Origin of the sequence: Pseudomonas sp. FeN3W, from assembly GCA_030263805.2 — a bacterium.
In the GTDB taxonomy this organism is placed as follows: Bacteria; Pseudomonadota; Gammaproteobacteria; order Pseudomonadales; family Pseudomonadaceae; genus Stutzerimonas; species Stutzerimonas stutzeri_G.
The window spans coordinates 3,900,243-4,015,585 of record CP136010.1 but is presented as its reverse complement, the minus strand read 5'-3'; the positions used below and the strand labels follow the sequence as shown (position 1 = coordinate 4,015,585).

The following is a 115,343-nucleotide window of genomic DNA, read 5'->3' as shown; positions in this document are numbered from 1 at the left end:
CTGGCCGAAGTATGTCGGCAAGGGCGACGTGAATGCCGCGTCGAGCTTCGTCTGCGTGAAGAGCCGCAAGGGCACCCGCTAGCACCTGAACCGGCGCCGGCTCCCCGGCCGGCGCCCTCTTATCCAACCGTCCGCCGCGCTGGACACCGCCTCGCCAAAGCTGGCCGCGCGCCATACATGTCCAGTCTGCCGGACGCTTTCCATACCGCGCCCAAAGCATGCCACTGCACCGCGCAACCCTTCTGGCGCGCGGTATTCGGCCGACCAGACCGCGTATTTCCGCGACTGGCACGCCTTTCGCTCTATGCCCTTTAGCCGCCCGAGAGCGGCCGAAAACAACAACAAGAGGAAACACCATGCGACTGCACCACAAATCCCTCTGCCATATCCTCTGCGGCGGCGCCGTAGCGATCGCCGCCAACCCCGCCAGCGCCGCCTTCGTAGAAGACAGCAAGGCCAGCATCGACCTGCGCAACTTCTACATGAACCGCGACTTCCGTTCCGGCAACGGCCAGTCCAAGGCCGAGGAATGGGCTCAGGGCTTCATGCTGAAAATGGAATCCGGCTACACCGAAGGGCCGGTCGGCTTCGGCCTGGACGCCATCGGCCTGCTCGGCGTGAAGCTCGACTCCAGCCCCGACCGCGTCGGCACCGGCATCCTGCAGAGCGACCGTGAGGCCCCCAACCGCGCCCAGGACGACTACGGCTCCGCCGGCATTACGGCCAAGGCCAAGCTATCCGCCACTACCCTGCACGTCGGCACCCTGCAACCGATCCTGCCGGTGGTGATGCGCAACGACAGCCGCCTGCTGCCGCAGACCTACCGCGGCGCCTGGCTGCAGAGCAAGGAGATCGAAGGCCTGACCCTGGACCTCGGCAAGCTCGACCGCGTCAACCAGCGCAACTCCTCGGATAACGAGGAAATGTCCGCCTTCAACGGCGGCCGCCGCAACATCCAGTTCGGCAGCCAGACCAGTAGCGACGAATTCCTCTTCGCCGGCGCACGCTACGCCTGGTCGCCTGAGCTGAGCACCAGCTACTTCTACGGCGGGCTGGATGGCATCTACAAGGAACACAACTTCGGCCTGGTCCACGTGCTGCCGCTCGGCGACAAGCAGAGCTTCAAGACCGACCTGCGCTACGTGCACCAGACCGACGACGGCGGCAGCAACGTCGACGCCGATGCCTTCGGCGCCATGTTCACCTACAAGCTCGGCGGCCACGCCTTCGGCGCCGGCTATCAGCAGCTCAATGGCGATACCGGCTTCGCCTACATCGCCGGTAGCGACAACTCGCTGGTCAACCTGGTGCAGATCAACGACTTCGGCAACGAGGACGAACGCTCCTGGCAGGTCCGCTACGACTACGACTTCGCCGCCATGGGCATCCCCGGCCTGAGCCTGATGACCCGCTACCTCTCCGGCGACAACGTCGACCGCGGCGTGGGCGCCAGCGAGGGCAAGACCTGGGAACGCAACACCGACATCGCCTACGTGTTCCAGAGCGGCCCGCTGAAAAACCTCGGCCTACGCCTGCGCAACGCCACCACCCGCAGCAACTTCGGCAGCGACCTGGACGAGAACCGCTTCATCGTCAGCTACAGCCTGCCGCTCTGGTAAGCACCCACGCCGCAGCACCCCTCCTCGTTGGATTTCGCCGGGCCTCGCGCCCGGCTTTTTTCAGACATGAAAAAGGCGACCCTCGGGCCGCCTCTCTTCATTCCGCCGCCTCGCCTCCCGGCTCAGCCCTGCTTGGTATTACGCCGCAGAATCTCGTTCACACGCTCCGCGGTATACGCACGCTTCGCCTCATCACTCGGCTTTTGCCGAACATCGAACATCACACCCGCACTGATTGCCAACACACAAACGATCACCGAGACCGCAGACAGCCACGTATTCATTGCAAGCTCTCAAGACAAGAAAAAACCACATGGCGGATCGCCAAACGCCGCAATCCTGCTCCTGCGCTCCAGCACAGTCAACGGCGACTAAAACCCTAGACCCATCGCCTCTACCGTCACCGTTTCAGCCAATTCAACCCCGAATCACCGCGCCCTCACGGCAGCGCAAACTGCAGACCGCCCAACGCAAACCGCACAAACACCGCCCAACCCACGGCACTCAAAACACCCAACGCCAGATAACCCACCACAATCCCCAACGCAATCTGCTTCCACAGCCCGGCATGGGGATCACGGTTGTAAACGGCCGGCTCCACGGAACGAACATCCCGCTCGGCACGAATCTCATCGAAACGGTCACGCATGGTTTACCTCGGGAAGCGGAGCAGCAAATAGAAGGAACGAAAAAAGGCGGCTAGCTTTGGCTAGGCGGCTTGGGATGTCTAGTGGATGTCGCTGGACGGGCGAGCGAGCATTATGAATCCGCCGCGTAGCGCCCTGCTGCGCCAGAAAGGCCCATAAACCGGGCCTTCCAGCCATCCTCCAACCTCACTGCACCAGTTTTGTTCAGAGAAAGCTGCCGATGTAGTCACCTCATAAATCTACTTGCTAACAATCACCTTGATGTCTTTCCCAGCAATACCTTTTACATATGTATAGCTTGTTCCGAGGACGGTAAGCTGATCTTGGCTGATTCTGCTTTCTTTGATCGCGGGCTGGACAATGTAAAAGCCCATAACAAGCTCCTTGTCTCTGCATTTTCTTCTTAATAAATCAATGCTGGATATATCGCCTTTTAGAACGCGATTAAAATTTTTCTCTATCGCGGTTTGGTACCTATACATTAGCTGCGCAAATAGCTCTTCGCCTCTATTTACCCATTTGACTGATCTTGATGTTTGGCCGGAAATAACATAGGTGTCCTCTACTCGACCTCCGGGTTCTGACTTTGACGGGCAGTATTTACAGTGATAAAAGTCGACAAATATTTGATCTTCAGTCTCGTTGATTCCAACTAAATCAGCTACTTCTCCAGCATCATCGTCATTGAAAATTAGCTGATATTTTTCTTCAATTTTCTTGTAGGTGAATCCTTGAACCGTTTTTAAATTTCCTTCCGGCCCCATTGACTCTTTATTTAAAGGAGTATCACCCCAATTCCACGCCTCAATAAGTGCCATTGGGATTTTTACGTTGAGAGTTTTGGCCGAGTAGTATCTATAGTTGCCACGAATAAAAGACCCATCTTGTTTTAATAGGCGAGGAGGGTTATCGCTTAAATATTCTGAGAGCGCTCTATCTTTTTGGAGTGATATCTTTCCTGGACACTCTATTCTATAGCTATCTGCTAGAAGCAGGATCCTTATATCCAATACTTTACTATTATCTCGATCTGGTCTTACCAATGGTATTTCGATAGTTTTTTCTGATGTTATGAGTGGAGTTCCTAGCTCTAGGTCTATTAGGCTGTGGGACTCCCCATTCAGAGTTATGTGGACTTTTCGTTCGTTCTCAATGGCTATTTCATCAGGCCAGTCGGCATAGAATATTCCTGTTGGCCATTTTTCACGGACTGGCTCAGCTTGCATTGCATTTCTTATTATGTCTTTTGTATCGATGTCGGGGTTGTTTAGTTTCTTGCCGGTATGTATGCACCACTGAACCCAGTAGTCGATTGTTTCAGAGTTCATTTCCCAGAACTTGCCTTTGTATGAACAGCCTGCAGTAGTTTTTTCACCTCCCTCATACCCGGCGGCAAAAATATTGGATTTTATAGCTGTACCTGTTTCTAGATCATTAATAATTGCACCGATGTCTCTGCCGACATGCATCGTAAATCTCAAGTCTTTATTGGATCTAGACAACCCTACATTTTGCAGCCTTAAGAAATCAATATTGTGGAGTGCGCGAAACGTCCGCTCGCCATCTATTTTTATAAATTCTTTTACGAGGTAATTTCTGAATTTGGCAGTTTGCCCTTCATCCCCAGAAGAGTTTATAAACAGAGTCTTCTCATTCTCAGAGTAATAGGCTGGCGGCGGCAAAAACTGAGTGCAACACCTGACCTTTCCGGTACGGTGCTGCCCCTATGTCTTATACCGAACTCAGCGTTGAAGAGCGCGCCACCATTCAAATCGGTCGTACCCAAGGCTTCAGCCTGCGCAGGATTGCCTGCTTGATCAACCGATCCCCTTCGACCATCAGCCGTGAGCTGCGCCGTAACCGAGGTGCTTGCGGTGGCTACTCGGCCCGCCTGGCCCAGCAGCAAATGCAGGCCCGCCGCCAGGTTTGTCGACCGATGCGAAAACTGTTGCCGGGTAGCGAGCGCTTCGAACTGGTGACCCATATGCTGCGTGAGCGTTTGTCTCCCGAGCAGATTGCCGGCAAGCTGCGCAGCATGAACATACCCAACCTGCGAGATGCCTACGTCTGTCGCGAGACGATCTACAACGCGATCTATGCCCTGCCAGTGGGTGAGCTGCGTAAGGAGCTGATCATCTGTCTGCGCCAAGGCAAGACGACGCGCCGGCCGCGCTCTGGTGGCGTGGATCGGCGCGGCCAGATCCCCGAGATGGTCAGTATTCATGTGCGCCCGCCGGAGATTGAAGACAGGCTGATGCCGGGGCATTGGGAAGGCGACCTCATCAAGGGTAAGGCCAACGCCTCGTCCGTCGGTACGCTGGTGGAACGCACCAGTGGCTACCTGATGTTGGTGAAGATGAACGACGCGACGGCGACTTCGGCGCTGGAAGGCTTCAGCGCCGCGCTCAATAGCATGCCGCTGGAGATGCGCAAGAGCATGACTTACGACCAGGGCCGGGAGATGGCGCGACACGCCGAGATCACCCAAAGAACCGGCGTGGCGATCTACTTCTGCGACCCGCACAGCCCCTGGCAGCGCGGCAGCAACGAAAACATCAACGGCCTGATTCGCCAGTACTTGCCCAAGGGCACAGACCTGTCGGTACATAGCCAGGAGGAGCTGGACGCCATTGCGCTGCAACTGAACATGCGACCGCGCAAGCGCTTCGACTTCAAATGCCCCATCGAGGTGATGGGAGAGGTCATGCAAAATGCCATGGCAATGCGGCATGATGCTCCGGTTTCAATTCAATAACCGTGTTGCACTCAGCTCCTGCAACCGCCGCTAGATATAGAAACCATTCTGTGTTTTTGATCTCTGCGGTATTGGCCCACCCTACCGAAGTCTCTGACTTCGTCACCATTATTACTATGTCATTAGTGTCGCTAATGGTGACAAGCTCAACTTTTTCTAATGATGAATAGTAGTTATTTATGTTTTCTGGATTCCACTCATCCTTTTTAACGGTATACGCGGTCGCGCTAATGTTTGGCGTAGGATTTAACGATAGAATTCGCTCTCCTTCCTCCTTGTTTGCGAATTTCTCATTTAGCTCTTGCTTTTGTATCTCCCGTTTTATTTTTTTCTCACTAACTTCACGAATTACAGCACTCCAGTCGGCGCTTTCTTCGTAAAGTGCCGACATTTGGGCGTCCATCTTCTGGTTTGCGATATTGGCAACAAATTTTGCTGTTCCAAGATTTTTGTTTGCCCTGGTCAATCTGCCAATAAATTGAAGGGTTACCGCTGGGCTGCAGTGCTGATCGTGTATAGCGGCTATTTTTAATTCTGGAAGATCAAAACCTTCACCTAGCATGTTGACGCAAACTATTATTTTGTGCTTTTTGCTTTTAATGTTATCAAGGGTATTCTTTTTGCCTTTGGTGTTACTGTGAATTAGTACTGGATTTAGATCTTCGTGTTCTTTATATATTTTAAAGAGATCCCCAGCTCTTTTTTGAGATTTAACCCGAACCATCATTATGTGGTCTTTTCCATCGGCCAAATCCTCTCTAAGCAGAGCAACAGCTTTTTCCGCAATTGATCTGTCTGCTGCGCTTGGTTGATACTCCCTAATAGGGTGAAATTCAATTTCTTGAAAGTATTTGTCGTTCTGCGCTTCTCTTAGGGGGTAGTTGTAAATTATAGAACCCTCTAAACTTTCGCCGTCCTCTCGAAAAGGGGTCGCCGTGAATTGAATACAAGGCTTATGAGTAAATGCCTTCTTTACACGCTTCCAAGTTCTAGCTGCCACATGATGGGCTTCGTCGATTATTAGGTGCGAACAAAGTTCCGCCAGAAAGATAAGCTCGTCTTCGTTGAATAAAGATATGGCTTGCGGTGTGGCTATTACTACATTGCAGCCTTCGGCTTTTTTTAGCTGCTCAATTTCAAGCTTAGAGCTAATCTTTAGTATTTTTGGTGGCGCGGTATTTTCGTTGATTGCGCCTATGTCCCTCAGTGTTTTGAGTTCGACAATTTTTTCGGATGTCTGCTCTCTCAATGCGTCAGAAGGAACTATTATGAGAGTCCTTGGAAAGTGGCCGGCGATAATGAGAGAGAATATTGCGTCCGTTTTGCCGGTGCCTGTTGGCATTACCACAGTTGCAGGCTTTTCGGGAGATGACGCAAGGTAACCTAAGGCTGTATATAGCGCCGCTATTTGTGGACGCCTAAGCCCCTTGCTGTTATTTGCCTCAGTGGGCTCTATAAATTTAAATGGATTGTCAATCCAGCTTTTATAAACAGCATTCGTTTTGTAAAAGTCTTCACTTATAGGCATGGCAGTCCCTTACTTCAAGGCTCTATATACAGTTTTTGCTCGCTAGCGATTTTGATTAGGGCATCATATTTCGCCCTGCATAGCAGGAAGGTTTGTAGCTTTTACACATATTGTTGAAGGCGACTTTGGCTCCTTTGCGGCAGTCTCGATAAATAAATGAGCCACTTTTGTAGTTCTGGCAAATGGAAGAGAGATCAATTTCCCCATCTATTTCTACCCATTCGAAGCTCCCCCGAATGCGTTTCTTCTCATATCCATTTTCCCATTCCCAGCGTGCCGATCGAGTGATGCGCTGTTTCTGCTGCCGTTGAACCGGCCGTGATCCTGTTATTGAGTCCGCTAAAGCCGCCTGGTAGGTATTAGCAGCGGGTTTAGGAATGTAGTTGTGGTCGTTGAAGACAACTTGCTTACCCTGAGCGTTGCGCTCTTGTGCCACTGCTGGGCGAGTTGCCTGATAGCTTGGCCGCGGGGTTACGGCTATCGGCGTCCCAACCTGGACAGGTGTTGCTGCAGGTGCTGGTTGAGGCTGATCTGGTGGAGGCGTACTGGCTATGTGAACTTGGAAGGCATCCTTTAGCTTGCTGACATCAATCACGATGCCGAAGTCCATGAGTGCTAAAGCACCGAAGGTGAAAAAGGTGCCGATACTTGCAACAGTAATTAGGCGCCCGGGGCCGGGTTTCTTTGTCCGTCGATGCTCTGGTGCGTCTTCCCAATCAGCTTGCATAACCCCTCCCTAGGTCTTTCGGGCATACCAGCGCCTAGCTACTTCCTGTGTGATCGCTATCCCGCGTTTGGATTGGCCAAGTTTCGGTTGGCCTCGTCGTAGTCGGGACTCGTCTAGCCATTCTCTGGCGGCACTCTGCCATTAAGCAACCACTACCTATAGCTAGGGCAGGCTCCGGCGAGAACTTGTAAAGAGGCGGAATTGGGACAGACCTGGGAGCGATGGCTAAAGCGAGGCGAGGCAATCCGGGGAGCGGTAGTCACCAGCCCAAAAACAAAAAAGGCGGTTAGCTTTCGCTAACCGCCTTTCTGTGTCTGGTGGCTACACCGGGACTTGAACCTGGGACATCAGCATTATGAATGCTGCGCTCTAACCAACTGAGCTATGTAGCCAAGTGGCGCGCATTATTCTCTGGTCGGTTTGGGCTGTCAACCCTGGCTCCACAGATTTTTTATCCTTTTCAAACGGTTAGTTACGAACGGTCGCCTAGGCCGGGCCGCGCAAGTGGAGCCGCCTAGGCCGGAATGCTACAGCCTTAGCGGAATGACGGTCGCGTGGCCAGCAGCAGGCCGGCGAAGATCAGGGCGCCGCCGATCCAGTGGAAGGTGCGCAGGGCCTCGCCCAGCAGCAGCCAGCCGAGCAGTGCGGTGAAAACCGGCATCAGGTACATGACCATGGCCGCCCTGCCCGCACCGACGATCTTCACCCCATGGTTCCAGCCGACGTAGGCCACCAGCGAGGCGAACACGGCGGTGTAGCCGATGGCGGCGAGGTTGGCCGGGGTGGCGGTGAAGCCCCCTACCCGGCTCAGTTCGTACAGGTAGAACGGCAGGATCAGCGGCACGCCAAGCAGCATCAGCACGCCGAGCAGGACCAGCGGGGGCACGCTGAGGAAACCGGACCAGCGCCGTAGCAGCAGCGTGTACAGCGCCCACACCAGCACGGCCAGCAGCATGATGAGATCACCGGCATTGAACGATAGGCTGGCGAACGTCTGCCAGCTGCCGCGGCTGATCAAATAGAGCAGCCCTGCCGCCGCCACGGCCATGCCGAACCAGGCGCGGCGCAGTGGCCATTCACCGAGCAGGAAGCCCGCGCCGATGAAGGTCGCCAGCGGCAGGCAGGTATTCACCAGTGTCAGGTTGATCGCTTCGGTACTCTGCGCGGCGGTATAGAGCAGCGAGTTGTAGCTGGCGATGCCGAGCGCGGCGATCACCGGCAGGCGCCAACCGGCCGCGCGCAGGCTGGCGCGGTGCAACCAGATGCCACGGGCGACGAAGGGCAACAGCAAGCTGGTGGCCAGCACCCAGCGCCAGAACGACAGGCTCAGCGGCGGGATCTGATCGTAGAAGGCACGGGCCACCAGCGCGTTGCCGCTCCAGCAGAGCACAGCGATGAGCAGACCGGCGAAGGCCAGGGCGTGGCGGCTGTTCATCAGGCGTTACGCGGCGGACGCAGGCGGTATTGCGACGGCAGCTGATCGAGCCCGCTGACGGTGACGTTGAGGTTCTTCCACAGGCCATCCTTGATGCCGTAGATGCAGCCGTGCACGGCCAGCGGCTGACCGCGGTGCCAGGCGTTCTGGACGATGGTGGTGTGGCTGACGTTGGCGACCTGCTGGATGACGTTGAGCTCGCAGAGGCGGTCGACCTGCTCCTCCTCGCTGGCGAGCTTGGACAGGTGCACGCGATGCTCGTAGTAGAGGTCGCGGATGCTGCGCAGCCAGCCGTCGATCAGGCCCAGCTGGTCGTCGCGCATGGAGGCGCGCACGCCGCCGCAGCCGTAGTGGCCGGTGACGAGGATATGTTTGACCTTGAGCACGTCGACCGCGTACTGGATGACCGACAGGCAGTTGAGGTCGGTGTGCAGCACGACGTTGGCGACGTTGCGATGGACGAACAGGTCGCCCGGCAACAGGCCGACGATCTCGTTGGCGGGCACACGGGCATCGGAGCAGCCGATCCACAGGTATTCCGGCGCCTGTTGCTTGGACAGTTTCTCGAAGAAGGTAGGGTCTTCTTCCTTGATGGCCTCGGCCCAGCGGGCGTTGTTCTCGAACAGCGGTTCCAGCTCGCTCATCTACGTTGTCCCTATGGTTCGGCCCCGCACCTTACGAGCCGGCCCGGCCTTTGACAAGCAAGGCCGGCTCGCGCGGGCGGTCAGTCAGTCCGGTTCGACGAGTTCTTCCGTCTTGATGACCGTGGTGCTGGGCTGGGAGACGAACGAACGCAGGTCACGCATGAAGTTGTCGCGCCAGGCATCCAGATCGGCCGCGCGAATGGCGCGCATCAGGTGCTCGTAGCGGTCCTTGCGTTCGGTCAGGGACATGCTCAGCGCACGGTCGAGGGCTTCGGCCATGCCGACGCAGTCGTACGGATTGACGATCAGCGCCGAGGTCAGCTCGCGCGCCGCACCGGCGAAGCGCGACAGCACCAGCACGCCTGGGTCTTCCGGGTCCTGCGCGGCGACGTATTCCTTGGCGACCAGGTTCATGCCATCGCGCAGCGGCGTGACGAAGCCGACGTCGGCGGTGCGGAACAGGCCCATCAGCACGCGACGGTCGTAGCTCTTGTTGAGGTAGTGCAGCGGCGTCCAGTCGAGGTCGGAGAGGCGCCCGTTGAGGTGCCCGGCCTGGCTTTCGAGCTGTTCGCGGATGTGCTGATAGGTGCGCACGTCGGACCGCGAGGTCGGCGCGATCTGCAGGAATTCGACGTTGTTGCGGTGTTTGGGATAGCGGTCGAGAAACTCCTCGTAGGCGCGGAAACGCTCCACCAGGCCCTTGGAATAGTCCAGCCGGTCGACGCTGATGATGGTCTGGCGGCGGGTGTCGGTGGCACGACGCATGGGATGCGCGCGGCCCTTGTAGCCTTCGGCGAGCATCTGGATCTCGTCCGGCACGACACCGATCGGGTAGACCCCGGCGCGGAAGTTCTGCCCGTAGGCGGTCAGGCTGCCGTCCGCCTCGATGACGCCGCGCACCTCGCGGGTGATGTAGTCCTGGAAGGCCAGGCGATCGGTGTCGGTCTGGAAGCCGATCAGGTCGTAGTAGCAGAGGGTCTTCAGCAGTTCGTTGTGCGGCGGGATGGCGGTGAGGATTTCCGGCGCGGGAAACGGGATGTGCAGGAAGAAGCCGATGCGGTTGCGGATGCCCAGCTGGCGGCAGGCTTCGGCGAACGGGATCAGGTGGTAATCGTGAATCCAGATGATGTCGTCGCGCTTGAGCAACGGCTTGAGCTTCTCGGCGAGCATGGCGTTGACCCGCCGGTAACCGTCGTATTCCTCGCGGCTGTAGCGCGCGAGGTCGATGCGGTAGTGGAAGATCGGCCAGAGCGTGGCATTGGAGAAGCCGCGGTAGTACTGGTCGTAGTCACGCTTGTTCAACGGCAGCGTGACGTAGGTGATGTTGCCCACCTCTTCGGTGCTGATGGTCGGGGTTGCGCTGATCTCGCCACTCCAGCCGAACCAGATGCCACCGGCCTGGCGCAGCGCATCGTAGACACCGACGGCCAGCCCTCCGGCGGCTACCTTGCCCGGTTTGATTGGCGCCACGCGGTTGGAAACCACTACTAAACGGCTCATGGCAGTAAATCTCGCTCTAGTCGGGTTTTGTTCTGGGCTCGGCCGGCACACCGAGTTCGTTCAGCAGCGCTTCGATCCAGTCGCTAACGGCAGTCACCGACGCCACCCGTTCGCGGGCTTCGCTGGGACCGTCGCCGACCTTGATGGATCGACCTCCGAGCGCATTGACGGCGGCAAAGCCGGCTTCGTCGGTGAGGTCGTCGCCAAGGAACACCGGGGTGCGGCCGGCGAACGGCGCTTCCTGCATGAAGGCGCGAATCACCTCGCCCTTGCTCGCGCCGCGGGGCTTGAGTTCGAACACGCACTTGCCGGGCTGCAGGGTCAGTACCTCGGCATAACGCTGGGCGAAGTCTTCAGCGAGTGCACGGGCCACCTCTTCCAGCTCCGGTGCCTGACGGAAATGCAGGGCGAAGGCTACGCTCTTGTTCTCCAGGTGCAGGCCGGGGTGTTCGCTGCAGGCCTGCTGCAATTCATGCTGGATGCGCGCCAGCGCCTGGTTGTCGAGTGCCAGGTTGCGCAGTTCACCCGCGGCATCGCGGCGCTCGGCACCGTGCACACCGGCGGCGGGAAGTTGCAGGGGCGCCAGCAAGGCATCGAGCTGCGCAAGCGGTCGGCCGGAGATCACGGCGACGGGAATGCCGCCGGCATGCAGGCGTTCCAGGGCCGCGAGAGTGGACGGTGGAATGAAGACGAGTTCCGGTCGGGGCTGAATCTCAGCCAGCGTGCCGTCGACATCGAAGAAGAAGGCGTAGCGCCGCGGCTCTGCCGCGGGTTGGTCGTTTTGATCATTCATGCAGAGTAGGACTCCGGATCACGCGCGGTGGTTCGTCCCCTTTTCTCAAGACGGTCAGGCATCTACGGCTGCCGGAAAGGATGGACCCGAATGGCGTTATCGGCCAGCCGACAGTCCTGAATCTTCCCCGGGCGGCCGGGTCACAACCTGCATGACCGACGTTCTGACAGGAGACGATCATGAGCGATCAAAAACCCTACACCCCGACGGAAATCGACGACACCGAAGACCGCATGGGCTCCATCGAACAGCTCGACTTCGATCAGCGCCGTGACGAGCGCAAGGGCCGCGTCGGTGACGAAGTGCCCGGCGAGCAGGTGGCCGACGAGTTCACCGCCGAACGCGCCGCCGAAGCGGGCATGACGGCCGGCGAAGTACCGGATGGCGAAGCCACCATGGACGATTTGGCGCCGGAAACGCTGATCCCCGAGGACGGCGCGCGCTCGCCAAGCGAACGCGGCCATGGCGAGCCGGCGGATCAGGACCTGAGCGTGGTTTCCGAGCATGAGATCGGTGCCGACGTGGATCTCGACGAGGCCGAACTGGGCCGCTACGACCCGCTCGACGGCAAACCCTGGGATGGTCCCGCCAAAGGTGACGAAGACACCGGCCTCAGCGGCGGCGATGCGGTATTGCGCGAGGATGACAGCGTGCTGTCGGACGAAGAACTGGAAGGCGAAGCGCCGCTGGATTCGGGACGGGACAAGCTGCCGGGGGAATAGAGCGGAGCCAGTTGCCGCATTCGCCAGGCGAAAGCGACATGGCCCCGGAGCACATAAGGCGGCCTCTGCTGACTTCCGTAGGCGTGGGGTGGATGTCGCCTTCTACATCCACCTTGACCAGAGCACGGTGGATCGATGAAGCGTGATCCACCCTACGAGACCGACGACAGTCAGCGATGGGGAACCGCGATCGTGACACCGGCAGAACCCCAAGAGCCGGAGCCTCGGCCCGCAGCAGTTAATCCAGCAACGTGCAGGCCATCACCAGCGCATCTTCGCGCCCGTCTGCCGCTGGGTAATACGCCCGCCGCCGGCCGACTTCGTTGAAGCCATAGCGTTCGTAGAGGCGATAGGCCGCAGTGTTGCTCGCACGCACCTCGAGGAAGCACTCGCGGCCGCCGCGTTCGCGGGCGCGCTGCATCAGATGCTCGAGCAGGCGCAGGCCGAGGCCGCGGCCCTGGCTCTGCGGCTTGACGGTGATATTGAGCAGGTGCGCCTCGTCGAGAATCAGGTTGATCACGCCGTGACCGACCTGCTGCTCGCCCTCGAACATGACCCAGCATTCGTAGGCACTCAGCGCATCGTTGAAGATACCGCGCGTCCAGGGGTGGCTGAAGGCGGCGTATTCGATCTTCAACACGGCTTCGATATCCGCCGCGGTCATCGGGCGGAAGCTGACAGCATCACTCATCACACGTGTACTCATGAACCTATGTGCCAGCGCGGCATGCTGCGGCGCAGGGCCTTCCACAGCTCGGCCTTGGCGGCCGGCTGCTCCATCAACTGTTCCAGGCCAGGCATCGCCAGTGCACGACCAAGCCCTTCGACAGCCAGCTCGCGATAGCAGGCGTCGACATCCACCTCGCCAGCAAAACGCAGCGCCGGCCGGCCGATCAGCCAGATGCAATCGCAACCCATGTTTTCCAGCTCGGCGGCCATCACGCCCTGCACGTAATCGCGTGCGGCTTCGCCACCTTGGTCGAGGCTGCCCTTATTCAGCAACGGCCAGCGAATCGGCTCGCCATCGCCCACCTGTTGCGGCTTGTCCGGCAGACGTGCGGCGCGCAGCAGGTCCTTGAGCAGGATGTAGGCCGGGTCGCGGCTCTGGAAGGATTCGCCGGTGGGCAGTTCCACCACCAGCAGCACGTTGCCGGCGCGCATCAGCTGCAGCGAGAAACGTGGCGGCGGTTCGATGGGTTTGGCCGGCTCGGCCGCCTGCTCTTCCGTCGCAGCGGCAACCGGTTCCGGCTGCCTGGGCTCCGGCATGGCGATACGCGGACGCGGCGCCTGCGGCGATTCGACTGCAGGCGCTGCGGGTGCGCGTTCCACTACCGGCGCGGCCACCGGCACCTCGGCTGGCGGGGCGACGGCAATGTCTGGCTCCGCTTCGGGCGCGACCGGCAACAGCAACTCCGGCCGCGACGGTGCAGCGAAAGGCAACTCGGTACGCGGCAGCCAGCTGGCCACCTGCATGGCGTCGAGGTAGGCGCGACGCCGGGCTTCGTTGATCAAACGCCCTCCACCTGCGGATGCGCCTTGGCGCCGACCTGCATCAGGTTCAGCGCGTTGAGATAGGCCTTGGCCGAGGCGACGACGATATCGGTATCGGCGCCGTTGCCGTTGACAATGCGTCCGCCCTTCTCCAGCCGCACGGTGACTTCACCCTGGGAATCGGTGCCCTGGGTGATGGCGTTGACCGAATACAGCTGCAACGTGGCACCCGACTCGGCGATGGTCTCGATGGCCTTGAAGGTGGCGTCCACCGGGCCGGAGCCTTCGGCCTCGGCGCTGCGCTCGGCGCCGTCGACGCTGAGCACCAGCTTGGCTTCGGGGATCGTGCCGGTCTTGCTCGCCACGTCCAGGCTGGCCAGCTTGAAGTGCTCGGGCGCCTCGTCGGCCAGGGTGTCGGAGATCAGCGCCTGCAGGTCTTCGTCGAAGATTTCGTGCTTCTTGTCCGCCAGCTCCTTGAAGCGGGCGAAGGCGGCGTTCAGCTCGTCGCCTTCCAGGGCGATGCCCAGCTCTTCCAGGCGCGAACGGAACGCGGCGCGGCCGGAGTGTTTGCCCATGACCATCTTGTTGGCGTTCCAGCCAACCGACTGCGCGGACATGATCTCGTAGGTCTCGCGGTGCTTGAGCACGCCGTCCTGGTGGATGCCCGACTCGTGGGCGAAGGCGTTGGCGCCGACGATGGCCTTGTTCGGCTGCACCGGGAAGCCGGTGATGCCGGAGACCAGGCGCGAAGCGGCGAGAATGTGCTCGGTCTCGATGCGGGTGTGCACGTCGAGCAGGTCCTGGCGGGTCTTGATCGCCATGACAATCTCTTCCAGTGCGGCGTTGCCGGCACGCTCGCCAAGGCCGTTGATGGTGCATTCCACCTGCCGCGCACCGGCGACCACTGCCGCCAGCGAGTTGGCCACGGCCAGGCCCAGGTCGTTGTGGCAATGCACGGAGAACACTGCCTTGTCGGCGTTGGGAATGCGCTCGAGCAACTGGCGGATGGTGTCGGCGTACTGGTGCGGAATCGCATAGCCGACGGTGTCCGGGATGTTGATGGTACGCGCGCCGGCGTCGATGGCGGCCTCGATGATGCGGCAGAGGAAATCGATCTCCGAACGCCCGGCGTCCTCGCAGGAGAACTCCACGTCGCCACACAGGCTGCGCGCCTTGCTCACCGCGCGCACGGCCTGCTCGACCACCTGCTCCGGCTGCATGCGCAGCTTGTACTGCATGTGGATCGGGCTGGTGGCGATGAAGGTGTGGATGCGCCCGGCGTTGGCACCGGCCAGTGCTTCGGCAGCGCGCTCGATGTCGGCATCGACGGCGCGCGCCAGGCTGCACACGGTGCTGTCCTTGATGTGGTCGGCCACCAGCTTCACCGCGGCAAAGTCGCCCGGGCTGGCGATGGCGAAGCCCGCCTCGATCACGTCCACCTTCAGCCGCTCCAGCGCCCGGGCGATGCGCAGCTTCTCCTCGCCGGTCATGGACGCGCCGGGGCTCTGCTCGCCGTCGCGCAGGGTGGTGTCGAAGATGATGACGCGATCGTTGCTGCTCATAGGAAATCCTCACGGCTGCCGAGCGCCTCTCATGGGGCGCTGTAGTCCGTGGATTGTCGCGTGAAATGAACAAAGCGGGAAGGCGAAGCTGCAAGCCTCAAGCCTCAAGCCTCAAGCCTCAAGCCTCAAGCCTCAAGCCTCAAGCCTCAAGCCTCAAGCCTCAAGCCTCAAGCCTCAAGCCTCAAGCCTCAAGCGAATCAGTGTGGGGCCGCCATGGAACAATGAAGTCGCGTAGGGTGGAAAACGCCGAAGGCTTTTCCACCAATGGGGGAGCGCCGTGGAAAACGCTTCGCGGTTTTCCACCCTACGCAGGCCAGAACGCCCATGTTGGCTCGTAGGGTGGATGGCGCTTTCTCCATCCACCGCAGCGCCGCCGACAAAGCGAAAGACCCCGCTGCCGAAACAGAGGGGCCTTTCGCTTTTGCTTGCAGCTTATGGCTTGAAGCTTGTGGCTGCCTTACTGGTCCCAGGGGCGGTCGCCGCGCTCATCGTTGATCCGCGTGGGCAGACCCATCACATCGAGCAGCTTGAGGAACGGCTGGGCCGGCAGCTCTTCGACGTTGACCATGCGCTGCGCATCCCACTCGCCACGCGCTACCAGCAGCGCGGCGGCGACCGGCGGCACGCCGGCGGTGTAGGAGATGCCCTGGCTGTCGGTCTCGGCGTAGGCCTCTTCATGGTCGGCGACGTTGTAGATGAACAGCTCGCGCGGCTGGCCGTCCTTCTCGCCCTTGACCACATCGCCGATGCAGGTCTTGCCGGTATAGCCCGGCGCCAGCGAGGCGGGATCGGGCAGCACAGCCTTGACCACCTTGAGCGGGACCACTTCCAGGCCTTCGGCGGTGCGCACCGGCTGCTCGGAGAGCAGGCCGAGGTTCTTCAGCACGGTGAAGACGTTGATGTAGTGCTCGCCGAAGCTCATCCAGAAACGGATGTTCGGTACATCGAGGTGCTTGGACAGCGAGTGCACCTCGTCATGACCGGTCAGGTAGAGGCTCTGTTCGCCCACGACCGGCAGGTCGTCGGTACGCTTGACCTCGAACATGCGATTGGTCGTCCACTGGCTGTTTTGCCAGCTGTAAACCTGACCGGTGAATTCGCGGAAATTGATTTCCGGGTCGAAATTGGTGGCGAAATACTTGCCGTGGGAACCGGCGTTGACGTCGAGGATGTCGATCGACTCGATCTTGTCGAAGTATTCCTGCTGCGCCAGGGCAGCGTAAGCGTTGACCACGCCTGGGTCGAAACCGACGCCGAGGATGGCGGTGACGCCCTTTTCCTGGCACTCGGCCAGGTGCTTCCACTCGTAGTTGCCATACCACGGCGGGGTTTCGCAGATCTTGCCCGGCTCTTCGTGGATCGCGGTATCGAGATACGCGGCGCCAGTGTCGATGCAGGCGCGCAGCACGGACATGTTGAGGAAGGCCGAACCGACGTTGATGACGATCTGCGATTCGGTTTCGCGAATCAGTGCCTTGGTCGCTTCCACGTCCATGGCGTCCAGCGCATAGGCCTTGATCTCGCCGGGCTGCTTGAGGCCGCCCTTGGCTTGCACGCTGTCGATGATGGCCTGGCATTTGGAGATGTTGCGCGACGCGATAGCAATACGACCGAGTTCGTCGTTGTGCTGCGCGCACTTATGGGCCACCACCTTGGCGACACCTCCTGCACCAATGATAAGAACGTTTTTCTTCAATTGTTTCACCCCCTTGTACTGCGGCCTCAGGAAAGGCTGGACAGGTAATCGTTAAAGTCGAACTCACGCACCACCTCGACGCTGCCGTCGAGCTGCTTTACCACGATGGACGGCATTTTCAGGCCGTTGAACCAGTTTTTCTTGACCATGGTGTAGCCTGCCGCGTCGATGAACGACAGCCGATCGCCGATGGCCAGCGGACGATCGAATTGGTACTCACCGAAGATGTCCCCAGCCAGGCAGCTCTTTCCGCACACCATGTAGCTGTGCTCGCCGTCGTTGGGCGCCATCTTGGCGTTGAGGCGGTAGATCAGCAGGTCGAGCATGTGCGCCTCGATGGAGCTGTCGACCACCGCCAGGTTCTTGCCGTTGTACAGGGTGTCGAGCACCGTGACTTCCAGCGAAGCACTCATGGTGATCGCCGCCTCGCCGGGCTCCAGGTAGACCTGCACGCCGAATTTTTCCGAGAACGCTTTCAGCCGTGCGCAGAAGGCATCCAGCGGATAGCCTTCACCAGTGAAGTGGATACCGCCGCCGAGGCTGACCCACTCGACCTTTTCCAGCAGGTGGCCGAAGCGCTCCTCGATGGTGGTCAGCATCTGGTCGAACAGTTCGAAGCTGGCGTTCTCGCAGTTGTTGTGGAACATGAAGCCGCTGATCTTGCCGATCACCGCCTCGATCTTCGCCGGGTCGTGCTCGCCCAGGCGGCTGAACGGCCGCGCCGGGTCGGCGAGCAGGTAGTCGGAGCTGCTGACCTGCGGATTGACGCGCAGACCGCGGATGGTGCCCTCGGTGCGTTCAGCGAAGCGCTCCAGCTGGCCGATGGAGTTGAAGATGATCTTGTCGCAGTTGGCGACCATCTCGTCGATCTCGTCGTCGGCCCAAGCCACGCTGTAGGCGTGGGTTTCGCCGGCGAACTTCTGCCGGCCGAGCTTGAGCTCGTACAGCGAGGACGAGGTGGTGCCGTCCATATACTGCTGCATCAGGTCGAATACCGACCAAGTGGCGAAGCACTTGAGCGCCAGCAGCGCCTTGGCACCGGAGTTTTCGCGCACGTAGGCGATCTTCTCCAGGTTGCCCAGCAGCTTCTGCTTGTCGATGAGGTAATACGGCGTCTTGATCATGTCTACGTGCCCCCAGGTAGTTCGCCCGGCGGGAGCCGGCAGCTCCCCGTTTGCAAAAGCGGCGAATTGTGCCGATTACCGGCGCAGATCGAAATAGATTTTCAACACTTCGTCACCATTGAAGGACATCCGGTAGCACCTATATGGCTGCAAGAGCCGATGCTAGACAGGCTAACCCGCGTGCAATGACGTTCAAATGAATCGCCCAGTTAATTGTCTGGCACCGCATTCAGCGCGCGTCCGATTGTCCGGCGGGCCTTCAGCCGGCTGTCAATGCAGTACAATTCGCGCTTTTTCACTGGCAGGACTGGCGCCTCGATGATCGAACCCAAGCGCGTACTGCGTGCCCTCGCCGAACACTGGGCTCTGCTCGAACCGCTGTGCGAGCGCTTCGATGCAGGCACCCTGAGCCTGGTCGAGCTGCGCCACCAGCTGGCGGCGCAACTGCCCGAAGGCACGCCCACCGATATCACCGCCCTGCTCGACCAGTGGATTCGCCTGGATATCCTGGTGCCGGTGGCCAAGAGCCCCAACCGCTTCGAGCTGAATGCGCAGATCCACGACTTCCTCGCCTACCTGCGCCGCGAGCACCGCCTCGGCCTGTGCCTGGAGATCGAAGCCTACCTGCGCCACCTGGAGCGCCTGGCCGGGCATATCCTCGATGCCTTCGAGATCCGCGACGGCAACGACCTGGCCCGCCAGTTGCGCCTGCTCGACATGCGTGTGCGCGACGTGCTGAAGAAGCTCGACAACGACGAGCAGGCGCTGGTTGCGGTCGCCGACCGGGCCAAGACCAGCGACCGCCAGATTCCACTGCGCCAGCGCTATGCCGAAGTCCTAGCAACCTGGGACGAATACGTCGAGCCAATGATCCAGCTGGTCTCCGCCGACGGCGCCTTCGAGCAGGGCGTGCACCGCGTCGAGCAGGTGCTGATGAAGCTGCTCGGCGAGCAGCAGCGCCTCGGCCAACTGGTGGACGACGACCTCTTGCTGCGCACCCATGCGCGCATCCTCGAAATGCAGACCACCGCCCAGTTGACCCTGCGCAAGGCCCGCGAACTGCTGCTGCCGCTGCGCGAGGAAGCACGCCGGCACAACGCCGTGACCCGCGGCGCCGCGCTGGCATTGTCCGCGATCCGCAAGAAGGGCCTGGATGCCGTGCCGCAGGCCTCGCTGCCGCTGTTCACCCGTCCGCAGAGCACCTTCCTCGGCACCGCCAGTCAGGTCGAGGCCTATGTCTATGCCCTGGCGCGCTTCGAGCCGAAGCCGGCGCAATTCCCCCGCGCCGGCAGCAAGCGCAAGGCCGACGCACCGCGCACGCCACGCACCGCCCGCGAGATGATCGAGCGCTGCCAGCAGGCGCTGCCGCTGCCGGACCTGATGGCCTGGCTGCTGGAACAGGAACCCGAGGGCGCCACCGACGAGCTGCTCTACTGGTTCTCGCGCCTGTCGCGCGACGGCCGCTTCCAACGCGACCGCCTGGAACGCCGCGAGTACCTGACCCGCGAACATCGCGTCAGTCTCAGCTCGTTCGCATTGGTAGCCAATGCGAATGCCTGAACAGCACGCACATTCAACTCCCTCTCCCCTCTCCCCTCGGGGAGAGGGCGGGGGTGAGGGGCTGCGCTCCCCGCACCTCAAATCACGCTCTGGAAATGGCCCAGCCCTTTCCGCCAACGACTCTGCGAGCATCTGAATGAACATCGACCTCAAGGAAATGACCCAGCTGGCGCCGATCTTCCGCGAGCTGTTCAAGGGCTACCACCTGTCGCGCAGCGAGCCGGAGCCCTACGCCCAGCTCTCCAACCTGCAGGACCAGTACCGCGCGCTGTTCAAGGCGCTGGGCTTCGAGCTGGTCTGCGATCCGCGCGGCTTCTATTACTTCGTGCCCGAGCAGATGGGCGCACAGGTCAACAAGACCGCCCAGCGCCTGGCGCTGTTCACCTTTATCCTCGTCGAGCACCTGGCGGATCAGGGCCGCGACCCGCTGGCCGTGCTCGACGGCGGCAGCCTCGGCCGCGACGAGCTGCCGGCGCTGCTGGACAAGTACCGCGACCTGTTCCTGCAGGCCGAAGTCACTACCCAGGACGAGCTGGAAGAAAAGGTCATCCGCCGCCTCACCCAGCTCGGTTTCGCCGAGGACAGCAACGGCGTCTACCGCTTCCTGCCGCCGATGCACCGTTTCCTCGACGTCTGCCTGTCGGTGCAGCAGGACCGCGACCTGGCCGCCAGCCTGCACAGCAGCGACCTGCCGCTGCCCGCCCCGGAGCTGATTGCCGAGGACGAGGGCGAGGACGACATCATCCTCATCGAGGAAGCAGCCGAAGAATCGGAAGAAGAAGCCCTGGCCCGCGCCATTGCCGAAGAAAAGGAGCTTGAAGCATGAGCCAGGAACGCTACGGCATCCGCCGCTTCGCCCTGCTGAACACCGCCGGCTACAGCCTCGGCATCTTTCCGCTGGAAAACCCGCTGTCGGTCTACGGCGCCAACAACCTCGGCAAGTCCGCGTCGATCAACGCGCTGCAGTTCCCGATCCTGGCGCGCATGTCGGACATGAGCTTCGGCAAGTACAGCCTGGAGCAGTCGCGCAAGTTCTACTTCGCCTCGGACACCAGCTACATCCTCGTCGAAGTCATGCTGCCCCACGGCCCGCATGTGATCGGCGTGGCCGGGCGCGGCCCGGGCGGCGGCTTCGGCCACCAGTTCTTCGTTTACCAGGGCTCGCTGGATCTGGACCACTACCAGCAGAACGGCACCTGCCTGCGCCAGCGCGAGCTGTTCGCCAACCTCGAACGCGCCGGCATCAAGGCCTACGAGGCCAAGCCGGATGAGCTGCGCCGGCTGCTGGTCGGCGGGCATACCTCGATCCCGCTGGACATGACGCTGATCCCGCTGCGCTCGACCAGCGAGCAGAGCCTGAAGACCTTCCGCGCGCTGTTCATCAACCTGCTGCATATGAGGGAGATCACGGCTGCCAAATTGAAGCAGCTGTTCCTCGATGCCTTCGAACACAGCCTGCGTTCGGGCAGCGTCGACTACATCGCCGCGACGGAAGAGGCGTTTCGCGACGTGCGGCGCATGGAACAGGACTATCAGGCGCTGGTGGCCGCAGGCCCCTTGGTCGAGGCGCTGGCCGCCGGCGTCGCCCAGCGCGAGCTGCTGCGCGGCAAACTGCACCGGCTTTCGCCACTGCTCGACAACCTGCTCGGCACCTGGCACGACTACGCCGACGCGCGCAAGGAAGAGCTGGTGATCCAGGCCGAGCACTACCGCCGCGAGCAGGACGGGCTGCAGAACGAGCAGCGCGGCAGCACCGGCGAACTGATGCGCCTGGAACGCGAGATCAGCGAGACCCAGCGCTGGCTCGGCGAGCTGGCGGTGCTGAAGAATCGTTTCGCCCTGGTCGAGGACACCCACGTTCTGGAGCAGCAGTTGCTCGCCGCCAAGGACGCCCACGACGAACTGGCCGGCGCCCTGGCGCAGTCGCGGCAGTTCTCCAGCGAGGACCTGGATGAGCGCCTGCGCGATCTGGAAAAACGCCTGAAGTCGGTCCGGCAACAGCTCGACCATGCCGACAACAACAGCTACTCGCGTTTGCGCGAGGAGTTCTCCCAGGCCGATGTGGATCGCCTGATGCGCCTGTTCAATGGCCAGCTGTTCAGCCTGCCGCTGGGGGAAAAGGGCATCGCCGCCGAAGGCGATGACTGGATCAAGGCCGTGGAAGCGGTGCTGGATCGCTTCAAGGGCGACACGTTCTCGGTGCCGGGGCTGTCCATCGACCTCTCGCATATCGAGCCGCCGGCGTTGCAGGCTCTCGCCGATCGCGCCGCCCTGCGCGACCAGAAGGACCGCCTGGAGCGCGAGCTGAAACAGCTCAGGACCCAGCACGCCGTGGCCGTCGATCGCGCGGCGAGCAAGGCCCAGGCCGAGGCGCTGTACCAGGCCGTGCTGGATGCGCAGAAGGCGCTGGAGGATTTCCGCCGCAGCCAGACGCTGGCCGCCGAGGAGCCCGCCAGGCTGGAGCAACTGGCCCAGGCCGAAGCCGCCCAGGACGAACTCAAGCGCACCAGTGATGCCTTCGCCGAGCGCGTGCAGCACCTATCCGCCAAGCTGCAACTGGTCGGCCGTCAGCTGGCCGATCTGGAAGCCAAGGAGCGCACGCTGGAAGACGCCCTGCGCCGGCGCCAGCTGCTACCGGCGGATCTGCCGTTCGGCACGCCGTTCATGGACCCGGTGGACGACTCGCTGGACAACCTGCTGCCGCTGCTCAACGACTATCAGGACAGCTGGCAGGCGCTGCAGCGCGTCGACGGCCAGATCGAGGCGCTCTATGCCCAGGTGCGGCTGAAGGGCGTGGCCAAGTTCGACAGCGAGGAAGATCCCGAGCGCCGCCTGCAGTTGCTGGTCAACGCCTATGCCCACCGCCAGGACGAAGCACTGACCCTGGCCAAGGCCCGCCGCGCGGCGGTCACCGACATCGCCCGCACGCTGCGCAATATCCGCAGCGACTACGAGAGCCTGGAACACCAGCTGGCGCTGTTCAACCGCGAGATCAACAAGCGCCAGGTGTCCAACCTGGAGAGCTTCCGCATCGTACTGGCGCCGAACAAGGATGCCCTCAGGCACATCGACCAGATCATCCACAGCGCCGGCCAGTACGAGGAAGGCGAGACGCTGTCGGTGTTCGACCTGTCCCAGTCCGCCGAGCAGGACGCGAAGAACGAGGAAGCCAAGGAATACCTGGCGCGCCTGGTGGCGGCGAACAACAACCAGTTGGGCCTCAAGGACCTGTTCGAGCTGGCGTTCGAGATCACCAAGGTCGGCGGCCAGCCGGTGATCCATACCGACATCGACGGCGCCGCCTCCAACGGCACCACCATGACCATCAAGGCGCTGACCAACATGTACCTGTTGCTGCACCTGATGGACCGCGAGCAGGCCGGACGCATCCGCCTGCCCTACTACCTCGACGAGGCCGCGGACATCGACGAGCGCAACCAGCAGGCGCTGATCGAAACCAGCCTGCAGCTCGGTTTCGTACCGATCCTCGCCTCGGTCAAGCCGCAGGTCTCGGCGCACGTGGCCATCGACCTGGAAGGCGGCAGCGGGCCGGCCGGCATCTACATCGACGAGGCGGACTGGAAATTCATCAGGCCTCGCGAGGCGGTTGCGAGTCAACCAGCGAGCGCTGAAGCGCAACGGCAAGAAGAGCCGGCGTGAGCACCATGTAAAAAGAAAAGGCCCCTCGGGGCCTTTTCTTACGTATATCTCGCAGAAACGGTAGTCGTGCAATCAAACGCAGCTTCAGCTAAGCAGTCCGGCCACACGCCCTGCCGAATCACTCGCGGGTCTCCGCTCGTCCCAACTCGATCTTCGGCGCCCAGCCAAACCATTCCTCCTGCGGCTCCTTGAACAGCGCGAAGGTCTGCCCCGGCAGGGCACGCCGCCCCCTCTGCTCGCCGTCCGGCGTGGCGAAGGCGACGCCGCCTTCGATCAACGACTCCAGCGAGTCGGTACGCAGGCTCGCGCCCTTGAACAGGCTGAAATCGACGCCGAAGCCGCTGGTTTCCCAGAAGCGGCTGCCGGTATGTACCAGCGGCGCATAGCGCGGCTCGATGAGCACGCGGATCAGCACCCGGTCGGCATTCTGGCCCAGCTCGTAGCCGGTCACCTCGCCGACCTTGACCTCCCGGTAGGTGACTGCATTGCCTGGTTTGATCGAGCCCAGCCGCGCAGCGCTGAGGACCAGCGTGAGCCCTTCGCCAACCTTCTGCGGCTCACGCTCTTCACCATTGAATCGAGTCTGTTCGGCCGACCCCGGCTTCCCGGGTGCAACCTCCAGATAGGGACCGCTGACGAGCGTATCCAGATTGGCGGTGCGCATGATGCCCAGCTCGGGCCGAACCACCCAGAACTGCGTGCCCGCGCGAGCGATGCGGGACTCAGCCGTGGTAATCCGAGCACGCAGCACGACGTATCCAAGGTCGTCGCTCAGGGTCACGCTGTCGACCTCACCGACCTCCAGCCCCTTGTAGCGGATCGGCGTGCCGGCACCGAGGCCGTCGCCGCGAGTCAGACGAATCTCTATCGAGGTACCGCGCCGTATTGCGCTGCCCCGGTCCTTGTGCAACTTGAATCGGGGCACTTTTTTGGTAGCCGGCGCTTGCGGATCCGGCGTCTCGAATGCGATGCCCCCGGCCAGCAGGCTCTGCAGGGATTCGCTGCGCACTTCAATGCCGGAAAGGCCGCCGCTCAGGGAAATGCCACTGGCATTCCAGAACCGACTCGAACTGTTCACCAGATCGGCGTAGGGCTGCTCGATGTGTACGCCCACCACTACCCGCTGCTGGTCGCGCGAGAACTGGTAACTCTGCACGGAACCCACCCGTACTTGGCGATAGAGCACAGGACTGCCGACATCCAGAGAGCCGAGGTTGTCGGCCGTCAGCACCAGATGGAGGCCCGGCGAACGTATGTCCAGCGGTGGCGCCTTGGCTCGCGCGACAAAGTTGCGTCGGGGTTCCGCTCCTTTTTCGCCAGGACGAACCGAAATGTAATTGCCGCGCACGAGGGCCTCGAGACCGGAAATGCCGGCAACCGAAACCGACGGTTTGACCACCCAGAACTGCGTGTCCTCGACCAGATAGTCCTCGAACAGCGGGTCGATGGAGAGTTCGGCCTGTGCGCCACTGAGGTCCGAATCGATATCTAGTTTCTTTAGCAAACCGACCTGCATGCCCTTGTAGATGACAGGAGTCCGACCAGCCTGTAGCCCATCGAAATCCTGTAGCGATACGAGCGCCTTGATACCCGCCTGGGCCGCATCGAAGTCCTCATAGAGCCGGAAGGGGATGCTCGGATCGGTCGCCGGGCTGTCCTGGCGGTGGGCAGGCGTGGCAAAGGCAATGCCGCCGGCGACGATGCTAGCCAGCGACTCCGTACGAAATTTCACTCCGGTGAGCCCCGCGTCCACGGTGACACCGCTGGCGTTCCAGAACCGCGTGTGCTTGCGCACCAGGTGCGCGTATTCGGGCTGGATGAACAGCTGCACCTCGACCGTGCTGTCGTCTTCGGCCAACACGTAGTTCTTCACCTGGCCGACCTGGATCTGCCGGTAGAACACCGGGCTGCCACGGTTCAGCGAGCCCAGGCGGTCGGCCTTGAGCGTAAGGTGCAGGCCGATGCGGTTGTCCGACATCGGCGGCTCCTCGGCCAGCGCCGCGAAACGACGCGTTTCTTCACCCTCGGCCGGGCTGATGCCGATGTAGTTGCCCGATACCAGCGTCTCCAGGCCGGTGATCCCGGCCAGGGTAACGCTGGGCCTGACCAGCCAGAAGCGCGTGCCGCTACGCAGGTAGCCTTCGACGTCCTTGTTCATCTCGATATCGGCGACGACCACCTGTCGGCGGCCATCCTCCTCCAGCCGCAGCTCACGCACGACGCCGATGGTCATGCCCTTGTACAGCACCGAGGTCTTGCCCACCTCGATCCCTTCGGCGCTGTCGAACAGCACTTCGATGTGGATGCCCCGTTCGCTATAGGCCTGCCAGGCCAGCCAGGCGCCGATCATCAGCGCGATCAGCGGCAATATCCAGATGGCCGACCAGTTGGAGGCTGGACGGGTTTTTGCTTGCGGCAGGTCAGTCATGCTTGTTCCCGGATTCCGTGTTATCCCAGATCAGACGTGGGTCGAATGTAATGGCTGCGAGCATGGTCAGAATGACTACGCTGGCGAAGGCAACAGCGCCAAACCCCGCTTCGACGCTGGCGAGACTGCCAAAATTGACGATTGCCACCAGAATGGCGATGACGAAGATATCGAGCATGGACCAGCGGCCGATCCACTCGATGAAGCGAAAAACCAATATCCGCTGGCGTGGCGACATTGGATGATGCCTTTGTACCGAAATCAGCAACATGGCGATTCCAAGCAACTTGAACGTCGGTACGAGAATGCTGGCGATGAACACCACCGCGGCGATCGGAAACATGCCGTGCTTGGCCAGTGTGACTACGCCGGACATGATGGTGTCAGGTGCCCCGCTGCCGAGCATGCGTATCGTCATGATCGGCAGCAGGTTGGCCGGCAGATAGAGCAACGCTGCAGTGATCAGCAATGCCCAGGTGCGCGCAATGCTATTGGGCCTGCGCATATGCACTCGGGCACCGCAACGGCTGCAATGCTGATGCTTGATATCAGGCGTAGCCCGGTTCAGCTGGTGGCACTCGTGGCAGACCATCAGTCCGACGTCAGCGGCGCGCATCGTCAGACTCCGACAGCGCTTCCCAGACCTGATGCGGTGACATCACGAGCTCCAGCCACACCTGAACGACCAGCAGCCCGGCAAAGCAGGCTAGGCCGACACCAAGGCTCAGCTCCGCCATGTCTCGTAGCTTGATGATGGAAACGAGGATCCCAAGCAGATAGACCTCAAGCATCCCCCACTCGCGCAGATGGTGATAGATCCGGTAGAGCAGCAGCCCTACTGATTTGGCGCGATCGATGGCGATGCAGAGCAACACGGCGAGCTGGCACAGCAGTTTCAGCAGCGGCACCGCCATGCTGCAGAGGAAAACCACCACGGCAATGCCTTGCATGCCGCTGTTGTACAGACTTAGCACGCCACTCCAGACGGTATCGTGGGTGACTCGCCCAAGGAGGTTCAACTGCATGATCGGCAGGAAATTCGCAGGAAAGTAAAGCAGCAGGGCCGCCAACACCAGCGCCAGCCCCGGGCCTACGATGCGGTGTCGTAACCGAAACAGCTCGCAGCCACAACGAGGACACTCAGCGACCTCACCAAGGTTGAGCGTCGGCCTGGTCATCAACAGATCACATTCTGGGCAGCCGACGAGCTGTTCGATCGGAAGCTCTTCGAGCCTTGGACTAGCAGCCGATTCCGGCATGAGGAATATCCGAGTAAAGCACTTATCTTAAACGAGCCATACCCACAGCGTTGAGTAGCCAGCCAAAAGACAGGATTTAATCTGAGTCCGAACCTGCTTCTCAAGCTTTTAGATCGCACAAAAGCAAACCCCCGGCCAGCTTGCGCGGGTCGGGGGTTTGGGAAAGGAGCTTGACGATGACCTACTCTCACATGGGGAGACCCCACACTACCATCGGCGATGCGTCGTTTCACTACTGAGTTCGGGAAGGGATCAGGTGGTTCCAACGCTCTATGGTCGTCAAGCAATTCAGTTGCTGCCTCGGGGTTTAGCCGCTGCAGCGAATTGGGTATGTGATCGAACGGGTATTGCGTGTTCGTGCAGATTTTCGGTTTGTTTGTCGACTTACCGTCTAACAGCCAAATTGTTTGGGTGTTATATGGTCAAGCCTCACGGGCAATTAGTATGGGTTAGCTCAACGCCTCACAGCGCTTACACACCCCACCTATCAACGTCGTAGTCTTCGACGGCCCTTCAGGGAGCTCAAGGCTCCAGTGAGATCTCATCTTGAGGCAAGTTTCCCGCTTAGATGCTTTCAGCGGTTATCTCTTCCGAACGTAGCTACCCGGCAATGCCACTGGCGTGACAACCGGAACACCAGAGGTTCGTCCACTCCGGTCCTCTCGTACTAGGAGCAGCCCCTCTCAAATCTCAAACGTCCACGGCAGATAGGGACCGAACTGTCTCACGACGTTCTAAACCCAGCTCGCGTACCACTTTAAATGGCGAACAGCCATACCCTTGGGACCGGCTTCAGCCCAGGATGTGATGAGCCGACATCGAGGTGCCAAACACCGCCGTCGATATGAACTCTTGGGCGGTATCAGCCTGTTATCCCCGGAGTACCTTTTATCCGTTGAGCGATGGCCCTTCCATACAGAACCACCGGATCACTAAGACCTACTTTCGTACCTGCTCGACGTGTCTGTCTCGCAGTCAAGCGCGCTTTTGCCTTTATACTCTACGACCGATTTCCGACCGGTCTGAGCGCACCTTCGTACTCCTCCGTTACTCTTTAGGAGGAGACCGCCCCAGTCAAACTACCCACCATACACTGTCCTCGATCCGGATAACGGACCAGAGTTAGAACCTCAAAGTTGCCAGGGTGGTATTTCAAGGATGGCTCCACGCGAACTGGCGTCCACGCTTCAAAGCCTCCCACCTATCCTACACAAGCAAATTCAAAGTCCAGTGCAAAGCTATAGTAAAGGTTCACGGGGTCTTTCCGTCTAGCCGCGGATACACTGCATCTTCACAGCGATTTCAATTTCACTGAGTCTCGGGTGGAGACAGCGCCGCCATCGTTACGCCATTCGTGCAGGTCGGAACTTACCCGACAAGGAATTTCGCTACCTTAGGACCGTTATAGTTACGGCCGCCGTTTACCGGGGCTTCGATCAAGAGCTTCGCTTGCGCTAACCCCATCAATTAACCTTCCGGCACCGGGCAGGCGTCACACCCTATACGTCCACTTTCGTGTTTGCAGAGTGCTGTGTTTTTAATAAACAGTCGCAGCGGCCTGGTATCTTCGACCGGCATGGGCTTACGTAGTAAATACTTCACCCTCACCGGCGCACCTTCTCCCGAAGTTACGGTGCCATTTTGCCTAGTTCCTTCACCCGAGTTCTCTCAAGCGCCTTGGTATTCTCTACCCAACCACCTGTGTCGGTTTGGGGTACGGTTCCTAGTTACCTGAAGCTTAGAGGCTTTTCCTGGAAGCATGGCATCAACCACTTCGCTTTCTAAAAGAAAGCTCGTCATCAGCTCTCGGCATTAAGACCCCGGATTTACCTAAGATCTCTGCCTACCACCTTAAACAAGGACAACCAACGCCTTGCTGGCCTAGCCTTCTCCGTCCCCCCATCGCAGTAACTAGAAGTACGGGAATATTAACCCGTTTCCCATCGACTACGCTCTTCAGCCTCGCCTTAGGGACCGACTCACCCTGCGTCGATTAACGTTGCGCAGGAACCCTTGGTCTTTCGGCGTGCGAGTTTTTCACTCGCATTGTCGTTACTCATGTCAGCATTCGCACTTCTGATACCTCCAGCCAGCTTCTCAACTGACCTTCACAGGCTTACAGAACGCTCCTCTACCGCTCAACTTGCGTTGAACCCGTAGCTTCGGTACCTGGTTTGAGCCCCGTTACATCTTCCGCGCAGGCCGACTCGACTAGTGAGCTATTACGCTTTCTTTAAAGGATGGCTGCTTCTAAGCCAACCTCCTAGCTGTCTAAGCCTTCCCACATCGTTTCCCACTTAACCAGGATTTTGGGACCTTAGCTGACGGTCTGGGTTGTTTCCCTTTTCACGACGGACGTTAGCACCCGCCGTGTGTCTCCCGTGCTGACACTTGCTGGTATTCGGAGTTTGCATCGGTTTGGTAAGTCGGGATGACCCCCTAGCCGAAACAGTGCTCTACCCCCAGCAGTGATACACGAGGCGCTACCTAAATAGCTTTCGAGGAGAACCAGCTATCTCCGAGCTTGATTAGCCTTTCACTCCGATCCACAGGTCATCCGCTAACTTTTCAACGGTAGTCGGTTCGGTCCTCCAGTCAGTGTTACCTAACCTTCAACCTGCCCATGGATAGATCGCCCGGTTTCGGGTCTATTCCCAGCGACTAGACGCCCTATTAAGACTCGCTTTCGCTACGCCTCCCCTATTCGGTTAAGCTCGCCACTGAAAATAAGTCGCTGACCCATTATACAAAAGGTACGCAGTCACCTAACAAAGTAGGCTCCCACTGCTTGTACGCATACGGTTTCAGGTTCTATTTCACTCCCCTCTCCGGGTTCTTTTCGCCTTTCCCTCACGGTACTGGTTCACTATCGGTCAGTCAGTAGTATTTAGCCTTGGAGGATGGTCCCCCCATATTCAGACAAAGTTTCTCGTGCTCCGTCCTACTCGATTTCATTGATAAGAGATTTTCGCGTACAGGGCTATCACCCACTATGGCCGCACTTTCCAGAGCGTTCCGCTAATCTCAAATCAACTTAAGGGCTAGTCCCCGTTCGCTCGCCACTACTAAGGGAATCTCGGTTGATTTCTTTTCCTCAGGGTACTTAGATGTTTCAGTTCCCCTGGTTCGCCTCACACACCTATGTATTCAGTGTGTGATAACCATCTTATGATGGCTGGGTTCCCCATTCAGACATCTCCGGATCACAGCCTGTTTGCCGACTCCCCGAAGCTTTTCGCAGGCTACCACGTCTTTCATCGCCTCTGACTGCCAAGGCATCCACCGTATGCGCTTCTTCACTTGACCATATAACCCCAAGCAATCTGGTTACTGTCTATAACGTGAAGACGACATTCGCCGAAAATTTGCATAGAGAACACGCAAATTTTACCTTGACTTGAATAATCACCAGTGAAAGTGATCACTCAAATCTACTTCTATCACATACCCAAATTTTTAAAGAACAGTTCTGGCGCAAAGACCAGAAATCAATACCCTCACCCATCATCAGATGCGCAAGCAGCACTCATTTCTGAGCTTTCAGCGATTTTCGAGTTAATGGTGGAGCCAAGCGGGATCGAACCGCTGACCTCCTGCGTGCAAAGCAGGCGCTCTCCCAGCTGAGCTATGGCCCCATCTACAGATCGGCCACATCCCATGACAATTGGTGGGTCTGGGCAGATTCGAACTGCCGACCTCACCCTTATCAGGGGTGCGCTCTAACCAACTGAGCTACAGACCCAATCGTCTCTCTCGGGTCGAAACCCAATCGCTTTTCGCTAGTGAATCAAGCAATTCGTGTGGGAGCTTATGAAGAAGCTGAAGTCTTCGATTAAGGAGGTGATCCAGCCGCAGGTTCCCCTACGGCTACCTTGTTACGACTTCACCCCAGTCATGAATCACTCCGTGGTAACCGTCCCCCCGAAGGTTAGACTAGCTACTTCTGGAGCAACCCACTCCCATGGTGTGACGGGCGGTGTGTACAAGGCCCGGGAACGTATTCACCGTGACATTCTGATTCACGATTACTAGCGATTCCGACTTCACGCAGTCGAGTTGCAGACTGCGATCCGGACTACGATCGGTTTTATGGGATTAGCTCCACCTCGCGGCTTGGCAACCCTTTGTACCGACCATTGTAGCACGTGTGTAGCCCAGGCCGTAAGGGCCATGATGACTTGACGTCATCCCCACCTTCCTCCGGTTTGTCACCGGCAGTCTCCTTAGAGTGCCCACCTTAACGTGCTGGTAACTAAGGACAAGGGTTGCGCTCGTTACGGGACTTAACCCAACATCTCACGACACGAGCTGACGACAGCCATGCAGCACCTGTGTCAGAGCTCCCGAAGGCACCTATCCATCTCTGGAAAGTTCTCTGCATGTCAAGGCCTGGTAAGGTTCTTCGCGTTGCTTCGAATTAAACCACATGCTCCACCGCTTGTGCGGGCCCCCGTCAATTCATTTGAGTTTTAACCTTGCGGCCGTACTCCCCAGGCGGTCGACTTAATGCGTTAGCTGCGCCACTAAGATCTCAAGGATCCCAACGGCTAGTCGACATCGTTTACGGCGTGGACTACCAGGGTATCTAATCCTGTTTGCTCCCCACGCTTTCGCACCTCAGTGTCAGTATTAGCCCAGGTGGTCGCCTTCGCCACTGGTGTTCCTTCCTATATCTACGCATTTCACCGCTACACAGGAAATTCCACCACCCTCTGCCATACTCTAGCTTGCCAGTTTTGGATGCAGTTCCCAGGTTGAGCCCGGGGCTTTCACATCCAACTTAACAAACCACCTACGCGCGCTTTACGCCCAGTAATTCCGATTAACGCTTGCACCCTTCGTATTACCGCGGCTGCTGGCACGAAGTTAGCCGGTGCTTATTCTGTCGGTAACGTCAAAACAGCAAGGTATTAACTTACTGCCCTTCCTCCCAACTTAAAGTGCTTTACAATCCGAAGACCTTCTTCACACACGCGGCATGGCTGGATCAGGCTTTCGCCCATTGTCCAATATTCCCCACTGCTGCCTCCCGTAGGAGTCTGGACCGTGTCTCAGTTCCAGTGTGACTGATCATCCTCTCAGACCAGTTACGGATCGTCGCCTTGGTGAGCCATTACCTCACCAACTAGCTAATCCGACCTAGGCTCATCTGATAGCGCAAGGCCCGAAGGTCCCCTGCTTTCCCCCGTAGGACGTATGCGGTATTAGCGTTCCTTTCGAAACGTTGCCCCCCACTACCAGGCAGATTCCTAGGCATTACTCACCCGTCCGCCGCTGAATCAGAGAGCAAGCTCCCTTCATCCGCTCGACTTGCATGTGTTAGGCCTGCCGCCAGCGTTCAATCTGAGCCATGATCAAACTCTTCAGTTCAATACTGCTTGGGTTTTGAGAAAACCCTAAACTTGGCTCAGCAATCGCAAATCTCTTTACAAGAAAGAGTAACTCTCGAATAAACGAGTGTTGCTTTGTGATGCTGATAATCTATCTGACCATCAGTCTTACATTCACAAGCACCCACACGAATTGCTTGATTCAGTTGTTAAAGAGCGTTTCGATCAAGCCTTTCGTCTCAACCGAGGCCGCACATTCTACAGCAGCCTTGTTACCTGTCAAGCTGTTTTTGAAGAAGTTTTTCTTTCTTCTCAACCGCTTGCGCTTCAGATCAACCCAGCGTCTCTCATCAGCGGGAGGCGAATCATACAGCGTTCAAACCCACTGTCAACCACCTCTTTCAACCGCTTCCGATCAACCTGACCGGAGCCGCCAACAGGACTCAACCACCACCCTGCCAGCCCGGCGCATTCTACTCGAATCCGCCACCGGTGCAACCTTTTTATTTCGCTAACCTTTTGATTTACAAGAGGTTTTGCTTGAGGACTGCGCCGGAAGTGGTGCGCATTATAGGCACCTGAAAACAGCCGTCAACCGTTTATTTCAGTTTTATTCAAGCCGACTCTTTCTGCTGCATACTGAAGTGAGAGCCTTAGCCACCGCAGGAACGCGCAAGAAGAAGAGTGCCGCGGCACTACCTGCATAGAGGAACCAGCGCGCCGCGTCCGCTCGAACCACCCAGAGCATATGCAGCAACGCCAGAACGACAATGAGATAAACCAGCCTATGCACTTTCTTCCAGCGCTTACCAAGCCGGCGCATGCTCCAACGAGACGATGTCATCGCCAAGACAGTCAGCCCGACAAACCCTAGTCCACCCACCAGGATATAGGGTCGTTCGCGCAACTCTTCGCTCAGACGGGAAAAATCGCCACCGAGTAAAAAGTATAGATAACTCGCCAGGTGCAGGAGCGCATAGGTGAAACACCAAAGCCCAAGCTGACGCCGTACGGCCAGCCAGCCGCCCCATCCAGTCAATCGCTGCAAGGGCGTCATTGAAAGCGTCAGAAGCAGCACGACCAGCGCGCCCTCGCCAAGATTGTCGACCAGCACCTTGCCGGGATCAGGGCCAAGCGCGAACTGCCAGCCCAGGTACAGCCAATACAATGGCAAGCTCGCGGCACAGACGAAAACTGCCGGCCGCCACACGGGATAGCGCATCAGTAATCCTTACTGAGATCCATCGAGCTATATAACCCCGCGACTTGCTCTGCGTAGCCATTGAACAGTTGGGTGTCCCGGAGATTCGGGCTGAACAGGCTTCCCGGAAGTCGACGCTCACGAGCCTGCGACCAACGAGGGTGCGAAACCTTCGGGTTGACGTTGGCGTAGAAGCCATATTCCTGCGGCGCCATCGACTGCCAGGTCGTAGTCGGCTGCTCGCGCACGAAACTGATCCGCACTATGGACTTGATGCTTTTGAAGCCGTACTTCCAAGGGACCACCAACCTCAGTGGCGCCCCATTCTGGTTAGGTAGCGTGCGACCATACATGCCGACCGCGAGCAACGTTAGTGGATGCATGGCCTCATCCATTCGCAACCCCTCGACATAGGGCCAATCGATCAGTCCAAATCCAGAGCGGGTTCCGCGCATTTCCTCCGGCCGGTACGCCGTTTCGAACCGAATAAACTTCGCAGAGGAATGCGGTTGGGCCTTGCGAATCAGATCGGCCAAAGGAAAACCCAGCCACGGAATGACCATTGACCAGGCCTCCACACAGCGAAGCCGATAGATGCGCTCCTCGAGCCGGCTTTCCGAGCACAGGTCCTCAAGAGCGTAACGCCCGGGCTGATCGACCTCACCATCGATCAACACCGACCAAGGCTCCACTTTCAAAGCCGAAGCATGACGCGCCGGATCACCCTTGTTGGGACCGAACTCGTAGAAGTTGTTGTACTGGGAAGCGTCCGCAAATGGCGTAATGGTTTCGTCTTCTGGGACCACTGCCTGCCAACGGGCGTTGGCCAGTTTGTCGGTGAACCACTCCGGAGCCTGCGCCGCAGTCACGCCGGGATAACGCTCGGAAGCATTAGCGAGAGACGGCAATCCTGCGGCAGCACCGGACAGCATGACTCCACGAAGAATCTGCCGGCGGCTGAAGTATGCCGCCTCGGTAGTTACCTCTGACTCACGACACTCGCCGGAGGCGGGAATCCTGATAAGCATGGGTTGCTCCGCGTATTGACTCCGACGGAGCAATACGCGCAGCCAGACTGAAAATCAACCCTCGACGCGCTTGCGACGGCGCAACTGCATCAAGTACTGCACAGGACCGGAGGCCGCGTACGCCAGGAAGATCAGCAGCAGAATGCGAGGCGGGTCACTGAACACGACGGCGAACACAAGCACGACTACCAGGATAGCGACAAAGGGTACGCGCCCTTTCAAATCGAGGTCCTTGAAGCTGTAGTACTTGATATTGCTGACCATCAGCAAACCTGCTGCCGCGACCATAAGCGCGAACAGCATGACCAGTATCAGCGGCAGATCGACGCCGCGAATACCAACCTCATCCAATGCCCAGACCGCCCAGACCCAGCCGGCAACCACTCCCGCCGCAGCCGGGCTAGCCAAACCAATGAACCAGCGCCTGTCCACCTTGCCGATCTGGGTGTTGAAGCGCGCCAGACGCAGCGCGGCGCAAGCGACATAGATGAAGGCGACGGTGAGCCCAACATTGCCCAGTTCGGACAATGCCCACTCGTACGCCAGCACTGCGGGGGCCAGGCCAAAGGCAACCATGTCTGACAGCGAATCGTACTCGGCACCAAAGGCGCTTTGAGTATTGGTCAGACGAGCCACGCGTCCGTCCAGACTATCGAGCACCATAGCGACGAATACCGTGGCGGCCGCCACATAGAAGTTGCCGTTAATCGCGGTGATGATCGAAAAAAAACCAGCAAAAAGATTGGCGGTGGTGAACAGATTGGGCAGCAGATAGATACCACGATGACGAACCTTGCGCCCGTCAGGCTCCTGGGTCTCCTCGACATGCTCGTCGATCGGCAGGATGCTTTCTGGCTCGACTGGCTTGTTCGGCTCTTCGGGTTGTCCACTCATGCGCATTCACCTTCTACAACAGGTTATGGATAGATTTCGACCAGATCTGGAGACTTGGGGTTCAGCCTGACCAAAGCCGCGTTTTATACCAGAAGCCTGGCAGGCAGAACGAAAAAACGCGGCCGAAGCCGCGTTTTCTTGAACAGTAGAACGATCAGTTCTTGCTCTTGTCGACGATCTTGTTCGCCGCGATCCAAGGCATCATCGCACGCAGCTTCTCGCCGACCACTTCGATACCGTGCGCCGCGTTGTTGCGACGGTAGGCAGTCATCGACGGATAGTTGGCAGCGCCTTCGGTGATGAACATCTTGGCGTATTCGCCGTCCTGAATGCGCTTCAGGGCATTGCGCATGGCGGCGCGGGACTCGGCGTTGATTACTTCAGGACCGGTCACGTACTCGCCGTACTCGGCGTTGTTGGAGATCGAGTAGTTCATGTTGGCGATGCCGCCTTCGAACATCAGATCGACGATCAGCTTCAGCTCGTGCAGACACTCGAAGTAGGCCATTTCCGGCGCGTAGCCAGCTTCGACCAGTGTTTCAAAGCCAGCCTTGACCAACTCAACGCAACCGCCACAGAGAACAGCCTGCTCGCCGAACAGGTCGGTTTCGGTTTCGTCCTTGAAGGTGGTTTCGATGATGCCGGTACGGCCACCGCCGACGCCACAGGCATAGGACAGTGCGACGTTACGGGCATTGCCGGAAGCGTCCTGGTAGATCGCGATCAGGTCAGGGATGCCGCCGCCCTTGACGAACTCGGAACGCACGGTGTGACCTGGCGCCTTCGGAGCGATCATGATCACGTCCAGATCGGCACGCGGTACAACCTGGTTGTAGTGGATCGAGAAGCCGTGAGCGAAGGCCAGGGTCGCGCCCTGCTTCAGGTTCGGCTCGATTTCGTCCTTGTACAGACGGCCCTGGAACTCGTCCGGGGTCAGGATCATTACCAGATCGGCAGCGGCAACGGCAGCCGGCACGTCGCTGACCTTCAGGCCATGGGCCTCGGCCTTGGCAATCGAGGACGAGCCCGGACGCAGGCCGACGGTGACGTCGACGCCGGAATCCTTCAGGTTGCACGCGTGCGCGTGGCCCTGGGAGCCGTAACCGATGATGGCGACCTTCTTGCCCTGAATGATGGAGAGGTCGCAGTCTTTATCGTAAGAAACCTTCATGAATTACCCCTGTTGCCGGCCTCGTGGGCCATTCGATAAAACGTTGCTGACTGGTGAGACGACGCGTCCGCCAGCCGTTAGATACTCAGCACCTTGTCACCGCGGGAAATCCCGGTGACGCCACTGCGCACAACTTCCAGAATCGAGGCAGTGCCAACGGCCTGGATGAAACTGTCCAGCTTGTCGCTGGTTCCGGCCAGCTGAATCGTATAGACGCTGGTGGTCACGTCGACGATCTGCCCGCGGAAAATATCGGTGGTGCGCTTGACCTCGGCGCGCTGGGCACCGGTGGCCTTAACCTTGATAAGCATCAGTTCGCGCTCGATATGGGCGCTTTCCGACAGGTCAACCAGCTTGACCACCTCAACCAGCTTGTTGAGGTTCTTGGTGATCTGCTCGATCACCTCCTCGTGACCTACCGTGGTCAGCGTCAGACGCGACAGGGTCGGGTCTTCGGTCGGCGCCACGGTGAGGCTTTCGATGTTGTAGTTGCGTTGCGAAAACAGACCGACCACACGAGACAGCGCACCCGGTTCGTTTTCCATCAGCAGGGAAATGATGTGTCTCATGATCAGGTCCGCTCCGTCTTGCTCAACCACATGTCACGCATCGCGCCATCCTTGATCTGCATCGGATAGACGTGCTCGGCCGTGTCGACGGCGATATCCAGGAAGACCAGGCGATTCTTCATGGCGAATGCCTCTTCCATCATCGGCTTGAGGTCCTTGAGGTCGGTGATGCGCATTCCGACATGACCATAAGCTTCGGCCAGCTTGACGAAGTCCGGCAGCGACTCCATGTAGGAGTGCGAATAGCGGCTGTTGTACACCATGTCCTGCCACTGACGGACCATGCCCAGCGCACCGTTGTTGAGGTTGACGATCTTCACCGGCAGGTCGTACTGCAGGCAGGTGGACAGTTCCTGGATGTTCATCTGGATGCTGCCTTCGCCCGTCACCACCGCGACATCGGCTTCCGGGAAGTTCAGCTTCACGCCCATGGCTGCCGGCAGACCAAAGCCCATGGTGCCGAGGCCACCCGAGTTGAGCCAGCGGTTGGGCTTGTCGAACTTGTAGTACTGGCAGGCGAACATCTGATGTTGACCGACGTCCGAGGCTACATAAGCCTCGCCCTTGGTCACTTCGCAAAGCACCTCGATGGCCGCCTGAGGCTTGATGATCGAACCATCGCCCTTGTCATAGGGGAACAGCCCGCGGTTGCCGCGCCATTCATCGATCTGTTTCCACCAGCTGGCAACCGTCTCGGCATTCGGCGACTGGCCAATTTCCTTGACGATGGCGACCATCTCGGTGAGCACACTGTCGACCGGACCGACGATCGGGATGTCGGCTTTGATGGTCTTGGAGATCGACGCCGGATCGATGTCGATATGGATGATCTTGGCGTTCGGGCAGAACTTGGTCGCGCCATTGATGACGCGGTCATCGAAGCGCGCACCGACCGCCAGGATCACGTCGGAATGGTGCATCGCCAGATTGGCGGTGTAGCTACCGTGCATGCCGAGCATGCCGACGAACTGGCGGTCGCTGCCCGGATAGCATCCCAGCCCCATCAGAGTGTTGGTCACCGGCAGGTTGAGCATCTTCGCCAGCTCGGTCAGTTGCGCCGAAGCCTTGCCCAGGACCACGCCGCCACCGGCGTAAATGATGGGGCGCTTGGCTCCCAGCAGCAACTCCGCCGCCTTGCGAATCTGACCCGAATGCCCACGCACGGCTGGGCTGTACGAACGCAGCTTGGCCTTCTTCGGGTAAACGTATTCGAATTTTTCGGCCGGATTGGTCATATCCTTCGGGATATCGATGACAACCGGCCCTGGACGCCCGGACTCGGCGAGATAGAACGCCTTCTTCATCACTTCGGGGATTTCCGAAGGATGCTTGATCATGAAGCTGTGCTTCACGATGGGTCGGGAGATGCCGATCATGTCGGTTTCCTGGAAGGCATCGGTGCCGACCATGGTGCTGGGCACTTGACCGGAGATCACCACCATCGGGATCGAGTCCATGAAGGCGGTGGCGATACCGGTGATGGCGTTGGTCGCCCCAGGACCGGAAGTCACCAGCACCACGCCGGCCTTGCCGGTCGCGCGCGCATAGCCATCGGCCATGTGCGTGGCGGCCTGCTCGTGACGAACCAGGATGTGTTCGATGGCTTTTTCCTTGAAAAGCGCATCGTAGATATGCAGAACGGCACCGCCCGGGTACCCGTAAATGTACTTAACGCCTTCGTCACGCAGGGAGCGGACGACCATTTCAGCGCCGGATAAGAGTTCCACGTTGTTCACCTCTGAAACGCCAGATAGCGATTCCAAGTCGGAGCCGCCAGAAATAGGTTTACTGCCAGCAGGGCATGAGCGACGGTGGTCGCCGACTACGTCAGCCACTGACTGAGCCAGTATTGGAAGAGACCCTGGTGTCGCGGGCTCTCCACCCAGCGCGAGGTAACGCGTTGCGGGTGATGCAGGTCGGCGCGGGTAGCACCTCATGTCTGTCTAGACTGAGCCGGTATCGCTTGCGGCGAGGCGACTCAGGACAGCAAGCCTCGAATTGTTCGGATTCAGCACCAGCAAGTCAAGCTTGCCGTTGTGTTTGAGCAACGTTGAGCTGTGACAGGGTGCAGAAGCGGCGCTCCGGCTTTTGGGTATAGTGACCGCCAGTTTCCGATTTCAATGAAGGTAACAACATGCGATTCATGTTTCTTGCGGGCGGCTTGGTACTGGCGCTTTGCGGCAACGTCATGGCCGCCCAGGTATACAAGTGGGTAGACGCCCAGGGGGTCACGCACTTCGGCGCGCAACCGCCGCAAGGGCAGCAGGTGGAAACCGTCAACACCGTTACCGCACCGGCAAAACCGGCCGCGACGCCAGCCCCTGTCGCCGAGGACGAAACCGAGGCCGACCAGCAGAGCATCGATCGCAAGGTGAAGCAGCAGGTCGCCGAGCAAGAAGCCGAACGCAAGCGCTACTGCGAGACGATGCGCACCAACCTTGCGCAACTGCAGAACAATCCGCGAGTACGCGTCGAAGAGAAGGGCGAAACCCGGCGAATCACCGAAGAGGAGCGGCAGGCACGGATCGCAGAAACACGGGACAAGATCGCCGAAAACTGCAACTGATTCCGGCACTCCAGACATTGCGCTAGCGGCGCGCTAAGCCGCTCAGCGCGAAGGCGCCTCGATCAGCGCATCGAAAGCACGCAGCGCCTCGAGCAGACTGACTACCCGCACCTCTCGATAGACCACCTCTGCCATTGCACAGATGCCGGACGCCTGCGGCAAAGGCTGGCCCGCTTCGACGATCGATTTCATCCGCGGCAGGAATATCCACTGCAGCCATTGCTCGAAGCGCAGCGTGTCCACGCAAAACGGCTCGACGCTGGCCAGAGCCTCTGGTGCCGGGGGTTCGACACTCCACAGGTCAAGCGTGCGCAGTTCGCGCTCGATCAAAAGCAGCTGCTGCGCGACTGCCGGAAGGCGCGGGTCCATCACAGATTGACCTTGGCTCGTTCACGAGCCTGCGCGGCACCAGCACTGTCGCCCTGTCGCTCACGTGCCTGCGCAATCAACTCCCAGAGGCTGGCCTGCAACGCTGGGCGCCCGCTGGCATAACTCAATGCGCGGCGCGACAGCTGCTCCGCCTGAGTGGCATCCCCCTGCGCCAACCGGACCTGCGCCAGACGATAAAGGACCTGCGGCTCGCGTGGCGCAATACGCTGCGCACGTTCAAGACTGGAAGCCGCACCATTCAGGTCACCACCGCCCTGCTGCTGTTGAGCCGTAGTCAACAGCGCTAGCACTGGACCATCCAGCTGCTCATCGGCGGCCAGGCCGCTGCCGGAGGACGGAATACCGGTAGGCATGCTCGGCTGCTGCGTGCTGGCCGGCGCCGAGATTGACGGTGCCGGCTGCCACGCAGGCTGATCGCCGCCTGTCGCTCCACTCGCCCCGGAAAAGGGTGCATCTGGTGCGGCGAACGTCTCAAGCGGTGCAGAGGTGCCTTGCGGCACCATCACCACCACGCCAGAGTCCTCCTGCTGTTGCCTTGGCGTCGCAGCCGCGGCTGGCGCGCGATATCCCTGGCGAGCCGCCACCTCCTCGGAAACGGGAGCGCCCGAGTCCACCACGGGGATCGAACCACGATCCACGGTCGCGCAACCCTGTACCAGCGCCGCCGCAGCAACGACAGCCATCCACTGCTTGTTCACCAATTCAGACCTCTCAACGTAGAACCACGAAGCGCGCGACCTCTATGGCAATTACTCCAACCAGCCACGCACCCAATCCATGACCGACTCCGCTGGTGCCTGAATGCCGCAGCCAGGTCCAGGGGCTGGTTCGCTGCCGCGAATATAGGGCATCTGTACCGCATCCGGGCAGCGCTCATCCGTACCCAGGCCGCTTCGCGCATCCACCCAGGCATATGTCACGTTGTCCGGCACTGGCATCTGCAGAGGCAGTGGATCAGCCCGCCGCATGAAATCGCTCCACACCTGCAGCGCGCCGGTCGCCCCGGTCAGTGAAGTCTTGCCATTGTCATCACGACCCAACCAGACCACGGCCAGCAGATCCTGACTGAAGCCGGCGAACCAGCTGTCACGCGAATCGTTGGTGGTACCGGTCTTGCCAGCCAGGTTCAGCGACTGCGGCAGGCGGTTGTAAGCGGAGCGTCCCGTACCCTCGCGCATGGCACGCTGCATGGCGTACTGGGTCAGGTAGATCGCACCCGGATCGAAGCGCTGCTGAATCTGGAACGGATAACGCTTGAGAGGCTCACCGTCCGCGGTCAGCACGCTGCGAATGCCGCGCAACGGGGTGTTGAAGCCGCCGTTGGCCAGTGTCTGATACATGTCCGCCACCTCGATCGGCCGCAAACCACCCGCACCGAGCAGCATCGACGGATACGCCGGCCACTGTGGCGACGCACCCAGCCGCTCAAGCGTCTTCAGCACGTTCGGTACGCCGAGATCGAGCCCGAGTCTCGCCGTGGACAGGTTGTAGGAGTTCGCGAGCGCCTGATACAGGTAAACCGTGCCGTAGGCCTGACGCCCATAGTTCTGCGGCTTCCAGACCTGTCCATCGGCGCCCTTGACCGAGAAAGGCTCGTCTTCTAGCAGGCTGGTCAGCGTGTACTGGCTAGGCTTTTCCAGCGCGGCCAGGTAGATGGCCGGCTTGATCAGCGAGCCGATCGGCCGTGACGCATCGAGCGCGCGATTGAACCCCGCGAAGCCTGGTTGGCGACTGCCGAGCAAGGCCTGAATTTCACCGGTCTCAGGATTGGTCACGATCATCGCGCCTTCGACGCCCTCGGTGCTCTTGCCGAGACGCTTGAGGGTTTCGCTCATGGCCTGCTCGGCCTTGAGCTGGATCACCGGATCGAAACTGGTGAAGACGCGCAAGCCTTCTTCGGTGAGGTCCTCGTCCCGATAGTCCTCACGCAGCTGGCGCTTGACCAGATCGAGAAAGGCCGGATAGGAGCTGTCAGCCATGCTGCCACGCTGAGTCACGCCCAGCGGCGCCTGTTTGGCTTTTGCGATGTCCTCGGCCCTGACCACCTGTTGCTCGGCGAGCAGATCGAGCACCAGATTGCGCCGCTCCAACGCCCGCTCGGGGTTGCGTCGCGGGTTGTAGTAGGTAGGCCCTTTCACCATGCCGACCAGCAATGCCACCTGCGGCAACTTCAACTCGGCCAGCGGCTGGCCGAAGAAGTACTGGCTCGCCAGACCGAAGCCGTGAATGGCACGACGACCGTCCTGACCGAGGAACACCTCGTTCAGATAGGCTTCGAGAATTTCTTCCTTGTCGTAGTGCAGCTCCAGCAGCACCGCCATCATCGCCTCGGTGGCCTTGCGGCTGAGGCTGCGCTCGTTGGTCAGGTAGAAGTTCTTCACCAGCTGTTGAGTCAGCGTACTGCCCCCCTGGCGAACCTGGCCGGCGGTGAGGTTGACCCAGACGGCGCGAGCGATGGACTTGGGCGATACACCGAAGTGATTGAAGAACTCCCGATCCTCCACGGCGACCAGCGTTTCAACCAGATACGGCGGCACCTGATCGAGCTTGATCAGGATGCGATCCTCGTTGTGCGCGGGGTACAGCCCACCGATCAATACCGGCTCCAGCCGCGCGACCGGTAGCGAGCCGCCATTGGCAGCGCTGAGGCCGGCGACGAAATCGCCAGAGAAGCGCACCCGCAACCGCTGCGACTGCTCGGCGCCTTCATAGAACTGGAAGCCACGGGTGTGCAGCTCGATGTCATTGCCAGCCACCGATGCACCGCCCGGCCCGCTGACCGCCTTTTCACGGCGATAGCCCAACGCATCCAGTTCGGCGAGAAAATCCGTCTTGTTGAGCTTCTGCCCGACGAACAACTCCAGCGGTCGCGCATAGACCTTGGCCGGAATCGTCCAGCGCTTGCCGGAGAATTTCTCCTGCACCACGGCATCGAGATAAATGGCGAAACCGGCCAGGATCACCAGGCCGACGATGGACAGTTTGACCGCCCAGCCCAACCAGGGGCGAGCGCCAGCGGAGCGGCGCCTGGAGCGTGTACGGGGGGAGCGAGATTTAGTCATGGCGGCGCATTATACGCACTTTGCAGCCGCGGACCGACGGCCTCTCAGCGGTTTGCAGCGCAACGCACAGCAGCCATAATGCCTGCGACTTTTCGACTGTGTGGACTGCTTCGCAGTGGACTCGCACGCCCCGCTCAAGAACTTCAACAAGGAATGACCGTGAGCCAAGCACTGATCGCCGCCCTGCAGAATCCTGCCCTGTACCCGCATCCCACCGAGGGCTTTCGAGTCATCGAGACCCACATTTCCTGGGTCATCCTCACCGGCACCTACGCCTACAAGATCAAGAAGCCAGTGGACTTCGGCTTTCTCAACTTCACCGACCTTGCCTCGCGCAAGCACTTCTGCGAAGAAGAGCTGCGACTCAACCAGCGCATGGCGCCGGACCTGTATCTCGAAGTCGTGCCCATCAGCGGCTCACCGGATGCACCTGAGATCGGCGGCACAGGAGAACCCTTCGAATATGCGCTGAAGATGCGCGAGTTCCCGCAAACCCAGCTGCTGGCCGAACTGCAGGCGCGTGGCGAGTTGACGGACGCGCACATCGACGCCCTGGCCGAACAGATCGCCCATTTTCACCAGAGCACCCCACAGGTGCCTGCCGGCCATGCTCTGAGCAGCGCCGATGCGATCGTCGCGCCGATGCGGCAGAACTTCGAACAGATTCGCCCGCTGCTCAGCGAAGCGGCGGACCTCCGCCAGCTGGATGCGCTCGAAGAATGGACCGAAACCAGTATCGAGCGCCTGCGTCCGCTGCTCGACCAGCGCTGCCAGCAAGGTTTCGTTCGCGAATGTCACGGCGATCTTCACCTGGGCAATGCCACATTGATCGATGGCAAGGTGGTGCTGTTCGACTGCATCGAGTTCAACGAGCCGTTTCGCCTGATCGATACCGCATCCGACGCTGCCTTCCTGGCCATGGACCTGGAGGATCGTGGCCTGAAATGCCAGGCGCGCCGGTTCATCAACGGCTGGCTGGAGTACACCGGCGACTATGCGGCGCTGGCGTTGCTGAATCTGTACAAGGCCTATCGCGCCCTGGTACGCGCCAAGGTCAGCCTGTTCCGGCTGTATCAGGAGCAGGACGCCGTGCAACGCAAGGTGATCGTGCGTCAGTACCGCGGCTATGCCAATCTGGCCGAAAGCTACAGCGCCATCCCGTCACGCTTTCTCGCCATCACCCATGGTGTGTCCGCCGTAGGCAAGAGCCACGTTGCGCTACGCCTGGTCGAGGCCCTTGGCGCGATACGCCTGCGCTCGGACGTCGAACGCAAGCGCTTGCATGGCGAGCAGCCCGAAGCTCAACAGGGCCAGCTCGATGCCGGCATCTACAGCCAGCAGGCCAGCGATGAGACCTACAAGCGGCTGCACCAGCTGGCAACGACCGGGCTGCAGGCCGGTTTTTCCGTGGTGATCGACGCGGCGTACCTGAAGCAGCAACAGCGTCAGGATGCCTGGCAGGCGGCCGAAACCACTGGCGTGCCCTTTCTGATACTCGATTGCCAGGCGCCGGATGCGGTGATCGCGCAGTGGCTGGCGCAACGCCAGGCCGAGGGGCTCGATCCATCCGATGCGACCATGGAGGTAGTGCATGCGCAGCAGGCCAGCCGCGAGGCGCTGAGCGAAAGCGAGCGGCTGCATAGCCGCCGGGTCGATACCCAGGATGCCGGCAGCCTCGACGAGCTGGTCGCCAGCATCCGCCAGCACTTGCCCGGTCTCTGACCGTCAGGCACCGCCGCCGGCAGAGTGCGGCGGTGCTTCTATACTCCCGGTATTCCAATCGTGGAACACCGCTATGTCTGCCAGCGAATCGCCCGCCCCAAAGCCGGTCAGTGACAGCATCCAGCTGTTCTCCAGCCGCTCCACCGACTATGCACGCTTCCGCCCGACCTACCCCGAGGCGCTGTTCACCTGGCTCGCCAGCCAGTGCGCGGCCACCGACACCGTGCTCGACCTTGCGGCCGGCAACGGGCAAGCGAGCATCCCGCTGACACGACACTTTCATCGGGTCCTGGCCTGCGACGCGAGCGCCGAACAGCTCGAGGCTGGCGACACCTGGTCGGACGTGCAGCGTTTCGTCGCCGATGCGGAACATCTGCCATTGCGCAGCGGACAGCTCGATCTGCTGGTAGTCGCACAGGCCCTGCACTGGTTCGCCACGCCAGCATTCTTCAACCAGGCGCGGCGCGCACTGAAGCCGAACGGCCTGTTCTGTGCCTGGTGCTACAGCCTGCTGGAGGTATCGGCCGCAGTGGACGCGGTCATCCACAGGCTCTACTACGAAACACTCGCTGGTTGCTGGCCAGCCGGTCGCAGCAGCGTCGATGCCGGTTACCGCGATATCCAGCCTCCCTTCACACGTATCGAACCACCTCTGTTCGCCCTCGAAGCGCATTGGGATCTCTGCGAACTGACGGGCTATCTGCGCACCTGGTCTGCCGTGAAGCAATGGCAACAGCGGCATGGGCGCGACCCCATCGCATCGATCGAGCCCCAATTGTCATCCGCATGGGGCCCGGCGGATCAGCGGAGGCTTATCCGCTGGCCGCTACATTTTCTGACAGGCTTCCCCAACCGCTAGCACCGCAAGGACGCCGCCATGCACGACGAACTGCTTTCGCTCCGCAACCTCGGCAAGACCTCGGTGCAATGGCTGCACGCATCGGGCATTCACACCGCTGCGGATCTCCGACGATTGGGCGCGGTGAGTTCTTATCGCGCAGTGAAGGCGCGCGGATTCGGTGCCTCGAAGGTTCTGCTGTATGCCATCGAAGGGGCGCTGAGAGACGTCCCCTGGCAGCAGCTGCCGATCCCGCTGAAGGAAGAATTGAATCGTAATCTGGGCGCCGATCACGACAACTAGAGCTAGCTCACAACCTCCGCTCGGCGAGATTTACTCAGGCCTCGCCCAAGCCTATTGTGCGCCGACGTGACCCTGCCAATCGTCTGCCCGTTCGTTCAAGGATTACCGACATGTATTTACTCGGGGAGCAACCGGCCTACGCCGATCGCCTGATCAACCGCCTGCAAACCATCCCCACCCAGTTGCTCGAAGGCTTGCAGCCCTCAGGTCCCAACCTTGAACTCAAGCACACCGACGATCTGTGCGCCGAGCTGCCGGCACAGCAGCTTTTCATCATCGAGACCGGGCTACTGCACGCGCTGATCGACGGCAGGGCCCTGTTCTATCTGCAGGAAGGCGACCTGGTTGGATTGCGCCAGTCGGGCGATCTGCCGGAGTGCCGCTATTGCAGTGACGAACCCATCAGCCTGATCCCCTACTCGCGCAACGCGGTGTTCCAGCACATCCACTCCGATGAGCACCGCCAGGAATTGTTCATCCAGTACCTGATTGGTCATACCGCGCTGCTCGGCGACGCCCTTGCGCGCCTGAAGCAACCGGAGATCCGTCCAGCTACCGGCTTCAAGCATTTCGCCGCCGGTGAAGAGCTGATTCGCCAAGGCGACGAGGCAGACAACGTGTTCATCATCATCGAAGGCCACGCCGAGGCGATCGTCGACGGCCAGAAGGTCGGCGATGTACAAAAGGACGAGATCTTCGGCGCCATGGCGGTCTTCACCCGCGAGCGACGCAGCGCAACGGTGGTCGCCAGCGAGGCCTGCACGGTCATGGTCATTCCCAAGGAGCAGTTCCTCGGACTGACACAGAGCAACCCCCGCATCGCTCACAGCCTCATCGAAAGCATGGCGCGGCGCATTGATCTGCTGAACAAGGAAGTCACTCATCTGCGGATAAACGTTGCAGTCTAGGCGAGCTGCCCGAGCGAATATTTTTTTACGAAAGCCTGTTGACGCAGAAATGAGAATTGTTATTATTATCGCAACTGATCGCGAGGTCAGCCGATAGCTGAAGGCTCAGGCAGTCGATCCTTCAGGTTATCTCCTCATCAGGCTAATCACGGTTTTGACCCGGCTCTGCCGGGTCTTTTTTTTCCTGTAGAAAACGTCAGCCAGGTTACTTGCCCGATCGGCGCAGCTGTTCGCAATGATCCTGCTCAGGTTGCGCCGGGGTGTACCAGACATAGTCGGCCTGCGCAGCGGATACCGTCTCGCCCACTTCAGCAAGCATCAACACCGACACTGACTTCCCTGACAGATCCTCGACATGCAGCGGCACGCCCAGGTCTCGGCGCACATGGAACGCGCCGGCCAGCAGCATGACTGGCTCGGCTGCGGCGAGCACTCGCTCGGCCATGCGTCGATCACGCTGCTGCTGCACCGCCAACATCGCCGGCAGCTGGGAGGCCGGCAGCATCCCACAGTGAGAGGCCTCGATCTGCGCCAGCAATGCCTCGCTCACCGCCGCGGCCGTGGATTTGCGCCCCCGCAATGACGGTGCGGCGCGATAGATCGACATGATTTCGTCGCGCCCGAGATTGGCATGCAGCAATGGGTATGGTTGCGCAAGCGCGTATGAAACCAGCGGCCCGTACTGGCCCCAATCCCAGCCCTTCTGCCAACCCAGCGCCTCAGGAAGATCGGCTGGCGCTCGCCCCTCACGCACTTCGCGGCGCACCGCATCGACTAGGGCCTGCTGTTCAGGTTCGAGCATCTCCAGCAAGAGGCTGCCTTGCGGACGTTCTTCGCCCAGTGCTCGCAGCAACCAGAGCTGCAGGGCGTGGTGATCCGGATTGTCGTGCCGTTCGCCGACCAGCAACCGGTCTTGCGTCTGGAGCTCCGCCACCAGCTGCGCGGTCGTGAGCACCGTGTCGCTGCGCAGATCGACGATCAGACCGAGGTCCGGATGCTCAAGTCCTTCGGGGCTTTGCCATTCAGGCAGCGGCGGTAGGGCATGGCATCCCGTCAGCAAACCCAGCACAAGCAACGCAAGAATGCGCACGATGAACCTCCTCAACGGGCAATGATCAGCGGGTGACCGAGCTCCGGATGTCGCTGAACCAGCACATCCAGACCGAATACCGCTCGCAGCGGCTCGGCTCGCAGCACTTCAGCGGGTGAGCCCGCCACGATTGGCCTACCGTCCCTGAGCAGCAGTAGTCGATCACAGTAGCGCGCTGCCAGATTCAGATCATGCAGGATCACCAGCGCTGCGGCGCCTTGCGCGGCGAAGGCCCTGACCGCCTTTAGAATGCCGTGCTGGTGCGCTGGATCGAGCATCGACGTAGGCTCGTCGAGCATCAGCACCTGCCCTGCCTCACCCGGCCACAGCTGCGCCAGCACCCGAGCGAGATGCACACGCTGGCGTTCGCCGCCGGACAACTCGAGGTAGCTGCGTGCCGCAAGATGCTGCGCATCCGCCGCAGCAAGCGCCGCAGCAACGATGGTGGCATCGGCATCGCGTCCGGTGCGATGAGGCAGGCGCCCCATGGCCACCACATCCGCGACGCGGAAGGCGAAGCTGAGCGTCGAGCTCTGCGGTAACACCGCCAGGCAACGCGCACGCTCCACATCCGCCCAGTCGCCGAGCGGCCGCCCTTGGAGCAAGACCTGTCCCCTGGAAGGCCTGAGCTCGCCGGATAACGTCGCCAGCAGCGTGCTCTTGCCCGCACCGTTCGGGCCGAGCACACCGAACACCTGCCCCGGGCGCAGCTCGAGGGAAACGCCCTGCAGCGCCATTATCGGGCCACGGCGCACGGTCAGATCGCGACCCACCAACATCAGATGCGCTCCCGCAACAGTAGATAAAGGAAGAAGGGCGCGCCGAGCAACGCAGTGACAATGCCGATCGGCAGCTCTGCCGGCGCTATCACCAGTCGCGCGGCGACATCGGCAAGCAGCAGCAGGCTGCCGCCGGCAAGTGCCGAGGCCGGCAACAGCAAGCGGTGATCGGGGCCAACCAACAAGCGCATCAAGTGCGGAACCACCAAGCCGATAAATCCGATCAGCCCAGCAGCAGCCACCGCTGCGCCGACGCCCAGCGCCGTACAGACCACCAGCTCACGCTTGACCCGCTCGACATCGAAACCGAGATGGCGCGCTTCCGATTCGCCGAGCAGCAACGCATTCAGGGCTTTCGCTCGCCGCGGCAGCCACAGCGCGACGGCGATGGTGATCAGCAGCAGCGGCCATAACCGTGCGTAACTGGCGCCGTTCAGGCTGCCAAGATTCCAGAAGGTCAGCGAGCGCAACGTTCTGTCGTCGGCCAGATAGCTGAACAACCCAACCACTGCACCGGCCAGCGCGGTCAACGCGATGCCGGCCAACAGCATCGTGGCGACGTGGGTCTGCCCGCCGCGCCGGCCGAGTCGGTAAACCAGCACGGTCACGCCCAACCCGCCAGCGAAGGCGAAGACCGACAGCAGGTAGGGCTCCCACCGCGCAGGCAGCGTCGGGATGAACGTGCTGCCGACGATGGCGACCGCCGCACCCAACGCAGCACCACTGGAAACCCCGACCAGCCCCGGGTCCGCCAATGGGTTGCGAAACAGTCCCTGCATCGCCACGCCACAGAGCGCCAGCACCGCCCCCGCGGCGCAGCCCAGCAACGTACGCGGCAGACGGATCTGCGCAAGAATCAGCTCCGCCTGCTCGAGTCCGGAGGCTTCGATCGGCACACCGGCCAAGCGCAACACCGCAGCCAGGCTGTCGCCCAGCGTCAGGCTCAGCGGCCCCAATGCAAGCGACAGCCAGATCGCCAGCAGCAGCAGGGAGCCGAGAACGAAGAACAGAAAGCGCGCGGGAACCGGACGACCCATCGAAGTGTTTTGCCAGGCGGTATGTGCGGCGAAGAATAAGAGCCCGCCGCCGTAGCCGCCAGCCCGGCAAGCATTATCCGACTGCACTTCCTCGCCCGCTGCGGGATAATCCCGGCTCATGGCGGAGAACCCGATGTTCAGATTGTGCGCGACATTCGAGCTTGTCGAAGGGCAGAGCCGCGGCTTCACGGCTGGGGAGCTGAAAGTGATTGCCGTTCGCCGGGATGGCCGGACATACCTGTACGAGAACCGTTGCCCACACCGCGGCGTGCCGCTCGAATGGCGCCCCGACCAGTTTCTCGATGACAGTGGCAGCCTGCTGCAATGCGCCACTCACGGCGCGCTGTTTCTCATCGAGTCCGGCGAGTGCGTGGCCGGCCCCTGCGCTGGCCAGACGCTGCGTCAGCTGGATGTGGTCGAGGACCAGGACAGCATCTGGTTGCAAACTGATCGGCAGAGCGACAGTTGAGCACGGGCGCCGAGCGCCGGGCTTGGTTATCATGCCGCCACAGCTTTACCGTGAGATCGCCATGCGTCGCCTGCTGAGTCTGCTGCTCCTGCTATTCGTGCTTCCCGCCCACGCCGGCCTGTTCGACAACAAGCCCAGCGCCAGTTTTGGTGGCGCACTGAACAACAGCAGCGATTTCCTGCCAGTACGCGAAGCCTTTCGGCTCAGCCTCGTTGAGGCTACGCCCGAACAGATCACCCTGCGTTTCGTCGCCGCAGAGGGCTACTACCTCTACCGTCATCGTTTCGCCTTCAAGACCGACGAGCCGGGTGTCGCGATCGGTGAGCCCAAGCTGCCCGCCGGCGTGCCCAAGGTCGATGATTATTTCGGCGAGATCGAAGCTTACTACGGCATTGTCGATGTCGAGCTCCCACTGACCAATCCGGACAACCGCCCCTTCGTCCTGCAGGTCTCCTACCAGGGCTGTGCCGATAAAGGCCTGTGCTACCCACCGGAAACCGAGTCGCTCCCCATCGGCGACGTTCCCGGTGCTGCCGGCGAAGCGACCACCGCCGAGTCAACCAGCAAGCAAGCCAGTGAACGCGACCTCTCCTGGCGCTCCATCGCGCTGTTCTTCCTCGCCGGCCTGGGCCTGACCTTCACCCCTTGCGTGCTGCCGATGCTGCCGATCCTCACCGGCGTGGTGCTGCGCGACCAACCCGGCGGAATGCGCAGCTTCCTGCTGTCGCTGGCCTACGTACTGCCGATGGCCGGCGGCTTCGCCCTGCTCGGCGCGCTGATGGGCGTATTCGGCGCGGAGCTGAACCTGCAAGCGCGCCTGCAATCACCCTGGGTGCTCGTACCCTTCGCACTGTTCTTCGTCGCCTTCGCCCTGGCCATGTTCGGGCTGTTCGAGCTGCGTCTTCCCCAGGCGCTCAGCAGTCGACTCGACCGTCTTGCGGGCAACGCCCGCGGCGGCTCGTTCACCGGAGCGGCGCTGCTCGGTGCGGTGTCCAGCCTGCTGGTATCGCCTTGCGTTTCCGCACCGCTGGCCGGCGCACTGCTGTACATCAGCGCCAGCGGCGACGCGCTGGGCGGTGGCCTGAAACTGTTCGCTCTGGGTCTGGGCATGGGCGCACCGCTGGTGCTGTTCGCCACTGGCGGTGGCGCGCTGCTGCCCAAGAGCGGGCCATGGATGATCAGCGTACGCAACGTCTTCGGCGTACTGCTGCTCGCCGTTGCCGTCTGGATGCTCGAGCGCGTGCTGCCCGGTCCGCTCGCCCTGGCGGCATGGGGCCTGCTCGCAGCCGGCAGCGCCGTCTTTCTCGGCACCCTGGAGTTCACCAACAAGACGCCCAGGCAAAAGCTCGCCCAGCTGCTGGGACTCGTGCTGCTGGTCTATGCACTGGCCGCCTGGGTCGGGGCGCTGCAGGGCGGCTCCGATCCACTGCGACCGTTGCCGACCAGCGTGGCCGGAGCGGTTCCAGGCAGCATGGCCAGTGAAGGCTGGCATACCATCTCGACGCCTGCCGAACTCAATACCCAACTGGCCGCTGCCCGCGCCGCCGGTCAACCGCTGATGCTCGACTGGTACGCCGACTGGTGCATCAGCTGCAAGGTGATCGAACGCGAGGTTTTCGCCAACCCACAGGTGGCACCGCGCCTGGCCGACTATCGTCTGATCCGCTTCGACATCACCGAAAGCAACGCCGCCCAACGCAGCCTGCTGGACCGCTACAAACTGTTCGGCCCACCGGCCATCCTGTTCTTCGATCGGCGTGGCAACGAGATGACTGAAGTTCGCGTAGTCGGCGAGATAGACGCTTCCGGTTTTAGCGAACGACTGGATCGCGCGGCACCGTTGCTGTAGCTCGCGCACGCCTTTTCGCGGCATCGACCCGCGGTAAATCGGCGATCTTCAGCCCGATGAATGATTGCGGCAATCTTCAGACATAATGCGGGTATTTCCTTCGATCGCGACATGACTGGACAGTCACGCCTCGCTTGGGGCATAGTTTTTCCCTTCTCGCGACTAGCCATCCTCGGCTGATCAGCGCATACAGAAAAACAAGGAATACCGATGGCCACGTTTCTGGTCCTCCATGGGCCGAACCTGAACATGCTCGGCACCCGCGAGCCCGGCGTCTACGGCGCAATAACGCTGGCGCAGATCAATCAGGATCTGGAGCAACGTGCCCGAGATCGCGGACATCATCTGCTGCACCTGCAATCCAACGCCGAGTACGAGCTGATCGAGCGCATTCATGCCGCACGCAGCGAAGGCGTCGACTTCATCCTGATCAACCCCGCGGCATTCACCCATACCAGCGTCGCATTACGTGACGCGTTGCTGGCCGTGAGCATCCCATTCATCGAAGTGCACCTGTCCAACGTGCACAAGCGTGAACCTTTCCGCCATCACTCCTATTTTTCCGATATCGCGGTGGGTGTGATCTGCGGCCTTGGCGCCAGCGGCTACCGACTGGCCTTGGAGGCCGCCCTGGAACAACTCGCTGCTTCCTGAGGGGCTCGTGCACACGCCGAGCCTTGAAGAAGCGAGCAGCAATGCCCTTTGAACTTACCTGGGAGTCAATGCTTCATGGATATTCGCAAAGTCAAAAAACTGATCGAACTGCTGGAAGAGTCCGGTATCGACGAGCTGGAGATTCACGAAGGTGAGGAGTCGGTTCGTATCAGCCGCCACAGCAAGCAGGTTGCGATGCAGCAGCCGATCTACGCCCAGGCTCCGGCCGCACCCGCTCCAGCGCCCGTCGCGGCTGCCGCACCGGCTGGCGACGCCGCCCCGGCTGCACCCAAACTGAACGGCACCGTGGTTCGCTCACCGATGGTCGGCACCTTCTACCGTGCCTCCTCGCCGGAAGCCAAGCCGTTCGTCGACGTCGGCCAGACCGTGAAGAAGGGCGACATCCTCTGCATCGTCGAAGCCATGAAGATGATGAACCACATCGAGGCCGAAACCAGCGGCACCATCGAATCCATCCTGATGGAGAATGGTCAGCCGGTCGAATACGACCAGCCGCTGTTCACCATCGTTTGAACCGCGGAGAGCCAGCGATGTTGGAAAAAGTACTGATCGCCAACCGCGGCGAGATCGCCCTTCGAGTTCTGCGCGCCTGCAAGGAACTGGGCATCAAGACCGTGGCTGTGCACTCCACTGCCGACCGTGACCTGATGCACGTGTCGCTGGCCGACGAGTCCGTGTGTATTGGCCCGGCCTCCTCCGCCCAGTCCTACCTGAGCATTCCGGCGATCATCGCCGCCGCCGAGGTAACCGGCGCCGATGGCATTCACCCCGGCTACGGCTTCCTCGCCGAGAATGCCGATTTCGCCGAGCAGGTGGAAAAATCCGGCTTCACTTTCATCGGCCCGACCGCCGACGTCATTCGCCTGATGGGTGACAAGGTTTCCGCCAAGGACGCGATGAAGCAGGCCGGTGTACCGACCGTTCCAGGCTCCGACGGCCCATTGCCGGAAGACGAGAAGGAAGCGCTGCGGATCGCTCGCGAAGTGGGCTATCCGGTGATCATCAAGGCCGCCGGCGGCGGTGGTGGTCGCGGCATGCGCGTGGTGCACAAGGAAGAGGACCTGATCGCCTCGGCCAAGCTGACCCGCAACGAAGCAGGCGCGGCGTTCGGCAACCCGATGGTCTACCTCGAGAAGTTCCTGACCAACCCGCGCCACGTGGAAATCCAGGTACTGGCCGACGGTCAGGGCAATGCGATCCATCTGGGTGATCGCGACTGCTCGCTGCAGCGCCGTCACCAGAAGGTAATCGAGGAGGCCCCTGCCCCGCTGATCGACGAAGAAGCCCGCCGCAAGGTGCAGGCTCGCTGCGTCCAGGCGTGCATCGACATCGGCTACCGCGGCGCCGGCACCTTCGAGTTCCTCTACGAAGACGGTAACTTCTACTTCATCGAGATGAACACCCGCGTACAGGTCGAGCACCCGGTTACCGAAATGGTCACCGGCGTCGACATCGTCAAGGAAATGCTGCTGATCGGTGGCGGCCAGAAGCTGTCGATCAAGCAGGAGGATGTCGTCATCCGCGGCCACGCCGTCGAATGCCGCATCAACGCCGAAGACCCGCGCAACTTCATGCCGAGCCCAGGCAAGGTCAAGCATTTCCATGCACCGGGCGGCAACGGCGTGCGCGTCGACTCCCATCTGTACGACGGCTACTCGGTTCCGCCGCACTACGATTCGCTGATCGGCAAACTGATCACCTTCGGCGCGGACCGCGACGAGGCCATGGGCCGCATGCGCAACGCACTGGACGAGCTGATCGTCGACGGCATCAAGACCAACGCCCCGCTGCACCGCGACCTGGTGCGCGACCCTGGCTTCTGCAAGGGCGGCGTGAACATCCATTACCTGGAGAAAAAGCTGGGTATGGATAAGCACTAAGCTGCAAGCTGCAAGCTGCAAGCTGCAAGCGAGTATGATGCATCTCTTTGGAGCGGCCCCGGCCGCTCCTTTCTTTTTCTTGCGGCTTGAAGCTTGACGCTTGAAGCTGCTCCCAAAGGGAGCCTCCCATGTCCTGGCTGCAGATCAGACTCGCCATCACCCCCGATCAGGCCGAAGCGCTGGAAGACCAGCTGCTGGATCTGGGCGCAGTTTCCGTGACCTTCATGGACGCCGAAGACCAGCCGATTTTCGAGCCGGACCTCAACACCACTCCGCTGTGGTCGCACACGCATCTACTGGCATTGTTCGAAGCCGACACCGACCCGGACTCCCTGCTGGCCCACCTGCAGCTGCTACGCGGCGGCGAGCTGCCCGAGCACCAGGTCGAGGTCATCGAAGACCAGGACTGGGAGCGCAGCTGGATGGATAACTTCCAGCCGATGCGCTTCGGCCGGCGCCTGTGGATCGTCCCCAGCTGGCACGCAGCGCCGGAGCCCGACGCAGTCAACCTGCTGCTGGATCCTGGCCTGGCTTTCGGTACTGGCACCCATCCCACTACTGCACTCTGCCTCGAGTGGCTGGATGCTCAACCCCTGCAGGGCCAGTCCCTGCTGGATTTCGGCTGCGGTTCGGGCATCCTGGCGATCGCCGGCCTGCTGCTGGGCGCCGAGCATGCCGTCGGCACCGACATCGATACCCAGGCGCTGGACGCTTCACGCGACAACGCCGAGCGCAACGGCATCGCCGCAGAGCGTTTCGCCCTCTATCTGCCTGAGCAACTGCCGGAAAAGGCTGCCGACGTGGTAGTCGCCAACATCCTTGCCGGCCCGCTGGTTTCGCTGGCGCCGCGTATTACCGCACTGGTCAAGCCCGGCGGCCGCCTGGCGCTGTCCGGCATCCTCGCCGAACAGGCCGCAGAGGTCCGCGCCGCCTATAGCGACGCATTCGAGCTCGACCCAACCGCCGACAAAGATGGCTGGGTCCGCATCAGCGGCGCCCGACGTGCCTGAGCAACGCCTTGCGACCTCGCCCGCACACTTGCACAACAGCCGCCGCAGCCCCTGCCGCTGCGCGGCTGGCATACGCTAGACTAGCCGGCACATTCGCGCGGAAACACGCATGACCAGCTTCATCACCCAGTGTCCCAACTGCAGCACCCGCTTTCGCATCGCCCGCAGCCAATTGCGCGTGGCCCGCGGCGCCGTGCGTTGCGGCGCTTGCCTGGAAGTCTTCAACGCCGCCCATCATCTGCTGCGCGATGAGCTGGACCCGACGCAACCACTGACAACGCCCGTCGACAAGCCGATTCAGACGCAGACCGAGCCTCCCAAGGCAACCTCGCCCGCGCCGGCCAGCAAGGCCGACGAAACGCTGTGGATTCACGATGATCTGGACCTCGACAGCCTCGACCTGGACGAAGAGCTGGCCAAGCTTGAGCAGCAGGAGCGCGAATTGTCTCGCGACCTACTCAACCTCGAAGCCAGCGGCGACGCGGCAACCAGACCTCGCGATCCGTTAGCGGAGATCACCTCGACGCAGGACGAAAGCTGGGCCGAGATTCTGCTGAGCGCCGAACAAGGTGCCACGCAGCCGACAACGAGCCCGAGCGATGAGGCGGTCAGCTTCATCCCGGTCACCGCGGAGTCTCCGCAACCGCTGAGCCCGTTGGCGGCCAGTCCCACGCCACTCGCGAACGCCAAGGCCCAGCAGGCGCACGACGAACGGGTCGAACCCGAGGTGACAGCACCATCGCCCACCGAACCGCTCGATCCTGCCGTCGGTCCCGTCGCGCCACGCCGCGAGCCCGACCTGCGCGGCGAGCCGCTGTTCGAGCTCGATGATGAGCCATTGCAACTGGATTGGCAGCAACCGAAGAAGCCCTGGGGACGCTGGCTCGGCTGGGGCGTACTGAACCTGTTGGCACTGCTTGCGCTGGGCGCCCAGTACGTCGCCTACAACTACGACGAGCTCTCGCGGCAGCATCAGTATCGCAGCTGGTTCGAGCGTATCTGCCCGACCCTTGGCTGCGAACTGCCAGCACTGGTCGACATCGACCAGATCAAAAGCAGCAATCTGGTCGTGCGCAGCCATCCCGAGTTCACCGGCGCGCTGGTCGTGGACGCGATCCTCTACAACCGTGCGGCCTTCGCGCAGCCGTTTCCGCTGCTGGAAATCCGCTTTGCCGACCTCAACGGCAAGCTGATCGCCAGCCGTAGTTTCAAGCCCAGCGAATATCTTTCCGGTGAACTGGCCGGACAGGCGCAAATGCCGCCTCAGGTCCCTATCCATATCGCTCTGGACATCCTCGACCCGGGCGCCAAGGCGGTCAACTACAGCCTGAGTTTCCACTCCCCCGAACAGTGACGGTCTTGCAGTGCTGGCTGCCGCCGGCGCTCCTGACGCTGATGTCGAGCGCGTCCAAACTCGCAGCGATAAGGCGACCACTGTTCAGAATTTGTTCAAAACAGCCTTTAACCCGTCATGCGTAGCGGGTATTATGCCCACCCTTTTTTGCAGTCCCGATCTACCTAACAAGCAGGCCCCAAGCAGGGAATCTTCATGTCAGCGGTACGCATCGGCCCCTACACCTTGACCAATCGATTGATCCTCGCGCCCATGGCCGGCGTGACCGATCAGCCGTTCCGCCAGTTGTGCCGCCGCTTCGGCGCGGCCCTGGTGGTCTCGGAAATGCTCACCAGCGATGTACGGCTGTGGAACAGCCGCAAGTCGCGCCTGCGCATGCCCCATGCGGACGAGCCCGAACCACGCTCGGTGCAGATCGCCGGGGGCGATCCGCAGATGCTCGCCGAAGCGGCGCAGCGCAACGTGGAGCTGGGGGCGCAGATCATCGACATCAATATGGGTTGCCCGGCAAAAAAGGTCTGCAACAAGGCCGCCGGCTCGGCGCTGATGCGTGACGAGCGGTTGGTCGCGGAGATTCTCGAAGCCGTGGTCGGTGCCGTGAACGTTCCGGTGACGCTGAAGATACGCACCGGCTGGGACCGGCAGAACAAGAATGGCCTGACCGTCGCGCGTATCGCCGAGCAATCGGGTATCGCCGCGCTTGCCGTTCACGGCCGCACCCGCGCCGACCTGTACACCGGTGAAGCCGAGTACGACACCATCGCCGCCATCAAGCAGACGGTGTCGATTCCGGTATTCGCCAATGGCGATATCGATTCGCCGCACAAGGCCACCCAGGTGCTGCGGGCGACCGGCGCGGACGGCCTGCTGATCGGACGTGCGGCACAGGGTCGCCCGTGGATCTTTCGCGAAGTGGAGCATTATCTGCGCACCGGCGAACTGCTGACGGCGCCGACGCTGGAAGAGGTCGAAGGCACCCTGCTAGAGCATGTGCAGGCGCTGCATGAATTCTATGGCGAGGTGATGGGAGTCCGTATCGCCCGCAAACACGTGGGCTGGTATCTCGCAACACTGCCGGGCGCGCGGGACTTCCGCGCCCGTTTCAATCATCTGGAAGACAGGGATGCACAGGGCTTCAGCATTCGGCAGTTCTTTGCCGAACAACGCTCAGGGCCTGGCTCGGTGAATGGAACAGAGGTGGCCGCATGACGCTGTTGAATGAAACATTGGTAAGTGGAACAACATCCGTGAGTGACAACCTGAATCTCAAGCAGCACCTGAACACGCCGAGCGAAGCGGGGCAGACACTGCGAGGCAGCGTCGAGAAGGCGCTGCACAACTATTTCGCCCGCCTCGAAGGCGCAGACGTCACGGACGTTTACAACCTCGTACTCTCCGAAGTGGAAGCACCGCTACTGGAAACCGTGATGCATTACGTCAAGGGTAACCAGACCAAGGCTTCCGAGCTGCTGGGCCTGAACCGCGGCACTCTGCGCAAGAAACTCAAACAGTACGACCTTCTCTAAGCCACGAGCCGCAAGCTGCAAGCCGCAAGCAGAAGCGCTCTTCTCTTGTGGCTTGCAGCTTGCAGCTTGCGGCCCACCTCTGATGGAACCGCTATGACCGACCAAACCACCCGCCTTCCCGTGCGCCGCGCGCTGATCAGCGTGTCCGACAAGACCGGCGTCGTCGACTTCGTCCGCGCCCTCGAAACCCTCGGCGTCGAGATCCTCTCCACCGGCGGCACCTTCAAGCTGCTGCGTGACAACGGCATCGCGGCCGTCGAAGTCGCCGACTACACCGGCTTCCCGGAGATGATGGACGGCCGGGTGAAGACTCTGCACCCGAAGATCCACGGTGGCATTCTTGGTCGTCGCGACCTGGACGGCGCAGTGATGGCCGAGCATGGCATTGCGCCGATCGATCTGGTGGCGGTCAACCTCTATCCGTTCGCCGCCACCGTGGCCAAGCCTGGCTGTACCCTGCCGGACGCCATCGAGAACATCGACATCGGCGGTCCGACCATGGTCCGCAGCGCGGCGAAGAACCACAAGGACGTCGCCATCGTGGTCAACGCCGAGGACTACGCGGCTGTGGTCGACAACCTGAAGAACGGCGGACTGACCTACGCCCAGCGCTTCGACCTGGCGCTCAAGGCGTTCGAACATACCGCCGGCTATGACGGCATGATCGCCAACTACCTGGGCGGCATCGACCAGAGCACCGAGCAGCTCAGCACCGAAAATCGCAGCCTGTTCCCGCGCACCTACAACATGCAGTTCATCAAGGCGCAGGACATGCGCTACGGCGAGAACCCGCACCAACAGGCCGCCTTCTACGTCGAGAAGCCGGACGAGGCTTGTGTCGCTACCGCCACGCAACTGCAGGGCAAGGAGCTGTCGTTCAACAACGTGGCCGACACCGACGCCGCGCTGGAGTGCGTGAAGAGCTTTACCAAGCCGGCCTGCGTGATCGTCAAGCATGCCAATCCATGCGGCGTGGCGGTCGTACCGGAAGATGAAGGCGGCATCCGCAAGGCCTACGACCTGGCCTACGCCACCGACAGCGAGTCGGCCTTTGGCGGCATCATCGCCTTCAACCGCGAGCTGGACGGCGACACCGCCCAGGCCATCGTCGAGCGCCAGTTCGTCGAGGTGATCATCGCGCCGAAGGTCTCTCAAGCCGCGCGTGAGGTAGTGGCCAGCAAGGCCAACGTGCGCCTGCTCGAATGCGGCGAATGGCCGGCCGAGCGCAGCCCGGGCTGGGACTACAAGCGCGTCAACGGCGGCCTGCTGATCCAGAGCCGCGATATCGGCATGATCAGCGAAGCGGACCTGAAGATCGTCACCCAGCGTGCGCCGACCGAGCAGGAGATCCATGACCTGATCTTCGCCTGGAAAGTGGCCAAGTTCGTCAAATCCAACGCCATCGTCTACGCCAAGAACCGCCAGACAGTCGGCGTTGGTGCCGGCCAGATGAGCCGCGTCAACTCCGCGCGCATCGCCGCGATCAAGGCCGAGCACGCCGGCCTGCCGGTTCCCGGCGCGGTGATGGCCTCGGACGCCTTCTTCCCGTTCCGCGACGGCATCGACAACGCGGCCAAGGCCGGCATCACCGCGGTGATCCAGCCAGGCGGCTCGATGCGCGACAGCGAAGTGATCGCCGCGGCCGACGAAGCCGGCATTGCCATGGTATTCACCGGCATGCGCCATTTCCGCCATTAACAGCGAGCTGCAAGCCGCAAGCCGCAAGCCGCAAGAAGAAGCAGGATCGTGCCCGCTCTTACTTGTAGCTTGTAGCTTGTAGCTTGCCGCTCTCTCCGCAGGAGAGATTCATGAACGTACTGATCATCGGCAGCGGCGGCCGCGAGCACGCCCTGGCCTGGAAGGTCGCGCAGGACCCGCGCGTCGCCAAGGTATTCGTCGCCCCAGGCAACGCCGGCACCGCCACTGAAGCCAAGTGCGAGAACGTCGCCATCGACGTACTGGCCATCGAGCAACTGGCGGATTTCGCCGCCGCCAACGTACAACTGACCATAGTTGGTCCCGAGGCGCCGCTGGTCAAAGGCGTGGTCGACCTGTTCCGCTCGCGCGGCCTGGACATCTTCGGCCCGACCGCCGCCGCCGCGCAGCTGGAAGGTTCCAAGGCGTTCACCAAGGACTTCCTGGCTCGTCATGCGATTCCTACTGCCGACTACCAGAACTTCACCGAGGTCGAGCCGGCGCTGGCTTACCTGCGCGAGAAGGGTGCGCCGATCGTCATCAAGGCCGACGGCCTGGCCGCCGGCAAAGGCGTGATCGTGGCGATGAGCCTGGAAGAAGCCGAGGACGCCGTACGCGACATGCTCTCCGGAAATGCCTTTGGCGACGCCGGCGCGCGCGTGGTGATCGAGGAGTTTCTCGACGGTGAGGAAGCCAGTTTTATCGTCATGGTCGATGGCGAGAACGTCCTGCCGATGGCGACCAGCCAGGACCACAAGCGCGTCGGCGACGGCGACAGCGGTCCGAACACCGGCGGCATGGGTGCTTATTCCCCCGCGCCGGTGGTCACCGCCGAAGTGCACAAGCGCGTGATGGACGAGGTGATCTACCCGACCGTGCGCGGCATGGCGGCCGAAGGCAATGTCTACACCGGCTTCCTCTACGCTGGCCTGATGATCGACAAGGCCGGCCAGCCCAAGGTCATCGAGTTCAACTGCCGCTTCGGCGACCCGGAAACCCAGCCGATCATGGTGCGCCTGGAATCCTCGCTGGTGCTGCTGGTCGAGGCCGCGCTGGCCAGGGCGCTGGACAAGGTCGAGGCGACCTGGGATCCGCGCCCGACCGTCGGCGTGGTACTGGCCGCTGGCGGCTACCCGGGCGATTACGCCAAGGGCGATCTGATCGAAGGGCTGGACGATGCCGCTGCGCTGGATGGCAAGGTGTTTCATGCCGGTACCGCGCTGAACGACCAGGGCCAGGTCGTCACTGCTGGCGGCCGCGTGCTTTGCGCAACGGCCATCGGCCGCACCGTCTCGGAGGCGCAGCAGCAGGCCTACCGTCTGGCGGAAAAAATCCGCTGGAATGGCTGTTTCTATCGCAACGATATTGGCTATCGCGCCATCTCCCGGGAGCTGGGCGACAGCTGAGCGTAGCCAGGCGCCAGGAATGCGTGCGGCGCCAAGTTTTATCGCTGCCGCACGCATTACAGGCCGACGAAGGCATGGCTATAATCGGCCGTCACACACATGAACGGACTTCTCAAGTGGGTCGGCTCCGGATTGCCATCGCTGTTTTCTTCGGCCTGCTGCTGATCAACCTGATCCCGCTTCCGGCCCTGGCGTCCATTACCCAGTCGCCACCCTCCCCCGCACTGTCCGCTCCACCCAATTCCGTACCGCAGAACTGGCGCATGCTGATCGACCAGTCCGGAGGGCTTACGCTCGACGAGGTGGTTTCCCAGCGCGCGCTGTTCCAGCGTCTGGAGAAACTCTCCTACAGCGCTCCGGCCAGCGACCGCGCAGTCTGGTTGCAGGTCAGCCTGCCGTCACTGACACGCCCGAAGTGGCTGTGGCTGTTTGCACCGCGCGTGCAGTACCTGGATTTCTACCTGCTGCGTGACGGCCAGCTCGAGCAGCATACGGCGACCGGGGAATTGCGCCCCTTCAGCGCCCGGCCATTGCCCAACCGGGCATACCTGTTCAGCCTTCCCAATGACGGGCAGCCGCGCGAGGCCTATATCCGCCTGCAGTCCAGCCATCCGGTGATGACCTGGTTCCAGACCATCGATGAAGCCGGTCTGGTCAGCCTAAGCAAGCCGGCTTATCTGTTCGGTGCGCTGTTCGGTGCACTGGCGTTGTTGATGATCTACAACCTGCTGCGCTTTGCCTACACGCTCAGCTACACGCATATCTGGCTGAGTCTGCTGCATGGCGCCCTGCTGGCCTGCGCCATGGCCAATCTTGGGGTCATGGCGGCGTGGCTGCCCTGGCTGACCTACAGTCAGCCGCTGATCGCCGACCTGTCGGCGATGGCCGCCAGTGCAGCGCTGCTCGGCTACACATTGGGTTTCTTCCATCACCGCGGGCGAACCTGGATCACCTGGCTGCTGGGTATCGAACTCAACCTGGTACTGGCGCTGGCAGCCAGCATCCTGCTCGGTCAGTGGCCGTGGTACAGCTGGCTGATCTATTCGCTGGTGCTGACGGCGTCGTGCAGCGCCCTGTTCGTCGCGATCTATCACTGGCGTCAGGGCTATCAGCCGGCGCGCCTGGTGGTGGCCGGAACGACCCTGTTCAACGTCGGCATGATTTTCTTCATGCCCATGTTGCTGGGCTTCGATCAGCTCGACCCCGGCTGGCTGACTGGCGGCCTGTTCAGCCTCGCGACCCTGGCAGGGCTGCTGCTCAGCTTCGCCCTGCTCGAACGTCAACGGCAGCGCCAGACCGACAGCCGCACCCAATACACCGCTGCGGCGGTGAGCAGCGCGGAACTCAAGACCAAGGCCGATTTCCTGTCCAAGATCAGCCATGAACTGAGAACGCCAATGAACGGCGTGCTGGGCATGAGCGAATTGCTGCTGGGCACATCGCTGTCGGCCAAGCAGCGCGACTACGTCCAGACGATCCATAGTTCCGGCAACGAGCTGCTCAATCTGATCAACGAGATTCTCGACATTTCCAAGCTGGAATCCGGCCAGATTGAGCTGGATGACGTCCAATTCGATTTCAACGCATTGATCGAAGACTGTCTGAGCATTTTCCGCGCCAAGGCCGAACAGCAGAAGGTCGAGCTGATCAGCTTTATCCAGCCGCAACTGCCGCAGGTCGTGACCGGAGATCCGACTCGCCTGCGCCAGACCCTGCTCAACCTGCTGGAGAATGCCTTCAAGCAGACCGACGAGGGTGAGGTGCTGCTGATCGCCGCGGTCGACGGACCGCCCGAGAGCCCGCGCCTGCGCATTACCGTGCAGGACAGCGGGCGTCCGCTCGAAGCGTATGAGCGCGATGCGCTGCTCAATGCTGCGGTCGACAGTCATGACTTTCTTGCAGCGACACGCCATGGCGGGCGCCTGGGGCTCATCATCGCGCGCCAGCTGGTGCAACTGATGGACGGTGATTTCGGTATCCAGACCGGCACCAGCCAAGGCAACACGCTGTGGATCAGCCTGCCGCTGGCCAGTGAAGGTCTGGTGCAGAGCAATGCCGACCTGGACGGGCCGCTGCAAGGCACTCGTCTGCTGATCGTCGATGACAACGACACCTGCCGCAAAGTACTGGTCCAGCAGTGCAGCGGCTGGGGCCTGGAGGTCAGCGCGGTCGCATCGGGCAAGGAGGCCTTAGCCCTGCTGCGGACCAAGGCGCACCTCAAGGAATACTTCGATGTGGTCCTGCTCGATCAGGACATGCCCGGCATGACCGGCATGCAGCTGGCGAGCAAGATCAAGGAAGATTACAGCCTCAACCATGATGTCCTGCTGATCATGCTCACCGGCATGAGCAGCGCACCGAGCAAGATCATTGCGCGCAATGCAGGCATCAAGCGAATCCTCGCCAAGCCGGTCGCCGGTTATACGCTGAAGACCACCCTGGCCGACGAGCTCGCGCAGCGCCAGCCGGGCACTCAGCAACGCCCGGCAGCGGTGCAGCAGAACCTGCCCGTGCTCGAAGTCCCGAGTGACTTCCGCATCCTGGTCGCCGAGGACAACAGCATCTCCACCAAGGTCATCCGCGGCATGCTGAACAAGCTCAACCTGCAACCGGACACCGCCTGCAACGGCGAAGAGGCCCTGGCAGCGATCAAGGCGCAGCCGTATGACCTGGTCCTGATGGATTGCGAGATGCCCGTGCTCGACGGCTTTCAGGCCACCCATCAGCTGCGTGAATGGGAAGCCAGGAATGCCCGGCGCCGCACCCCAGTCGTCGCCCTGACTGCGCATATCCTCAGCGAGCACCGCGACCGCGCAAGAGAAGCCGGCATGGACGGTCATATGGCCAAGCCGGTGGAACTCTCGCACCTGCGCGAGCTGGTGGAGCACTGGGTTCGCGTCAAGCAGGCCGAGAGCGTCGACTGACCGCGCCGCGCGCGGCAACCGACGTTTCACTCGCCAGGCACACGCCGAATTGGCACCACCTGCGCGGGCCCCTCCACACGCACAGCATTACCCACGCCCCGCCCCGAATATCGGCACCGACCGTCGGGCTTCCAGTCCGAGCGGACGACCGCTGCCGGTCCGCGCAAGATGACCACTCGGGTGAAAAACTGAACAAAACCGGTCGCCAGCTGCCGATTGTTTGACGATTCGAGAACAGGTGGAGGTTTGGCATGGCGGTCGATCAGGGATGAGTGTGCTTCAGCGCAAGGCGTGGCCAACTCTCTTCCCTCAAGGAGCCACGTGATGATGAAGCGGAGCGATGTCGCCTGGACCCTCATCGGAGTCTTGGCCGTGCTGCTGTCCGGCTACCTGCTGTACCACGAAGTGCGCAACATCTCGCTCAGCGAGCTTGCCGACAGCCTGCAGGCGATCGGCGCGCGGCGCTGGCTGCTGGCCGCGCTGTCGACGCTGGGCGCCTATGTCGCGCTGGCCTGGTACGACCGTATCGCGATGGCACATCTGGGCAAGAAGATGTCCTGGTGGTTCATCGCACTCTGTTCCTTCACCACCTATGCGCTGGCGCACAATATCGGCGCATCCGTGTTTTCCGGCGCCCTGGTGCGTTATCGCGCCTACCGCAGCCGGGGTCTGACGCCCCAGGAAATCGGCATCCTGATCGTCTTCTGCTCGCTGACCTTCGCGCTGGGCACTCTGCTTGCCGGGGGTGCCGTGCTGATTCTCAAGCCGCAGCTGCTTCATCGAGCTGTCGATAGTGACAGCTGGGTATCTGTCGCCGTCGGTGCGACCCTGCTCATGCTGGTCGCACTCTATGCATTTGGCGCGTGGCGTCAGTTGCCACCCTGGGGCCTGGGCAAATGGCACATCGAGTACCCGCGACTGCCGATCGTCGGCCGTCAGCTGCTGGCGGGCCCGCTTGAGCTGCTCTGCGCCGCGGCGATCATTTACTTCGCGCTACCGCCGGAGCACAACCCCGGCTATCTGACCGTCCTCGGTGTGTTTCTCGCCTCCTTCACCCTGGCATTGCTGTCCCACGCGCCCGGCGGCCTCGGCGTGCTGGAGCTGACCTTCGTCGCCGCCCTTCCGGAAATCCCCACGGTGGACGTGCTGGCAGCACTCATCGTATTTCGCGGCTTCTATCTGCTACTGCCCTTCGCTCTGGCCATGATCGTCGTACTGGTATTCGAGTACGGCCAATGGCGCGGGAAACGCAGCCCAACGCCGGAACATTGAAGATGTGGAAAGGATACCAATCGCCATACCGACGAAGATGGTATGGCGAACGACCGCGACACAGGCGATCATGCAGCCCTCTCCAGACCAACCCGATGTCATGACCGATACCGACCATACTCACGCCGAACACAAACCACGCCCGCTTATCGACCTGGCCGTCAGCATCCTGATTCCTTCGCTGATCCTGATGAAGCTCAGTGGTGAAGACCGCCTTGGCGCCGATGGTGCCCTGCTGCTTGCCCTGGCCTTTCCGCTGGGCTGGGGACTGTGGGAGCTGGCCAAGTACCGCAAGTTCAACTGGATAGCCCTGCTCGGCCTGATCAGCGTGCTGCTGACCGGTGGCATCGGGCTGCTGCAGCTGGATACCCAATGGCTCGCCATCAAGGAAGCGGCGGTTCCCGGCATCATCGGCATCGCCGTACTGGCCTCGACGCGCACCCGCTACCCGCTGATTCGAACCCTGCTGTACAACCCGAAAGTACTCAACGTGGACAAGATCCACGAACAGCTTGAGCAGAACGGCCAGGTCGATCACTTCGAAACGCGGCTGCTGCGGGCGACCTATCTGCTCAGCGGCACCTTCTTCTTCTCGTCGTTCATGAACTACGTGCTGGCCAAGTGGATCGTCAACAGCCCCGCCGGCAGCGAAGCCTTCAACGCCGAACTGGGCCGCATGACCCTGCTCAGTTACCCGATGATCGCGATTCCCAGCATGTTGATGATGATGGCCATCTTCTTCTATCTCTGGCGCACCATCCACGGACTGACCGGCCTGCGACTCGAAGACATCATGGCTGCCTCGGCACAGGAACCGCGCAACAGCAAATAGCCGCGCATGAAAAAGGCCGGCGGGCTTGCGCCGGCCGGCCTGTCGCCCCTGCTCGTCAGAACAGCAGCTTGAATATCCCGATCACCACGATCAGGCCGATGATGAAGATGATCCCTGCAGTCCCGCCGATGAATTTCAACATGCCATTCTCTCCGGTTTTTTCAGGTCTGTGATTTTTGTGACAGTCCCGGGCCGGAGCCGTTCGTTAAAACCGCAGCGGAGCCCTCGTCGCTGACCGCTGACCATTCGACTAGCCAGCCGCCAGCAGCATCCATAGCGGCAGGCTGATGACCGCAGTCACCGTCGAGAGAAACACGGTCGAGCTGACCGCTCGTGTGTCCTCGGAATGCTTGACGAACGCCAGCACGTTAACGCCGCTCGGGCAGGCCGCAAGCAGCACCAACACGTTGCGTGCATCCTGATTCAGCCCTGGCAGCAACCCGCTCAGCCACCAGACCAGCGCCGGAAACGCCGCCAGCTTGACCAGCGTCAGCAGCAGCACCGAGCCGTTCGGCCGCAGGCGATAGCGCGACAGGCTGATGCCCAGCACCATCAGCGCACAGGGCAGTGCGGCCTGTGCCAACCATCCGGCGACGCGCCAGAGCGGCTCGGGCAATTCGAGTCCGGACAGATTCAACAGGGCACCAAGCACCAGACCGACGATCAGCGGATTCGCCAGGTTCTTCAGCAGCGCCGGCGCGCTGACCTTGTCGCCATCACCCAACGCCGCGTAGAAGCTCTGCAGCGAGAACAAGACGAGACTGTGAAACACCAGGATGGCGAACACGTAGACCAGGCTTTCGGCGCCAAGCAGCGTGGTCACCAGCGGAATACCGACCAGCACGTTGTTCGAGTAGGCGGCCGTAAGGCCCAGCGGAGTGGCTCGCCCGGCACGGCGGTGAGCGACCAGATTGACCAGCAGGAACACCAGCAGCACCGGCACGAAGTAGGCCAGCAGCAGCATTGGCGACATGCCGTCGCTCAACTCGACGCGGGCGATCCCGGTAAACAGCACTGCCGGCATGAACAGCTTGAAGGTGACACTGGCCAGTCCGGCCGTCCCCTCGTTGCTAAGCCACTGCCGCCAGCCAAACAAATAGCCGAGCGTGATCAGACCGAAGATCGGCAGGATTGCCAATACCACTACCATGCTGCGCCTCTTCTAGAGCCGAACGTCAGGCCACGCCTCGGCGCGGGGGGCGCAAGAATACACCGGTGAGCAGGAAAATCGCACGGCGCTCGGGTAACCGCCGTGCGCCGCACTTCCCCTCAGGCGCGGGAGGACCGCTCGCGGCAGATCACCGGGCGCTCCTGCTGGCGCAGGAGCGCCAGCACATCGGCCAGGTCTTCCTGCCAGAGACGGGGCGCGAGGCCAAAGGTCGACTCGAAGCGACCGCAGTCGAGCACCGACCAGACTGGTCGCCGGGCGGGTGTCGGATACTGCGCCGTGGCAATCGGCGACACCGTCGGTTGCCGCGAGATCAGCCCGGCGTCTTCACCCTGGCGGAAGATTTCCACGGCGAAGTCGTACCAGGAACAAGCCGGCGCGCCGCTGTAGTGGTAAACGCCCCAGGCGAGGTCCTCACCGGCGGCGTGACGCCGTGCCAGTTCCAGCAGCACCGAAGCGATGCTGCCGGCCTGGGTCGGGCAGCCGATCTGATCACTCACCACGCCAAGCGCATCGCGCTGCCGAGCGAGCCGCAGCATGGTCTTGACGAAGTTGTGCCCGTGTACGCCGTACACCCAGCTGGTCCGCAGGATCAGATGCGATTGCAGGCGCTCGCGAATCGCTTCCTCGCCCGCCAGCTTGCTCGCGCCGTAGACGCCAGTCGGACCGGTCTCGTCGCTCTCGGTATAGGGGCGGGTAGCCTCGCCGGAGAATACGTAGTCCGTGGATATGTGGAACAACGGCACGCCAGCGTGCTCAGCCGCCTCGGCAAGGTGGCGCGCGCCGTCGCGGTTGACCGCATAGGCCTGCTCACGATGGGATTCGGCATTGTCCACATGGGTATAGGCGGCCGCATTGATGATCAGCCCGGGACGTTGACGCATTGCTGCCGCGACCTGCTCGGGTTGCGCGATGTCCAGCTGGGCCCGCGCAGGCGCCAGCACCTCCAGCCCGAAACTTGCTGCCCGCTCCACCAGTTCTCGACCCACCTGGCCGCCGGCACCGCAAACGAGGATTCGCATTCTGTGTAGCCTCATCGACGACGCCCGCGCCAGGCGCGAACGTCCGAAATTAGTTTCCATCCACGACGCCGGGCGCGTATCAGCGATGCCGCGCGGCCGCCGCAGGAGCCATCGAAAACGGGTTGGATCGCGTCGTGACGCCGCAACAAACGGCGGAGCAGAGCCTTCCCGTATTTGATGGATGTGGTTTCCAGCCTCGTTGAGGCCAGACGAAAGGCACTTTGTTCCCGAGCCGGGCAGAAAAATTTCTCACCGCCACGGCCGACCGCCCATCAGAGCAGCACCGGCAATCGGCCAGCAATGCGCAGTTCCTCGACGGAAAGATCGACGCCGTAAGCCAGCACTTCCACACCTGCCGCCTGTGCTTCACGCAGCGCAGCGGCATAAGCCGGATCGATTTCCTCGGCCGGCCGCACCGCTTCGATGCCGCTCAGGTTGACGCAGTACAGCTGCACCGCACGCACACCGGCACGGGCCAGCGCTGCAAGCTCACGCAGGTGCCTGGCGCCGCGCGTCGTCACCGCATCGGGAAAGGCCGCCACAGGCGTTTCGGCGAAGCCGAGGGTGACGCTCTTGACCTCGACGAAGGCGGCAGACCCGGCGTAGTCAAGACGAAAATCCACCCGACTGTTCTCCACGCCATAAGCCACCTCGCGCTTGAGCGCGGTGAAACCGGCCAGTTCGATTATCGTCCCGTTCAGCAGCGCCTCCTCCACCAGCGCGTTGGCCCGTGCGGTATTCACGCAGGCCAGCCGTCCCTGCGGCGTCTCCACCAGCTCCCAGGTGCCCGGCAATTTGCGCCGGGGATCGCGGCTGCGCTGGAACCAGACCCGTGCGCCCTCGCCCATGCAGTTGAGCATCGAGCCGGTATTGGGGCAGTGGATGCACAGCGCCTCACCGTCATCGGTGACGATATCGGCGAGAAAACGCTTGTAGCGGCGTACCAGACGCCCCCGCTCCAGCGGTTCGGCGAAGCGCATCAGGGTTGCCAGCTCCGCAGGCCGCGGGCGATGCGCTCGACGGCCTGCTTCAGGCGCGGCAGGTCCTGGGTATAGGCGAAACGCACATGGTGTCCGGCCTGGAAACGACCGAAGTCCAACCCTGGAGTGATCGCGACGAACTCGGTTTCCAGCATGTGCTGGCAGAACGCATAGGCATCGCCGCCAAAGGCGCTGATGTCGGCGTACAGGTAGAACGCGCCCTGCGGCTCGACCGCGATACCGAAGCCGAGCTCCCGCAAGGCTGGCAAGAGGAAATCACGGCGGCGGGCGAATTCGCCGCGGCGTGCTTCGAGAATCTCCAGCGTCGCCGGCTCGAAACACGCCAGCGCCGCGTGCTGAGCCATGCTCGGGGCACTGATGTAGAGGTTCTGTGCGAGCTTCTCCAGCTCCGCAATCGCTGCCGGCGGCGCTACCAGCCAACCCAGGCGCCAGCCGGTCATGCCGAAATACTTGGAGAAGCTGTTGAGCACGAAGGCGTCATCGTCGACTTCCAGCACGCTGGCCGCGTTCACGCCGTAGGTCAGCCCGTGGTAGATCTCATCGACCACCAAGTGGCCGCCACGCGCTTTCAACGCTGCCGACAGCCCGGCCAGCTCCCCGCGATCCAGCAACGTCCCGGTGGGATTGGCCGGCGATGCCAGCAACGCACCGACGCTGTCACGATCCCAGTAGCGCTCGACCAGTTCGGGAGTCAGCTGGTAACGCACCTCGGGGCCGACCGGCACAAGTTGCGCGGCGCCTTCCACCAGCCGCAAGAAATGCCGATTGCAGGGGTAGCCCGGATCGGCGAGCAGCCAGTGCTTGCCGGGATCCACCAGCAGGCTGGCGGCCAGCAGCAACGCGCCGGAGCCACCGGGCGTGATCAGAATGCGTTCGGGATCAATGGATAATCCGTAGCGCTGGGCATAATAGAAGCCGGCGATCGCTTCACGCAGCTGCGGCAAGCCGCGCGCCGGGGTGTAGCGCGTGTGCCCGGCGGCCAGCGCGGCCTGCCCGGCGGCGACGATGGGCGCTGCGGTGGTGAAGTCCGGCTCGCCGATTTCCAGATGAATGACGTCGTGGCCTTGAACTTGCAGTTGGTTGGCCCGCTCCAAAAGCGCCATGACGTGGAAAGGTTCGATTGCGCGACTGCGCGCACTGTATGACGAGGTCATCTGACCTTCCTGTTGAGAACGAAACGTGAATTCTACCCAAGGTCCCGATACCGCTACAGTTACTGTTGGATTCGGGAGTAGCGCGCCCCGATCCGATCTGGTAAGTTCGCCCGCTTGCAGCCGCAGGGCCGGCACGGGTCGGCAAGGGACAAATCATCCTGCGCAATGGACATAGCGAGAGGCGTTCATCCATGCCCATTACCAAAGAAACACCGTCGAGCAAGCAACTGATTCGCGCCTTCGAGCCCTATAAGGAAAGCAAGGGCGAGGAATACATGAGCGACAAGATGCGCGCCCACTTCACCGGCATCCTGAACAAGTGGAAGCAGGAGCTGATGGAAGAGGTCGATCGCACCGTACACCACATGCAGGACGAGGCGGCCAACTTCCCGGATCCGGCCGACCGTGCCAGCCAGGAAGAAGAGTTCAGCCTGGAACTGCGCGCCCGTGACCGCGAGCGCAAGCTGATCAAGAAGATCGACGAGACGCTGCAGCTGATCGAAGACAACGAATACGGCTGGTGCGATTCCTGCGGTGTCGAGATCGGCATCCGCCGTCTGGAAGCCCGCCCCACCGCTACGCTGTGCATCGACTGCAAGACGCTGGCGGAGATCAAGGAAAAGCAGATCGGTTCCTGATCCCGAACGGGGCGCTTCGGCGCCCCGCTTCATTTCCAGGCTCTGCAGCGTTTCATCCGCCCCGCCATCCCTGATAGCGCCGGCCCCAACATGCCCTCTCCCGTCCCGCCTCAAGCCCATCGTTACGTCGGCCGGTTTGCTCCGACACCGAGCGGTTATCTGCATTTCGGCTCACTGGTCGCCGCCCTCGCTTCCTACCTCGATGCCCGTGCGGTCGGCGGTCGCTGGCTGCTGCGCATGGAAGACATCGACCCGCCACGGGAGATGCCCGGCGCCCAGCGCGCCATCGTCGAGACGCTGTCGAGCTACGGCTTCGAATGGGACGGCGAAATGTTACGCCAGAGCGAGCGTCAGGCCGCCTACGCCGCCGTCATCGAACGCCTGCTCGATGATGGCCTGGCGTATGCCTGCACCTGCTCGCGCAAGCAGCTCGAAGGCTATCCGGTCCCCTACCCCGGTTTCTGCCGCGACGCCGGCCACGGTCTCGACGACGCCGCCATCCGCCTGCGCGTGCCTGATCGCGAGTACGGCTTCACCGACCGCGTGCAGGGCGAATTCCGCCAGCACCTGGGCCGCGAGGTCGGCGACTTCGTCATCCGCCGTCGCGACGGTTTGATCGCCTATCAGCTGGCGGTGGTGCTGGATGACGCCTGGCAGGGGGTAACCGACGTCGTACGCGGTGCCGATCTGCTCGATTCCACGCCGCGCCAGCTCTACCTGCAGGAAGTGCTCGGCCTGCCCCAGCCGCGCTATCTGCATCTGCCGCTGATCATCCAGCCGGATGGGCACAAGCTCGGCAAGAGTTACCGCTCGCCACCCTTGCAGCCTCACGAAGCCAGTCCGCTGCTGCTGCGCGCGTTGCGCGCGCTGGGCCAGCAACCGCCCGACGAATTGAACGACGCATTGCCAGCCGACATCTTCGCCTGGGCGGTGACGCACTGGGACGCTCGACGCATCCCTCGCGCGCGAACGCTGGCCGAATCACAGCTGCGCTAAGCGCGGATCGCAACGCCGTACCGGCTTTTGCCTGCCGCCGGTGGCTTGCCGACCGCCGCTGCTCTACCATCGCCCCACTTCCGACACGAGACCCGGCATGTATATCTACCGACTGGTGCTGCTCCTGGTGGTGGGGATCTATCTGTTCTCCCCAGCCATCATGGACTGGTGGATCGACCCCAACGGGGCCTGGTATCGGCCCTACGTGCTGTGGCTGATCCTCATCGTGGTGACCTTCATCCTCCAGAGCCAGCGTGATGCAGACGAGCTTTAGCCTGAGCCAGCTGATCCTGATCAGCGTCGCCTACCTGATCATGCTGTTCGGCGTGGCCTGGGTCAGCGAGCGCGGATTGATTCCGCGCTGGGTGATCCGCCACCCGTTGACCTACACATTGTCGCTGGGCGTCTACGCCAGCGCCTGGGCCTTCTACGGCACGGTTGGCCTGGCCTACCAGTACGGTTACGGCTTCCTCGCCACCTACCTGGGGGTCTGCGGCGCGTTCCTGCTGGCACCGGTACTGCTCTACCCGATCCTGCGCATTACCCGCACCTATCAGCTGTCATCGCTGGCCGATTTGGTCGCGTTCCGCTTTCGCAGCACCTGGAGCGGCGCGCTAACCACCATCGTCATGCTGATCGGCATGCTGCCGCTGTTGGCCCTGCAGATTCAGGCGGTGGCCGACGCCATCGGCATTCTCACTCTGGAACCCCTACAGGAGCGCGTGGCGCTGGGCTACTGCCTGATGATCATGCTCTTCACCATCCTCTTCGGCGCACGCCACATCGCCACGCGCGAGAAGCACGAAGGTCTGGTGTTCGCCATCGCCTTCGAATCCATCGTCAAGCTGGTGACCTTCGGTGCCATCGGCCTCTATGCCCTTTATGTGGTGTTCGGCGGCCCGCATCAGCTGGAGATCTGGCTGCTGCAGAACCAGTCGGCGCTGCAGGCACTGCACACTCCCTTGCAGGAAGGGCCCTGGCGCACACTGCTGCTGGTGTTCTTCGCCTCGGCCATCGTGATGCCGCACATGTATCACATGACCTTCACCGAGAATCTCGATCCTCGCGGCCTGGTGAGCGCCAGCTGGGGCCTGCCGCTCTATCTGCTGCTGATGAGCCTGGCCGTGCCGCTGATCCTCTGGGCCGGACTGAAGCTGGGGGTCAGCACCAACCCCGAGTACTTCACCCTGGGCCTGGGCATCGCCGCCCAGAGCGAAACGCTGGCGCTGCTGGCCTTCGTTGGCGGTCTCTCGGCCTCCAGCGGGCTGATCATCGTCAGCACCCTGGCGCTGTCGGGCATGGCGCTCAACCACCTGGTGCTGCCGCTGTATCAGCCGTCCAGCGAAGGCAATATCTACCGCTGGCTGAAGTGGACACGGCGCAGTCTGATCTTCGCGATCATCATGGCCGGCTACGGCTTCTACCTGTTGCTCGGCGCCGAACAGGACCTGTCCAACCTGGGCATCGTCGCCTTCGTCGCCACCCTGCAGTTCCTGCCCGGCGTGCTGTCCGTGCTCTACTGGCCGACCGCCAATCGCCGCGGCTACATCGCCGGCCTGCTGGCCGGCATCGGCGTCTGGGTGGTGACCATGCTGTTACCGCTGGTGGGCAACCTGGACGGCTTCTACATCCCACTGCTCAACGTCGTCTACGTGCTGGACGACACCAGCTGGCACCTGGCGGCAATCGCCTCACTGGCGGTCAACGTGCTGGCGTTCTCGCTGTTCTCGATCTTCAGCGAAACCAGCCCCGAGGAGCAGAGCGCTGCCGAAGCCTGCGCGGTGGAGAACGTGCGCCGCCCGCAACGGCGCGAATTGATCGCCGCCTCGCCGCAGGAATTCGCCACCCAGCTGGCCAAGCCACTGGGTGCCAAGACCGCGCAACGGGAAGTGGAACAGGCCCTGCGCGATCTGCAGCTACCCTTCGACGAACATCGCCCCTACGCGCTGCGCCGCCTGCGCGACCGTATCGAAGCCAACCTCTCCGGCCTGATGGGCCCCAGCGTGGCCCAGGACATCGTCGAGAATTTCCTGGCCTACAAGAACGGCGCCGATGGCTACATCACCGAGGACATCCACTTCATCGAAAGCCGGCTGGAGGAATATCACTCGCGCCTGACCGGCCTCGCCGCGGAACTGGACGCCCTGCGCCGCTATCACCGCCAGACCTTGCAGGAGCTGCCAATGGGCGTCTGCTCGTTGGCCAAGGATCAGGAAATCCTCATGTGGAACCGCGCGCTCGAGGAGCTCACCGAGATCCCCGCGCTGCAAGTCGTCGGCTCGCGCCTGTCGACCATCGCCGAACCCTGGCGCAGCCTGCTGAGCGACTTCATCGAGCAGGCCGACGAACACCTGCACAAGCAGCGTCTGGCACACAACGGTCATCGCCGCTGCCTCAATCTGCACAAGGCGGCGATCGCCGAGCCGCTGGCACCAGGCAACAGCGGCCTGGTGCTGCTGGTCGAGGACCTGACCGAAACCCAGCAACTCGAAGACCGCCTGGTGCACTCCGAGCGCCTGGCCAGCATCGGCCGCCTGGCCGCCGGTGTGGCGCACGAGATCGGCAACCCGATCACCGGCATCGCCTGCCTGGCGCAGAACCTGCGCGATGAGCGCGAAGGCGACGGGGAGATCGTCGAGATCAGCGGCCAGATCATCGAGCAGACCAAACGCGTATCGCGCATCGTGCAATCGTTGATGAGCTTCGCCCATGCCGGCGAGCGGCAGCACCAGCTCTATCCGGTGAGCCTGGCGCAGGTGACACAGGACGCCATCGGCCTGCTCTCACTCAACCGCAATCGCACCGAGGTGCAGTTCATTAACATCTGCGATCCCATGCATTTCGCCGAGGGTGATCCACAGCGCCTCGCCCAAGTGCTGATCAACCTGCTGTCCAATGCCCGCGACGCGTCGCCGCAAGGCGGGGTGATCCGCATCAGCAGCGAAGTTGCCGAGCAGACGGTGTACCTGACGGTGGAAGACGAGGGCAGCGGCATTCCGAAGGACATCCAGGACCGGCTGTTCGAGCCATTCTTCACCACCAAGGACCCTGGCGAAGGTACTGGCCTGGGCCTCGCGCTGGTCTATTCGATCATTGAAGAGCATTATGGCCAGATCGATATCGACAGCCCGGCCGACCCGGAAACACAGCGCGGCACCCGTTTTCGCATCACCCTGCCGCGGCATGTCGAAGCGTCCCATGCCGTAAGTTGAAGAGGCGACTGCCGTACCGGCCCTTTGCCGGTTATGCCTCCAGACCGTCGAGAGAGTACTGATGTCACACATTCTGATCGTCGAAGACGAAACCATCATCCGCTCCGCGCTGCGACGCCTCCTCGAGCGTAACCAGTACGAGGTCAGCGAAGCCGGCTCGGTGCAGGAAGCACAGGAGCGCTACAGCATCCCGGGTTTCGACCTCATCGTCAGCGACCTGAGACTTCCCGGCGCGCCCGGCACCGAGCTGATCAAGCTCGCCGAAGGTACGCCGGTGCTGATCATGACCAGCTACGCCAGCCTGCGCTCGGCCGTGGACTCGATGAAGATGGGCGCGGTCGACTACATCGCCAAGCCGTTCGACCATGACGAGATGCTGCAGACCGTGGCACGCATCCTCACCGACCATCAGCACAACGCCGCGGCACAGGCGCAGCCCTCACGTGGCGCGAGCGCCGCCTCAGCGGCAAGCGACCGCGAAGACATCGGCATCATCGGCCACTGCGCGCCCATGCAGGACCTGTTCGGCAAGATCCGCAAGGTCGCGCCGACCGATTCCAACGTGCTGATCCAGGGCGAATCGGGCACCGGCAAGGAGCTGGTCGCCCGCGCGCTGCATAACCTCTCGCGCCGTGCCAAGGCGCCGATGATTTCCGTCAACTGCGCGGCCATCCCGGAAACACTGATCGAATCCGAATTGTTCGGCCACGAGAAAGGCGCCTTTACCGGCGCCAGCGCCGGGCGCGCCGGCCTGGTCGAAGCTGCCGACGGCGGCACGCTGTTCCTCGACGAGATCGGCGAGCTGCCCCTCGAAGCTCAGGCGCGCCTGCTCAGGGTGTTGCAGGAAGGCGAAATCCGCCGGGTCGGTTCGGTACAGTCACAGAAGGTCGACGTACGCCTGATCGCCGCCACCCACCGCGACCTGAAAACCCTGGCCAAGACCGGCCAATTCCGTGAAGACCTCTATTACCGCCTGCACGTCATCGCGCTCAAGCTGCCGCCGCTGCGCGAGCGGGGCGGTGACGTGCTGGAGATCGCCAAGGCGTTCCTGGCGCGCCAGGGCGAACGCATGAGCAGCGACGACCTGCATTTTTCCCGCGATGCCGAGCAGGCGATCCGTCATTACTCCTGGCCGGGCAACGTTCGTGAGCTGGAAAACGCGATCGAGCGCGCAGCCATTCTCAGCGAAAGCCCGGAGATCGATGCCGAGCTGCTGGGTATCGATATCGAGTTGGATGAGCTGGACGATGATTTCGACGAACCCCTTGGCACCATTCGCGGCATCGCCACCGGCAACGAGCCGACCGAGGATCTGTCGCTGGAGGATTACTTCCAGCACTTCGTGCTCGAGCATCAGGATCACATGACCGAGACCGAGCTGGCTCGCAAGCTGGGCATCAGCCGTAAGTGTCTGTGGGAACGCCGCCAGCGCCTGGGCATCCCGCGGCGCAAGTCGAGTAGCGCGGCCGGGTAATCTGTTACCACTCGCCATGACTCGTAACAAAAACCGGGAGCAACGGTAACGCTGCCCCGGTTTTTTATTGCCCGACGCAGGCCTGAAAATCAATAAGCCATTGATAAATAAGGAATTTCAAAAGCTGGCACGGCAACTGCTTACTTACAGGCCACAACAACAATAACAAGCAGATCCCACAATAAGAACAAGACGTAACGGCTCCAGCAAAATAACGACAAGAAGGCGGAGGCGCAGCTAACTGATTCTTTTGGAGAGGACTTGCCACGGGGTTCGCCCCACGACCAGGCCGAGAACAACAAAAACTGCATCAGCAGGGCCCGCACTGGTTGGATCGAAGATCAAGGCAAAGTCAGCGACCAAAGAAATCCGTTTGCTATTAGCTCCCAATGTGGAGTGCTTCTGACGGCCACGGCCCGATGGAACAGGCGAACAACAAGAACAGCAACGCCTGAGCGACTAATAACAATAAAGCACGCAACAGTATTAAAAGGGGAGCTTCGGCTCCCCTTTGTGCTATCCGGGGGTTTACCCATTTTCCTTCACAGCAGTCTTACGCCTTGCGCTCGGCAAGCGTCGCTGCCGTGCGGCCTCCTCCCTGTGCCAAGCACTGCCCGCGTGACGCGGCGCACGATGCTTTTTGACACCTCCCCGCGCATCGTTCAACATCCAGCACTCTCGGTGCTAGAATCCGCGCAGGTTTCGCGGCCATTCGCGACACCGGCCCGTCTTTCGCCACACAGTTGCCCCCCATGCTGAAAAAGCTGTTCCAGTCTTTTCGTCTTCCTCTGCGCCGCATCCCGCATCCCCGCCGCACACCTGAAATCCTGTCCAGCCGGCAGCATTCCCTGAATCGAAACGAGATCAGTCGTTACGCGGTGAGCGTGGTCGAACGCCTGCAGCAGGCGGGTTACGAGGCCTATGTGGTCGGCGGCTGCGTGCGCGATCTGCTGCTGCAGCTGAACCCCAAGGATTACGACGTCGCGACCAGTGCGACCCCCGAACAGGTCCGCGCCGAATTCCGCAACGCACGGGTGATCGGTCGGCGTTTCAAACTGGTGCATGTGCATTTCGGGCGAGAGATCATCGAGGTCGCCACCTTCCGCGCCAACCATCCGGAAGAGGATGACGACGACGCCAGCCACCTCGCTTCGCGCAACGAGAGCGGCCGCATCCTGCGCGACAACGTCTACGGCACTCTCGAAGACGACGCCCAGCGCCGCGACTTCACCATCAACGCGCTGTACTACGACCCGGCCACCGAGCGCATTCTCGATCACACCCACGGCGTGCATGACATCCGCAACCGCCTGGTCCGCCTGATCGGCGATCCCGAGCAACGCTATCAGGAAGACCCGGTGCGCATGCTGCGCGCCGTGCGTTTCGCCGCCAAGCTCGACTTCGAGATCGAACGGCACAGCGCCGAACCCATCGTCGACCTCGCCGAGCTGCTCGACGGCATTCCCTCGGCACGCCTGTTCGACGAAGTGCTCAAGCTGTTCCTCGGCGGCAAGGCCGAGCGCACCTTCGAGTTGCTGCTCGAATACGATCTCTTCGCCCCGCTATTCCCGGCGAGCGCCGCCGCACTCGAGCGCAACCCCGAGTACGCCGGCACGCTGATCCGCAACGCCCTGGCCAACACCGACCTGCGCATCGCCCAGGGCAAGCCGGTGACGCCGGCGTTCCTCTTCGCCGCGCTGCTCTGGCCAGCCCTGCCCGCCCGTGTACTGGAGCTGCAGGACCGTGGCATGCCGCCGATCCCGGCGATGCAGGAAGCGGCGCACGACATCATCTGGGAGCAGTGCCAGCGCACCGCGATTCCGAAACGCTTCACCATTCCCATGCGCGAGATCTGGGACATGCAGGAACGCCTGCCGCGTCGGCAGGGTCGCCGCGCCGATCAACTGCTGGAAAATCCGCGCTTCCGTGCCGGCTACGATTTCCTTCTGCTACGCGAGAGCGCCGGAGAGAAAACCAACGGCCTCGGCGACTGGTGGACCGCATATCAGGACGCCAGCGACAGCGAACGTCGCAACATGATTCGCGGCCTCAGCAACAAGGAAGAAGCCGGCGGAGCGAAGAAGCGTCGCCGCGGGGGGCGCCGCCGCCGTGGTCCGGGCGACAACGCCGGCAACCCGGCCGAGTAACATGGAACGCGCCTACATCGGCCTGGGCAGCAACCTGGCCGATCCGCAACAGCAGCTGCGCGGTGCCCTGCAGGCACTGGCAGAGTTGCCACAGAGCAATCTCGCAGCGGTATCGTCGCTCTATGCCAGCGACCCACTCGGACCGGCCGACCAACCACGTTACGTCAACGCGGTTGCCGCACTGGACACCAGTCTCGCGCCGCTCGATCTGCTCGACGCCCTGCAACGCATCGAACTGGCCCAGGGCCGCGAGCGCAAGGCCGAGCGCTGGGGCCCGCGTACACTGGATCTGGACATCCTGCTGTTCGGTGATCGCCTGATCGCCGAGCCCCGCCTGCAGGTTCCGCACTACCACCTGCAAGCCCGCGCGTTCGTGCTCTACCCGCTCGCCGAAATCGCCCCGGCGGAGTTGCTGCTGGCCGATGGCCGCCGACTCGTCGACCTGCTCGCCGCCTGCCCCTTCAGCGGCCTCGAACGGCTTGGCAATGACGGTGTCACCGCCGCGGTAACGAACGTAACGCGCGGGTAACACTCACGATTGACTTACTCTGTCGCCGCCGGGACTATAAGCGCCCTCTGCCATCCGCGGCCCCCACGCACCCAACCGGTGCGCCGCGCGGCAACCCTGACCTCCGAGGCTCGAAGAGGACGGCATTCATGCCAGACGTAACCCTGACCACGCTGCAAGGGCTCAAGCAGAAAGGCGAGAAGATCGTCATGCTCACCTGCTATGACGCCACCTTCGCCAAGACCGCCTGCGACGCGGGCGTCGAGATGCTACTGATCGGCGATTCACTCGGCATGGTTCTGCAAGGTCACGACAGCACCCTGCCGGTTACCGTTGCCGACATGGCCTATCACACCGCCAGCGTCAAGCGCGGTAATCGTGGGGCGATGATCGTCGCCGACCTGCCGTTCATGGCCAACGCCACCACCGAGCAGACCCTGAGCAATTCAGCCGTGCTGATGCAGGCTGGCGCGCACATGATCAAGCTGGAGGGCACCGCCTGGCTGGCCGATTCGATCCGCCTGCTGGCCGAACGCGGCATTCCGGTCTGCGCGCACATGGGCCTGACGCCGCAGGCGGTGAACATCTTCGGCGGCTACAAGGTACAAGGCCGCGAGCAAGCCCAGGCACAACAGATGCTGGAAGACGCCAAGGCACTGGAAACCGCTGGCGCCGCCATGCTGCTGCTCGAATGCGTTCCCAGCGAACTGGCTGCACGCATCACCCGGGCGGTGCAGATTCCGGTGATCGGCATCGGCGCCGGCAGCGACACGGACGGCCAGGTGCTGGTGTTGCACGATATGCTCGGGCTCTCGCTCGGTGGTCGCGTACCGAAGTTCGTCAAGAACTTCATGCGCGAGCATGGCGATATCCCATCCGCCATCGCCGGCTACGTGAAAGCCGTGAAGGCCACCGAATTCCCCGCAGCCGAACACGGTTTCTCCGCATGAACATCGTCAAGACCATTGCCGACCTGCGTGCCGCGGTGTCCCGTGCCCGCGGGGAAGGCAAGCGCATCGGCTTCGTGCCGACCATGGGCAACCTGCACGCCGGTCACATCGCGCTGGTGAAGAAGGCCGGCCAGCGCGCCGACTTCGTGGTCGCCAGCATCTTCGTCAATCCGCTACAGTTCGGCCCCAACGAAGACCTGGACAACTACCCGCGCACGCTCGCCGCGGATCAGGACAAGCTGTTCGAAGCCGGCTGCCACCTGCTCTTCGCGCCGAGCGTCGAAGAGATGTACCCGCACGGCCAGGCCCAGCAGACCATCGTTCGCGTGCCCGGCGTTTCCGAAGGCCTCTGCGGTGGCAGCCGCCCAGGGCATTTCGACGGTGTTTCCACCGTGGTCAACAAGCTGTTCAATATGGTGCTGCCGGACCTCGCCGTATTCGGCCAGAAAGACTTCCAGCAGCTGGCGGTGATCCGCACCATGGTCCGCGATCTGAACATGCCGGTGCAGATCCTCTCGGAGCCGATCGTTCGCGCCGCCGATGGTCTGGCGCTGTCTTCGCGCAACGGCTATCTGAGCGCCGACGAACGCGCCACGGCGCCAGCGCTGTACCGCACCCTGAGTCAGCTGGACGTGGCGATCCGGGGCGGTCGCCGCGACTACCCGACGCTGATCGCCGAAGGCCTGAGCGCTCTGCAGGCCGCCGGCCTGCGCCCGGACTATCTGGAGATCCGCAACGCGATCGATCTGCAGCCAGTCAGCGAGCGCTCCACCGAGCTGGTCATCCTCGCCGCCGCCTACCTGGGCAAGACGCGGCTGATCGACAACCTGCTGGTGGACATCCACACATCGGCCTGATCCCAGCCAATTGCCCGCAGCCTTGATCACGTTCGAGGCTTAGGGCACACTCTGCGCCGCTTGCGCACCCGGAGGACCCCGCTATGCACGCCATCATGCTCAAGGCCAAACTGCACCGCGCCCAGGTAACTCACTCGGTGCTCGATTACGAAGGTTCCTGCGCCATCGACGGCGATTGGCTGGACCTGGCCGGCATCCGTGAATACGAACAGATCCAGATCTACAACGTCGACAATGGCGAGCGCTTCACCACCTACGCCATCCGCGGCGAAGAAGGCTCGAAGATCATCTCGGTCAACGGTGCCGCTGCTCACAAGGCTGGTGTCGGTCATCGCCTGATCATCTGTGCCTACGCTCACTACAGCGAGGCCGAACTGGCCAGTTTCAAACCGCATGTGCTGTACATGGGTGCCGACGGCGAGCTGAGCCATACCAGCAACGCCATCCCGGTACAGGTCGCCTGACTCACCGTTCAGGCGCTGTCGAACGGAAGCCCGAAGTGTTCTGCACTTCGGGCTTTTTCATTTGAACATGGCGCACACTCGATAGGTGAACGAGCGAAAGCACGGGCCCGGGCAGAATAGAAGGCAATGGCCCGGAACAGAGTGGGGGTTTCCCCTGTCTGAGCTGACTCTGATGGCATAGGATGTGCCTTCACCGGCTCGGTGAAAGCCGGGTTCGGCCAGCATCCGCAGCATTCAGGAGGAGTGCCGGCGCGCCCGCACGGTCATACACATTACTGAATCCCATCGTGACCAACGCGCGCCTGCGCGTGCGACAGCAGGGATTCAGCGGCCTGTCAAAGCAAAGGAAGCCGCATCACCATGAGCTACTACCAGCATCCGCTCGATGTCACCGGCCTGCCATCCTGGAAGGCCCTGGAAGAACACCGCCTGGCCATGCAGAACTTCAGCATGCGCGAAGCATTCAAGGCCGACCCGACGCGCTTCGATGACCTGTCGGTTTCCTGTAGCGGCCTGTTTCTCGATTACTCGAAGAACCTCATCACCCCCGAAACCCGCACCTTGCTGGTGAATCTGGCCCGTGAGGCCGGGGTCGAGCAAGCCGCGCACGCCATGTTCGAAGGCGAACGCATCAACGCCTCGGAAAACCGCCCCGTGCTGCACACCGCCCTGCGCCGCCCGATGGGCGACTCGGTGATGGTCGACGGCAAGAACATCATGCGTGACGTGCACACTGCGCTGGCGCAGATGACCGACATCGTCACCCGCATCCACAACAACCTGTGGCGCGGCTTCAGCGACAAGACCATCACCGACGTGGTGAACATCGGCATCGGCGGCTCGTTCCTCGGCCCGCAGCTGGTATCCGAGGCACTGCTACCGTTCACCCAGCACGGCGTGCGCACACACTATCTGGCGAACATCGACGGCAGCGAATTCCGCGAAGTGACTGCCAAGCTGAATGTCGAAACCACGCTGTTCATCATTTCCAGCAAGACGTTCGGCACTCTCGAGACGCTGAAGAACGCCCAGGCCGCGCGCACCTGGTATCTGGGCAAGGGCGGCACCGAAGAGAAGCTCTACCGCCACTTCATCGCCGTCACCAGCAACAAGCAGGCGGCGGTCGAATTCGGTATCCGCGAAAAGAACATCTTCCCTATGTGGGACTGGGTCGGCGGTCGCTATTCGCTGTGGTCGGCGATCGGCTTGCCCATCGCCCTGGCGATCGGCATGTCCAACTTCAAGGATTTGCTGTCCGGCGCCTACAGCATGGACCAGCATTTCCTCAGCGAGCCGTTCGAAAGCAACATGCCGGTGCTGCTGGCGATGCTCGGCGTCTGGTACCACAACTTCTGGGGCGCGCAGAGCTACGCGTTCCTGCCCTACGACCACTACCTGCGCAACTTCGTCAAACACCTGCAGCAGATGGACATGGAGTCCAACGGCAAGAGCGTGCGCCAGGACGGCACACCGGTGTCCTGCACCACCGGCCCGGTGATCTGGGGCGGTGTCGGCTGCAACGGCCAGCACGCCTACCACCAGTTGCTGCACCAGGGCACGCCGTTGATCCCGGCCGACTTCATCGTCCCCGTGGTCAGCCACAACCCGGTCGCCGACCACCATGAGTGGCTCTACGCCAACTGCCTGTCGCAAAGCCAGGCCCTGATGCGCGGCAAGACGCGCGAAGAAGCCGAGGCCGAGCTGCGCGCCAAGGGCCTGGACGAAGCCGAGGTTCAGCGTCTCGCCCCGCACAAGGTGATTCCCGGCAATCGCCCGAGCAACACCGTGGTGATGGAAACCATCAGCCCCGGCCGCCTCGGCGCACTGATCGCACTGTACGAGCACAAGGTGTTCGTCCAAGGCGTGATCTGGGGGATCAACTCGTTCGACCAGTGGGGTGTGGAGCTCGGCAAGGATCTGGGCAAGGCCGTCTACAATCAGATGACCCGCTTCGATGCTGCGCCGGCCGAAGATGCTTCGACCCAAGGCCTGATCGACTTCTTCCGCGGCCGTCACCGCGGCTGATAGCGCCTCTCGACCGGACAGTGCACCGCTGCTGTCCGGTCTCTCCTCCTTCCCCCGTTTCCGCCGCCAATTGGCGAGCCCTCTGCGCCTGTTCAGGTAACATCGCCACTTGCCAAGCCAACAGCGCGGTCGCCATGGAATTCATTCGCCGTCATATCGAAACCCGCGTGCTCAGCCTTACCGGCCTGGCGATCGGCGGTGTCGACTACGAGAACCCGCCGGGCGATCCCGGTCTGTTCGGGCCTGAGTCAGTGTGCTGGCGCGTGCATGGCGATTTCACCTCGATGATGGTCGGCGGAATCTCCGCACTGCTATTGCAGGCGTTGCACCCATTGGCACTGTCCGGCGTTTGGGATCACTCGAATTTTCGCGAGGACCTGCTTGGCCGGCTGCGGCGCACCGGGCAGTTCATCTCCGCCACTACCTTCGGCAGCCATGCCGATGCCGACCGGCTGATCGAGCGGGTCAAGCGGATTCACGCGGGCGTATCCGGTACGGCACCGGATGGTCGTCCCTACGCCGCATCCGATCCCGACCTGCTGACCTGGGTGCATGTCGCCGAGGTCAGCAGCTTTCTCAAGTCACACCTTCGCTATCTCAATCCGGCTCTATCTGCTGTCGAGCAGGATCGCTATTACGCCGAGGTCGCACTGATCGCCGAGCGACTCGGCGCCCGCGACGTACCCCGTTCGCGCGCGCAGATCGAGGCTTATCTCGAGCACACCCGCCCACAGCTCCGGAGCGACGAGCGGGCGCTGGAAATCCTGCAGATACTGCGTACCGCCCCGGCGCCCAGCCCGCTGCTCAGGCCCTTCGGAACGCTGATGCTGCATGCAGGGGTCGAGCTCTTGCCGGAATGGGCTCCAGAGATGTTTGGCCTGACACTGAGCGCAAGCCGACGCCAGCTGATCCGAATCGGCGTGCGCAGCACCGCACCGGTATTGCGTTGGGCCGTGCGCAGCGGCTCGGTGCACCGCGCGCGCCGACGCATGGGCCTGCCGCCACGCTAGCGCCAGGCACTCAGCACCGCGATTCTTGATAGACTGCGCACCCTTCTATTCGAGTCGCCGCGCATGTCATCTCTCGTCCAGGCGCTGCGCGCCGCCTTCGATAGCCGCCGACCACTGCTCGACGAATTGCAGCAACAAGGCACCGATTGCTACCGACTGTTTCATGGCAGCCAGGAAGGCGCTGCCGGGCTGACGGTCGATCGCTACGGCCCGCAGCTGATGGTGCAAAGCTTCCATCAAGCGCTCGACGCGCAAGGGCTGCAAAGCATCCATGACGAAGCCAGCGGCTTTCTCGGACAATCGCTGCAGCTCATCTACAACGATCGCTCGCAGAGCAACTCGCGGATCGACCGCAGCAGCCAGGCGCATCAGCCGGAGGTCGCGGCGCTGGAAGATCAGGTCGCCCACGAGTGGGGCCTGCGCTATCGCGTGCGTGGTCGCCACAGCGGGCAGGACCCGCTGCTGTTTCTCGACCTGCGCAACGCCCGCGGCTGGATCAAGCAACACAGCACCGGCAAGTCGGTGCTCAATCTGTTTTCCTACACCTGCGGCGTCGGCCTGTGCGCTGCCGCAGGTGGGGCGGCGGAAGTCTGGAATGTCGATTTCGCCGAGCGCAACCTGGCGGCGGGCCGGGAGAACGGCGAGCTTAACCCTTCCCTGCCGTCGATGCAGTTCGTGCATTCCGACTACTTCCCCGCGATCCGCCAACTGGCCGGCCTGCCGGTCAGCGCCCGTCGCGGGCGGGTTCTGCCGGACTATCCGCGCCTGGCACAACGTCAGTTCGATCTGGTAGTGCTCGATCCACCCGCCTGGGCACGCAGCGCCTTCGGCACGGTGGACCTGTTGCGCGACTATCAGAGCCTGCTCAAACCGGCGTTGCTGGCAACCGCTGAAGATGGCGTGCTGATCTGCTGCAACAACCTGGCGAAGGTATCGATGGATGAGTGGCGGCCCCTGGTGCTGCGCTGCGCCGAGAAGGCCGGCAGGCCGGTGCGCGAATGGCAGGCACTGGTACCGGCTGCCGACTTCCCTTCACGCGATGGGTTGCCCCCACTGAAGACCTTGATTCTGCGGCTGTGAGCGCATTGCCCGTATCGCTCGATTCGGGGAACCGCATACGCGTGCCATACTCCAAGGCAACCATCCGCCAGGAATACTTCCGGTCATGCCCAATGGAATGAAGCGTGCGTTCACCGGGGTGGCGCTCGTGCTGATCTGCTACAGCCTGCTTGGCTTTCTGATCCTGCCGGGTATCGCCCAGCGTATCGCCAATCAACAGCTTGCGGCCTACGCAACCGTGCCGGCCAGCCTGCAGCGTATCGAGTTCAACCCCTTCAGCCTCGAGCTCTCGCTGTTCGACCTGCGTATCGGCGAGCAGGACGATCGCCAGCTGGCTTTCGAGCGACTCTTCCTCGACCTGCAGTGGGACAGCCTCTGGCAACGCACGCTACACCTGGCGAATGTCGAGCTGATTGAGCCGCACGTCGAGGTACGCTTCGCCGAAGATGGCACGCTCGATCTCGGCCAGCTGTTCGAAGTGCCTGAATCAGAGCCCACCGCCAGCGAGAACGCTGACATCTTTCCGCTGCACATGGATCGTCTGCAACTGGCAGGCGGTCGCCTCGCCTTTCTGGACCAGCGTCCGAGCGAGCCAATTGCCCTGGTCTACGATTCACTGGATTTCGAACTGCACAATCTCGCCACCCGTAGCGACGGCAGCGCCGATGCCCGCCTAACCGCCAGCGGGCCAAGCGGTGGGCGTATCGACTGGCAGGGCGATCTCAGCCTGCAACCACTGACATCCAGCGGGCAGTTGCAGATCAGCGATCTTCAGCTCAAGGATCTGTGGCCCTACGTGCGCGACGCCGTGCCGCTGGAACTCAAGGATGGCAGCCTCGAGTTCAGCACGAACTATCGTCTGGACCTCAGCGATGACCTCGCGCTGCAGCTGGAGAATGCCAAGGCCGCACTCGGGCCATTGGCGCTCGACAGCCCCGATGGGCGCAAGCTGATTCGCATGGAGCGACTCGAACTGAGCGAAACGTCACTGGACCTCGCCAAGCAGCAGGTCAGCATTGGCAAACTGCGCAGCCACAATCTGGAAACCTGGGCGGCACGGGAAGCCGATGGAACACTCGACTGGCAGAAACTGTTCGCCTCGACCAGCGACAACAGTGATGCCGACGATTCGGCCGCGGACGATACAGCACAGGAAGCCGGCGCGCCCTGGCAGGTGTCGTTACGCGACGCTCAGCTGCGCGACTACCGGGTCCATCTCGTCGACCGCGTCCCGAACGAAGAGGTCGCGCTGGAGCTGGGGCCGCTCAATCTGAACATCCGCGAACTCGACAGCCTCGGCACCAGCCCCTTCTCCCTCGAACTGGAAACCGGCGTCGGCAAGCAAGGCGCCATCCAGGCCAACGGGCAGCTGCAGATGAGCCCCATGAGCGGCAAGCTGGCAGTGACCACGCGAGATATCGACCTGCGCATCGCTCAGGCCTATCTCAGCCCACTGGTCCATCTGGAAGTACGCAGCGGCCTGCTGGCCAGCGAACTCGAGGTCGAGCTGAAGTCCACCGAGCCGCTGGCCATCAGCGTGCGCGGCAGCGTAGACGCCACTCAGCTGCATACGCTGGATACGATCAACAATCGCGACTTCGTCAAATGGCAGCGCCTGCAACTCAACGGCCTCGACTATCAGCACCCGAGCAGGCTGGCTATCGAGCGGGTCGACCTGAGCCAGCCTTATGCCCGCTTCATCATCAACCCCGACCTGAGCACCAACATCAACGACCTGCTGGTCGAGCGCAGTGAAGCTGGGAATGGTAGCGCACAAGCGCAAGAGCCCTCCGAACCGCTGGCCATCCGTATCGGCGGCATTGCCATTACCGACGGCTCGGCGAACTTTGCCGATTTCAGCCTGCGGCCGCCTTTCGCCACCGCCATCCAGTCGCTCAACGGCGATATCGGCACCCTGGACAACCGCGAACAGAAAGCCGCCTCGGTGAATGTCGCCGGCAAGGTGGATCAATATGCGCCCGTCAGCATCAAAGGCAGCCTGACCCCGTTCGATCCGTTGCAGAGTCTCGACATCGCCACGAGCTTCCGCCAGGTCGAGCTGACCACGCTGACGCCCTACTCCGGAAAATTCGCCGGCTACCGGATCCGCAAGGGCCGCCTCAATCTGGATCTGCATTACCGAATAGAGCAGGGCCGGCTGAACGCAGAAAACAAGGTCGTTCTGGAGCAGTTGCAGCTTGGCGAAAAGGTCGACAGTCCAGACGCCGTGGATCTGCCTGTTAGGCTGGCGGTCGCGCTGCTCAAGGACAGCAAAGGCACCATCTCCATCGAATTGCCGGTGCAGGGCAACCTGAACGACCCGCAGTTCAGCGTCATGCCGATCGTCTGGCAGACGCTACGCAATCTGGTGGTTCGCGCAGCCCAGGCGCCATTCAAGTTCATAGCCGGACTGGCCGGCGGAAGCGACGCCGATCTCAGCCATGTCGGCTTCGATCCGGCCAGCAGCGAGCTGGATAGCGAGGCGCGCAAACGTCTGGACACGCTGGCCTCGGCCCTGAAGCAACGTCCGGCTCTACGCCTGGAAGTGGAAGGCATGAGCGCCGCTGCCGTCGATGGACCGTTGCTGGCCGAGCAACGCCTGCAGCAGGAGTTTCGCGAAACCCAGTATCGAATCCTGCAGCGTCGTGGCGACAAGGTGCCCGCGGACGCCAGCCAGATCCAGGTCGAAGCGGAAGACGAGGCCGCGTTGCTGGAAGGTATCTACCGCAGTCGCCTCAAGCAGCAGCCGCCAGCCGAGTGGCGCGAGTTCGACGAGCAAGAGCGCGCCGCACAGATGCGCACGGCAGTGCTCGATTCCTGGAGGGACAGCGCAACGTTACTACGGCGCCTCAGCCGCGAACGTGCCGCCGCGATAAAGGGCTATCTGGTGGACGCGGGCCTGGACTCGGAGCGCGTGTACCTGCTGGACACCGGCACGACCGAACAAGGGAGCGACGGCAAGGTCGCGACGGCAATGCACCTGGGGAGTGAATGATGATCTCGCGCAAATACGTTGCTTGTGTACTGCTGGCCGCGTTTCCCGGGGCTCACGCCGATACCCTGCGCTGCGGGAGCCAGCTCGTCACCACGGGTGATCGCACCTTCGAAGTGGAAAACAAGTGCGGTGTACCGCAGCACCGCGACCTTGTCGGCTACACGCTCAGCCGTAACGACCGCCAGGAGTTCGCGCTGGAAGAATGGGTTTATGGCCCGCGCAATGGCATGCTCAGCATCCTGACGTTCGAAGGCAACCGCCTGGTTCGCATCGAGACCCGCAGAGCCAACTGATCACCCTGGAGCCGTACCGATGGACCGTCGCGTTCCCACCACCGTTCTGCTTTGCCTGTTGCTTGGCAGCCTGCAAGCGCAGGCCTCCTCAACCTACCGCTGTAACAGCCGTCTGGTGAGCCTGGAAGCCAGCACGGCCGAGGTTCGCAGCAAATGCGGCGAGCCATCCAGCGCCGCCCTGGTCGGTTACAAGGAGGTCATTGATGACTACGGCTATCAACAGGAGGTGGCTGTCGAGGAATGGGTCTACGGGCCGAACAACGGCATGCTCCATTTCCTGCGATTCGAAGGCAATCGTCTCCGGCAGATCACCAGTGAGCGAGGAAACTAGAATGCAAAAAACCCCACTACTGTAGAGTGGGGTTTTCTGATTTCTCGTCCCGCCAACAACTGGCAGGGAAACGCTGTTACTCGGCGGCTTTCAAGCCGTCGGCAGAAACTTCACGAACGCCCTTGATGCCCTTGGCCTTGGCCACGGCAGCTTCTTTCTCGGCTTCGGTAGCTACGGTGCCGGACAGCGAGACTACACCATCCTTGGTTTCCACTTCGATGTCCATGCCGGGAGTCGCGTCTTCGACCAGTAGGGTGGATTTCACCTTGGTGGTGATCCAGGTATCGGAGGCGGTATCACTAGCATCGTCCATCGTGTTGGCGGCCAGCATGACGGTATCGGTCTTGTCGATGGCAGGCGTGGTATCGGCCAGAGCGGCACCGGCGAACGGCAGGCTAAGAGCAGCGGCAATGGCGGCGGCAGTAAGTGTCTGAGTAGTCTTCATAGATGTCACTCCTGTTCTCGTGGTTTCTGGGGCATGACTCCGGCCTCAGATGCACGGATAACAGCGCAAGCCGTGTGCCAACTTGAGATTATTTTTTTCCCCTTACTAATCAATAAGTTATGCATATCGCCAATTTACGGTTTACTTGCACATTGCAAGTTTCCTCTGACCGCTGCATGCATCTTGCAATCTCGTTCAGGGCTTTGCACAAATATCCCGACTGTCTAGTCCTGAAATAGGTTTACACCTGTTTCACCCAAATGCCCGGTGCATCGCATCGGGCGTTTGATATCTCAAAGACAGGTGCGGACGCTCGCGGTTATAGATCGCTACCGATTCACTCACCATCTTCTTCGCCTGTGCTAAATCCTGTGGTCTTTGAAGCAAAAGCTCTGTCTTCAATATCCCGTTGACCCGCTCTGCCAACGCGTTTTGATAACAGTCATAGCCGTCCGTCATAGAGCACCTGATGTCGTGTTTCGCATGCAACGCCTGGTACAGCCCCGAGCAGTACTGGCTGCCCCTGTCCGAGTGATGAATCAGCGGCTGCACGGTTTGACGTTGTCTCACTGCTCGACGCAGCGCCTGCGCTACCGACTCGGTGTGCAGGCTTTCATGGACGTGATATCCCACGATCTTTCGCGAATACGCGTCGGTTACAAGGCTCAGATAAGCCACACCTTCTTGGGTGGGCAGATAGGTAATGTCAGCCACCCAGACTTGCTCCGGGCCGCTTGGAACCACCTGATCAGGACCCGGTTTGAGCAGGTTCGGATGTCGCCGAAAGCGATGATGGCTGTCAGTCGTTTTGTGATACGCCCGCTTGCGGGCCACCAATAAACGTCTCTCGCGCAGAATGGAAAACAGGCGATCTCGGCCCACTTGCAGCCCATGCTGTGGCTGACAATGCATCAAATAATGCAGCTTTCGCGTCCCCATGCGGGGTTGCCGCAGACGTTTTTGGGTAACGAAATCAACTACTTCCTGATCCAGTACCAAACGAGCAGTGTAGGCGCGATTGCGCTTGTAGTAAGCCTGTCGGCTTATCCCCATGAACTGGCAAGCCCTGCTGATGCTCAGGTTTTGGATTCGTTTTTGCGAGAGGACTTGCCGGGACGCTTTTTTACGACAGAAAGACCGTAGTCAGTTTGCAACACATCCACGACAGCTTCGAAAAACTGCGCTTTTTGATTCGACAGAGCAAGCTGCTCTTCAAGCTCTTTGATGCGTTGCTCTGGCGTCAATGGGCGGTTTTGCTCGGGCATGATCCCCATCCTCGGCGAGCCAAGATATGCGCCTGGATTCCAGTTTTGCCGACCATGCTTGCGTAACCACGTCAGAACGGTCGTCTTGCCTTGAATCCCGTAACGCTCCTGAGCCTCTTTATAACTCAGCTCGCCTTTTTCGACCTGGTCGACAACCGACAATTTAAAAGTCATCGTGTAGTCCCGCTGGCTGCGCCTTTTTGCTGCTTCCATTACATCCTCCTGAAAATCGATCAGAAGGTGTAAACCCCATTCAGGACGGGACAGACCAAACAAAAAGGGCCCCGAAGGGCCCTTTCTGCACAACTGCCAGCTGTCAGACGCCAGAGGCTTCCGCAGCGGCTACATCTTTGATCGAAAGCTTGATGCGACCACGGTTGTCTACGTCCAACACCAGCACCTTCACTTCCTGGCCTTCCTTCAGTACATCGGTCACCTTCTCGATGCGCTGATCGCTGATCTGCGAAATGTGCACCAGACCGTCCTTGCCCGGCAGGATGTTGACGAAGGCGCCGAAGTCGACGATGCGCTCGACCTTGCCGACGTAGATCTTGCCGATCTCGGCTTCGGCAGTGATGCCCAGCACGCGCTGCTTGGCTGCCTCTGCCGCTTCCTTGGTTTCGCCGAAGATCTTGATCGAGCCATCGTCTTCGATATCGATCGAAGCCTTGGTCTCTTCGCAGATGGCGCGGATGGTGGCGCCACCCTTACCGATCACGTCGCGAATCTTGTCCTGGTCGATCTTCATCGCCAGCATGGTCGGTGCGTTGGCCGACAGCTCGCTGCGCGACTGGGCGATGACCTGATTCATCTGGCCGAGAATGTTCAGGCGCGCTTCCAGGGCCTGGCCCAGAGCGATCTCCATGATCTCTTCGGTGATGCCTTGGATCTTGATGTCCATCTGCAGCGCGGTAACGCCCTTGGCGGTACCAGCCACCTTGAAGTCCATGTCACCCAGGTGGTCTTCGTCACCGAGGATGTCGGTCAGAACGGCGAACTTCTCGCCTTCCTTGACCAGGCCCATGGCGATACCGGCTACCGGCGCCTTCATCGGCACGCCGGCATCCATCAGTGCCAGCGAGGCACCACAGACCGAGGCCATGGAGCTGGAACCGTTGGATTCGGTGATCTCGGAAACCACGCGGATGGTGTACGGGAATTCGTCGGCGCTCGGCAGCATGGCGGCAACGCCACGACGGGCCAGGCGACCGTGGCCGATCTCGCGGCGACCGGTAGCGCCCATGCGACCACACTCACCCACCGAGTACGGCGGGAAGTTGTAGTGCAGCATGAAGGGGTCTTTCTTCTCGCCTTCCAGGGTATCGAGCAGCTGCGCGTCACGGGCAGTGCCAAGAGTCGCAACGACCAGGGCCTGGGTTTCGCCACGGGTGAACAGTGCCGAACCGTGGGTCTTGTCGAGCACGCCGACTTCGATGTTCAGGCCGCGCACGGTGCGCGTGTCGCGGCCGTCGATACGCGGCTTACCGTTGACGATGTTCTCGCGAACGGTGCGGTATTCGATCTCACCGAAAGCATCCTTCACTTCGCCGGCAGACGGCTGGCCTTCTTCACCGGAGAATTTGGCAACGACCTGGTCCTTCAGCTCGCCCAGGCGCGCATAACGGTCCTGCTTGATGGTGATGGTGTAGGCCTGCGAGATGGCATCGCCGAACTCGGCACGGATGGCGTCCAGCAGCGCGGTATTGGCCAGCGGAGCGGCCCAGTCCCAACGCGGCTTGCCGGCTTCGGCGGCGAGCTCTTCGACGGCCTTGATCACGGCCTGGAACTCGTCATGGGCGAACAGCACGGCGCCCAGCATCTGGTCTTCGGTCAGCTCTTTGGCTTCCGACTCGACCATCAGTACGGCGTCCTTGGTGCCGGCCACGACCATGTCCAGACTGGAAGCCTTGAGCTGCTCGTAGTTCGGGTTCAGCAGGTAGCCGGTTTCCGGATGGAAGGCCACGCGTGCGGCGCCGATCGGGCCGTCGAACGGGATCCCGGAAACAGCCAGGGCGGCCGAAGTACCGATCATCGCAGCGATGTCCGGATCGGTCTTCTTGCTGGTGGAAACGACGGTGCAGATGACCTGCACTTCGTTCTGGAAACCTTCCGGGAACAACGGACGGATCGGACGATCGATCAGACGCGAGGTCAGGGTTTCCTTCTCGGAAGGACGCGCCTCACGCTTGAAGAAGCCACCGGGAATCTTGCCGGCTGCGTAGGTCTTCTCTTGGTAATGCACGGAGAGCGGGAAGAACCCTTTGCTCGGATCCGCGGTCTTGGCACCGACCACGGTCACCAGCACGGTGACGTCGTCATCGACGGTGACCAGCACTGCGCCGGAGGCCTGACGGGCGATACGACCCGTTTCCAGGGTTACGGTCGACTGACCGAATTGAAACTTCTTGATTACCGGATTCACGGTTTTTCCTTCTCTTTGTTGCCTTGGGGAAATTGGCAGAACGCCCGGGAGTCGGCCCGGAACGACCTGCAAGAAAGTCAAAAGCTGGAAGACCGAAGCTGATCGGGGGGATATCCCACTCTCAACTTCAGGCTTCCAGCTTCCGGCTTCCAGCGCGGGCGCGTCTTAGCGACGCAGACCCAGACGACCGATCAGGGTGCTGTAACGAGTGGTGTCCTTACCCTTCAGGTAATCCAGCAGCTTGCGGCGCTGGTTAACCATGCGGATCAGACCACGACGCGAGTGGTGATCTTTGCCGTTGGCCTTGAAGTGGTCCTGCAGCTTGTTGATGTTGGCGGTCAGCAGGGCTACCTGCACTTCCGGAGAACCGGTATCGCCTTCAGCTTGCTTGTACTCGTTAACGATCTGGGCTTTTTCTTCAACGCTCAGTGCCATGATAGGGCTCCTTGAGTGAACAGGCCGGGAATCATCCCGTGTTTAATAAAGAGAAATGACCGTGCCTGCTGACAGCCACCCTCTGACGCAACGCGCTAACGCGCTGCGTAACGGTCATTCCGACCGAATCAACCGACGTGGCGCGATGCGCCCGTCTTCGCTCACTTCACCGATGCCGATGAAGCGACCGTTGTTATCTTGCACACGCACCATGCCGTACTTGGGAGCTTCCGGCGCTCGCACCGGCTGTCCATGTAGCCAGTAATAGGCACTGTGCTCGGACAGCTGCAACAGCGGCCAGTGTTCCAGCCCGCTGTCCACCGGCTGCAAGAGCCCATCCAGTGACTCGGCGCCACCCTCGCCATGCAGCCGCTCGAGAGTCTCGAGCGTCACCGTCTGCGACAGGTCGAACGGCCCGGCCTGGGTTCGCCGCAGCTCGGCGACGTGCGCACCACAACCAAGCAACTGACCGATGTCTTCGACCAGGGTGCGGATATAGGTGCCCTTGCTGCAGGTAACGGCCAGTCGCGCCTTGTCGCCATCGAGCGATAGCAACTCCAGGCGCGCAATATTAACAGAACGCGGCTCGCGCTCCACCACCTCTCCGGCACGCGCCAGCTTGTACAACGGCTGGCCGTCTCGCTTGAGAGCCGAATACATCGGCGGCACCTGCAGGATGTCGCCACGAAACTGCGGCAACAGTGCCTCCAACTGCTCGATGGTGACCGCTACCGGCTTGCGCTCCAGGACCTCGCCTTCGGCATCGGCGGTGGTCGTGGTGACACCTAGCTGCATGACCGTCTCGTAGGCCTTGTCCGCGTCCAGCAGGTACTGCGAGAACTTGGTGGCCTCGCCGAAGCACAACGGCAGCACGCCCGTGGCGAGCGGGTCGAGACTTCCGGTATGCCCGGCCTTTTCCGCATTGAGCAACCAGCGGACCTTCTGCAGCGCCGCATTGGAGGTGAATCCTCGCGGCTTGTCGAGCAGGATGATGCCGCTGACGTTGCGGCGTACGCGCTTGACCTGTGCCACGCTTATTCTCCGCGCTCGTCGCTGTGCTTGCGATCTTCGGCCACCGCGCGTTCGATCAGCGAGCTCAACTCGACACCACGACGAATGCTGGCGTCGTAGTTGAAATGCAGTTGCGGAACAGTACGCAGCTTCATGCTCTTCCCGAGCTGCATGCGCAGGAAGCCGGCGGCGTCGTTAAGGATGCGCAGGTTGCCCTTGATTGCTTCCTGATCGTCGTCCTGCCCCATGATGGTGATGAAGATCTTCGCGTGGGACAGATCACGACTGACGTCGACAGCGGTGATGGTGACCAGACCCAGGCGCGGATCCTTGATCTCGCGCTGGATGAGCAGCGCCAGTTCGCGCTGCATCTGATCGCCAATACGCTGGGTACGACTGAATTCTTTGGCCATATAAAGCTGCCTCAAGCTTCAAGCGCTAAGCTTCAAGCGAAAAAATACCGAAAAGCCAAACGGCAAGCTCAATCGGTGGGCCAGGCCACCTCTTGAAGCTTGCCGCTTGAGGCTTACCGCTGCTCGTCAGAGCGAACGCGCCACTTCGACCTTCTCGAACACTTCGATCTTGTCGCCGACCTTGACGTCGTTGTAGCTCTTCACGCCGATACCACACTCCATGCCGGCGCGGACTTCTGCGACGTCATCCTTGAAGCGGCGCAGCGATTCCAGCTCGCCTTCGAAGATGACGACATCGTCGCGCAGCACCCGGATCGGACGATTGCGGTGCACCATGCCTTCGGTGACCATGCAACCGGCGATGGCGCCGAACTTCGGCGAGCGGAACACATCACGAACTTCGGCGATACCGAGGATATTCTCGCGAACGTCGCTGCCGAGCATACCGGTGAGCGCCTTCTTGACGTCCTCGATGATGTCGTAAATGACGTTGTAGTAGCGCATGTCCAGACCTTCGGCCTCGACGATCTTGCGCGCACCCGCATCAGCCCGGACGTTGAAGCCGAACAGCACAGCGTTGGAGGCCAGTGCGAGGTTGGCATCGGATTCGGTGATACCACCGACACCGCCGCCGACCACACGAACCTGCACTTCGTCGTTGCCCAGGCCGTTGAGAGAGCCCTGCAGTGCTTCGAGCGAGCCGCGTACGTCCGCCTTGAGCACGATGTTGAGCGTCTTCTTCTCGTCCTGCCCCATGGTCTCGAAGATGTTTTCCAGCTTGCCGGCATGAGCACGAGCCAGTTTCACTTCGCGGAACTTGCCCTGGCGGAACAACGCAACTTCACGAGCCTTCTTCTCGTCGGCAACCACCGTCAAGTCGTCACCGGCTTCCGGGGTACCGTCCAGACCGAGAATCTCGACCGGAATCGCCGGACCGGCTTCCTTCACCGGCTTGCCGTTCTCATCGAGCATGGCGCGCACGCGGCCGAAGTTGACGCCGCACAGGACCATGTCGCCCTGACGCAGGGTACCGTCCTGAACCAGCACGGTAGCGACCGGACCGCGGCCCTTGTCCAGGCGCGACTCGACCACTACACCGCGACCAGGCGCAGACGGCGTTGCCTTGAGCTCGAGGAGCTCGGCCTGCAGCAAAACGGCTTCGAGCAGTTCGTCGACGCCGGTACCCATCTTCGCGGAGACCGGAATGAACGGTGTGTCGCCGCCCCACTCTTCCGGAATCACGTCGAGCGCAGCCAGGCCGTTCTTGATGTTGTCCGGATTGGCATCCGGCTTGTCGATCTTGTTCACCGCGACCACGATCGGAACACCGGCAGCCTTGGCGTGCTGAACGGCTTCCTGGGTCTGCGGCATCACGCCGTCATCCGCTGCGACCACCAGGATCACGATATCGGTGGCCTTGGCACCACGAGCACGCATGGCGGTAAACGCCGCGTGGCCGGGGGTGTCGAGGAAGGTGACCATGCCACGCTCGGTTTCGACGTGATAGGCACCGATGTGCTGGGTGATACCGCCGGCTTCGCCGACAGCCACCTTGGCGCGACGGATGTAGTCGAGCAGCGAGGTCTTGCCATGGTCGACGTGACCCATCACGGTCACGACCGGTGCACGCGAGACCGACTCGCCTTCGAACTTCAACAATTCGGCCAGTTGCTCTTCCAGAGCGTTGTCGCTGACCAGCTTGACCTTGTGACCGAGTTCCTCGGCAACCAGCTGCGCGGTTTCCTGATCAAGCACCTGGTTGATGGTGACAGGCGAACCCATCTTGAACATGAACTTGATGACTTCGGCCGCTTTAACCGACATCTGCTGGGCCAGCTCGGCCACGGTGATGGTTTCGCCGATCGACACTTCGCGCACTACAGGTCCTGTTGGGCTCTGGAACCCATGCTGATTACGCTTCTTGAGCTTGGACTTGCCGCGGCCGCCGCGACGGAAACCATCGGCCTCGTCCTCACCGGTACGTACGGTACGCGCCAGCGGAGCCTTGGTCTTGAGCGAAGGACGATGCTGCGCATGCTTGCGATCACGACGCTCGTCGTCATCACTACGTGGCTTCTCGACACGCCGCGGCTCTTCCTTCTTACGCTCTGGCGCAGGAGCTACAGGCTCGACCGCAACCGGCGCAGGTTCGGCGCTCACCGCCGGCTCAACAGCTGCCGGCGCAGGCGCCTCGCTCTGAGGCTTGGCCGACTCGGCCTGACGGCGTGCCTCTTCTTCGGCACGCTCGCGCGCTTCCTGCTCGGCCTTCAGACGAGCAGCTTCTTCAGCCGCGCGTTGCTCCTCGGCTTCGCGACGCTGTTCAGCTTCGATTTCCTCGGCGCTGCGCTTGACGAAGGTCTTCTTCTTGCGCACTTCAACGCTGATGGTCTTGCTGCCGCCAACCTTGAGCTTGGTGGTGGTCTTGCGCTGCAAGGTGATCTTGCGCGGCTCGTCCACTTTCGCCCCGTGGCTGCTTTTCAAATGGGCCAACAGGGCCTGTTTCTCGTTATCGGTCACTACTTGCTCGGCGCTGGTGTGCGACAGTCCTGCCTCACGCATCTGCTGAAGCAGTCGCTCGACCGGTGTGGCGACCACCTGGGCCAGTTCTTTCACCGTGACTTGCGTCATGCATTTCTCTCCTCAGGCCGCTAATTACTTACTCGAACCAATGGGCTCGGGCGGCCATGATCAGCTTGCCGGCACGCTCTTCATCGATGCCGTCTATGTCGAGCAGGTCGTCTATCGACTGCTCGGCCAGGTCTTCGCGGGTGATGACGCCCCGCACGGCCAACTCGACCGCCAGTTCTTTATCCATGCCATCGAGTGCCAGCAGATCTTCAGCCGGCTGGGCATCCGCAAGCTTCTCCTCGTTGGCAATGGCCTTGGTCAGCAGGCGATCCTTGGCCCGCGTACGCAGCTCATTGACGATGTCTTCGTCGAAGCCTTCGATGCCAAGCATTTCCTCCATGGGGACATAGGCAATCTCTTCGAGGGAGGTGAAGCCCTCTTCCACCAGCACCTGCGCCAGCTCCTCATCAACATCCAGCTCATCGATGAAGTTGCGCAGGATGTCGCCGGCTTCCTCTTGCTGCTTGGCCTGGATGTCCGCTTCGGTCATGACGTTGAGCGTCCAACCGGTAAGCTGACTGGCCAGGCGCACGTTCTGACCGCCACGGCCGATCGCCTGCGCCAGATTGTCTTCGGCAACCGCGATATCCATGGCATGAGCGTCTTCGTCGACGATGATCGCGGCCACTTCAGCCGGAGCCATCGCATTGATGACGAACTGGGCCGGGTTTTCATCCCACAGGACGATATCGACGCGTTCGCCGCCAATTTCGCCAGAGACGGCCTGAACCCGCGAACCGCGCATGCCGATGCACGCGCCCTGCGGATCGATGCGTTTGTCTTTCGAACGGACAGCGATCTTGGCCCGCGACCCCGGATCACGCGACGCGCCCATGACCTCGATAAGGCCTTCGGCGATTTCTGGCACTTCTATGCGGAACAGCTCGATCAGCATCTGCGGCGCAGTACGCGACAGGATCAGCTGCGGGCCGCGGTTCTCGGTGCGAATTTCCTTGAGCAGCGCGCGAACCCGGGCACCGACGCGGAAGGTTTCACGCGCAATGATGTCTTCGCGAGCCAGCAACGCTTCGGCGTTATTGCCGAGGTCGACGATAACGCTATCGCGGGTCACTTTCTTGACCGTACCGGAGATGATCTCACCCAGACGATCACGATAGGCTTCTACCACCTGCGCACGCTCGGCCTCACGCACTTTCTGCACGATGACCTGCTTGGCGGTCTGCGCCGCAATACGGCCGAACTCGATGGACTCGATCTTCTCTTCGAACACATCACCAAGCTTGGCGTCGGGATTACGCGCCTGAGCCTGATCCAATGCCAACTGATGGGCCGGATCCTCGAAGTGCTCGTCGTCTACGACAGTCCAGCGACGGAAGGTTTCGTAGCTGCCATTGTGGCGATTGATTTCCACACGCAGATCAACTTCGTCCTCGTAGCGCTTCTTGGTAGCGGTGGCCAAGGCCAGCTCAAGCGCTTCGAAAATCACACTCGCCGGTACGCCCTTTTCATTGGACACCGACTCCACAACCAGCAGTACTTCTTTGCTCATCGTACGCCTCGCCTTTCGCAATCCATTGGGGTCCGCGGGATCCGTTCTCAGTCAAAACGGGGAATGATGTTGGCCTTATCGATCAAGTCGATCGGCAGCAGGTATTCATGGTCATCCACCTGCACCACGACATCCTGCTCTTCCACCCCACGGAGAAGACCCTGGAAATTGCGCCTGCCCTCAAAGGGCGAGCGCAGCTTTATTTTTACCTGGTCACCAACATGGGCCGTGTACTGTTCGATCGTGAACAGCGGCCGATCCATGCCAGGAGAAGAAACCTCAAGGGTGTAGTCCACGCTGATCGGATCTTCCACATCGAGCACACCGCTCAATTGACGACTGACTTTCTCGCAATCATCGATGAGGATGCCATCGGCATGGTCGATATAGACACGCAGCAGTGAATGCCGCCCCTGGGAAATGAACTCAATACCCCAGCACTGATAGCCAAGCGCCTCAACCACCGGGGCCAACAAGGCCTGCAACTGTTCTAGCTTGCTCGACATCGAAGTCCCTCGCGCATGCTGTACAAATGAAAAATGGGCGAAACGCCCATCCCTTTGACCGCCTGTAAATGCCGGCGACCTGGCCTCAAGCTAATAAAAAGCCCCTGTACAGGGGCTCTTTATCGACTGGTTGCGGGGGCTGGATTTGAACCAACGACCTTCGGGTTATGAGCCCGACGAGCTACCAGACTGCTCCACCCCGCGTCAAACTGGGCACGAATTATACGACCCATGCCTAATACAGGTCAACCGAAACCCTTAAACACAAGAAAGCCCGCACTAGGCGGGCCTGCTTGTTTGGTACCGAGGAGGGGACTCGAACCCCTACAGCCTATGGCCACTACCACCTCAAGGTAGCGTGTCTACCAATTCCACCACCTCGGCAAAAACCTTATTGCCCTTCCTCCACCTCGGGGAGATCACCTGCAGTATCCGCAGGCTTGCGCTGCTCGAGCACAGGAACGTCTTCCACTGCCGGCTTGCTGACCGGCACTTCCAGCACAGCTGGATCCGGCAGCCCTGCCCGGGACAACTGATCAGCCTGCTGCTTCGCGAAGAACGCCAAACCCAGACTGGTCACGAAAAAAACGCCGGCGAGTATAGCAGTAAGCCGACTCAAAAAGGTAGCAGAACCTTGGCTTCCGAAAACAGTTGCCGAAGCACCCGAACCGAACGAAGCACCAGCATCCGCACCCTTGCCCTGCTGTAGCAGCACGAGCGCAACAACACCTAGAGCAACCAGCAGATGCACCACAATCACGACAGTCTGCAACATCTGTTCAGTTCCCCGCGGCGCGACAGATCGCACCAAATTCATCCGCTTTCAGAGAGGCCCCACCAACCAGCCCCCCGTCAATATCCGCCATCGCGAATAGCTCAGCGGCATTTTCCGCCTTGACACTGCCACCGTACAGAAGCCTTACACCTTCAGCGGTGCGGCGATCATGACGCGACAACTGCTCTCGAATGGCGGCATGCACTTCTTGAGCCTGCTCAGGCGTTGCGGTCAAGCCGCTACCAATCGCCCAAACCGGCTCATAAGCAATAACCGCCGACTCGAATGCGGAGACACCGTGGTCATCCAGCACCCGTGCCAACTGACGCCCAATCACCTCAAGCGTCTTGCCTGCTTCTCGCTCTTCGAGCGCCTCACCCAGGCACAACACAGGCTTTAGACCACCCACCTGCGCTGCCAAAAACTTGCGACTGACCACTTCGTCCGTCTCACCCAACAACAGGCGGCGCTCGGAGTGCCCAACCAGAACCCACTTACAACCGAAATCAGCGAACTGCTCAGCCGATACTTCACCGGTCAGCGCCCCAAAGCCATTCTGCGCCGCACAATCCTGGGTACCGACGGCAACATGCTTGCCATCAACACCATCCAGAACCTGAGAGACATGCACAGCGGAGGGAAACACCGCAATCTCGACATCCGCAGGCAAAACCTGCATCCGGAGAGATTCGACAAGCTCTGCGACGCTAGCGCGGGTACCGTTCATTTTCCAGTTACCAGCTACCATGGGGCGACGCATGCTTTACCTCATCGGTCAAAGTGGGCGCAGATGTTACTCAACAGCAAACGCCCTGGCAAGCGCGATTACGCACAAACTTCGGTGACGACCTTCGCCAGTTCCTCAGCCATGCCACGCACCTGACTTTCGTCATCGCCTTCAACCATGACACGTACCAGCGGCTCGGTTCCGGATTTGCGCAACAGCACGCGGCCACGCCCACCCATGCGCTCAGTAACACTGTCGCAAGCAGCCTGCACACTAGGATGTGAGATAGGATCGCGGTCGCCAGCAAAGCGCACATTGATCAGCACCTGAGGGCACTTGTGCCAGGCCAGTCGCTCCTGAGCGAGCGTCTGGCCACGCCGACGAAGTGCCAGCACCACCTGCAAGGCCGCGATGATCGCATCGCCCGTCGTAGTGTGCTGCGCACAGACTATATGCCCGGAGTTTTCCCCGCCCAATGCCCAGCCGCGCTCGAGCATCTCCGCGATCACGTAGCGATCCCCCACCTTGGCACGAGTGAAAGGTATTTCCCGCGCTTTCAAGGCAAGCTCAAGCCCCAGGTTACTCATCAGCGTGCCGACCACGCCCCCAGCCAACCGATCTCGCTCCTGCAAATCCGTCGCAATGATGTAAAGCAGTTCGTCGCCATCCACGACTGCACCGGTGTGGTCGACCATCATTACCCTGTCGCCGTCGCCATCGAAGGCGATGCCCAGGTCCGCCCCATGATCGACAACCGCCTTCTGCAGTTGCCCAACATGAGTGGAGCCGACATCGGCATTGATGTTCAGACCGTCCGGCTGCGCACCTATCACGACCACCTCGGCGCCCAGCTCACGGAACACACTAGGTGCCACCTTGTAGGTCGCGCCATGTGCGCAGTCGATCACCAGTTTCAACCCGGAGAAATCGGTGCTGGTCGGCACGCTGCTCTTGCAGAACTCGATATAACGGCCAGCCGCGTCATTGATGCGGGACGCCTTGCCAAGCTGCGCCGACTCGACCACGGTCATCGGCGCATCGATCAACTCCTCGATCATCAGCTCGACTTCATCAGGAAGCTTGGTGCCGCGACCGGAAAAGAACTTGATTCCGTTATCGTGATGCGGATTGTGCGAGGCGCTGATCACGATGCCCGCCTCAGCGTGGAAAGTACGCGTCAGATAGGCGACCGCGGGGGTGGGCATAGGCCCAAGCAACAGCACGTCCGCGCCAGCCGCCGACAAGCCAGCCTGCAACGCCGACTCGAACATATAGCCCGAAATACGCGTGTCCTTGCCGATCAGAATCCGGCACTTCCCCTGTTTGCGAAAGGCCATGCCAGCCGCCCAACCCAGCTTGAGCATGAAGTCCGGGGTGATCGGAGCCTGCCCGACATGCCCACGAATTCCATCGGTGCCGAAATATTTTCTACTCATGGTGCCTTCCCTATTCCGCCGCCTGCACTGCAGCAATCATTCGAACCACATCAACCGTCTCGGCAACATCGTGCACACGCACAATCCGCGCCCCCTTGCCTACGGCAAGCGCCGCCAATGCCAGGCTGCCGTACAAACGCTCATCGACGGGATGACCCAGCACGGCACCGATCATGCTCTTGCGCGAGACTCCGACCAGCAACGGCCGCCCCAGTCGATGAAGCACCTCCATGCGCCTGAACAGCACAAGATTATGACTCAGCGTCTTGGCGAACCCGAAGCCGGGGTCGAGAACGATGCGATCGCTCGGGATCCCTGCCGCGACACACGCACTCATTCGCTGCTCAAGAAACGAACAAACCTCTTCCACAACGTCGTCATAGCGGGGATCGTTCTGCATATCGCCGGGCTCGCCGCGCATATGCATCAGGCAGACTGGCAGGCCAGCGCCAGCCGCGGCATCCAGCGCGCCGTCGCGCTGCAGCGAGCGCACGTCGTTGATCAGCCCAGCACCCAGCCTCGCACACTCGCGAATGACTGCGGGCGTGGACGTATCCACCGAAACGACCACGTCGAGCTCGCGCGCGATCATCTCGACGATCGGTGCGACCCGCTCCAGCTCCTCGGTCGGCGAGACGGCGCGTGCGCCAGGGCGCGTAGACTCGCCACCAACATCGATCAGCGTAGCCCCGGCCACCGCCATTGCTTCGGCATGCCGCAGCGCTGCTTCGCGCTCGGCAAAGCGGCCACCATCAGAGAAAGAATCGGGCGTGACATTGAGAATGCCCATCACATGCGGACGGGAAAGATCTAGCGCTCGGCTGCCACAGACCAGCCGAGCGTGAGGAAACGATTCGGTCATTTACGAGCCTTGAGCTTTCAGGCCGGGCGGCTTGAACAGGCGCCCCAACACCGGCCGCACCACCATGGCGCAGCGGGCTGGACAATTTACACCAGAAGGGGCGCCTATGCGCCCCTTCTGGTTTACTCCGATGTCATGCATCCGATGCGATCGGCTTCCGCCTACCGTCAATGTTCGCCGGCAGGACCACCGATCGGCGTCTGCGGACGACTATCATCCGGCACAACTGGCGTACCGGATGCACCCGAGCCACCTTCCCAATCACGCGGCTCCCGCGGTGTGCGCCCGGCCATGATGTCGTCGATCTGCGGCGCATCGATGGTCTCGTACTTCATCAAGGCTTCAGCCATTACATCCAGCTTGTCGCGATTGTCGGTCAGGATCTGTTTGGCTGTTCCGTAGCAGTGGTCGATGATGCTGCGCACTTCTTCATCGATCAGTCTCGCGGTTTCACCGGACACATTGGAATGCTGGCTGCCGGCGCTGCGGCCGAGAAACACCTCGCCTTCTTCTTCGGCATACATCAACGGCCCAAGCTTTTCCGACAAGCCCCACTTGGTCACCATATTCCGCGCCAATTGCGTGGCGCGCATGATGTCGTTCGACGCCCCCGTAGTGACACCCTCGAAACCCAACGTCATCTCTTCCGCAATCCGCCCTCCGAACAAGGAGCAGATCTGACTGATCAACGCCCGCTTCGACAGGCTGTAACGATCTTCCTCCGGCAGGAACATGGTGACGCCTAGCGCCCGCCCACGAGGAATGATGGAGACCTTGTAGACCGGATCGTGCTCAGGCACCACGCGCCCGACGATGGCATGCCCGGCCTCGTGATAAGCGGTGTTGAGCTTCTCCTTCTCGGACATGACCATGGACTTGCGCTCGGCACCCATCATGATCTTGTCCTTGGCCAGTTCGAACTCGCGCATCTCGACGATGCGCCTGTTGGCCCGCGCGGCGAACAGCGAGGCCTCGTTGACCAAATTGGCCAAGTCGGCGCCGGAGAAGCCCGGCGTACCGCGGGCGATGACTGCCGGCTCGACGTTCTCGCTGACCGGCACCTTGCGCATATGTACCTTGAGAATCTGCTCACGACCGCGAATGTCCGGCAGACCGACCACCACCTGACGGTCGAAGCGACCAGGGCGCAAGAGTGCGGGATCGAGTACGTCCGGACGGTTGGTCGCAGCGATGACGATGATCCCATCGTTCATCTCGAAGCCGTCCATCTCCACCAGCAACTGGTTGAGGGTCTGCTCGCGCTCATCGTGCCCACCACCGAGGCCCGCGCCACGATGACGGCCGACGGCGTCGATCTCGTCGATGAAGATGATGCACGGAGCGTGTTTCTTCGCCTGTTCGAACATGTCACGCACGCGGCTGGCGCCGACACCGACGAACATTTCGACGAAGTCCGAGCCGGAAATGGTGAAGAACGGCACCTTGGCTTCACCGGCAATCGCCTTGGCCAGCAGCGTCTTGCCGGTGCCGGGCGGGCCGACCATCAGCACGCCGCGCGGAATGCGACCGCCGAGACGTTGAAACTTGCCCGGATCGCGCAGGAACTCGACCAGTTCGTGCACTTCTTCCTTGGCCTCATCGCAGCCGGCGACGTCAGCAAAGGTCGTCTTGACCTGGTCTTCTGAAAGCAGACGCGCCTTGCTCTTGCCGAAACTCATCGGCCCGCCCTTGCCACCTGCACCACCCTGCATCTGCCGCATGAAGAACATGAATACAGCGATGATCACCAGAATCGGGAAGCTGGCAACGAGAAGCTGAGTCCAGATGCTTTGCTGCTCGGGCTGCTTGCCCTCGATCAGCACATTGTTGTCGAGCAGATCGCCGATCAGGCCATTGTCCTGAATCGCCGGGCGAATGGTCTTGAAGGTATCGCCTTCGCTGCGCTTGCCGATGATCACGAAACCATCGACCGTCACACGCTCGACGCGCCCTTCCTTGACCTGCTCGAGGAAGTCGGAATAGCTCAGCGTCTGCGGCTCGCTGGGGCTGGAGAAGTTGTTCATCACCGTGACCAGGACGGCGGCGATAATCAGCCACAGAATCAGGTTTTTTGCCATGTCGTTCAAATTAACTACCCTCTGGAGCAAACCCGTTGTCTGCGGGCCGCATGACGGCCGGTTGGTTGCTCGGCCTAACTTACTACACAACGTGCTGGAACTGGCAGCCGGTCTGTAACCCTATGAAACAGCCTAGCCCTTGTAACACTGAGACGTCCATTCAACTGAATGCCTGCCTGATAGACCGCAAGATATGGCAATTTGCACCGAACGCTATTCGCCACATTTTGAAGCAGTGCATCCCCGCGACGTAGCTCTGCAATTCATATTGGGGCCGTATGGACAATCACAAGGCCGGCATGATTTTTCGTCAGCTAGCAACGTCTATTCGGATGCATCCAGCGCACACCCGGACTCCGACAGAAGATCTCAGTCGTATGGATCGATGCAGCATGCCCCAAGCGGACGCCTCATCTGTGCGGTCCCGCACCTCTCGGTTACACTAGCCGCCGTTTTTCAAGGTTCTGACGCAAGGGTCGACATATGCCGCTCACCAACGAGCAAAAGAAGCAGTACAAATCCATCGGCCACCATCTGAAACCGGTCCTGATCGTAGCCGAGAACGGACTGACAGAAGGCGTTCAAGCCGAACTCGAGCGGGCCCTGAACGATCATGAGCTGATCAAGATCCAGTTCCGCCTCGCAGAGCGCGAGGATCGCCGTGCACTCATGGAAGAACTGTGCAAGATCGGCAAGTGCGAGCTGGTACAGACCATCGGCAAGATGGCCTTGGTGTATCGCAAGAATCCGAAGCCGAACAAGCAGCTTTCGAATATTCACCGCTTCCAGGCCTGAGATCGTGTGCGGCAGACTCAATCTGCCGCATTCTCAATACTCGCGTCCCGGTGCGGGCTGCAAGACCAGCATCAGGCCACACAGCGCCATCACCAGAAAGCTGAAGCTGGCCCAGTAGAGCGATTCGAACCAGCCCGCCCGCATCAACAGCTGGCTGCCCGCGAGCATTATCACCGTCAGCAAAAGCTGACCACGAACGTCACGCCACAAGCCGCGCAGCCCCATCACCTGAACCAAGACTAGCGCCTGCAGTGCGCTACAGAATGCGGCCAAGCCGACCAACAGCGGCTTCAGGCTGCCAGCGATTTCATCGATCAATAAAGGTGCCAGCCCAACGCGTCCAAGGGCAGGCAACACCAGAAATTGCAGCAACCACAAGCCGCCGACCCAGAAGGTCTGGGCCAGCTGCCAGGTGATGATGCCAGCTCGCGCCGGCTGTCGGTCAGACGTGGCGGACTTCGACAATCTCGTACTCGATCAACCCGCTGGGCGTTTTGACGACTACGACGTCACCTTCTTCCTTGCCGATCAGCGCGCGCGCAATCGGTGAACTGACCGAGAGCTTGCCCTGCTTGATGTCGGCTTCGTCGTCACCGACGATCTGGTAGGTCACCTGCTCGTCGGTCTCGACGTTGGCGATATCTACGGTGGTACCGAAGATCACCTTGCCGGTCGGCGGGATGCTGGCGATGTCGATTACCTGAGCATTCTGCAGACGACCCTCTATGTCGCGGATACGCGCCTCGACCATGCCCTGCTGCTCACGCGCGGCATGGTACTCGGCGTTCTCCTTGAGATCGCCCAGCTCTCGCGCCTCGGCGATCGCCTGGGTGATCTGCGGACGCAAAACGGTCTTCAGATGCTTGAGTTCGTCTTCCAGGGCGCGAGCGCCCTGGATGGTCATTGGAAATTTTGTCATGCCTTGATTCCTGCATGGAGATCCTGCAAGCGGCGCACGGTCTTCTCGGGTCCGAACTTGAGCGCCTCACAGATCGCCTGACCACCCGCGATGGTGGTGGTGATGCAGATCTTGTGCTGCAGGGCGTTGCGACGAATGGAATACGAATCGGCGATGGACTGGCGTCCTTCGGTGGTGTTGATGACCAGCGTGACTTCGTCATTCTTGATCATGTCGACCACGTGCGGACGGCCTTCGGTCACCTTGTTCACACGGCGCACCGGCAATCCGGCAGCCTCGATGATACGTGCAGTACCGGCGGTTGCGACCACCTCGAAACCGAGGCCGACCAGATCGCGCGCGACCTGCTCGACGTACGGCTTGTCGTCTTCGCGCACGCTGAGGAACGCACAACCCGAAGTCGGCAGAATTTCGCTGGCGCCCAGCTGGGCCTTGGCGAAGGCTTCGGCGAAGCTGTCGCCGACGCCCATCACCTCGCCGGTGGACTTCATTTCCGGGCCGAGGATGGTGTCGACGCCCGGGAACTTGGCGAACGGGAACACCGCCTCCTTGACGCTGAAATAGGTCGGAATGATTTCGCGAGTGAAGCCGACCTCGGCGAGGCTCTTGCCCGCCATGACGCGTGCGGCGACCTTGGCCAGCGACTCACCGATGCACTTGGACACGAACGGCACGGTACGCGAGGCACGCGGGTTGACCTCGAGCACGTAGATGTCCTCGCCCTGCACCGCCATCTGCACGTTCATCAGGCCGACCACGTCGAGCTCCAGGGCCATCTTGCGCACCTGCTCGCGGATCTCGTCCTGAATGTGCTGCGGCAGCGAATAGGCCGGCAGCGAGCAGGCCGAGTCACCCGAGTGCACGCCGGCCTGCTCGATGTGCTGCATGATGCCGCCAATCACCACGGTCTCGCCGTCACACACGGCATCGACGTCCACTTCGATGGCGCAGTTGAGGAAGTGGTCCAACAGCACTGGGCTGTCATTGGACACCTGCACCGCTTCACGCATGTAGCGCTTGAGCTCTTCTTCCTCGTAGACGATTTCCATCGCGCGACCGCCGAGTACGTAGGACGGGCGCACCACCAGCGGATAGCCGATAGCCTTGGACGCGGCAATGGCTTCCTCTTCGCTGCGTGCGGTGGCGTTCTGCGGCTGGCGCAGGTTCAGGCGCTGCACCATCTGCTGGAAGCGCTCACGGTCTTCGGCACGGTCGATGGCATCCGGGCTGGTACCGATGATCGGCACACCAGCCTCCTCCAGCGCACGGCAGATCTTCAGCGGCGTCTGGCCGCCGTACTGCACGATCACGCCCTTGGGCTGCTCGACGCGAACGATTTCCAGCACGTCTTCCAGGGTTACCGGCTCGAAGTACAGGCGGTCCGACGTGTCGTAGTCGGTGGAGACGGTTTCCGGGTTGCAGTTGACCATGATGGTCTCGTAACCGTCTTCACGCATGGCCAGCGCGGCGTGCACACAGCAGTAGTCGAACTCGATGCCCTGGCCGATACGGTTGGGGCCGCCGCCGAGAATCATGATCTTCTCGCGAGTCGACGGGTTGGCCTCGCACTCTTCCTCATAGGTCGAGTACATGTAGGCGGTATCGGTGGCGAACTCGGCGGCGCAGGTATCGACGCGCTTGTACACCGGCAGCACCTTGAGCTTGTGGCGGTGGCTGCGCAGGTTCTTCTCGGTGACGCCGAGCAACTTGGCCAGACGCGCATCGGAGAAACCCTTGCGCTTGAGCTTGTACATCATGTCGCGGTCGATGCTGGACAGCCCCAGCGTCTTGACGCGCTCTTCGTCCTTGACCAAGTCCTCGATCTGCACCAGGAACCACGGGTCGATCTTGGTCAGCGCGAATACGTCTTCGACGCTCTTGCCGGCACGGAAGGCGTCGGCGACATACCAGATACGATCGGCGCCCGGCACGGTCAGCTCGCGCTTGAGCGTGCTTTCCGCTTCCGCATCGGCCAGATTCAGTTTGGGGTCGAAACCGGTTGCACCGACCTCCAGACCGCGCAGCGCTTTCTGCATGGATTCCTGGAAGGTGCGACCGATCGCCATGACCTCACCGACCGACTTCATCTGGGTGGTCAATCGAGCATCGGCCTTGGGGAATTTCTCGAAGGCGAAACGTGGCACCTTGGTGACGACGTAATCGATCGCCGGCTCGAAGGAAGCCGGCGTGCGGCCGCCAGTGATGTCGTTCTGCAGTTCGTCGAGGGTGTAACCGACGGCCAGCTTGGCGGCGATCTTGGCGATCGGGAAGCCGGTGGCCTTGGAGGCCAGCGCCGAGGAACGCGACACGCGCGGGTTCATTTCGATCACCACCATGCGGCCGGTGTTCGGGCAGATGCCGAACTGCACGTTGGAGCCGCCGGTCTCCACGCCGATCTCGCGCAGCACCGCCAGCGAGGCGTTGCGCATGATCTGGTATTCCTTGTCGGTCAGCGTCTGCGCCGGCGCGACCGTGATGGAGTCGCCGGTGTGGACACCCATCGGGTCGAAGTTCTCGATGGAGCAAACGATGATGCAGTTGTCCTTCTTGTCGCGGACCACCTCCATCTCGTACTCCTTCCAGCCGATCAGCGACTCGTCGATCAGCAGTTCGCTGGTCGGTGACAGGTCCAGGCCGCGCGCGCAGATCTCTTCGAACTCTTCACGGTTGTAGGCGATACCGCCACCAGTGCCACCCATGGTGAACGACGGACGAATGATGCAGGGGAAGCCGACCTTGTCGAGCACGCCGTAGGCTTCTTCCATGTTGTGCGCGATACCGGATACCGGGCAGGCCAGACCGATGTCCTTCATCGCCTTGTCGAAGCGCGAACGGTCTTCGGCTTTGTCGATGGTGTCGGCGTTGGCACCGATCATCTCGACGCCGAACTTCTCCAGAATGCCGTGCTTTTCCAGGTCCAGCGCGCAATTCAGCGCGGTCTGGCCACCCATGGTCGGCAGCAGTGCGTCCGGACGCTCCTTCTCGATGATCTTGGCCACGGTGGCCCATTTGATCGGCTCGATGTAGGTGGCATCGGCCATGGCCGGATCGGTCATGATGGTGGCCGGGTTGGAGTTCACCAGGATGACGCGGAAGCCTTCCTCTTTCAGCGCCTTGCAGGCCTGCGCGCCGGAGTAGTCGAACTCGCACGCTTGGCCGATGACGATGGGGCCGGCGCCGAGGATGAGGATGCTTTTGATATCTGTACGTTTTGGCATTTTCGTTACTCGAATCCTTAGGTCAGTCGGCGAGTCATCTTGAGAGTTACTGCGCGTCGCCTGGCTGCGTTGCGCGGTACTCACTTCCTCGCCGTACTACCTGTACTGTCTCGTCGTTGCGTTCCGGGCGCCTTGCCCAGACCGCGCTCGCTACACTCTCAAGACGACTCGTTTACTGTCGCTTGGCCATGGCTTCGATGAAACGGTCGAACAGCGGCGCGACGTCATGCGGACCCGGGCTCGCTTCGGGATGACCCTGGAAGCTGAAGGCCACCTTGTCGGTGCGCTCGATGCCCTGCAGGGTGCCATCGAACAGCGACTTGTGCGTCGCACGCACATTGGCCGGCAGGCTTGCTTCGTCCACGGCGAAGCCATGGTTCTGACTGGTGATCATCACCACACCAGTCTTCAAATCCTGAACCGGGTGGTTCGCACCGTGGTGACCGTTGGGCATCTTCACGGTCTTGGCACCGGAGGCCAACGCCAGCAGCTGGTGGCCGAGGCAGATGCCGAACACCGGAATGTCGGTTTCCAGCACGTCCTGGATCGCCTTGATCGCGTAGTCGCACGGCTCGGGGTCACCCGGGCCGTTGGCCAGGAAGATACCGTCCGGGTTCAGCGCCAGGGCTTCGCTGGCAGGCGTCTGTGCCGGCAGCACGGTGACGCGGCAACCGCGGGCGACCAGCATGCGCAGGATGTTGTACTTCACGCCGTAGTCGAAGGCGACGACATGGTAGGGCAGCTCGCTGGCCGGGATCTCGGCGTGGCCGTCTTCCTTCAGGCACCAGACGCTGGAGCGCCATTCGTAGCGCTCCTTGACGCTGACTTCCTTGGCCAGGTCCATGCCTTTGAGGCCGGGAAAGCTGCGCGCCAGCTCCAGCGCTTTCTCTTCGGTCGCGTCGCTACCGGCCAGAATGCAGCCATTCTGGGCACCCTTCTCGCGCAGGATACGGGTCAGGCGACGGGTATCGATGCCGGCGATGGCAACGGTGCCGTTAGCCTTGAGGTAATCGGGCAGCGACTGCTTGTCGCGCCAGTTGCTGGAAATCAGCGGCAGGTCGCGAATCACCAGGCCCGCGGCCCAGACCTTCCAGGACTCGGCATCCTCGGGCGTGGTGCCGGTATTGCCGACGTGGGGATAGGTGAGGGTAACGATCTGCTTGGCGTAGGAAGGATCGGTGAGGATTTCCTGATAGCCGGTCATGGCGGTGTTGAATACCACCTCACCAATGGTTTGCCCATCGGCGCCGATGGATTCGCCGCGAAAGATGCTGCCATCGGCAAGAGCCAGAATGGCTGGCGTAAGGGCTGGCTTAGTCAAGAGACCTCCCGTAGATCAAGGCTGGAGCAGACGCAGATTGTAAAAAAGCGGGATGACGTGTGAAGGTCATCCCGCTTTTTGTTTGATTCATTTCTGCGCAACTTTTAGTGGACACACTAAAGCGGGAAGCTTACATAAAACCGCCTTTCGGGTCCAGCCGAAATAGCCGACAAACGCACCCTAACGGGGCGCCAAGCTGCCAGCCCACGCGACGAATCATTTCAGACCGAGCACATCCTGCATGTCGTAAAGACCTGCCGGCTTCTCATCCAGCCATAGCGCGGCACGCACGGCACCCTTGGCAAAGGTCATGCGACTGGAGGCTTTGTGGGTGATTTCCACGCGCTCGCCATCGGCAGCGAACAACACCGTGTGATCACCGACCACATCGCCGCCACGCACAGTCGCGAAGCCGATGGTTTCGCGCTGACGCGCCCCCGTCTGCCCCTCGCGCCCGTACACCGCGACCTTCTGCAGATCACGCCCCAGCGCGTCGGCGACGACTTCGCCCATGCGCAGCGCGGTACCCGAAGGTGCGTCAACCTTGTGCCGGTGATGCGCTTCGATGATCTCGATATCCACGTCGTCACCCAGCACCCGCGCTGCGGTATCCAGCAGTTTGAGGCAGAGATTGACGCCAACGCTGAAGTTGGCGGCAAAGACGATCGGGATCTCCTTGGCCGCGGCTGCGAGACGCTCCTTCTCTTCCAGCGAGAATCCGGTGGTACCGATCACCATCGCCTTGCCGGCACGCCGGCAGACTTCCAGATTCTTCAGAGTCACCAAGGGGTGGGTGAAATCGATCAGCACGTCGAACTCGTCGACGGCCCGGGCGAGCTCACCGGTCAGCGGCACGCCCAGACGACCGATGGCCGCGAGCTCGCCGGCATCAGCGCCGACGAGAGTACTGTCCGGCCGATCGATGGCTGCCGTCAGACCAGCGACACCGCTGGTCTGCTGCACCGCCTCAATCAGGGTCTTGCCCATGCGTCCGGCGGCGCCGGTCACTGCAATACGTCGCATAAAAAGTCAGCTCCAAGCTGCAAGCCTCAAGCGGCAAGCCAAGCGCAACACCCTCTTGCGGCCTGAAGCTTGCGGCTTGTAGCTTCGTTCAAACATCACCGAAAAAGCGCTTCACACCTTCGAACCAGCCACTGGCCTTGGGGGAATGCGAGGTATCGCCCTGCAGCGTACCGCGGAACTCCTCGAGCATCTCGCGCTGGCGCTTGCTCAGATTGACCGGAGTTTCGACCACCACACGACACATCAGATCGCCCGCCGCACCACCACGCACCGGCGCAACACCCTTGCCGCGCAGGCGGAACTGCTTGCCGGTCTGCGTACCCTCTGGAATCTTCAGCTTGACGCGACCATCCAGCGTCGGCACTTCCAGCTCGCCGCCCAGTGCCGCATCGGCAAAGCTGATCGGCACTTCGCAATACAGATGCTTGCCATCGCGCTGGAAGATCGCGTGCTCACGCACATTGACCACGACATACAGATCGCCGGCCGGACCACCCTGCGTACCCGCCTCGCCTTCGCCGGACAGACGGATGCGGTCTCCGGTATCGACACCCGGTGGCACCTTGACCGAGAGCGTTTTCTGCTCTTCGACGCGGCCCTGGCCATGGCAGCTGCCGCACGGATCGGAAATCATCTTGCCGCTGCCATGACAGCGCGGGCAGGTCTGCTGCACCGAGAAAAAGCCCTGCTGCATGCGCACCTGACCGATACCACCGCAGGTGGTACAGGTGACAGGGCTCGTACCCTTCTTCGCGCCGGAGCCATCGCATGTCTTGCACTCGACCAGGGTCGGCACGCGAATGGTCACCGTAGTGCCGCGCACAGCCTCTTCGAGATCGAGCTCGAGCGTGTAACGCAGATCGCTGCCGCGCTGCGCACCGCCACGTCCGCCGCCGCGGCCACCGCTGAAGAAATCGCTGAAAACGTCGCCGAAAATATCGGAGAAGTTCGCGCCGCCGTAGCCAGCACCGGCCGCCCCAGCGCCCATCTGCGGATCGACACCGGCATGCCCGTACTGATCGTAGGCAGCACGCTTGCTCGGATCGGAGAGTACTTCGTAGGCCTCGTTGGCCTCCTTGAAGGCGTCCTCAGCCACCTTGTCTCCCGGATTGCGGTCCGGGTGATGCTTCATCGCAAGGCGCCGGTAAGCTTTTTTCAGCTCCGCCTCGCTGACGCCGCGCTCGACGCCCAGCACCTCATAAAAATCGCGTTTGGCCATAACTATCCTGAACCCTCAATTTCATGCCTTCCAGACACGCCGACGCGGGAGCAAGCCCCCGCGCAGCGGTCGGGCCCGCCCGAACGATGTCGGGACGGGCT

97 protein-coding genes, 5 tRNA genes and 3 rRNA genes (1 of these 105 only partly in view) are annotated in these 115,343 nt (G+C 61.4%); 44 read left to right on the top strand and 61 right to left on the bottom strand.

Annotation, left to right across the window (positions count from 1 at the left end; all coding sequences use genetic code 11):
* Window positions 1–82: the 3' end of a tannase/feruloyl esterase family alpha/beta hydrolase gene (locus tag P5704_018910; GenBank protein WOF78079.1), read on the top strand. The gene continues 1,634 nt to the left of window position 1, outside the view; the window shows 82 of its 1,716 coding nt (coding positions 1,635–1,716); its start codon lies beyond the left edge, outside the window; it ends in the stop codon at window positions 80–82.
* A gap of 274 nt (window positions 83–356) precedes the next feature.
* Window positions 357–1,619, top strand: a complete 1,263-nt coding sequence (locus P5704_018905; GenBank protein ID WOF78078.1) for an OprD family porin — start codon at window positions 357–359, stop codon at window positions 1,617–1,619.
* A 122-nt stretch (window positions 1,620–1,741) separates the two neighbouring features.
* Here P5704_018905 and P5704_018900 read toward each other — a convergent pair whose 3' ends face one another.
* From P5704_018900 to P5704_018890, 3 genes are all read right to left on the bottom strand, one after another.
* On the bottom strand, window positions 1,742–1,903 hold the full coding sequence (locus P5704_018900; protein WOF78077.1) for a hypothetical protein: 162 nt from the start codon (window positions 1,901–1,903) through the stop codon (window positions 1,742–1,744).
* 155 nt (window positions 1,904–2,058) lie between these two features.
* Window positions 2,059–2,268 carry a hypothetical protein gene (locus P5704_018895; GenBank protein ID WOF78076.1) on the bottom strand — a complete coding sequence of 70 codons (210 nt, stop codon included), beginning with the start codon at window positions 2,266–2,268 and terminating at the stop codon, window positions 2,059–2,061.
* 237 nt (window positions 2,269–2,505) lie between these two features.
* On the bottom strand, window positions 2,506–3,948 hold the full coding sequence (locus P5704_018890; protein ID WOF78075.1) for a hypothetical protein: 1,443 nt from the start codon (window positions 3,946–3,948) through the stop codon (window positions 2,506–2,508).
* 44 nt (window positions 3,949–3,992) lie between these two features.
* Between P5704_018890 and P5704_018885 the strand changes: the two genes are divergently transcribed.
* Complete coding sequence (locus P5704_018885; GenBank protein WOF78074.1) at window positions 3,993–5,021, top strand: IS30-like element ISPsp7 family transposase; 1,029 nt, start codon at window positions 3,993–3,995, stop codon at window positions 5,019–5,021.
* On the opposite strand, the gene P5704_018880 is transcribed toward P5704_018885, so the two are convergent.
* From P5704_018880 to otsB, 7 genes are all read right to left on the bottom strand, one after another.
* Window positions 4,969–6,549 (bottom strand): DEAD/DEAH box helicase family protein, encoded by a 1,581-nt coding sequence (locus P5704_018880; protein WOF78073.1) that lies wholly within the window; start codon window positions 6,547–6,549, stop codon window positions 4,969–4,971. The two genes, P5704_018885 and P5704_018880, sit on opposite strands and share 53 nt — an antisense overlap.
* A gap of 55 nt (window positions 6,550–6,604) precedes the next feature.
* A complete protein-coding gene (locus tag P5704_018875; GenBank protein WOF78072.1) occupies window positions 6,605–7,276 on the bottom strand; it encodes a hypothetical protein in 672 nt (223 codons plus the stop codon).
* Window positions 7,277–7,591: 315 nt separating this feature from the next.
* A tRNA-Met gene (locus tag P5704_018870) sits at window positions 7,592–7,668 on the bottom strand.
* A 143-nt stretch (window positions 7,669–7,811) separates the two neighbouring features.
* Entirely contained in the window at window positions 7,812–8,711 is a 900-nt protein-coding gene (locus P5704_018865) for a DMT family transporter (GenBank protein WOF78071.1), read from the bottom strand.
* A complete protein-coding gene (gene can / locus P5704_018860) occupies window positions 8,711–9,355 on the bottom strand; it encodes a carbonate dehydratase (protein ID WOF78070.1) in 645 nt (214 codons plus the stop codon). The genes P5704_018865 and can overlap by 1 nt, the downstream gene beginning before the upstream one ends.
* Window positions 9,356–9,439: 84 nt before the next feature.
* Entirely contained in the window at window positions 9,440–10,855 is a 1,416-nt protein-coding gene (gene otsA, locus P5704_018855; GenBank protein ID WOF78069.1) for an alpha,alpha-trehalose-phosphate synthase (UDP-forming), read from the bottom strand.
* Between the two features lie 16 nt (window positions 10,856–10,871).
* Window positions 10,872–11,648: a trehalose-phosphatase gene (otsB, locus tag P5704_018850; GenBank protein WOF78068.1), complete on the bottom strand. Its 777-nt coding sequence runs from the start codon at window positions 11,646–11,648 to the stop codon at window positions 10,872–10,874.
* A 179-nt stretch (window positions 11,649–11,827) separates the two neighbouring features.
* Here otsB and P5704_018845 point away from each other — a divergent pair, with 179 nt between their 5' ends.
* Entirely contained in the window at window positions 11,828–12,370 is a 543-nt protein-coding gene (locus P5704_018845) for a hypothetical protein (protein WOF78067.1), read from the top strand.
* A 238-nt stretch (window positions 12,371–12,608) separates the two neighbouring features.
* Here the strand turns inward: P5704_018845 and rimI are convergent, their stop codons facing one another.
* The 5 genes from rimI to P5704_018820 form a co-directional block, all read right to left on the bottom strand.
* Window positions 12,609–13,061, bottom strand: a complete 453-nt coding sequence (rimI, locus tag P5704_018840) for a ribosomal protein S18-alanine N-acetyltransferase (protein ID WOF78066.1) — start codon at window positions 13,059–13,061, stop codon at window positions 12,609–12,611.
* Between the two features lie 11 nt (window positions 13,062–13,072).
* Entirely contained in the window at window positions 13,073–13,882 is an 810-nt protein-coding gene (locus tag P5704_018835) for an energy transducer TonB (protein WOF78065.1), read from the bottom strand.
* Window positions 13,879–15,423 carry a 2-isopropylmalate synthase gene (locus tag P5704_018830; GenBank protein ID WOF78064.1) on the bottom strand — a complete coding sequence of 515 codons (1,545 nt, stop codon included), beginning with the start codon at window positions 15,421–15,423 and terminating at the stop codon, window positions 13,879–13,881. Before P5704_018830 ends, P5704_018835 begins: the two co-directional genes overlap by 4 nt.
* 457 nt (window positions 15,424–15,880) lie before the next feature.
* Complete coding sequence (locus P5704_018825; protein WOF78063.1) at window positions 15,881–17,119, bottom strand: saccharopine dehydrogenase family protein; 1,239 nt, start codon at window positions 17,117–17,119, stop codon at window positions 15,881–15,883.
* 26 nt (window positions 17,120–17,145) lie between these two features.
* A complete protein-coding gene (locus P5704_018820; protein WOF78062.1) occupies window positions 17,146–18,243 on the bottom strand; it encodes a carboxynorspermidine decarboxylase in 1,098 nt (365 codons plus the stop codon).
* A 318-nt stretch (window positions 18,244–18,561) separates the two neighbouring features.
* Between P5704_018820 and mksB the strand changes: the two genes are divergently transcribed.
* The 3 genes from mksB (at window position 18,562) to mksF (ending at window position 23,463) form a co-directional block, all read left to right on the top strand.
* Window positions 18,562–19,803 carry an Mks condensin complex protein MksB gene (gene mksB, locus P5704_018815; protein WOF78061.1) on the top strand — a complete coding sequence of 414 codons (1,242 nt, stop codon included), beginning with the start codon at window positions 18,562–18,564 and terminating at the stop codon, window positions 19,801–19,803.
* Between the two features lie 136 nt (window positions 19,804–19,939).
* A complete protein-coding gene (gene mksE, locus P5704_018810; GenBank protein WOF78060.1) occupies window positions 19,940–20,629 on the top strand; it encodes an Mks condensin complex protein MksE in 690 nt (229 codons plus the stop codon).
* Window positions 20,626–23,463 (top strand): Mks condensin complex protein MksF, encoded by a 2,838-nt coding sequence (mksF, locus tag P5704_018805; protein ID WOF78059.1) that lies wholly within the window; start codon window positions 20,626–20,628, stop codon window positions 23,461–23,463. The genes mksE and mksF overlap by 4 nt, the downstream gene beginning before the upstream one ends.
* 118 nt (window positions 23,464–23,581) lie before the next feature.
* Here the strand turns inward: mksF and P5704_018800 are convergent, their stop codons facing one another.
* The 8 genes from P5704_018800 to P5704_018765 all read right to left on the bottom strand — a co-directional run bounded on the left by P5704_018800 (window position 23,582) and on the right by P5704_018765 (window position 32,520).
* Complete coding sequence (locus P5704_018800) at window positions 23,582–25,891, bottom strand: MlaD family protein (GenBank protein ID WOF78058.1); 2,310 nt, start codon at window positions 25,889–25,891, stop codon at window positions 23,582–23,584.
* Window positions 25,884–26,507, bottom strand: coding sequence for a paraquat-inducible protein A (locus P5704_018795; GenBank protein WOF78057.1), 624 nt, complete (start codon window positions 26,505–26,507; stop codon window positions 25,884–25,886). Before P5704_018795 ends, P5704_018800 begins: the two co-directional genes overlap by 8 nt.
* The gene (locus P5704_018790) at window positions 26,494–27,150 is read right to left on the bottom strand and encodes a paraquat-inducible protein A (protein ID WOF78056.1); all 657 of its coding nucleotides are present in this window, start codon (window positions 27,148–27,150) and stop codon (window positions 26,494–26,496) included. The genes P5704_018795 and P5704_018790 overlap by 14 nt, the downstream gene beginning before the upstream one ends.
* Before the next feature lie 168 nt (window positions 27,151–27,318).
* Window positions 27,319–27,434, bottom strand: a 5S ribosomal RNA gene (rrf, locus tag P5704_018785).
* 134 nt (window positions 27,435–27,568) lie between these two features.
* A 23S ribosomal RNA gene (locus tag P5704_018780) occupies window positions 27,569–30,456 on the bottom strand.
* Window positions 30,457–30,709: 253 nt separating this feature from the next.
* A tRNA-Ala gene (locus tag P5704_018775) sits at window positions 30,710–30,785 on the bottom strand.
* A 30-nt stretch (window positions 30,786–30,815) separates the two neighbouring features.
* Window positions 30,816–30,892 (bottom strand) — tRNA-Ile (locus P5704_018770).
* A 91-nt stretch (window positions 30,893–30,983) separates the two neighbouring features.
* Window positions 30,984–32,520 (bottom strand): 16S ribosomal RNA (locus tag P5704_018765).
* The 16S, 23S and 5S rRNA genes sit together here with 2 tRNA genes alongside, the layout of an rRNA operon.
* 97 nt (window positions 32,521–32,617) lie before the next feature.
* Between P5704_018765 and P5704_018760 the strand changes: the two genes are divergently transcribed.
* On the top strand, window positions 32,618–32,995 hold the full coding sequence (locus tag P5704_018760; GenBank protein ID WOF78055.1) for a hypothetical protein: 378 nt from the start codon (window positions 32,618–32,620) through the stop codon (window positions 32,993–32,995).
* 95 nt (window positions 32,996–33,090) lie between these two features.
* Here the strand turns inward: P5704_018760 and msrQ are convergent, their stop codons facing one another.
* The 6 genes from msrQ to P5704_018730 all read right to left on the bottom strand — a co-directional run bounded on the left by msrQ (window position 33,091) and on the right by P5704_018730 (window position 39,070).
* Window positions 33,091–33,702, bottom strand: coding sequence for a protein-methionine-sulfoxide reductase heme-binding subunit MsrQ (gene msrQ / locus P5704_018755; protein WOF78054.1), 612 nt, complete (start codon window positions 33,700–33,702; stop codon window positions 33,091–33,093).
* A complete protein-coding gene (gene msrP / locus P5704_018750) occupies window positions 33,702–34,709 on the bottom strand; it encodes a protein-methionine-sulfoxide reductase catalytic subunit MsrP (GenBank protein ID WOF78053.1) in 1,008 nt (335 codons plus the stop codon). Before msrP ends, msrQ begins: the two co-directional genes overlap by 1 nt.
* A gap of 54 nt (window positions 34,710–34,763) precedes the next feature.
* Entirely contained in the window at window positions 34,764–35,603 is an 840-nt protein-coding gene (gene pssA, locus P5704_018745; GenBank protein ID WOF78052.1) for a CDP-diacylglycerol--serine O-phosphatidyltransferase, read from the bottom strand.
* Window positions 35,604–35,757: 154 nt separating this feature from the next.
* Window positions 35,758–36,774 (bottom strand): ketol-acid reductoisomerase, encoded by a 1,017-nt coding sequence (gene ilvC / locus P5704_018740; GenBank protein ID WOF78051.1) that lies wholly within the window; start codon window positions 36,772–36,774, stop codon window positions 35,758–35,760.
* A 77-nt stretch (window positions 36,775–36,851) separates the two neighbouring features.
* Window positions 36,852–37,343 carry an acetolactate synthase small subunit gene (gene ilvN / locus P5704_018735; GenBank protein WOF78050.1) on the bottom strand — a complete coding sequence of 164 codons (492 nt, stop codon included), beginning with the start codon at window positions 37,341–37,343 and terminating at the stop codon, window positions 36,852–36,854.
* A 2-nt stretch (window positions 37,344–37,345) separates the two neighbouring features.
* Window positions 37,346–39,070, bottom strand: a complete 1,725-nt coding sequence (locus tag P5704_018730; GenBank protein WOF78049.1) for an acetolactate synthase 3 large subunit — start codon at window positions 39,068–39,070, stop codon at window positions 37,346–37,348.
* Window positions 39,071–39,477: 407 nt separating this feature from the next.
* On the opposite strand from P5704_018730, the gene P5704_018725 reads away from it, so the two are divergent.
* Window positions 39,478–39,909 carry a DUF4124 domain-containing protein gene (locus P5704_018725; protein ID WOF78048.1) on the top strand — a complete coding sequence of 144 codons (432 nt, stop codon included), beginning with the start codon at window positions 39,478–39,480 and terminating at the stop codon, window positions 39,907–39,909.
* A 42-nt stretch (window positions 39,910–39,951) separates the two neighbouring features.
* Here the strand turns inward: P5704_018725 and P5704_018720 are convergent, their stop codons facing one another.
* From P5704_018720 to mrcB, 3 genes are all read right to left on the bottom strand, one after another.
* Window positions 39,952–40,278 (bottom strand): YqcC family protein, encoded by a 327-nt coding sequence (locus P5704_018720; GenBank protein WOF78047.1) that lies wholly within the window; start codon window positions 40,276–40,278, stop codon window positions 39,952–39,954.
* Window positions 40,278–40,982, bottom strand: coding sequence for a tetratricopeptide repeat protein (locus P5704_018715; protein ID WOF78046.1), 705 nt, complete (start codon window positions 40,980–40,982; stop codon window positions 40,278–40,280). The genes P5704_018720 and P5704_018715 overlap by 1 nt, the downstream gene beginning before the upstream one ends.
* A 66-nt stretch (window positions 40,983–41,048) precedes the next feature.
* The gene (gene mrcB / locus P5704_018710; protein WOF78045.1) at window positions 41,049–43,361 is read right to left on the bottom strand and encodes a penicillin-binding protein 1B; all 2,313 of its coding nucleotides are present in this window, start codon (window positions 43,359–43,361) and stop codon (window positions 41,049–41,051) included.
* Window positions 43,362–43,520: 159 nt separating this feature from the next.
* Here mrcB and P5704_018705 point away from each other — a divergent pair, with 159 nt between their 5' ends.
* From P5704_018705 to P5704_018690, 4 genes are all read left to right on the top strand, one after another.
* Window positions 43,521–45,083 carry an AAA family ATPase gene (locus P5704_018705; protein ID WOF78044.1) on the top strand — a complete coding sequence of 521 codons (1,563 nt, stop codon included), beginning with the start codon at window positions 43,521–43,523 and terminating at the stop codon, window positions 45,081–45,083.
* Between the two features lie 73 nt (window positions 45,084–45,156).
* A complete protein-coding gene (locus P5704_018700; protein WOF78043.1) occupies window positions 45,157–45,942 on the top strand; it encodes a class I SAM-dependent methyltransferase in 786 nt (261 codons plus the stop codon).
* Window positions 45,943–45,960: 18 nt separating this feature from the next.
* Window positions 45,961–46,224, top strand: coding sequence for a TfoX/Sxy family protein (locus P5704_018695; protein ID WOF78042.1), 264 nt, complete (start codon window positions 45,961–45,963; stop codon window positions 46,222–46,224).
* A gap of 110 nt (window positions 46,225–46,334) precedes the next feature.
* Window positions 46,335–47,132, top strand: coding sequence for a cyclic nucleotide-binding domain-containing protein (locus tag P5704_018690; GenBank protein ID WOF78041.1), 798 nt, complete (start codon window positions 46,335–46,337; stop codon window positions 47,130–47,132).
* A gap of 205 nt (window positions 47,133–47,337) precedes the next feature.
* Here P5704_018690 and P5704_018685 read toward each other — a convergent pair whose 3' ends face one another.
* From P5704_018685 to P5704_018675, 3 genes are read right to left on the bottom strand one after another with little or no spacing between them, the layout of a single operon-like run.
* A complete protein-coding gene (locus P5704_018685; GenBank protein ID WOF78040.1) occupies window positions 47,338–48,222 on the bottom strand; it encodes a ChaN family lipoprotein in 885 nt (294 codons plus the stop codon).
* An 11-nt stretch (window positions 48,223–48,233) separates the two neighbouring features.
* Entirely contained in the window at window positions 48,234–49,001 is a 768-nt protein-coding gene (locus tag P5704_018680; protein ID WOF78039.1) for a heme ABC transporter ATP-binding protein, read from the bottom strand.
* Window positions 49,001–49,984, bottom strand: a complete 984-nt coding sequence (locus P5704_018675; GenBank protein ID WOF81277.1) for an iron ABC transporter permease — start codon at window positions 49,982–49,984, stop codon at window positions 49,001–49,003. Before P5704_018675 ends, P5704_018680 begins: the two co-directional genes overlap by 1 nt.
* 187 nt (window positions 49,985–50,171) lie before the next feature.
* Between P5704_018675 and P5704_018670 the strand changes: the two genes are divergently transcribed.
* The 14 genes from P5704_018670 (at window position 50,172) to P5704_018605 (ending at window position 66,930) form a co-directional block, all read left to right on the top strand.
* A complete protein-coding gene (locus P5704_018670; protein ID WOF78038.1) occupies window positions 50,172–50,507 on the top strand; it encodes a Rieske (2Fe-2S) protein in 336 nt (111 codons plus the stop codon).
* Window positions 50,508–50,538: 31 nt separating this feature from the next.
* Complete coding sequence (locus tag P5704_018665; protein ID WOF78037.1) at window positions 50,539–52,356, top strand: protein-disulfide reductase DsbD; 1,818 nt, start codon at window positions 50,539–50,541, stop codon at window positions 52,354–52,356.
* 210 nt (window positions 52,357–52,566) lie between these two features.
* Window positions 52,567–53,010: a type II 3-dehydroquinate dehydratase gene (aroQ, locus tag P5704_018660; GenBank protein ID WOF78036.1), complete on the top strand. Its 444-nt coding sequence runs from the start codon at window positions 52,567–52,569 to the stop codon at window positions 53,008–53,010.
* Window positions 53,011–53,085: 75 nt separating this feature from the next.
* Window positions 53,086–53,544, top strand: a complete 459-nt coding sequence (gene accB, locus P5704_018655) for an acetyl-CoA carboxylase biotin carboxyl carrier protein (GenBank protein WOF78035.1) — start codon at window positions 53,086–53,088, stop codon at window positions 53,542–53,544.
* A gap of 17 nt (window positions 53,545–53,561) precedes the next feature.
* The gene (accC, locus tag P5704_018650) at window positions 53,562–54,911 is read left to right on the top strand and encodes an acetyl-CoA carboxylase biotin carboxylase subunit (GenBank protein ID WOF78034.1); all 1,350 of its coding nucleotides are present in this window, start codon (window positions 53,562–53,564) and stop codon (window positions 54,909–54,911) included.
* 128 nt (window positions 54,912–55,039) lie between these two features.
* Window positions 55,040–55,921 carry a 50S ribosomal protein L11 methyltransferase gene (gene prmA, locus P5704_018645; protein ID WOF78033.1) on the top strand — a complete coding sequence of 294 codons (882 nt, stop codon included), beginning with the start codon at window positions 55,040–55,042 and terminating at the stop codon, window positions 55,919–55,921.
* Between the two features lie 109 nt (window positions 55,922–56,030).
* Window positions 56,031–57,275 (top strand): DUF3426 domain-containing protein, encoded by a 1,245-nt coding sequence (locus P5704_018640; GenBank protein ID WOF78032.1) that lies wholly within the window; start codon window positions 56,031–56,033, stop codon window positions 57,273–57,275.
* A 195-nt stretch (window positions 57,276–57,470) separates the two neighbouring features.
* Window positions 57,471–58,484: a tRNA dihydrouridine synthase DusB gene (gene dusB, locus P5704_018635; GenBank protein WOF78031.1), complete on the top strand. Its 1,014-nt coding sequence runs from the start codon at window positions 57,471–57,473 to the stop codon at window positions 58,482–58,484.
* Complete coding sequence (gene fis, locus P5704_018630; GenBank protein ID WOF78030.1) at window positions 58,481–58,801, top strand: DNA-binding transcriptional regulator Fis; 321 nt, start codon at window positions 58,481–58,483, stop codon at window positions 58,799–58,801. Before dusB ends, fis begins: the two co-directional genes overlap by 4 nt.
* A gap of 93 nt (window positions 58,802–58,894) precedes the next feature.
* Window positions 58,895–60,499: a bifunctional phosphoribosylaminoimidazolecarboxamide formyltransferase/IMP cyclohydrolase gene (purH, locus tag P5704_018625; protein WOF78029.1), complete on the top strand. Its 1,605-nt coding sequence runs from the start codon at window positions 58,895–58,897 to the stop codon at window positions 60,497–60,499.
* Window positions 60,500–60,609: 110 nt separating this feature from the next.
* On the top strand, window positions 60,610–61,902 hold the full coding sequence (gene purD, locus P5704_018620) for a phosphoribosylamine--glycine ligase (protein ID WOF78028.1): 1,293 nt from the start codon (window positions 60,610–60,612) through the stop codon (window positions 61,900–61,902).
* A 116-nt stretch (window positions 61,903–62,018) separates the two neighbouring features.
* Window positions 62,019–64,826 carry a response regulator gene (locus tag P5704_018615; protein ID WOF78027.1) on the top strand — a complete coding sequence of 936 codons (2,808 nt, stop codon included), beginning with the start codon at window positions 62,019–62,021 and terminating at the stop codon, window positions 64,824–64,826.
* Window positions 64,827–65,150: 324 nt separating this feature from the next.
* On the top strand, window positions 65,151–66,098 hold the full coding sequence (locus P5704_018610) for a YbhN family protein (GenBank protein ID WOF78026.1): 948 nt from the start codon (window positions 65,151–65,153) through the stop codon (window positions 66,096–66,098).
* A 100-nt stretch (window positions 66,099–66,198) separates the two neighbouring features.
* Entirely contained in the window at window positions 66,199–66,930 is a 732-nt protein-coding gene (locus tag P5704_018605) for a VC0807 family protein (protein WOF78025.1), read from the top strand.
* Window positions 66,931–67,180: 250 nt separating this feature from the next.
* On the opposite strand, the gene P5704_018600 is transcribed toward P5704_018605, so the two are convergent.
* The 4 genes from P5704_018600 to P5704_018585 all read right to left on the bottom strand — a co-directional run bounded on the left by P5704_018600 (window position 67,181) and on the right by P5704_018585 (window position 71,275).
* Window positions 67,181–68,080 carry an AEC family transporter gene (locus P5704_018600; protein WOF78024.1) on the bottom strand — a complete coding sequence of 300 codons (900 nt, stop codon included), beginning with the start codon at window positions 68,078–68,080 and terminating at the stop codon, window positions 67,181–67,183.
* Between the two features lie 119 nt (window positions 68,081–68,199).
* Window positions 68,200–69,120, bottom strand: coding sequence for a dTDP-4-dehydrorhamnose reductase (rfbD, locus tag P5704_018595; protein ID WOF78023.1), 921 nt, complete (start codon window positions 69,118–69,120; stop codon window positions 68,200–68,202).
* Between the two features lie 272 nt (window positions 69,121–69,392).
* Window positions 69,393–70,100 carry a DNA/RNA nuclease SfsA gene (gene sfsA, locus P5704_018590; GenBank protein WOF78022.1) on the bottom strand — a complete coding sequence of 236 codons (708 nt, stop codon included), beginning with the start codon at window positions 70,098–70,100 and terminating at the stop codon, window positions 69,393–69,395.
* On the bottom strand, window positions 70,100–71,275 hold the full coding sequence (locus tag P5704_018585; protein WOF78021.1) for a pyridoxal phosphate-dependent aminotransferase: 1,176 nt from the start codon (window positions 71,273–71,275) through the stop codon (window positions 70,100–70,102). The genes sfsA and P5704_018585 overlap by 1 nt, the downstream gene beginning before the upstream one ends.
* A gap of 191 nt (window positions 71,276–71,466) precedes the next feature.
* On the opposite strand from P5704_018585, the gene dksA reads away from it, so the two are divergent.
* From dksA to P5704_018505, 16 genes are all read left to right on the top strand, one after another.
* The gene (dksA, locus tag P5704_018580) at window positions 71,467–71,913 is read left to right on the top strand and encodes an RNA polymerase-binding protein DksA (GenBank protein ID WOF78020.1); all 447 of its coding nucleotides are present in this window, start codon (window positions 71,467–71,469) and stop codon (window positions 71,911–71,913) included.
* Window positions 71,914–72,003: 90 nt separating this feature from the next.
* Entirely contained in the window at window positions 72,004–72,909 is a 906-nt protein-coding gene (gluQRS, locus tag P5704_018575; GenBank protein ID WOF78019.1) for a tRNA glutamyl-Q(34) synthetase GluQRS, read from the top strand.
* 97 nt (window positions 72,910–73,006) lie between these two features.
* On the top strand, window positions 73,007–73,183 hold the full coding sequence (locus tag P5704_018570; protein WOF78018.1) for a hypothetical protein: 177 nt from the start codon (window positions 73,007–73,009) through the stop codon (window positions 73,181–73,183).
* Complete coding sequence (locus tag P5704_018565; protein WOF78017.1) at window positions 73,167–76,121, top strand: ATP-binding protein; 2,955 nt, start codon at window positions 73,167–73,169, stop codon at window positions 76,119–76,121. The genes P5704_018570 and P5704_018565 overlap by 17 nt, the downstream gene beginning before the upstream one ends.
* 61 nt (window positions 76,122–76,182) lie before the next feature.
* A complete protein-coding gene (locus P5704_018560) occupies window positions 76,183–77,595 on the top strand; it encodes a sigma-54 dependent transcriptional regulator (protein WOF78016.1) in 1,413 nt (470 codons plus the stop codon).
* A 752-nt stretch (window positions 77,596–78,347) separates the two neighbouring features.
* Window positions 78,348–79,742 (top strand): polynucleotide adenylyltransferase PcnB, encoded by a 1,395-nt coding sequence (locus P5704_018555; GenBank protein WOF78015.1) that lies wholly within the window; start codon window positions 78,348–78,350, stop codon window positions 79,740–79,742.
* A gap of 1 nt (window position 79,743) precedes the next feature.
* The gene (gene folK, locus P5704_018550) at window positions 79,744–80,271 is read left to right on the top strand and encodes a 2-amino-4-hydroxy-6-hydroxymethyldihydropteridine diphosphokinase (protein WOF78014.1); all 528 of its coding nucleotides are present in this window, start codon (window positions 79,744–79,746) and stop codon (window positions 80,269–80,271) included.
* Between the two features lie 128 nt (window positions 80,272–80,399).
* Window positions 80,400–81,200 carry a 3-methyl-2-oxobutanoate hydroxymethyltransferase gene (gene panB, locus P5704_018545; protein ID WOF78013.1) on the top strand — a complete coding sequence of 267 codons (801 nt, stop codon included), beginning with the start codon at window positions 80,400–80,402 and terminating at the stop codon, window positions 81,198–81,200.
* Complete coding sequence (panC, locus tag P5704_018540; GenBank protein ID WOF78012.1) at window positions 81,197–82,057, top strand: pantoate--beta-alanine ligase; 861 nt, start codon at window positions 81,197–81,199, stop codon at window positions 82,055–82,057. Before panB ends, panC begins: the two co-directional genes overlap by 4 nt.
* A gap of 83 nt (window positions 82,058–82,140) precedes the next feature.
* The gene (locus P5704_018535) at window positions 82,141–82,521 is read left to right on the top strand and encodes an aspartate 1-decarboxylase (protein WOF78011.1); all 381 of its coding nucleotides are present in this window, start codon (window positions 82,141–82,143) and stop codon (window positions 82,519–82,521) included.
* A gap of 360 nt (window positions 82,522–82,881) precedes the next feature.
* Entirely contained in the window at window positions 82,882–84,546 is a 1,665-nt protein-coding gene (gene pgi, locus P5704_018530) for a glucose-6-phosphate isomerase (GenBank protein ID WOF78010.1), read from the top strand.
* Between the two features lie 134 nt (window positions 84,547–84,680).
* Window positions 84,681–85,556 (top strand): oxygenase MpaB family protein, encoded by an 876-nt coding sequence (locus P5704_018525; GenBank protein ID WOF78009.1) that lies wholly within the window; start codon window positions 84,681–84,683, stop codon window positions 85,554–85,556.
* Window positions 85,557–85,619: 63 nt separating this feature from the next.
* Window positions 85,620–86,636 carry a class I SAM-dependent methyltransferase gene (locus P5704_018520; protein ID WOF78008.1) on the top strand — a complete coding sequence of 339 codons (1,017 nt, stop codon included), beginning with the start codon at window positions 85,620–85,622 and terminating at the stop codon, window positions 86,634–86,636.
* Window positions 86,637–86,721: 85 nt separating this feature from the next.
* Entirely contained in the window at window positions 86,722–89,610 is a 2,889-nt protein-coding gene (locus P5704_018515; GenBank protein ID WOF78007.1) for a DUF748 domain-containing protein, read from the top strand.
* Window positions 89,610–89,903: a DUF2845 domain-containing protein gene (locus P5704_018510; protein WOF78006.1), complete on the top strand. Its 294-nt coding sequence runs from the start codon at window positions 89,610–89,612 to the stop codon at window positions 89,901–89,903. The genes P5704_018515 and P5704_018510 overlap by 1 nt, the downstream gene beginning before the upstream one ends.
* Before the next feature lie 19 nt (window positions 89,904–89,922).
* Window positions 89,923–90,234 carry a DUF2845 domain-containing protein gene (locus P5704_018505; GenBank protein WOF78005.1) on the top strand — a complete coding sequence of 104 codons (312 nt, stop codon included), beginning with the start codon at window positions 89,923–89,925 and terminating at the stop codon, window positions 90,232–90,234.
* Between the two features lie 76 nt (window positions 90,235–90,310).
* Here the strand turns inward: P5704_018505 and P5704_018500 are convergent, their stop codons facing one another.
* From P5704_018500 to ftsH, 16 genes are all read right to left on the bottom strand, one after another.
* Window positions 90,311–90,679, bottom strand: a complete 369-nt coding sequence (locus P5704_018500) for a BON domain-containing protein (protein ID WOF78004.1) — start codon at window positions 90,677–90,679, stop codon at window positions 90,311–90,313.
* Window positions 90,680–90,931: 252 nt separating this feature from the next.
* Window positions 90,932–92,157 (bottom strand): IS3 family transposase gene (locus tag P5704_018495; protein WOF78003.1). Its coding sequence is split into 2 segments (ribosomal slippage): window positions 90,932–91,794 and window positions 91,794–92,157, totalling 1,227 coding nucleotides; the frame shifts between segments, so codons are not numbered across the junction.
* Between the two features lie 103 nt (window positions 92,158–92,260).
* Window positions 92,261–94,366: a polyribonucleotide nucleotidyltransferase gene (pnp, locus tag P5704_018490; GenBank protein WOF78002.1), complete on the bottom strand. Its 2,106-nt coding sequence runs from the start codon at window positions 94,364–94,366 to the stop codon at window positions 92,261–92,263.
* A gap of 165 nt (window positions 94,367–94,531) precedes the next feature.
* On the bottom strand, window positions 94,532–94,801 hold the full coding sequence (gene rpsO, locus P5704_018485) for a 30S ribosomal protein S15 (GenBank protein WOF78001.1): 270 nt from the start codon (window positions 94,799–94,801) through the stop codon (window positions 94,532–94,534).
* A gap of 114 nt (window positions 94,802–94,915) precedes the next feature.
* The gene (gene truB, locus P5704_018480; GenBank protein WOF78000.1) at window positions 94,916–95,833 is read right to left on the bottom strand and encodes a tRNA pseudouridine(55) synthase TruB; all 918 of its coding nucleotides are present in this window, start codon (window positions 95,831–95,833) and stop codon (window positions 94,916–94,918) included.
* Between the two features lie 2 nt (window positions 95,834–95,835).
* Complete coding sequence (rbfA, locus tag P5704_018475; protein ID WOF77999.1) at window positions 95,836–96,225, bottom strand: 30S ribosome-binding factor RbfA; 390 nt, start codon at window positions 96,223–96,225, stop codon at window positions 95,836–95,838.
* A 126-nt stretch (window positions 96,226–96,351) separates the two neighbouring features.
* On the bottom strand, window positions 96,352–98,853 hold the full coding sequence (infB, locus tag P5704_018470; protein WOF77998.1) for a translation initiation factor IF-2: 2,502 nt from the start codon (window positions 98,851–98,853) through the stop codon (window positions 96,352–96,354).
* Between the two features lie 28 nt (window positions 98,854–98,881).
* The gene (gene nusA, locus P5704_018465; GenBank protein WOF77997.1) at window positions 98,882–100,363 is read right to left on the bottom strand and encodes a transcription termination factor NusA; all 1,482 of its coding nucleotides are present in this window, start codon (window positions 100,361–100,363) and stop codon (window positions 98,882–98,884) included.
* Between the two features lie 47 nt (window positions 100,364–100,410).
* Window positions 100,411–100,869 (bottom strand): ribosome maturation factor RimP, encoded by a 459-nt coding sequence (gene rimP / locus P5704_018460; GenBank protein WOF77996.1) that lies wholly within the window; start codon window positions 100,867–100,869, stop codon window positions 100,411–100,413.
* 127 nt (window positions 100,870–100,996) lie between these two features.
* Window positions 100,997–101,073: transfer RNA gene (locus P5704_018455), tRNA-Met, on the bottom strand.
* A 94-nt stretch (window positions 101,074–101,167) separates the two neighbouring features.
* Window positions 101,168–101,253, bottom strand: a tRNA-Leu gene (locus P5704_018450).
* 7 nt (window positions 101,254–101,260) lie between these two features.
* Window positions 101,261–101,644 (bottom strand): preprotein translocase subunit SecG, encoded by a 384-nt coding sequence (gene secG / locus P5704_018445; protein WOF77995.1) that lies wholly within the window; start codon window positions 101,642–101,644, stop codon window positions 101,261–101,263.
* A gap of 4 nt (window positions 101,645–101,648) precedes the next feature.
* Complete coding sequence (tpiA, locus tag P5704_018440; protein WOF77994.1) at window positions 101,649–102,404, bottom strand: triose-phosphate isomerase; 756 nt, start codon at window positions 102,402–102,404, stop codon at window positions 101,649–101,651.
* A 65-nt stretch (window positions 102,405–102,469) separates the two neighbouring features.
* Window positions 102,470–103,807 carry a phosphoglucosamine mutase gene (gene glmM, locus P5704_018435; protein WOF77993.1) on the bottom strand — a complete coding sequence of 446 codons (1,338 nt, stop codon included), beginning with the start codon at window positions 103,805–103,807 and terminating at the stop codon, window positions 102,470–102,472.
* Between the two features lie 10 nt (window positions 103,808–103,817).
* The gene (gene folP, locus P5704_018430; GenBank protein ID WOF77992.1) at window positions 103,818–104,669 is read right to left on the bottom strand and encodes a dihydropteroate synthase; all 852 of its coding nucleotides are present in this window, start codon (window positions 104,667–104,669) and stop codon (window positions 103,818–103,820) included.
* Window positions 104,670–104,836: 167 nt separating this feature from the next.
* Window positions 104,837–106,747, bottom strand: a complete 1,911-nt coding sequence (gene ftsH / locus P5704_018425; GenBank protein ID WOF77991.1) for an ATP-dependent zinc metalloprotease FtsH — start codon at window positions 106,745–106,747, stop codon at window positions 104,837–104,839.
* Window positions 106,748–107,230: 483 nt separating this feature from the next.
* Here ftsH and yhbY point away from each other — a divergent pair, with 483 nt between their 5' ends.
* A complete protein-coding gene (gene yhbY / locus P5704_018420) occupies window positions 107,231–107,542 on the top strand; it encodes a ribosome assembly RNA-binding protein YhbY (GenBank protein WOF77990.1) in 312 nt (103 codons plus the stop codon).
* 33 nt (window positions 107,543–107,575) lie between these two features.
* Here yhbY and P5704_018415 read toward each other — a convergent pair whose 3' ends face one another.
* The 6 genes from P5704_018415 to dnaJ form a co-directional block, all read right to left on the bottom strand.
* A complete protein-coding gene (locus P5704_018415) occupies window positions 107,576–108,007 on the bottom strand; it encodes a DUF4149 domain-containing protein (GenBank protein ID WOF77989.1) in 432 nt (143 codons plus the stop codon).
* The gene (gene greA / locus P5704_018410; GenBank protein WOF77988.1) at window positions 107,985–108,461 is read right to left on the bottom strand and encodes a transcription elongation factor GreA; all 477 of its coding nucleotides are present in this window, start codon (window positions 108,459–108,461) and stop codon (window positions 107,985–107,987) included. The genes P5704_018415 and greA overlap by 23 nt, the downstream gene beginning before the upstream one ends.
* The gene (carB, locus tag P5704_018405) at window positions 108,458–111,679 is read right to left on the bottom strand and encodes a carbamoyl-phosphate synthase large subunit (GenBank protein WOF77987.1); all 3,222 of its coding nucleotides are present in this window, start codon (window positions 111,677–111,679) and stop codon (window positions 108,458–108,460) included. The genes greA and carB overlap by 4 nt, the downstream gene beginning before the upstream one ends.
* A 172-nt stretch (window positions 111,680–111,851) precedes the next feature.
* Complete coding sequence (carA, locus tag P5704_018400; GenBank protein WOF77986.1) at window positions 111,852–113,000, bottom strand: glutamine-hydrolyzing carbamoyl-phosphate synthase small subunit; 1,149 nt, start codon at window positions 112,998–113,000, stop codon at window positions 111,852–111,854.
* A gap of 216 nt (window positions 113,001–113,216) precedes the next feature.
* Window positions 113,217–114,023, bottom strand: coding sequence for a 4-hydroxy-tetrahydrodipicolinate reductase (gene dapB, locus P5704_018395; protein WOF77985.1), 807 nt, complete (start codon window positions 114,021–114,023; stop codon window positions 113,217–113,219).
* Between the two features lie 88 nt (window positions 114,024–114,111).
* Window positions 114,112–115,242: a molecular chaperone DnaJ gene (dnaJ, locus tag P5704_018390; GenBank protein ID WOF77984.1), complete on the bottom strand. Its 1,131-nt coding sequence runs from the start codon at window positions 115,240–115,242 to the stop codon at window positions 114,112–114,114.
* Window positions 115,243–115,343: the final 101 nt, after the last annotated feature.

What these genes read in the sequence shown, in the direction of transcription:
- P5704_018535 (WOF78011.1), top strand. Translation starts at nt 82,141, where the DNA reads ATGCACGCCATCATGCTCAAGGCCAAACTGCACCGCGCCCAGGTAACT.
- pssA (WOF78052.1), bottom strand. Translation starts at nt 35,603, where the DNA reads ATGAGTGGACAACCCGAAGAGCCGAACAAGCCAGTCGAGCCAGAAAGC.
- infB (WOF77998.1), bottom strand. Translation starts at nt 98,853, where the DNA reads ATGACGCAAGTCACGGTGAAAGAACTGGCCCAGGTGGTCGCCACACCG.
- P5704_018700 (WOF78043.1), top strand. Translation starts at nt 45,157, where the DNA reads ATGTCTGCCAGCGAATCGCCCGCCCCAAAGCCGGTCAGTGACAGCATC.
- P5704_018895 (WOF78076.1), bottom strand. Translation starts at nt 2,268, where the DNA reads ATGCGTGACCGTTTCGATGAGATTCGTGCCGAGCGGGATGTTCGTTCC.
- accB (WOF78035.1), top strand. Translation starts at nt 53,086, where the DNA reads ATGGATATTCGCAAAGTCAAAAAACTGATCGAACTGCTGGAAGAGTCC.
- P5704_018875 (WOF78072.1), bottom strand. Translation starts at nt 7,276, where the DNA reads ATGCAAGCTGATTGGGAAGACGCACCAGAGCATCGACGGACAAAGAAA.
- P5704_018670 (WOF78038.1), top strand. Translation starts at nt 50,172, where the DNA reads ATGTTCAGATTGTGCGCGACATTCGAGCTTGTCGAAGGGCAGAGCCGC.
- nusA (WOF77997.1), bottom strand. Translation starts at nt 100,363, where the DNA reads ATGAGCAAAGAAGTACTGCTGGTTGTGGAGTCGGTGTCCAATGAAAAG.
- purD (WOF78028.1), top strand. Translation starts at nt 60,610, where the DNA reads ATGAACGTACTGATCATCGGCAGCGGCGGCCGCGAGCACGCCCTGGCC.
- P5704_018640 (WOF78032.1), top strand. Translation starts at nt 56,031, where the DNA reads ATGACCAGCTTCATCACCCAGTGTCCCAACTGCAGCACCCGCTTTCGC.
- otsA (WOF78069.1), bottom strand. Translation starts at nt 10,855, where the DNA reads ATGAGCCGTTTAGTAGTGGTTTCCAACCGCGTGGCGCCAATCAAACCG.
- sfsA (WOF78022.1), bottom strand. Translation starts at nt 70,100, where the DNA reads ATGCGCTTCGCCGAACCGCTGGAGCGGGGGCGTCTGGTACGCCGCTAC.
- P5704_018820 (WOF78062.1), bottom strand. Translation starts at nt 18,243, where the DNA reads ATGATCAAGACGCCGTATTACCTCATCGACAAGCAGAAGCTGCTGGGC.
- otsB (WOF78068.1), bottom strand. Translation starts at nt 11,648, where the DNA reads ATGAATGATCAAAACGACCAACCCGCGGCAGAGCCGCGGCGCTACGCC.
- greA (WOF77988.1), bottom strand. Translation starts at nt 108,461, where the DNA reads ATGACAAAATTTCCAATGACCATCCAGGGCGCTCGCGCCCTGGAAGAC.
- mksF (WOF78059.1), top strand. Translation starts at nt 20,626, where the DNA reads ATGAGCCAGGAACGCTACGGCATCCGCCGCTTCGCCCTGCTGAACACC.
- P5704_018690 (WOF78041.1), top strand. Translation starts at nt 46,335, where the DNA reads ATGTATTTACTCGGGGAGCAACCGGCCTACGCCGATCGCCTGATCAAC.
- P5704_018565 (WOF78017.1), top strand. Translation starts at nt 73,167, where the DNA reads ATGCAGACGAGCTTTAGCCTGAGCCAGCTGATCCTGATCAGCGTCGCC.
- mksE (WOF78060.1), top strand. Translation starts at nt 19,940, where the DNA reads ATGAACATCGACCTCAAGGAAATGACCCAGCTGGCGCCGATCTTCCGC.
- P5704_018795 (WOF78057.1), bottom strand. Translation starts at nt 26,507, where the DNA reads ATGCGCGCCGCTGACGTCGGACTGATGGTCTGCCACGAGTGCCACCAG.
- rimI (WOF78066.1), bottom strand. Translation starts at nt 13,061, where the DNA reads ATGAGTGATGCTGTCAGCTTCCGCCCGATGACCGCGGCGGATATCGAA.
- dnaJ (WOF77984.1), bottom strand. Translation starts at nt 115,242, where the DNA reads ATGGCCAAACGCGATTTTTATGAGGTGCTGGGCGTCGAGCGCGGCGTC.
- P5704_018845 (WOF78067.1), top strand. Translation starts at nt 11,828, where the DNA reads ATGAGCGATCAAAAACCCTACACCCCGACGGAAATCGACGACACCGAA.
- panC (WOF78012.1), top strand. Translation starts at nt 81,197, where the DNA reads ATGAACATCGTCAAGACCATTGCCGACCTGCGTGCCGCGGTGTCCCGT.
- P5704_018520 (WOF78008.1), top strand. Translation starts at nt 85,620, where the DNA reads ATGTCATCTCTCGTCCAGGCGCTGCGCGCCGCCTTCGATAGCCGCCGA.
- glmM (WOF77993.1), bottom strand. Translation starts at nt 103,807, where the DNA reads ATGAGTAGAAAATATTTCGGCACCGATGGAATTCGTGGGCATGTCGGG.
- P5704_018720 (WOF78047.1), bottom strand. Translation starts at nt 40,278, where the DNA reads ATGGACCCGCGCCTTCCGGCAGTCGCGCAGCAGCTGCTTTTGATCGAG.
- rpsO (WOF78001.1), bottom strand. Translation starts at nt 94,801, where the DNA reads ATGGCACTGAGCGTTGAAGAAAAAGCCCAGATCGTTAACGAGTACAAG.
- P5704_018555 (WOF78015.1), top strand. Translation starts at nt 78,348, where the DNA reads ATGCTGAAAAAGCTGTTCCAGTCTTTTCGTCTTCCTCTGCGCCGCATC.
- aroQ (WOF78036.1), top strand. Translation starts at nt 52,567, where the DNA reads ATGGCCACGTTTCTGGTCCTCCATGGGCCGAACCTGAACATGCTCGGC.
- P5704_018585 (WOF78021.1), bottom strand. Translation starts at nt 71,275, where the DNA reads ATGACCTCGTCATACAGTGCGCGCAGTCGCGCAATCGAACCTTTCCAC.
- carB (WOF77987.1), bottom strand. Translation starts at nt 111,679, where the DNA reads ATGCCAAAACGTACAGATATCAAAAGCATCCTCATCCTCGGCGCCGGC.
- rimP (WOF77996.1), bottom strand. Translation starts at nt 100,869, where the DNA reads ATGTCGAGCAAGCTAGAACAGTTGCAGGCCTTGTTGGCCCCGGTGGTT.
- P5704_018525 (WOF78009.1), top strand. Translation starts at nt 84,681, where the DNA reads ATGGAATTCATTCGCCGTCATATCGAAACCCGCGTGCTCAGCCTTACC.
- fis (WOF78030.1), top strand. Translation starts at nt 58,481, where the DNA reads ATGACGCTGTTGAATGAAACATTGGTAAGTGGAACAACATCCGTGAGT.
- panB (WOF78013.1), top strand. Translation starts at nt 80,400, where the DNA reads ATGCCAGACGTAACCCTGACCACGCTGCAAGGGCTCAAGCAGAAAGGC.
- P5704_018830 (WOF78064.1), bottom strand. Translation starts at nt 15,423, where the DNA reads ATGAGCAGCAACGATCGCGTCATCATCTTCGACACCACCCTGCGCGAC.
- rfbD (WOF78023.1), bottom strand. Translation starts at nt 69,120, where the DNA reads ATGCGAATCCTCGTTTGCGGTGCCGGCGGCCAGGTGGGTCGAGAACTG.
- P5704_018605 (WOF78025.1), top strand. Translation starts at nt 66,199, where the DNA reads ATGACCGATACCGACCATACTCACGCCGAACACAAACCACGCCCGCTT.
- purH (WOF78029.1), top strand. Translation starts at nt 58,895, where the DNA reads ATGACCGACCAAACCACCCGCCTTCCCGTGCGCCGCGCGCTGATCAGC.
- ilvN (WOF78050.1), bottom strand. Translation starts at nt 37,343, where the DNA reads ATGAGACACATCATTTCCCTGCTGATGGAAAACGAACCGGGTGCGCTG.
- ilvC (WOF78051.1), bottom strand. Translation starts at nt 36,774, where the DNA reads ATGAAGGTTTCTTACGATAAAGACTGCGACCTCTCCATCATTCAGGGC.
- folK (WOF78014.1), top strand. Translation starts at nt 79,744, where the DNA reads ATGGAACGCGCCTACATCGGCCTGGGCAGCAACCTGGCCGATCCGCAA.
- gluQRS (WOF78019.1), top strand. Translation starts at nt 72,004, where the DNA reads ATGCCCTCTCCCGTCCCGCCTCAAGCCCATCGTTACGTCGGCCGGTTT.
- P5704_018725 (WOF78048.1), top strand. Translation starts at nt 39,478, where the DNA reads ATGCGATTCATGTTTCTTGCGGGCGGCTTGGTACTGGCGCTTTGCGGC.
- P5704_018665 (WOF78037.1), top strand. Translation starts at nt 50,539, where the DNA reads ATGCCGCCACAGCTTTACCGTGAGATCGCCATGCGTCGCCTGCTGAGT.
- P5704_018610 (WOF78026.1), top strand. Translation starts at nt 65,151, where the DNA reads ATGATGAAGCGGAGCGATGTCGCCTGGACCCTCATCGGAGTCTTGGCC.
- folP (WOF77992.1), bottom strand. Translation starts at nt 104,669, where the DNA reads ATGACCGAATCGTTTCCTCACGCTCGGCTGGTCTGTGGCAGCCGAGCG.
- P5704_018680 (WOF78039.1), bottom strand. Translation starts at nt 49,001, where the DNA reads ATGTTGGTGGGTCGCGATCTGACCGTGCGCCGTGGCCCGATAATGGCG.
- P5704_018790 (WOF78056.1), bottom strand. Translation starts at nt 27,150, where the DNA reads ATGCCGGAATCGGCTGCTAGTCCAAGGCTCGAAGAGCTTCCGATCGAA.
- P5704_018900 (WOF78077.1), bottom strand. Translation starts at nt 1,903, where the DNA reads ATGAATACGTGGCTGTCTGCGGTCTCGGTGATCGTTTGTGTGTTGGCA.
- P5704_018505 (WOF78005.1), top strand. Translation starts at nt 89,923, where the DNA reads ATGGACCGTCGCGTTCCCACCACCGTTCTGCTTTGCCTGTTGCTTGGC.
- P5704_018800 (WOF78058.1), bottom strand. Translation starts at nt 25,891, where the DNA reads ATGACTGACCTGCCGCAAGCAAAAACCCGTCCAGCCTCCAACTGGTCG.
- can (WOF78070.1), bottom strand. Translation starts at nt 9,355, where the DNA reads ATGAGCGAGCTGGAACCGCTGTTCGAGAACAACGCCCGCTGGGCCGAG.
- rbfA (WOF77999.1), bottom strand. Translation starts at nt 96,225, where the DNA reads ATGGCCAAAGAATTCAGTCGTACCCAGCGTATTGGCGATCAGATGCAG.
- dksA (WOF78020.1), top strand. Translation starts at nt 71,467, where the DNA reads ATGCCCATTACCAAAGAAACACCGTCGAGCAAGCAACTGATTCGCGCC.
- dapB (WOF77985.1), bottom strand. Translation starts at nt 114,023, where the DNA reads ATGCGACGTATTGCAGTGACCGGCGCCGCCGGACGCATGGGCAAGACC.
- tpiA (WOF77994.1), bottom strand. Translation starts at nt 102,404, where the DNA reads ATGCGTCGCCCCATGGTAGCTGGTAACTGGAAAATGAACGGTACCCGC.
- P5704_018905 (WOF78078.1), top strand. Translation starts at nt 357, where the DNA reads ATGCGACTGCACCACAAATCCCTCTGCCATATCCTCTGCGGCGGCGCC.
- dusB (WOF78031.1), top strand. Translation starts at nt 57,471, where the DNA reads ATGTCAGCGGTACGCATCGGCCCCTACACCTTGACCAATCGATTGATC.
- P5704_018600 (WOF78024.1), bottom strand. Translation starts at nt 68,080, where the DNA reads ATGGTAGTGGTATTGGCAATCCTGCCGATCTTCGGTCTGATCACGCTC.
- P5704_018695 (WOF78042.1), top strand. Translation starts at nt 45,961, where the DNA reads ATGCACGACGAACTGCTTTCGCTCCGCAACCTCGGCAAGACCTCGGTG.
- P5704_018510 (WOF78006.1), top strand. Translation starts at nt 89,610, where the DNA reads ATGATCTCGCGCAAATACGTTGCTTGTGTACTGCTGGCCGCGTTTCCC.
- P5704_018570 (WOF78018.1), top strand. Translation starts at nt 73,007, where the DNA reads ATGTATATCTACCGACTGGTGCTGCTCCTGGTGGTGGGGATCTATCTG.
- yhbY (WOF77990.1), top strand. Translation starts at nt 107,231, where the DNA reads ATGCCGCTCACCAACGAGCAAAAGAAGCAGTACAAATCCATCGGCCAC.
- secG (WOF77995.1), bottom strand. Translation starts at nt 101,644, where the DNA reads ATGTTGCAGACTGTCGTGATTGTGGTGCATCTGCTGGTTGCTCTAGGT.
- P5704_018865 (WOF78071.1), bottom strand. Translation starts at nt 8,711, where the DNA reads ATGAACAGCCGCCACGCCCTGGCCTTCGCCGGTCTGCTCATCGCTGTG.
- msrQ (WOF78054.1), bottom strand. Translation starts at nt 33,702, where the DNA reads ATGCGCTATCCCGTGTGGCGGCCGGCAGTTTTCGTCTGTGCCGCGAGC.
- msrP (WOF78053.1), bottom strand. Translation starts at nt 34,709, where the DNA reads ATGCTTATCAGGATTCCCGCCTCCGGCGAGTGTCGTGAGTCAGAGGTA.
- mksB (WOF78061.1), top strand. Translation starts at nt 18,562, where the DNA reads ATGATCGAACCCAAGCGCGTACTGCGTGCCCTCGCCGAACACTGGGCT.
- P5704_018880 (WOF78073.1), bottom strand. Translation starts at nt 6,549, where the DNA reads ATGCCTATAAGTGAAGACTTTTACAAAACGAATGCTGTTTATAAAAGC.
- P5704_018560 (WOF78016.1), top strand. Translation starts at nt 76,183, where the DNA reads ATGTCACACATTCTGATCGTCGAAGACGAAACCATCATCCGCTCCGCG.
- mrcB (WOF78045.1), bottom strand. Translation starts at nt 43,361, where the DNA reads ATGACTAAATCTCGCTCCCCCCGTACACGCTCCAGGCGCCGCTCCGCT.
- P5704_018500 (WOF78004.1), bottom strand. Translation starts at nt 90,679, where the DNA reads ATGAAGACTACTCAGACACTTACTGCCGCCGCCATTGCCGCTGCTCTT.
- ftsH (WOF77991.1), bottom strand. Translation starts at nt 106,747, where the DNA reads ATGGCAAAAAACCTGATTCTGTGGCTGATTATCGCCGCCGTCCTGGTC.
- prmA (WOF78033.1), top strand. Translation starts at nt 55,040, where the DNA reads ATGTCCTGGCTGCAGATCAGACTCGCCATCACCCCCGATCAGGCCGAA.
- P5704_018515 (WOF78007.1), top strand. Translation starts at nt 86,722, where the DNA reads ATGCCCAATGGAATGAAGCGTGCGTTCACCGGGGTGGCGCTCGTGCTG.
- P5704_018885 (WOF78074.1), top strand. Translation starts at nt 3,993, where the DNA reads ATGTCTTATACCGAACTCAGCGTTGAAGAGCGCGCCACCATTCAAATC.
- accC (WOF78034.1), top strand. Translation starts at nt 53,562, where the DNA reads ATGTTGGAAAAAGTACTGATCGCCAACCGCGGCGAGATCGCCCTTCGA.
- P5704_018715 (WOF78046.1), bottom strand. Translation starts at nt 40,982, where the DNA reads ATGGCTGTCGTTGCTGCGGCGGCGCTGGTACAGGGTTGCGCGACCGTG.
- pgi (WOF78010.1), top strand. Translation starts at nt 82,882, where the DNA reads ATGAGCTACTACCAGCATCCGCTCGATGTCACCGGCCTGCCATCCTGG.